62 protein-coding genes, 2 tRNA genes and 7 pseudogenes are annotated in these 81155 nt (G+C 65.9%); 38 read left to right on the top strand and 33 right to left on the bottom strand.

The features are described from left to right. The 3 genes from groL to NS334_RS12635 form a co-directional block, all read right to left on the bottom strand. The coding region (gene groL, locus NS334_RS12645; RefSeq protein ID WP_058756311.1) for a chaperonin GroEL at nt 1-1398 on the bottom strand (1398 nt) is incomplete at its 3' end. A gap of 52 nt (nt 1399-1450) precedes the next feature. Then, on the bottom strand, nt 1451-1738 hold the full coding sequence (gene groES / locus NS334_RS12640) for a co-chaperone GroES (protein ID WP_058756310.1): 288 nt from the start codon (nt 1736-1738) through the stop codon (nt 1451-1453). Nucleotides 1739-1869: 131 nt separating this feature from the next. Next, on the bottom strand, nt 1870-3273 hold the full coding sequence (locus NS334_RS12635) for an MATE family efflux transporter (protein ID WP_083500462.1): 1404 nt from the start codon (nt 3271-3273) through the stop codon (nt 1870-1872). A 317-nt stretch (nt 3274-3590) separates the two neighbouring features. On the opposite strand from NS334_RS12635, the gene sppA reads away from it, so the two are divergent. From sppA to NS334_RS12620, 3 genes are all read left to right on the top strand, one after another. After that, nucleotides 3591-5462 carry a signal peptide peptidase SppA gene (gene sppA / locus NS334_RS12630; protein ID WP_058756309.1) on the top strand — a complete coding sequence of 624 codons (1872 nt, stop codon included), beginning with the start codon at nt 3591-3593 and terminating at the stop codon, nt 5460-5462. Then, on the top strand, nt 5462-6040 hold the full coding sequence (locus tag NS334_RS12625; protein WP_058756308.1) for a GNAT family N-acetyltransferase: 579 nt from the start codon (nt 5462-5464) through the stop codon (nt 6038-6040). Before sppA ends, NS334_RS12625 begins: the two co-directional genes overlap by 1 nt. A gap of 100 nt (nt 6041-6140) precedes the next feature. Further along, on the top strand, nt 6141-7643 hold the full coding sequence (locus tag NS334_RS12620; protein WP_083500461.1) for a S10 family peptidase: 1503 nt from the start codon (nt 6141-6143) through the stop codon (nt 7641-7643). Nucleotides 7644-7823: 180 nt separating this feature from the next. On the opposite strand, the gene NS334_RS12615 is transcribed toward NS334_RS12620, so the two are convergent. The 5 genes from NS334_RS12615 to NS334_RS12595 form a co-directional block, all read right to left on the bottom strand. Then, on the bottom strand, nt 7824-10463 hold the full coding sequence (locus NS334_RS12615; RefSeq protein ID WP_058756307.1) for a valine--tRNA ligase: 2640 nt from the start codon (nt 10461-10463) through the stop codon (nt 7824-7826). A gap of 157 nt (nt 10464-10620) precedes the next feature. Beyond that, entirely contained in the window at nt 10621-12648 is a 2028-nt protein-coding gene (locus NS334_RS12610; RefSeq protein ID WP_058756306.1) for an alpha/beta hydrolase family protein, read from the bottom strand. A 57-nt stretch (nt 12649-12705) separates the two neighbouring features. Continuing rightward, complete coding sequence (locus NS334_RS12605; RefSeq protein WP_058756305.1) at nt 12706-13293, bottom strand: DUF2497 domain-containing protein; 588 nt, start codon at nt 13291-13293, stop codon at nt 12706-12708. A gap of 30 nt (nt 13294-13323) precedes the next feature. Continuing rightward, nucleotides 13324-14853: a TolC family outer membrane protein gene (locus tag NS334_RS12600; RefSeq protein ID WP_083500460.1), complete on the bottom strand. Its 1530-nt coding sequence runs from the start codon at nt 14851-14853 to the stop codon at nt 13324-13326. Nucleotides 14854-14864: 11 nt separating this feature from the next. Continuing rightward, entirely contained in the window at nt 14865-15539 is a 675-nt protein-coding gene (locus NS334_RS12595; protein ID WP_058756304.1) for a protein-L-isoaspartate O-methyltransferase family protein, read from the bottom strand. Nucleotides 15540-15680: 141 nt separating this feature from the next. On the opposite strand from NS334_RS12595, the gene NS334_RS12590 reads away from it, so the two are divergent. The 9 genes from NS334_RS12590 (at nt 15681) to NS334_RS12550 (ending at nt 24881) form a co-directional block, all read left to right on the top strand. Beyond that, nucleotides 15681-15754: transfer RNA gene (locus NS334_RS12590), tRNA-Cys, on the top strand. 331 nt (nt 15755-16085) lie between these two features. Then, nucleotides 16086-18227 (top strand): TonB-dependent siderophore receptor, encoded by a 2142-nt coding sequence (locus NS334_RS12585; RefSeq protein ID WP_058756303.1) that lies wholly within the window; start codon nt 16086-16088, stop codon nt 18225-18227. A gap of 127 nt (nt 18228-18354) precedes the next feature. Continuing rightward, entirely contained in the window at nt 18355-20079 is a 1725-nt protein-coding gene (gene poxB / locus NS334_RS12580; protein ID WP_058756302.1) for a ubiquinone-dependent pyruvate dehydrogenase, read from the top strand. After that, nucleotides 20076-20603 carry an FUSC family protein gene (locus NS334_RS12575; RefSeq protein WP_058756301.1) on the top strand — a complete coding sequence of 176 codons (528 nt, stop codon included), beginning with the start codon at nt 20076-20078 and terminating at the stop codon, nt 20601-20603. Before poxB ends, NS334_RS12575 begins: the two co-directional genes overlap by 4 nt. A 56-nt stretch (nt 20604-20659) precedes the next feature. Next, a complete protein-coding gene (gene greB, locus NS334_RS12570) occupies nt 20660-21154 on the top strand; it encodes a transcription elongation factor GreB (RefSeq protein ID WP_058756300.1) in 495 nt (164 codons plus the stop codon). A gap of 39 nt (nt 21155-21193) precedes the next feature. Continuing rightward, nucleotides 21194-21436, top strand: coding sequence for a hypothetical protein (locus NS334_RS12565; protein WP_058756299.1), 243 nt, complete (start codon nt 21194-21196; stop codon nt 21434-21436). Between the two features lie 31 nt (nt 21437-21467). Next, entirely contained in the window at nt 21468-22253 is a 786-nt protein-coding gene (locus tag NS334_RS12560; RefSeq protein WP_058756298.1) for an NYN domain-containing protein, read from the top strand. A 2-nt stretch (nt 22254-22255) separates the two neighbouring features. Then, on the top strand, nt 22256-23881 hold the full coding sequence (locus NS334_RS12555; protein ID WP_058756297.1) for a M28 family peptidase: 1626 nt from the start codon (nt 22256-22258) through the stop codon (nt 23879-23881). A gap of 94 nt (nt 23882-23975) precedes the next feature. Beyond that, nucleotides 23976-24881, top strand: coding sequence for a hypothetical protein (locus NS334_RS12550; RefSeq protein ID WP_058756296.1), 906 nt, complete (start codon nt 23976-23978; stop codon nt 24879-24881). 34 nt (nt 24882-24915) lie between these two features. Here the strand turns inward: NS334_RS12550 and ettA are convergent, their stop codons facing one another. Further along, nucleotides 24916-26595 carry an energy-dependent translational throttle protein EttA gene (gene ettA, locus NS334_RS12545; protein WP_058756295.1) on the bottom strand — a complete coding sequence of 560 codons (1680 nt, stop codon included), beginning with the start codon at nt 26593-26595 and terminating at the stop codon, nt 24916-24918. Nucleotides 26596-26703: 108 nt separating this feature from the next. Here ettA and NS334_RS12540 point away from each other — a divergent pair, with 108 nt between their 5' ends. The 5 genes and pseudogenes from NS334_RS12540 to NS334_RS19125 all read left to right on the top strand — a co-directional run. Further along, a complete protein-coding gene (locus NS334_RS12540; protein WP_058756294.1) occupies nt 26704-28104 on the top strand; it encodes a M20/M25/M40 family metallo-hydrolase in 1401 nt (466 codons plus the stop codon). A 174-nt stretch (nt 28105-28278) separates the two neighbouring features. After that, entirely contained in the window at nt 28279-28542 is a 264-nt protein-coding gene (locus tag NS334_RS12535; protein WP_058756293.1) for a hypothetical protein, read from the top strand. 21 nt (nt 28543-28563) lie between these two features. Next, nucleotides 28564-28827: a hypothetical protein gene (locus tag NS334_RS12530; protein WP_193753091.1), complete on the top strand. Its 264-nt coding sequence runs from the start codon at nt 28564-28566 to the stop codon at nt 28825-28827. A gap of 137 nt (nt 28828-28964) precedes the next feature. After that, a tRNA-Pro gene (locus NS334_RS12525) sits at nt 28965-29041 on the top strand. 302 nt (nt 29042-29343) lie between these two features. Continuing rightward, a pseudogene (locus NS334_RS19125) lies at nt 29344-29517 on the top strand (MFS transporter); the annotation flags it as partial. Nucleotides 29518-29568: 51 nt separating this feature from the next. Here the strand turns inward: NS334_RS19125 and NS334_RS12520 are convergent. From NS334_RS12520 to NS334_RS12510, 3 genes are read right to left on the bottom strand one after another with little or no spacing between them, the layout of a single operon-like run. After that, nucleotides 29569-30126, bottom strand: a complete 558-nt coding sequence (locus tag NS334_RS12520) for a GNAT family N-acetyltransferase (RefSeq protein WP_058756291.1) — start codon at nt 30124-30126, stop codon at nt 29569-29571. Beyond that, on the bottom strand, nt 30123-31040 hold the full coding sequence (locus tag NS334_RS12515; protein WP_058756290.1) for a bifunctional helix-turn-helix transcriptional regulator/GNAT family N-acetyltransferase: 918 nt from the start codon (nt 31038-31040) through the stop codon (nt 30123-30125). Before NS334_RS12515 ends, NS334_RS12520 begins: the two co-directional genes overlap by 4 nt. A gap of 40 nt (nt 31041-31080) precedes the next feature. Then, entirely contained in the window at nt 31081-31977 is an 897-nt protein-coding gene (locus NS334_RS12510; RefSeq protein ID WP_058756289.1) for an AraC family transcriptional regulator, read from the bottom strand. Nucleotides 31978-32128: 151 nt separating this feature from the next. Here NS334_RS12510 and NS334_RS12505 point away from each other — a divergent pair, with 151 nt between their 5' ends. Further along, entirely contained in the window at nt 32129-33145 is a 1017-nt protein-coding gene (locus tag NS334_RS12505) for an aldo/keto reductase (protein WP_058756288.1), read from the top strand. Between the two features lie 131 nt (nt 33146-33276). On the opposite strand, the gene NS334_RS12500 is transcribed toward NS334_RS12505, so the two are convergent. After that, nucleotides 33277-36180, bottom strand: coding sequence for a TonB-dependent receptor (locus NS334_RS12500; protein WP_083500459.1), 2904 nt, complete (start codon nt 36178-36180; stop codon nt 33277-33279). A 621-nt stretch (nt 36181-36801) separates the two neighbouring features. On the opposite strand from NS334_RS12500, the gene NS334_RS12495 reads away from it, so the two are divergent. Continuing rightward, nucleotides 36802-40407, top strand: coding sequence for a family 43 glycosylhydrolase (locus NS334_RS12495; RefSeq protein ID WP_083500458.1), 3606 nt, complete (start codon nt 36802-36804; stop codon nt 40405-40407). Here the strand turns inward: NS334_RS12495 and NS334_RS12490 are convergent. The 3 genes and pseudogenes from NS334_RS12490 to NS334_RS12480 form a co-directional block, all read right to left on the bottom strand. Then, nucleotides 40406-40898: pseudogene (locus NS334_RS12490) on the bottom strand (DDE-type integrase/transposase/recombinase); the annotation flags it as partial. The gene NS334_RS12495 and the pseudogene NS334_RS12490 overlap by 2 nt on opposite strands. Before the next feature lie 69 nt (nt 40899-40967). Continuing rightward, a complete protein-coding gene (locus NS334_RS12485; protein ID WP_058756286.1) occupies nt 40968-43163 on the bottom strand; it encodes a beta-glucosidase family protein in 2196 nt (731 codons plus the stop codon). A gap of 112 nt (nt 43164-43275) precedes the next feature. Beyond that, a complete protein-coding gene (locus NS334_RS12480; RefSeq protein ID WP_193753090.1) occupies nt 43276-46191 on the bottom strand; it encodes a TonB-dependent receptor domain-containing protein in 2916 nt (971 codons plus the stop codon). A gap of 284 nt (nt 46192-46475) precedes the next feature. Here NS334_RS12480 and NS334_RS12475 point away from each other — a divergent pair, with 284 nt between their 5' ends. From NS334_RS12475 to NS334_RS12460, 4 genes are all read left to right on the top strand, one after another. Further along, nucleotides 46476-47645: an aromatic amino acid transaminase gene (locus NS334_RS12475; RefSeq protein ID WP_342585551.1), complete on the top strand. Its 1170-nt coding sequence runs from the start codon at nt 46476-46478 to the stop codon at nt 47643-47645. A gap of 79 nt (nt 47646-47724) precedes the next feature. Beyond that, nucleotides 47725-48486 carry an SDR family NAD(P)-dependent oxidoreductase gene (locus NS334_RS12470; protein ID WP_058756283.1) on the top strand — a complete coding sequence of 254 codons (762 nt, stop codon included), beginning with the start codon at nt 47725-47727 and terminating at the stop codon, nt 48484-48486. After that, the gene (locus NS334_RS12465; RefSeq protein ID WP_058756282.1) at nt 48486-49391 is read left to right on the top strand and encodes a DMT family transporter; all 906 of its coding nucleotides are present in this window, start codon (nt 48486-48488) and stop codon (nt 49389-49391) included. Before NS334_RS12470 ends, NS334_RS12465 begins: the two co-directional genes overlap by 1 nt. A gap of 24 nt (nt 49392-49415) precedes the next feature. Then, on the top strand, nt 49416-50969 hold the full coding sequence (locus tag NS334_RS12460) for an FAD-dependent oxidoreductase (RefSeq protein ID WP_193753089.1): 1554 nt from the start codon (nt 49416-49418) through the stop codon (nt 50967-50969). Here NS334_RS12460 and NS334_RS12455 read toward each other — a convergent pair. From NS334_RS12455 to NS334_RS12420, 8 genes are all read right to left on the bottom strand, one after another. Next, a complete protein-coding gene (locus NS334_RS12455; RefSeq protein WP_058756280.1) occupies nt 50962-51345 on the bottom strand; it encodes a hypothetical protein in 384 nt (127 codons plus the stop codon). The genes NS334_RS12460 and NS334_RS12455 overlap by 8 nt on opposite strands. A gap of 7 nt (nt 51346-51352) precedes the next feature. Next, entirely contained in the window at nt 51353-52159 is an 807-nt protein-coding gene (gene hpaH / locus NS334_RS12450) for a 2-oxo-hept-4-ene-1,7-dioate hydratase (protein WP_058756279.1), read from the bottom strand. An 11-nt stretch (nt 52160-52170) separates the two neighbouring features. Then, nucleotides 52171-53598, bottom strand: a complete 1428-nt coding sequence (locus NS334_RS12445; RefSeq protein ID WP_083500455.1) for an aldehyde dehydrogenase family protein — start codon at nt 53596-53598, stop codon at nt 52171-52173. After that, the gene (locus tag NS334_RS12440; RefSeq protein ID WP_058756278.1) at nt 53592-55016 is read right to left on the bottom strand and encodes an FAD-binding oxidoreductase; all 1425 of its coding nucleotides are present in this window, start codon (nt 55014-55016) and stop codon (nt 53592-53594) included. The genes NS334_RS12445 and NS334_RS12440 overlap by 7 nt, the downstream gene beginning before the upstream one ends. Next, nucleotides 55013-55987 carry a 2-dehydropantoate 2-reductase gene (locus tag NS334_RS12435; RefSeq protein ID WP_058756277.1) on the bottom strand — a complete coding sequence of 325 codons (975 nt, stop codon included), beginning with the start codon at nt 55985-55987 and terminating at the stop codon, nt 55013-55015. Before NS334_RS12435 ends, NS334_RS12440 begins: the two co-directional genes overlap by 4 nt. Continuing rightward, on the bottom strand, nt 55987-56808 hold the full coding sequence (locus NS334_RS12430) for a fumarylacetoacetate hydrolase family protein (protein WP_241491936.1): 822 nt from the start codon (nt 56806-56808) through the stop codon (nt 55987-55989). Before NS334_RS12430 ends, NS334_RS12435 begins: the two co-directional genes overlap by 1 nt. Nucleotides 56809-56897: 89 nt before the next feature. Next, nucleotides 56898-57755 carry an extradiol ring-cleavage dioxygenase gene (locus NS334_RS12425; protein WP_058756275.1) on the bottom strand — a complete coding sequence of 286 codons (858 nt, stop codon included), beginning with the start codon at nt 57753-57755 and terminating at the stop codon, nt 56898-56900. 30 nt (nt 57756-57785) lie between these two features. Next, nucleotides 57786-59258 (bottom strand): aldehyde dehydrogenase family protein, encoded by a 1473-nt coding sequence (locus tag NS334_RS12420; RefSeq protein WP_058756274.1) that lies wholly within the window; start codon nt 59256-59258, stop codon nt 57786-57788. A gap of 150 nt (nt 59259-59408) precedes the next feature. On the opposite strand from NS334_RS12420, the gene NS334_RS12415 reads away from it, so the two are divergent. The 6 genes and pseudogenes from NS334_RS12415 to NS334_RS12395 all read left to right on the top strand — a co-directional run bounded on the left by NS334_RS12415 (nt 59409) and on the right by NS334_RS12395 (nt 66308). Further along, nucleotides 59409-60194: an HpcH/HpaI aldolase family protein gene (locus NS334_RS12415; RefSeq protein WP_058756273.1), complete on the top strand. Its 786-nt coding sequence runs from the start codon at nt 59409-59411 to the stop codon at nt 60192-60194. Then, nucleotides 60194-60784, top strand: a complete 591-nt coding sequence (locus NS334_RS12410) for a MarR family winged helix-turn-helix transcriptional regulator (protein ID WP_083500454.1) — start codon at nt 60194-60196, stop codon at nt 60782-60784. Before NS334_RS12415 ends, NS334_RS12410 begins: the two co-directional genes overlap by 1 nt. Further along, entirely contained in the window at nt 60753-61088 is a 336-nt protein-coding gene (locus tag NS334_RS18300) for a hypothetical protein (RefSeq protein ID WP_153002737.1), read from the top strand. Before NS334_RS12410 ends, NS334_RS18300 begins: the two co-directional genes overlap by 32 nt. A 324-nt stretch (nt 61089-61412) precedes the next feature. After that, nucleotides 61413-63068 carry an electron transfer flavoprotein-ubiquinone oxidoreductase gene (locus tag NS334_RS12405; protein ID WP_058756271.1) on the top strand — a complete coding sequence of 552 codons (1656 nt, stop codon included), beginning with the start codon at nt 61413-61415 and terminating at the stop codon, nt 63066-63068. 164 nt (nt 63069-63232) lie between these two features. Next, nucleotides 63233-63676 (top strand): annotated as a pseudogene (locus NS334_RS12400) (prephenate dehydrogenase dimerization domain-containing protein); the annotation flags it as partial. 76 nt (nt 63677-63752) lie between these two features. After that, nucleotides 63753-66308: a glycoside hydrolase family 2 TIM barrel-domain containing protein gene (locus NS334_RS12395; protein WP_083500453.1), complete on the top strand. Its 2556-nt coding sequence runs from the start codon at nt 63753-63755 to the stop codon at nt 66306-66308. Nucleotides 66309-66343: 35 nt separating this feature from the next. Here NS334_RS12395 and NS334_RS12390 read toward each other — a convergent pair. The 5 genes and pseudogenes from NS334_RS12390 to NS334_RS12370 all read right to left on the bottom strand — a co-directional run. Then, a pseudogene (locus NS334_RS12390) lies at nt 66344-66805 on the bottom strand (IS3 family transposase); the annotation flags it as partial. Between the two features lie 338 nt (nt 66806-67143). Continuing rightward, complete coding sequence (locus NS334_RS12385) at nt 67144-67845, bottom strand: MobA/MobL family protein (RefSeq protein WP_058756269.1); 702 nt, start codon at nt 67843-67845, stop codon at nt 67144-67146. A gap of 25 nt (nt 67846-67870) precedes the next feature. Continuing rightward, nucleotides 67871-68524: a hypothetical protein gene (locus tag NS334_RS12380; RefSeq protein ID WP_058756268.1), complete on the bottom strand. Its 654-nt coding sequence runs from the start codon at nt 68522-68524 to the stop codon at nt 67871-67873. Between the two features lie 72 nt (nt 68525-68596). Next, nucleotides 68597-69241: a hypothetical protein gene (locus tag NS334_RS12375; protein WP_058756267.1), complete on the bottom strand. Its 645-nt coding sequence runs from the start codon at nt 69239-69241 to the stop codon at nt 68597-68599. A 354-nt stretch (nt 69242-69595) separates the two neighbouring features. Further along, complete coding sequence (locus NS334_RS12370; RefSeq protein ID WP_058756266.1) at nt 69596-71734, bottom strand: MobA/MobL family protein; 2139 nt, start codon at nt 71732-71734, stop codon at nt 69596-69598. A 279-nt stretch (nt 71735-72013) separates the two neighbouring features. Here NS334_RS12370 and NS334_RS12365 point away from each other — a divergent pair, with 279 nt between their 5' ends. From NS334_RS12365 to NS334_RS18295, 4 genes are read left to right on the top strand one after another with little or no spacing between them, the layout of a single operon-like run. Beyond that, complete coding sequence (locus NS334_RS12365) at nt 72014-72904, top strand: hypothetical protein (RefSeq protein WP_058756265.1); 891 nt, start codon at nt 72014-72016, stop codon at nt 72902-72904. A gap of 6 nt (nt 72905-72910) precedes the next feature. Continuing rightward, on the top strand, nt 72911-73273 hold the full coding sequence (locus NS334_RS12360) for a hypothetical protein (RefSeq protein WP_058756264.1): 363 nt from the start codon (nt 72911-72913) through the stop codon (nt 73271-73273). Next, nucleotides 73270-75579, top strand: coding sequence for a hypothetical protein (locus NS334_RS12355; protein WP_058756263.1), 2310 nt, complete (start codon nt 73270-73272; stop codon nt 75577-75579). Before NS334_RS12360 ends, NS334_RS12355 begins: the two co-directional genes overlap by 4 nt. Next, complete coding sequence (locus tag NS334_RS18295) at nt 75576-75989, top strand: hypothetical protein (protein WP_058756262.1); 414 nt, start codon at nt 75576-75578, stop codon at nt 75987-75989. Before NS334_RS12355 ends, NS334_RS18295 begins: the two co-directional genes overlap by 4 nt. Here NS334_RS18295 and NS334_RS17735 read toward each other — a convergent pair. Further along, nucleotides 75980-76105 (bottom strand): annotated as a pseudogene (locus NS334_RS17735) (integrase core domain-containing protein); the annotation flags it as partial. The gene NS334_RS18295 and the pseudogene NS334_RS17735 sit on opposite strands and share 10 nt — an antisense overlap. A 4-nt stretch (nt 76106-76109) precedes the next feature. On the opposite strand from NS334_RS17735, the pseudogene NS334_RS12345 reads away from it, so the two are divergent. The 3 genes and pseudogenes from NS334_RS12345 to NS334_RS18290 all read left to right on the top strand — a co-directional run. Then, nucleotides 76110-76703: pseudogene (locus tag NS334_RS12345) on the top strand (IS3 family transposase); the annotation flags it as partial. 31 nt (nt 76704-76734) lie between these two features. Continuing rightward, a complete protein-coding gene (locus tag NS334_RS12340; RefSeq protein ID WP_058756312.1) occupies nt 76735-77439 on the top strand; it encodes a hypothetical protein in 705 nt (234 codons plus the stop codon). A gap of 144 nt (nt 77440-77583) precedes the next feature. Then, nucleotides 77584-77769: a hypothetical protein gene (locus tag NS334_RS18290; protein WP_153002736.1), complete on the top strand. Its 186-nt coding sequence runs from the start codon at nt 77584-77586 to the stop codon at nt 77767-77769. 4 nt (nt 77770-77773) lie between these two features. Here the strand turns inward: NS334_RS18290 and NS334_RS12335 are convergent, their stop codons facing one another. Further along, on the bottom strand, nt 77774-78544 hold the full coding sequence (locus NS334_RS12335) for an amidohydrolase family protein (protein WP_193753088.1): 771 nt from the start codon (nt 78542-78544) through the stop codon (nt 77774-77776). 80 nt (nt 78545-78624) lie between these two features. On the opposite strand from NS334_RS12335, the pseudogene NS334_RS12330 reads away from it, so the two are divergent. After that, nucleotides 78625-78933 (top strand): annotated as a pseudogene (locus NS334_RS12330) (IS3 family transposase); the annotation flags it as partial. 27 nt (nt 78934-78960) lie between these two features. On the opposite strand, the gene NS334_RS12325 reads toward NS334_RS12330, so the two are convergent. After that, nucleotides 78961-79926: an alpha/beta fold hydrolase gene (locus tag NS334_RS12325; RefSeq protein ID WP_153002735.1), complete on the bottom strand. Its 966-nt coding sequence runs from the start codon at nt 79924-79926 to the stop codon at nt 78961-78963. Nucleotides 79927-80097: 171 nt separating this feature from the next. Further along, nucleotides 80098-80580, bottom strand: coding sequence for a GNAT family N-acetyltransferase (locus NS334_RS12320; protein WP_058734216.1), 483 nt, complete (start codon nt 80578-80580; stop codon nt 80098-80100). A 41-nt stretch (nt 80581-80621) separates the two neighbouring features. Between NS334_RS12320 and NS334_RS12315 the strand changes: the two genes are divergently transcribed. After that, nucleotides 80622-81071: an SDR family NAD(P)-dependent oxidoreductase gene (locus tag NS334_RS12315; RefSeq protein ID WP_241491935.1), complete on the top strand. Its 450-nt coding sequence runs from the start codon at nt 80622-80624 to the stop codon at nt 81069-81071. Nucleotides 81072-81155: the final 84 nt, after the last annotated feature.

The following is an 81155-nucleotide window of genomic DNA, read 5'->3' as shown; positions in this document are numbered from 1 at the left end:
CGACACGACGGCGCCGTCGTGGCCGGCGTTCTGCGCGATCTGGCGCACCAGCGCGGTCAGCGACTTGCGGACGATGTCGACGCCGCGCGTCTGGTCGTCGTTCGCACCCGTGACGCCTTCCAGCGCCTTGGTCGCGTACAGCAGCGCGGTGCCGCCGCCCGGGACGATGCCTTCCTCGACCGCGGCGCGGGTCGCGTGCAGCGCGTCGTCGACGCGGTCCTTGCGCTCCTTCACCTCGACCTCGGTCGCACCGCCGACCTTGATGACCGCGACGCCACCGGCCAGCTTGGCCAGACGCTCCTGCAGCTTCTCGCGGTCATAGTCCGAGGTCGTGACCTCGATCTGCTGACGGATCGCCTCGGTGCGGCCCTTGATCGACTCGGCGTCACCGGCACCGTCGACGATGGTGGTGTTGTCCTTGTCGATGGTCACGCGCTTGGCGGTGCCCAGCATGCCCAGCGTCACGGTCTCGAGCTTGATGCCCAGGTCCTCGCTGACGACTTCGCCCTTGGTCAGGATCGCGATGTCTTCCAGCATCGCCTTGCGACGATCGCCGAAGCCCGGCGCCTTGACCGCTGCGACCTTCAGGCCGCCGCGCAGCTTGTTGACGACCAGCGTGGCCAGCGCCTCGCCCTCGATGTCCTCGGCGATGATCAGGAGCGGACGGCCCGACTGCACCACCGCCTCAAGGATCGGCAGCATCGCCTGCAGCGACGACAGCTTCTTCTCGTGGATCAGGATGTACGGGTCGTTCAGCTCGACCTGCATCTTCTCCGGGTTGGTGATGAAGTACGGCGACAGGTAGCCGCGGTCGAACTGCATGCCCTCGACGACGTCCAGCTCGAATTCGAGGCCCTTGGCCTCCTCGACGGTGATGACGCCTTCCTTGCCGACCTTCTCCATCGCTTCCGCGATCTTCTCGCCGACTTCCTTGTCGCCGTTGGCCGAGATGATGCCGACCTGCGCGACTTCCGACGAACCCGACACCGGCTTCGAACGGCCCTTCACGTCCTCGACGACCTTGCCGACGGCGATGTCGATGCCGCGCTTCAGGTCCATCGGGTTCATGCCGGCCGCGACCGACTTCATGCCCTCGCGAACGATCGCCTGCGCCAGCACGGTGGCGGTGGTGGTGCCGTCACCCGCGATGTCGTTGGTCTTCGAGGCCACTTCGCGCACCATCTGCGCGCCCATGTTCTCGAACTTGTCCTTGAGCTCGATTTCCTTGGCGACCGACACACCGTCCTTGGTGATGCGGGGCGCGCCGAAGCTCTTGTCGATCACGACGTTGCGGCCCTTCGGCCCCAGCGTGACCTTCACCGCGTCGGCGAGGATGTCGACGCCGCGCAGGATGCGCTCACGCGCGTCGCGGCCGAATTTCACGTCCTTGGCTGCCATGTGGCTACCCTTTCAAATGACGAATGTTGAGAAAGTTGAGGGTATCGGATGCTCAGGCGATGATGCCGAGAATGTCCGATTCCTTCATGATGAGCAGGTCTTCACCGTTGACCTTGACCTCGGTGCCCGACCACTTGCCGAACAGGATGCGGTCACCGGCCTTGACGTCCAGCGGGGCCAGCTCGCCCTTGTCGTTCTTGGCGCCCGCACCGGCGGCGACGACTTCGCCTTCCTGCGGCTTTTCCTTGGCGGTGTCGGGGATGATGATCCCGCCGGCCGTCTTCTCTTCCGCCTCGACGCGGCGGACGAGAACGCGGTCGTGCAACGGACGAAAGTTCATTGCTCAGTACCTCTCTGAAGGCAATATGACAGTTCTTTGGCACTCAGAGCCCCCGAGTGCCAGCAGCCCGCATATGTGGATCGCCCCCGCCGGGGTCAACGCCCCGCGCGATAAATTTGTGGAACTCTTTTTCAGGCAGTGCGTGGCGTCGGGCGCAGCCGGTCGCGCCGCGACCAGCGCCAGATCAGCAGCACCGACACCACGCCCAGCCCCGCCGCCAGCCCCCACCACACGCCTCGCGCGCCCCAGCCGAGCCCGAAGCCGAGCAGCAGCGCGGTGCCGAACCCCGCGCCCCAGTAACCGCCGACCTGGATCATCATCGGCACGCGCGTGTCCTGCACCCCGCGCAGCACGCCCGCCGCGACCGCCTGCGCCCCGTCGACCAACTGGAAGATCGCGGCGATCCCCAGCAGGCCGATCGCCATCGACGCCACCGCCGTCTCGCGCGCCGGATCGACGTACAGCCGCACCAGCCAGTGCGGCACCGCCCAGAAGATCGCCGCACTCAGCACCATGACCGCGATCCCGCTGCCGATCGCGACATTGCCCGCGCGGCCGATCCATGCTCGGTCGCCGGCGCCATAGGCATAGCCGACGCGGATCGTTCCCGCCTGCGCCAGCCCGAACGGGATCTGGAAGGCGATCGCGGCGATGTTCAGCGCCACCGCATGGGCGTCGATCGCGGTAACGGAGATCAGCCCCATCAGCAGTGCCGCACCACCGAACAATCCGCCCTCCGCCATCCAGCCGAGCGCGATCGGCGCGCCCAGCCGCGCGATCTCCACCATCCGCGACCATTCCGCGCGCCACCATTTGCCGAGCAGCCGGAACCGCCGCAACTTCCGGTCGGTCAGCAGGATCACGATGTACGCCGCACAGGTCGCGCACGACACCAGCACGCTCGACAGGGCGGCGCCTTCCAGTCCCAGCGCCGGGAAGCCCGCATTGCCGAACACCAGACACCAGTTGCCGAGCACCGCGACGCCCAGCGCCAGCGTCGTGACCACCAGCGCCCATCCCGGTCGCCCCAGCGCGGCGGCGGTCAACCGGATCAACGCCGCCATCACCGCCGGCAGCACCGCCAGCGACAGGACGCGGCAGAAATCGCCCGCCCGTGCCGCCACGGCGGCATCCTGCCCCGCCAGCCGCAGGATCGGCGCGGCGAGGTTCAGGACCGCCATTACGGCCAACGAACCGATCGCGGCCAGCCACATCGCCATCCGGAACGAGCGTCGTACCTGCCGCACCGCGCCGACCTTCCGGCCCAGCGACGCCGCGATCAACGGCTCCGCCGCGCCGACCATCCCGATCAGTCCGAAGGCGAAGATGTGGAAGATATAGACGCCGAGCGTGGCGGCCGCGAACTCGGTCGGGCCAAGCCGCGCGACGAACACCACGTCGACCGCGAAGACCGCCATCTGGAGCAAGTTCGCCCCGATCAGCGGCCCCGCCAGCCGGGCGAGCGCGGCCAGCTCCGCGCGCCAGGTCGGCGGCGGCGCCTCCGTCAGCGGCGTCGGGGCGGCGGGGCCATGCATCGCCGGTGCCCCTAGCCGAGCGGGGGCTGCGGCGAAAGGGCGGCGGTGATCGCTCCTGCCATCCGCTACGCGACGCCGCCGAACCGATCGCGACCACCACGACGCTCGCCCCTTACCCCGACGCAGGTCGGGGTCCACGGCGCCGCGACCTCAGGGCCTCTCGCGGTTGCGACACCACGGATGCCCGAACAGGTCCGGCAGGACGACGAAGCGTGCGCTGACGTCTCGACCCCTTACACCATTAACCCCAAAGCGTATTGCCCCGGTCATACACGCCGCGCTACGGTCCCACCCCTACAACGAAGGTGGCAGGAACGATGAAGCTGGTACGCGGCGCCTGGAAGCTGCTGGTCGGGATCAAGGACGCGCTCGTGCTCGTCGCGATGCTGCTGTTCTTCGTGGCCATTTTCGCGGCGCTCAACGCGCGGCAACGCCCGGCCGCGATCGGTGACGGCGCGCTGGTGCTGAAGCTGGACGGCCCGATCGTCGAACAGCCGGAGGAAGTGCCGCTCACCGCGCTGCTCAGCGGGCAGCAGGTCGGCAAGCAATATCGCCTGCGCGACGTGCTGCGCGCGATCGACGCGGCGCGCGAGGACAAGCGCGTGAAGGCGATCGTGCTCGATCTCGATCGCTTCGGCGGTGCCTATCCGGCGGTGCTGGGCGAGGTGCAGGCCGCGCTGTTGCGCGCGCGCGCCGCGGGCAAGCCGGTACTGGCCTTCGCGACCGCCTATACCGACGGCGGCTACCGCCTCGCCTCGGCGGCCAGCGAGATCTGGATGGACCCGATGGGGGGAACGATCTTCGCCGGCCCGGGCGGCAACCAGTTGTTCTACAAGGGATTGATCGACAAGCTGGGCGTCAACGCCCACGTCTACCGTGTCGGCAAGTTCAAGTCGGCGGTCGAACCCTATACCCGTACCGATCAGAGCCCGGAGGCGCGCGAGGCGTCGCAGGCGCTGTACGGCGCGCTGTTCGACCAGTGGCGTGAGGCGGTCGCGACCGCGCGACCCAAGGCGCAGCTCGCGCCATGGCTGGGGCAGCCCGCGCAGGTGATCCAACGGGCGCAGGGCGACGTCGCCGGGGCGAACCTTGCGACCGGGCTGGTCGACAAGCTCGGCGACCGCGTGACATTCGGCCGGCGCGTCGCGGCGCTCGCCGGCGGCGACGACAAGAAGCCGGCGGGCTGGTTCAGGACGATCGGTTACGACGCCTATGTCGCCGCCAACCCGTTGCCGAAGAAGGGCAAGGTCGGCGTGCTGACGATCGCGGGCGAGATCGTCGACGGAGAAGCCGGGCCGGGCAAGGCAGCGGGCGATACCGTGTCGAAGCTGCTGTACGACGGGCTGGCCGACAACGACCTGAAGGCGCTGGTGGTGCGGGTCGACTCGCCGGGCGGCTCGGTGCTGGCATCGGAGAAGATCCGTCTGGCGATCATGGAGGCGAAGAAGCGCGGTCTGCCGGTCGTCGTCTCGATGGGCGGGCTGGCGGCGTCGGGCGGCTATTGGGTATCGACACCGGCCGACGTGATCTTCGCCGAACCCGGCACGATCACCGGATCGATCGGCATCTTCGGAATCATCCCGACGTTCGAGAACACGCTCAAGAAGATCGGCCTGTCGACCGATGGCGTGAAGACCACGCCGCTGTCGGGGCAGCCCGACGTGCTGGGCGGCACGACGCCGGAGCTGGACGCGATCGTCCAGTCGGGGATCGAGCATGGCTATCGCGAATTCCTGACCCGCGTGTCGCAGTCGCGCAAGCTGCCGATCGCGCGCGTCGACGAGATCGGTCAGGGCCGCGTGTGGATCGGCGGGATCGCGCAGCAGCTGCGGCTGGTCGATCGCTTCGGCGGGCTGGACGACGCGGTGCGCGAGGCGGCGAAGCGCGCGAAGCTCGACGATGCGCAGCCGGTATGGCTGGAAAAGAAGCCGGGCTTCGCGGCGCAACTGGCGCAGCAGATCGCCCATCAGGAGGATGACGACGATGCCGCCGCGCCGGCCGACGCCCTGTCGCGCCTGACCTGGCAGCGGCAGCAGGCGTTCGCCGCCGCGCTGGGCGATGCGAAAAGGATGCTGAGCGGCGCGGCGGTGCGCGCGCAATGTCTGGAGTGCGTCGGGCTCGGCCCGGTCGCGGCCGGCATCGAGGATCGCACGCTCTGGCAGACCGTCCTCGCGCGCGTGGGGCTGTGATGACGCAGGGACCGATCACGATCCGCGCCGCCACCCCCGCCGACGCCCCGGCGATCGCGGCGATCTATGCGCCGTTTGTCCTGTCCGGCACCGTGTCGTTCGAAAACGAAGCGCCCGATGCCGCGCAGATGCGCGATCGGATCGCCGCGTCGGACGGCTTCTACCCGTGGCTGGTCGCCGCCTCGCTGGACGACGGCGACGGCCCCGGCGTGCTGGCCTATGCCTATGCCACGCGCTTCCGCGACCGGCCCGCCTATCGCTATGTCGTCGAAACCTCGATCTACGTCGGCGGGGCCACGCATGGTCAGGGCGTCGGGCGGCTGCTGTACGAGGCTTTGGTCGATACGCTCCGCGCGCAGGGCTTCACGCAGGCGATCGGCGTCATCGCGCTCCCCAACGATCGCTCGATCACGCTGCACGAGGCGGTCGGCTTCCGCCGGGCGGGCGTCTATCGCGAGGTCGGCTATAAGCAGGGGCGCTGGATCGACGTCGGTTTCTGGCAGTGCGAGCTGAACGAATCCGCGATCCCGCCGGTCGAGCCGAAGCCGTTCAGCGTCACCGGAGTCGTCCGCGACTGATCGCCGGCCGATTGCGTCCGGCGATCAAGGATGTAGCATGTGACACCATGAAGGCGCCGGCCCCCTGCCGGCGCCCCCCCATGCCCGGACATCCGCCATCGTGCTGACGCTTTCCCGTTCGCTGTCGCTCGTCGCGCTGCTGCTCGCCACCACCGCCCCGGCGCTGGCGCAGACCGACAGGACCACCACCACCGTCGAGAAGAAGAAGGACGACGACCAGCTCAAGCTGCCGCCGCTCCCCGCCGACAAGACGATCACGCAGACCGCGCGGATCGGCGGTCGCACGATCACCTACAAGGCGACGGTCGGTACGATCGCGGTGCGCGACGACAAGGGCAAGGAGATCGGGCAGGTCGTCTATACCGCCTATACCGTCCCCGGCGGCGACGTGGCCCGCCCGGTCACCTTCGCGTTCAACGGCGGTCCGGGCGCGGCGTCGGTCTATCTCAACATGGGCGCGGTCGGGCCGAAGCGCGTGCAGTTCGGCGCGCAGGGCGATGCCCCCTCCGACGCGCCGATCGCGCGCGACAATCCCAACAGCTGGCTCGACATGACCGATCTGGTCTTCATCGATCCGATCGGCACCGGCTTCAGCCGCAGCCTGGTCGATGCCGACGAGACGAAGAAGGCGTTCTACGCCAACGATCCCGACATCAAATATCTGTCGAAGGTGGTGTACGACTGGCTGGTCAAGGAAGGTCGGCTGCGCTCCCCCAAATATGTGATGGGCGAAAGCTATGGCGGCTACCGGGTGCCGCGCATCGCCTATGAACTGCAATCGCAGATCGGCGTCGGGCTGAACGGGCTGATCCTCGTCTCGCCGTATCTGGACCCCGCGTCCGGGGACAATGGCACCGCGCTGTCGCCGCTGCCGTGGATGATCGACCTGCCGTCGATGGCCGCCGCCAATCTGGAGCGCAAGGGCCAGCTCAACGCCACCACCATGGCCGAGGTCGAGGCCTATACGCGCGGCGATTTCGCGCGCGACCTGCTGCTGGGCCGCGCCAATGCCGAGGCGGTGCAGCGCGTGGTCGGCAACGTCACGCGGCTGACCGGGCTGGACCCGGCACTGGTGCAGCGGATGGGCGGACGCGTCGACAGCCGCACCTATCTGCGCGAGATCCACCGCGCGGACGGGACGATCGGCAGCGTGTACGATTCGAACGTCACCGCCTTCGATCCCTTCCCCTGGTCGCCACGGCAGGAATCGAATGATCCCTTGCTCGACTCGCTGATCGCCCCGACGACCAGCGCGATGGTCGATTTCGTGACGCGGGAGGTCGGCTGGAAGACCGACGCGCGCTACAATGCGCTGTCCTATGCGGTGAACGCCGCCTGGGATCGCGGCCAGCCTGCCGACACGCCCGTCACCGACCTGCGCAAGGCGATCGCCAACGATCCGAAGATGCGCGTGCTGATCGTGCACGGCTGGGACGATCTGTCGTGCCCGTTCTTCGCGTCGCGGCTGATCGTCGACCAGATGCCGGCGTTCGGCGTGCCGGAGCGCGTGCAGCTGCGCGTCTACCCGGGCGGGCACATGTTCTACAGCCGCACCGACAGCGGCGCATCGTTCAAGAACGACGCGGCGGCCATGTATCGGTGATGCCGCCTGGGGGCGTCGTGACGGTCGCGGCGCCCCAGCTACTTGCCGTCGTCCCCTTCGCCCCTTCCGTCATCCCCGCGAAGGCGGGGATCCAGAACCCATGCCGTCGCACCTCTATCGACAGACCTGCGCGTCTGGATTCCCGCCTACGCGGGAATGACCGTTAGGGCCAAACCGTCGCTACCCCAGTCGCGCCAGCGCCGCCGCGAAGCGCTCCGCATCGGCGCTCTTCTCGGCATGATCGGCACGCGCCTTTTCCACCGCCTCGGGCTTCGCGCGCTCGACGAAGCTCGCATTGCCCAGTCGCCCCGCCAATGCGTCACGCTCCTTCTCCGCCGCCGCCAGCGACTTGCTCAGCCGCTGCCGCTCGGCGTCGAGATCGATGACGCCCTCGAGCGCGAGCGCGAACGTCTCCGCGCCCCACAGGATCGGCGCACGCGCGCCCTGCGCCTCGCCCCCGGCCAACGTTACGCGCGCCAGCCGCTCGACATACGGCGCGATGTCGGCCGGGACCGAACCGGCGCCGGTGTGCAGCGCGATCCGCGCGCCCGGCGGCACGTTCAGCTCCGCGCGCGCCCCGCGCACCGCCTCGATCAATTCGATCGCGCGACCAATCTGCGCCGTCGCCGCCGGATCGAGCGCGCGCGCGTCCGCCATCGGCCAATGGCCGACGATCAGGTCATGCGCGCGGGGCGCCAGCGCGTGCCACAATTCCTCGGTGATATAGGGCATGAACGGGTGGAGCAGGACGAGGATCTGGTCGAGCACCCAGCCCGCGACCGCCCTCGTCTCGTCGTCGATCACGCCCTTGATCAGTTCCAGATACCAGTCGCAGAACCGGCTCCACACGAACTGGTAGATCGCATTGGCGGCGGCATCGAAGCGATAGTCGGCCAGCGCGAGGTCGACCGCCTGCACCGTCTGCACCGTCTCGGCGATGATCCACTTGTTGACGGCCAGAGTCGCGACCGGCGGCTCCAGCGTGGTCGAGCCACCGATGCCGTTGGCCTGCGCGAAGCGGCTGGCGTTCCACAGCTTCGTCGCGAAGTTGCGATAGCCCTCGACGCGCTTCTCATCCATCTTGATGTCGCGGCCCTGGCTCTCCATCGCCGCCATGAAGAAGCGCAGCGCGTCCGCGCCGTACGCGTCGATCAGCCCGAGCGGATCGACGGTATTGCCCTTCGACTTCGACATCTTCGCGCCGTCCGCCGCGCGGACCAGGCCGTGCAGGTAGAGCGTCTTGAACGGCACATCGCCCATGAACTCGATGCCCTGCATCATCATCCGCGCATCCCAGAAGAACAGGATGTCGAAACCGGAGATCAGGACGTCGTTGGGATAGCGCCCGCCGAGCGTCGCGTCGGCGTTGTCCGGCCAGCCCATCGTCGCGAACGGCCACAAGGCGCTGGAGAACCACGTGTCGAGCACGTCATCGTCCTGCCGCAGCGGGACACCCTCGCCCGCTTGCGCCTGCGCCGCCTCGGCGGTTTCGGCGACGAAGATGCGGCCATCGTCGGCGAACCACGCCGGGATGCGGTGCCCCCACCAGAGCTGGCGCGAGACGCACCACGGCTGGATGTTCTCCATCCAGTTGAAGAAGGTCTTCTCCCACGTCTTGGGCACGATCTTGATCTTGCCGGATCGCACCGCCTCGATCGCGGGCTTCGCAAGCGTCGCGGCGTCGACATACCATTGGTCGGTCAGCCACGGCTCGATCACCACACCCGAACGGTCGCCATACGGCGTCTGGATCGTCCGCGCCTCGGCGTCATGCTCGACGCCCTCCTTGTCGACATGCGGAATCAGCACGCCCTCGGCCTTCAGCCGCGCGACGACCGCCTTGCGCGCCTCTGCCGTGGTCAGCCCGAGCAGCTCTTCGGGGATCAAGCCGTCCGCGGTCTGCACGACCCGCGCCTGCGCATCGAGCATGTTGAGCATGTCGCGCGCCTCGATCCCGGCACGGCGGCCGACTTCGAAGTCGTTGAAGTCATGCCCCGGCGTGATCTTCACCGCGCCCGACCCCAGCGCCGGATCGGCATGTTCGTCGGCGACGATCGGGATCAGGCGCCCGGTGATCGGCAGGCGCACCTGCTGCCCGATCAGCGCCTTGTAACGCTCATCCTCGGGATGCACCGCGACCGCCATGTCGGCGAGCATCGTCTCCGGGCGCGTCGTCGCGACCGTGATATGGCCCGAACCGTCAGCCAGCGGATAGCGGAGGTGCCAGAAGCTGCCGCGCACCTCGCGCGTCTCGACCTCCAGGTCGCTGATCGCGGTGCCGAGGCCCGGGTCCCAGTTCACCAGTCGCTTGTCACGGTACAGCAGGCCGCGCGCGTGCAGGTCGACGAACACCTTCAGCACCGCCTTGCTGAAGCCCTCGTCCATCGTGAACCGCTCGTTGGCCCAGTCCATCGAGCAGCCGAGGCGGCGCAGCTGGCGCGTGATCTGCCCGCCGCTTTCCGCCTTCCATTCCCAGACCTTGGCGACGAACTCCTCGCGCGTCAGGTCGGTGCGCTTCTCGCCCTTCGCGGCCATCTGCCGCTCGACGACCATCTGCGTCGCGATGCCGGCATGGTCGGTGCCGACCACCCACAGCGCGTCCTTGCCCTTCAACCGCGCGTGCCGCGTCAGGATGTCCTGCAACGTGTTGTCGAGCGCGTGGCCGATGTGCAGCGAGCCGGTCACGTTGGGCGGCGGGTTGACGATCGTCCACGGCTCCGCCTCCGGGCGGTCGGGTCGGAAGAGGCCGTTGTCTTCCCAATGGGCATACCATTTGGATTCGATGGCGGCGGGGTCGAAGGTCTTGGGAAGCTCGGTCATGGCGTGTCCATAACCAACCTCCATTCGGTCGTCATCCCCGCTTCCCCACCGTCATCCCCGCTTCCCCACCGTCATCCCCGCGAAGGCGGGGATCCATGGCTGGTCGGTATGGCACCACGCCAAGACATGGGCCCCTGCCTGCGCGGGGGCGACGACGTTACTGTCCGCCCCCCTTCGTCCAGCGATCCATCCACCCGATCACCTCGCGATACCATTGCCGCGAATTGGCGGGCTTCAACACCCAGTGGTTCTCGTTCGGGAACACCAGCAGCCGCGACGGAATCTCGCGCCGTTGCAGCGCGGTGAACGCCGCCAGCCCCTGTGTATAGGGGATCCGGAAATCCTGTTCGCCGGTGATGACCAGTTGCGGCGTCTTCCAGCGGTCGACGTAATTGACCGGGTTCCACTTCTCGAACGCCTGCGGGTCCTGGAAATAGGCCTTGCCGCCATGTTCCCATTCGTCGAACCACAATTCGTCGGTTTCATACGCCATCGCGCGCGCGTCGAACACGCCGTCGTGCTGGACGATGCACTTGAAGCGATCGGGCCAGCGCCCCTCGATCCAGTTCATCATATAGCCGCCATAGCTGGCCCCCAGCGCGCAGGCGTTGTTGCCGTCCAGCCATGCGAACTTCTGCGTCGCCGCGGCCAGCCCCTTTTGCAGGTCCTCCAGCGGCCATCCGCCCCAGTTGCCGCGGATCGCATCGGTGAAGCCCTGCCCGTAACCGGTCGAGCCATGGAAATCGACCGCGACCAGCGCATAGCCCGCGCCCGCGAACACCGCCGGGTTCCAGCGGTACGACCAGCTGTTGTTGCTCGATCCCTGCGGGCCACCGTGGACCATATAGGCGACCGGCAGCTTGCCCGTCGCGCCCGCCGGCCGCACCGCATAGCCCCAGACGGTATCGTTGTTCGCACCGGCGAAGCTGAACCGCTCGACGGTCGGCATCTCGATCCCGGCCAGCTTCGTCGCATTGACGCTGGTCAGGCGCGTCAGCGCGCGCGCGGATCCGACGCGATAGAAATCGTCTGGCGCGGTCAGGCTGTTCATCGCGACGACGACATTCTTCGGGCCGACGGCGACACCCGACACATGCCCCTCGCCGGTCAGCCGTGTCACCCGGCCGCTATCGGCCTCGACCTGGAACAGCGGCGTTTCCTGCGTATCGTCGGCGGTGACGTACAACGACCGCGAATCCCGCGCCCATTGCAGCGACGCGATCGAACGATCCCAGCGCTCGGTCAGCGACACGGTCTTGCCGCTGTCCAGATCGCGCACCGTCAGGACCAGCCGATCGGCTTCATAGCCCGCGCGCCGCATCGCCAGCCACGCCAGCTTGCGGCCGTCGGGCGAGACGGCGGGTTGCGTATCGGTCGCCTTGTTGGCGGCGGTCAGGTTGATCGGCGCGGTATCGCCGTCGACCGAGGCGGCGAAGATATCGAGGTTGGTCGACAGCGCCTCGATCCGGCCGGGCTCGCGCAGCGCGAAATAGACGGTGCGGCCATCCGGGCTCCAGCTGATCTCCTCGCCGCCGCCGAACGGCTTCGACGGAGTGTCGCCCAGCAGCGTCGCGGCGATCGCGCGCCCGTTCCCGCGCGCGCCCGCCGACGTCACCGGCAGGACGAACAGCTGCGAGCGGTTGCCGTCCGCCCATGTGTCCCAATGCCGCACGAACAACTGGTCGTATGTGCGGCCGGTCGCGGCGTCCTTCTTGACCATCGCCGGTTGCAGCGTCGGCGCGCCCGGCTTGCGATCCGCCCAGACCAGGATGCGGTCGCCGGTCGGCGCGACCTTGAAGCCGTTGAACCCGCCCGCGAAGTCGGTCAGCCGGCGCGGCCGGCCGCCCGTCACCGGCACCGACCAGATCGCGTCGTCGGCGCTGAAATAGACCGTCGTGCCGACGATCTGCGGATCGTTCTCGTCCAGCTGCGGATCGGCCGCCAGCTTGACGGGCGCGGCGTTGGCGCGCGTCAGATCCAGCTTCCAGAGATCGTAGCGGCCGCGATTGGCGGCAAGGTCGGTGTCGCGCTGCGCCCAGACCAGCCAGCGGCCGTCCTTCGACATCGCCGGTGTCCCGACGCGGCTGAGCGTGGTCAGGTCGTCGATCGTGATCTGGCGCGCGCCGGCGGGGGCGGCGACGAGGGCGGCGAGCGCGAGCAGACTCGCGGAGGTCAGCATCTTCATGCGCGGACGATACGCAGAAGCCCGCGCGGGAGACAATGCGGCGCGGGTGCCCCGCGCCTACCCCTTCGCGGAGGTGATCTTCGCGATTTCGCGCGCGACCATCTGCTCCACCAGTCGCGGCAGGTTCTGGTCGAGCCACTCGCTCAGCATCGGGCGCAGCATGTCGCGCACCAGTCCCTCCAGCGTCCCGTCGCTCTCCGGCTCCGGCTTGACGACCAGTCGCGACAGCGCGCCCAGCGCGCCGCGCGCCGCCTCCACGGTCGCGGGCGACACGACCGGCGTCTCATTCGCGTCATCCACGTCGATCGCGGGCGGCGGCATGATCGGGGTCGGCGGGCGGCGATCCTCGGGCGCCTCGACCGGTGCCGCTACCGGCGGCGATGGCGGCGGCGGTGGGGCGATCGCGGCGGCCAGCCGCTCCTCGAACGCCTCGGCCGACAGGATCGGCGCCGGGGTGGGCGATGGCGGCGGCGGCGCGGGTGACAGCGGCTCGTTCAGCTCCAGGATCGCGTCGCTCGCCGCCTGCTCCTCGGCACGCGGCGACGGCGCGGCACGGCGCGGGGCCGGCGTATCGCCTTCCTTGATGACGCGCTTGATGGACGCCAGAATGTCTTCCATCGAGGGTTCGCCGCTCATATCCCCCATCGGGTCGTCCTCACAATCCAGCCCCGGCCGTCAGGGGCGCGGTGTATCGACACCTGTCGTCAACGCGGGCGTCCTGTCAACGTTGCTTTCGAGCAGCGGGTCCAGCGGGCGCGTGACGACCGCGGTCTGCGCGGGGCTGGCGGCGGTGCTCGACGCCACCGGCTGCGCGCGCGGGCCGTCGTCGAAATCGTTCCATCGCCCGCGCACCGTGGCGTAATGGATCGTCGGATCGTACAGCGCGCCGCCGTCCAGCCCCAGGTCCTCCGCCTCGGCATGGCCCATCGCCGCCAGCAGCGCGAAGCCCGCGACATAGGCGTCGCGCCGTGCCGACACGAGCGTCACCTGGCTGTTGAGCAATTCCTGCTCGGCGTTCAGGATATCCAGCACGGTGCGCGTGCCGACGCTGTTCTCGGCGCGCACGCCCTCCAGGCTCAGCTTGTTGGCGTTCACCGCCGCTTCGGCCGACGCGATCACCTCCAGCGAGGAGCGCCACACCGCATAGGCGGAGCGTGCCGAGGCGATCACCTGCCGCTCGGACGCGGTCGCCTGCTCGATCGCCTGCCCGCGCAATTCCTGCGCCTGCCGCACCAGCGCCCCCGGGCGCCCGCCCTGGAAGATCGGCAGGCTGACCGACAGGCCGGCGCTGGTCGCCGACCCGTTCTGCACGCTGCCCAGCCCCAGCGCGCTGCCGCGCCCCAGCGACCCCAGATAGTCGAAGTAATTCTGCCCCACCGTCGCGTTCACCTGCGGCCGGCGGCTCGCGCGCGCGACGCGGATGTCGTAATCGGTGGCATCGCGGACGCGCCGCGCCGCGATCAGGTTCGGATTGTCCTGCAACGCGACATTCACCGCGGAATCGGGCGAGGTGGGCAGCTGGGGCAGCGCGGGCGGCGGCTCCAGCACGCCCGGCGGCGTGCCGACCAGCCGCACGTAATTCTCGCGGCTGGAGATCAGCGTCGCCTGCGCGGACTGGAGCTGCGCGCGCGCCAGGCTCAGCCGCGCCTCCGACTGCGCGACGTCGGTCCGCGTCAGATCGCCGACCTCGAACCGGTCGCGGCTGGCGCGCAGGTTGGTTTCCAGCACGCGGACGTTCTGCGTGTTCAGCCCGACGATCGCCTCGTCGCGGATCACGTTATTGTACGCGCTGACCACGTCCGTGAAGGTCGTCGCCTCCACCCCGCGCAGGTTCGCCTGCCCCGCCTCGACGCGCGTTTCCGCCGCCAGCACGCCGTTGCGCACGCGCCCGCCCTGATACAGGGGCACGGTGACGCCGATCTGCCCGCTCAACTGCCGCTCGGGCGTGGTGAAGCTGTTGCCGGTGCGCCGGAAATTGTCGGTGAACCCACCCTGCGCGGTCACGCTCGGGCGGCCGTTGGCCAGCGCGATCGGCACGTTCTCGTCATTGGCGCGCTGCGCCGCGCGCTGCGCCGCGAGCGTCGGATTGTCGCGATAGGCGCGCGCCAGCGCGTCCCGCAACGTCTCCGCCCCCGCCGGGAGCGCCCCCGTCAGCACCAGCGTTGCGGCGATCGATGACGACAGCGACAGGAAACGAGCGCGCAAGCGGGTGATCCTTAGAAAGTGAAGCTGCGCGGACGCGCGAAGCCGGGGAGCCTGACCGAATCGATATCGGCGAAGGGGGTGAGCGCGGTGGCCGCGCCGCGATGCGCGCCGGCCGCGAGCCGGAACACGCCGCGCTCGATCAACCCGCTGACGATCCGTCCGCCATCGGCGACCTGCGACGTCAGCGTGGCCGGCAGTTCCTCGACCGCGCCGTCGACGATCAGCACGTCATAGGGCTGCGCGGACGGATGCCCCGCCTCCAGCGGCCCTTCGACCAGCGTGACGTTCGGCGTGTCGGCCAGCGCCTCGCGCGCCTGCGCGACCAGCGCCGGCGTCACCTCCACCGCCACGACCTCGGCCACCAGCGACGCCAGCACCGCCGCCGTATAGCCGGCCGCCGCCCCGATCAGCAGCACGCGATCGCCCGGCTGCAACCGCGCCTGTACCAGCAGCCGCGCGGTCGCCAGCGGCGTGTTGAGCGCCCGCCCCTGCCCCATGTCGATCGCGGTGTCGCGATAGGCCAGCGCCGCCGACGCGGCCGGCACGAAACGCTCGCGCGGCACCTGCGCCATCGCGGTCACGACGCGCGGATCGGTCACCGCGACGGTGCGCAGCTGACTGGCGACCATCGCCTGACGCATCGCGGTATAATCGTCGTGGCGGAGGGCGGGTGCGGAAAGGGTCATCGGCGTTCCTGTGGCATAGCTGTTTTATCGATGCAACACACGTTGCGCTGAGTGGCTTGTATCGCGCGCGGAACGCACTTTGCAATCGGCGGCTTGACATATCGGCGACGGCCCCGCATCTGCGCGCCCTCACCGCATCGAGGCGCGATGGCGGAGTGGTGACGCAGAGGACTGCAAATCCTTGCACCCGGGTTCGATTCCCGGTCGCGCCTCCACCTTCTTGACGAAGGTGCCCCATTCAGGCGGTTTCCTATCTTTGGCGTCTAACCCACGCAGTCGGTTAGACTTTCGCCGTAGCGCACGCCGCCAGGTCGCCCGTTCCCGGCCACCGTCCGCCGCCGCGGCGTAACGCCCGCGCCATCACGGTGGCGGTCACGTCAACAACCCCGCAAGCAACCACACACCCCACGCGCCGGTCCGTACCGGGGTACGGCGGTGGCTCGCGCCGCGAACAGGCATTCCCGCCAACCGCTTCCGAGGCACAAGGTTGCGTCACCCCGCCCGTGTCGTTATTGCGAATCGATAGCGATACGAAAAGGGGCACGCATGCGATTCTGGAACCTAGCGCCGGGACTGGCGATGGCGATGACGTGCGCGCCGGCCATGGCGGAGACGAAGAACCCGGTTGCCGGCGCCACGCTCGACGACGGCGTGTCGGGCGACGAGGTCGTCGTCACCGGCCGCGCGCAGCATCTGTACCGGGTCGACACCACCACGGTCGGCAAGTCCGCGCAGGATCCGATGGACATTCCGCAGGCGGTCCAGGTCATCAACGCCGACCTGTTCACCGATCAGGGCGCGCGCGACGCGACCGACATCTACCGCAACATCTCCGGCATCAGCGCCTTCAGCTATGCCGGGATCACCTTTCGCGGGTTCCGGCAGGATCAGTCCTTCTACGACGGTCAGCGCGGCAACCCGTTCATCGGCTTCTCCGTGCCGCAATTGTTCACGATCAGCCGGGTCGAGGTGCTGAAGGGGCCGGCGGGGCTGTTCTTCGGCCCGGGCTCGCCGGGGGGCATCATCAACTATGTGTCGAAGACACCGGACGAGGTCGGCGCGCTGCGCATGGTCGCGACGCTCGGCAGCTACGATCGTGCCGGCGTGTCGGCGGAGGCGATCGGCAGGATCGATCGCGACGGGGTTCTCACCTACCGCCTCGGCGGCTTCTACGAGGCGCTCTCACCGTTCCGCTACAATACGCGGAACACGTCGGTGATCGGCGACGGCGGCGTGTCGGTGCGCACGAACGAAGGCGGCAAGCTGACCGTTCAGGCGACCGTCTACGACAATTTCCTGCGCGGCAACCGCCTGCGCGGCGTGCCGGTCGACGATGCCGGCAACTTCCTCACCAGCATCCGCTGGAACGCCAACGAACCGACCGACTTCCTTCATCTCTCATCGCAAGCCTATCAGGCACGCTATGCCACCGGCATCGGCGATGCGGTGACGTTCGATGCCGGCGCGCGCTATTTCAAGGCGACCGAGACCCAGCAATATCACGAGGCGCGCGGCTTCGTCGCCGGCAGTACCGATCTGGTCGCGCGCGAATTCCGCGACCAGATCCGCGCCGTCGACGGCCTCTCGTTCATGGCGAACGCGACCGCCAAGGTCAGGATCGCGGGCATGACGCACACGTTTCAGGCCGGCGCCGACTGGTATGATGAAACGAGCATCCTCGACTCCCGCATCCTGCGCGCGGGCGTGACCCCGCTCAGCCTGCGCAACCCGGTCTACACCCGCACCGGACGCGACGTGGCCCGGACCGCCGCGCTGCCCTTCACCACGACTGACACCGGCACCCGGCGCACGGGCGGCTATCTTCAGGATCAGGTCGCGATCACCGACGCGCTGCTGCTGGTCGGCGGGGTCCGCTACGACAGGTTCGACGACGGCGTGACCACGCAACTGGGCGGTCGCACCACCGCCGCCTCCGACTATCGCGACGGACGCTTCACCTATCGGGCGGGCGCGATCGTCAAGCCGCGCGCGGGCGTCTCGCTTTATACCAGCTGGTCGCAGAGCTTCGAGCCGCAGAGCGCCGCCAACCAGAACATCGCCGCCGGTGGCCCGTTCGCGCCGGTGACGGGCGGTCAGGTCGAAGGCGGGGTCAAGTCGGTGCTGCTGGGCGGACGGCTACAGGCCAACGCGGCCGTCTATCGGATCGTCCGACGCAACATCCTGCAGATCGACCCCTCGCTGCCGCCGGTCGACGGACAGGATCAGCTCCGCCCGATCGGCGAAGTGACGAGCAGGGGGTTCGAGCTCGACGTGGCGACCGATCTCACCCCCGACTGGGTGCTGCTCTTCAACTACGGGTACAACGACACGAAGATCACCGGAACGGTCGCCGGACAGGCGATCACCAACGCGGTCGGCGACCGCTTCGCCAACGCTCCGCGCCATCAATTCGGCTTCTGGACCCGCTACCAGATCGCGCCGCTCGGCGCGGCGATCGGCTTCGGCGGCGAGCATCTGTCGAGCAGGGTTTCGACCGCCGGACAGGCGGTGCAGCCCTATACGATCTTCGATGCGTCGATCACGAAGAAGCTGGGCGTCGCCGAACTGATGCTGCGCGTCGACAATCTGTTCGACGAAACCTATGCGGCATCCGGCTTCTCCCGGCAGAGTGGCAGCTTTCCGGGCGAGCCGCGCACCGTTCTGGCGGAATTGCGGCTCCGGTTCTGACCGCCACGTCGGCGTGTGCAGATTTTGCAACCGGCCGCGCCGACTTTGATCGGAAGCCGATCGCCGCCGAAACGTTGGACGTCCATTCCGGGCCCTCGGGCCCGCCGGCGGGATGGATACTGGACCGATGAGCAAGACGATAGCGGATCTGTTGAACGACACACTGGTCGACGCCGGGGTGCGCCGCATCTGGGGTGTGACCGGCGACAGTTTGAACGCCTTCAACGACAGTATGCGCCGTTCGGGCGAGATCGCGTGGATGCATGTCCGCAACGAGGAAGCCGGGGCGTTCGCGGCCGGGGCGGAAGCGGCGGCGACGGGCGCGCTCGCGGTCTGCGCGGGAAGCTGCGGTCCGGGCAATCTGCATCTCATCAACGGCCTGTACGATTGTCATCGCAATCATGTGCCGGTGCTGGCGATCGCCGCGCACATTCCCTCCAGCGAAATCGGCCTGACCTATTTCCAGGAGACGCACCCGACCGAATTGTTCCGTGAATGCAGCCACTTCTGCGAGATGGTGCAGGATGCGCGACAGATGCCGGAACTGCTGCACCGCGCGATCCGCACCGCGATCGGCCGGCGCGGCGTGGCGGTACTGGTGATCCCCGGCGACGTCGCCCTGCAAAAGGCGCCGGAAACGCGGCCCGTCCCCTTCCCCGCGCTCGCCACGCCGCGGCTGGTGCCCGACGACGCGACGCTCCAGCAGGTCGCCGATCTGGTCAACGACGCGCGGAGGGTGACGTTGCTCTGCGGATCGGGCACGGCGGGCGCGCATGACGAGGTTGTCGCGCTGGCCGCCGCGCTGAAGGCGCCCATCGTCCACGCCTACCGCGGCAAGGAGTGGATCGAGTTCGACAATCCCTATGACGTCGGCATGACCGGGCTGATCGGCTTCTCCTCCGGCTATCACGCCATGATGGAATGCGACACGCTGCTGATGCTCGGCACCGACTTTCCGTATCGCAATTTCTATCCCGAAAAGGCGAAGGTGGTGCAGGTCGATCGCGATCCCGGCGCGCTGGGACGGCGCGTTCCGCTCGACATCGGCGTGGTCGCGGACGTCCGGGAGTTCGCGCAACGCCTGCTGCCGCTGGTCCGCGCCGACCGCGAGGACGGCTTCCTCGACAAGGCGCGCGCGCATTATCGCGACGCCCGCAAGGGGCTGGACGATCTCGCCACCCCGCGCGACGGCGACAAGCCGCTCCACCCGCAATATGTGACCGCCACGATCGATCGCCTCGCGGCCGAGGATGCGGTCTTCACCGCCGATGTCGGCACCCCGGCGGTGTGGGCGGCCCGCTATCTGACGATGAACGGCAAGCGGCGGCTGATCGGATCGTTCAACCACGGCTCCATGGCCAATGCGATGCCGCAGGCGCTGGGTGTGCAGGGTGCCTTCCCCGGACGGCAGGTCGTTTCGCTGTCCGGCGACGGCGGCCTGGCGATGCTGATGGGCGACATGCTGACCGCGGTGCAGATGGGGCTGCCGATCAAGGTCGTCGTGTTCAACAACTCGACCCTGGGCTTCGTCGAAATGGAGCAGAAGGCGGCGGGCTATATCGACACCAACGTGTCGCTCAAAAACCCCGATTTTGCGGCGATCGCCCGCGAAATGGGCTATTTCGGAGCACGAGTGACCCGGTCCGACGCGCTCGAAAACGCCGTGCGCGATGCCTTCGCACATGACGGCCCGGCGCTGGTCGATGTCGTGACGGAGGGACTGGAACTCATCATCCCGCCCAAGATCCAGGCCGAACAGGCGAAGGGCTTCAGCCTCTACGCCGCGCGCGCGGTGCTGAGCGGTCGCGGTGACGAAGTGATCGAACTGGCCAAAGCCAACCTGTTACGGTGAACACCTCGCTACGATTCGAACCCGGCGCGCCGCATCGCCGTGCCCTCGCGTTCGTGGCGCGCTGCACCGGGTCGGCGATGCTGTCGTCGCTGGCCGCCGGGGCGCTGGGGCTCGGCCATCCGGTCTGGGCGGTCGTCTCCGCCCTGGTGGTGTCGCAGGACACCGCCGTGGACACCCGGCAGGCCTTCGTATGGCGGGTCGCCGCCACCGCGATCGGCCTGCTGGTAGCGGTCGTGGTCGGCAGCGTCATTCCCGATCCCGCCCCGAACCGCTCGCTCCAGCTTGCGATCGCCGTGACGGTCTGCGCGGTGATCGCGCGCCGCTGGCCGGGCCTTCGCGTTTCCATGTGGACGGCGCCGATCGTCCTGATGACGACGATTCCCGAAAACGGCGTGCTGCGGGCGGCGGTGGAGCGCGGCAGCGAAGTGCTGCTGGGGGCCATGATCGCCACCGTCCTGCACCTTGCCCTCGACCGGGCGCTGCATATCCGCGGGGCGACGCGGCAGAACCTGCCGTCGACCTGAAGGGATCGCGCCATCTTCCCCTTCATACCCCGGCCGTTTCCGCCTACCCGTCACCGATGACCGATCGTCCCAATTACATCACCCCCGCCGGCTTCGCGACGTTGCGGCAGGAATATGAGCAATTGTTCGCACACGATCGGCCCGCGCTGGTCGAGACGATCTCTTGGGCGGCGGGGAACGGCGATCGCTCGGAGAACGGCGATTATATCTACGGTCGCAAGCGGCTGCGCGAGATCGACCGGCGGCTGGGGTGGCTCTCGCGGCGAATGAAGGCGGCGAAGGTGGTCGATCCGGCGCAGCAGCAGGACCGCAGCCGCGTGTGGTTCGGTGCGACCGTCACCATCGCCGACGAGGATGACAACCAGCGCGTGCTGACGCTGGTCGGCGACGACGAGGCCGAGGCGGGTGCGGGGCGCGTCGGGTGGAATGCGCCGATCGCGCGGGCGCTGCGCGGGGCGGCGGTCGGCGACCTGCGTCGCGTGATGCTGCCAGCGGGCGAGCGGGAATATGAGATCGTCGCGATCGACTATCCGGCCCCGCAGGGAACGTGACGATCGGACCAAGTGTTTGACAGCCGAAGGAGAATTCCGATGGCCGATGAACATCCTCGCGTCCAGTCCGCGCGCGATCATGACGACAGGGACGTGATCGAGGGCATGATCCCCGGCGGCGCGGCGACGCCTTCGACCGGCGGCGGCGCGCTGGCGCGCGATCTGGGGTCGCAGGACGACCTGCATCAGGTGGACGATCCCGACAGCCACAAGCGCGTCACCAAACAGGCTGCCATCGACACCGGCCAGGCCAATCGCAGCGATCGGCACGGCAACGATTGACCCGGGCGCGTCGGCGGTCGATGCAGCGCACATGGCTGCCGACGACAAGACCAACCGCAACATCGCGCTGCTGATCGACGCCGACAATGCGTCATGGCAGGCGCTGGACCCCGTGCTGACCGCGCTCGCGGAGTTCGGCAGCGTCAACGTTCGGCGCGTTTATGGCAATTGGTCCAAGGACGGGCTGAAGGGCTGGCGCGACATGAGCGTGCGCCACGGCATCGAGCCGCAGCAGCAGTTCGACCTGACCAAAGGCAAGAACGCCACCGACATGAAGATGACGATCGACGCGATGGACCTGCTCCATCGTGGCCGGATCGACGCGTTCGGCATCATGTCCTCGGACAGCGACTTCATGCCTCTCGCCACCCGCATCCGACAGGATGGGCTGGATGTCTATGGCTTCGGCAACAGCAACACGCCCGCCGGTTTCCGCAATGCCTGCACCCGCTTCATCGACGTCAATGCGCTGCTGGAGACGACCAAGCCGAAGCGCGCGCGCCGGGTCGAGGTGCCGATCGGCGAATCGGTTCCGCCATCGATCGGGGCGGTGGCGGCCCCTGCCCCGGCTGTCCCCGCGACAACGAAGGTCGATGATCCCGAACTGCTGCACCTGCTCCACGACGCCTATGATTCGCTGAAACCCGACGCCAAGGGGTTCGTCGGCCTGTCGGCACTGGGGCAGCGCGCGGCGAACCGGTCGAGCTTCGACGTGCGCAACTATGGATACAAGCGGCTGTCGGACCTGGTCGACGCGATTCCGTCGATCGACGTCGACCGGCGCGAGAATAGCGTCTTCGTGCGCTGGAAGGATTGACGATGCGGCTTGCTCCTCTGGTTTGCGCGCTGACGCTCGCCACCCCCACCATGGCGCAGGATGCGGTGCCGCGGCGACTGTCGGACGATGTGAAGGTGCTCGCCTCCGACCCGTTCGGCGGACGTGCACCGGGAACGGCAGGCGAAACGAGGACGCTCGACTGGGCAGTGGCGCGGTTCAAGGCGCTGGGCTTGGAGCCCGGCGGCGAGAACGGCGCCTGGCTCCAGAAGGTGCCGCTGATCCACACCCGCATCGCGCCCGGCGCGCGGATGACGATCGGCGAGGCGGTGCTGGCACAGGGCAAGGAAATCGCCGTCACCACGGTCCGCGATGCGGCGGGGATCGACATCGCCCACTCGCCGATGGTGTTCGTCGGCTATGGCGTCTCGGCGCCGGAGGCTGGCTGGGACGATTTCAAGGGGATGGACCTGCGCGGCAAGACCTTGGTCTTTCTGGTCAACGACCCGGATTTCGAGGCGCAGACAGGCGAAGACGCCAAGGGCCGTTTCGGCGACCGGCGCATGACCTATTACGGTCGCTGGACCTACAAGTTCGAGGAAGCCGCGCGGCGTGGCGCGGCGGCGGCGCTGATCGTCCATGACACCGGCGGGGCGGGCTATCCGTGGTCGACGGTGAACGCCTCGAACGGCGAGAATTACGATATCGTCCGCGCCGCCAACGACGGCCGCGTGCCATTGCAGGGCTGGATCGCGCATGACGAGGCGGACAAGCTGTTCGCCGAGGCGGGTCTCGATCTCGCAAGGCTGCGCGTCGCGGCGCGCTCGAAGGCGTTCCGCCCGGTGGCGATGAAGCGCGACTTTTCTGCCAAGGCCGAGGTTGCGGTCGAACGGATCGAGAGCGCCAACGTGCTCGCGAAGCTGCCCGGACGGACGCGCCCTGACGAAACGGTGATGTTCGCCGCACATTGGGACGCTTATGGCGAAGGACCGGCGGATGCGTCGGGCAAGACGTTGCGGCCGGGAGCGAACGACGATGCGCTGGGCGTCGCGGGCGTGGTCGAGCTGGCGCGGCTGTTCAAGGCCGGGCCGGCGCCGGAGCGGTCGTTGGTCTTCGCTCTATGGACCGGTGAAGAGCGTGGGCTGCTCGGGTCCGAATATTATGCCACCCATCCCGTCTATCCGCTGGCGAAGACCGCCGCGAATCTGACGCTCGACATCCTCCAGACGGCGGGTCCGGCGAAGGACGTGGTGCTGGTCGGGCAAGGGCAATCGTCGCTCGACGCGATGCTGGCCGATGCGGCGCGCGCGCAGGGGCGTGTCGTGACGCCCGAGACGTTCAGCGAGCGCGGACTGTTCTATCGCGCCGATCACTTCTCGGTCGTGCGGCGCGGGGTGCCGTCGCTGCTGCTGATGGCGCTGGGCGGCGCGTCGGACCTGACGAACGGCGGGCGCGCGGGCGGGCAGAAATGGCTCGACGATTACATGGCCTGCTACCACAAGACCTGCGACGCCTGGGACGCGGGCTGGGATCTGCGCGGGGCGGCTGCGGACGTCGACCTGTTCCACGCGATGGGCGCGCGGCTGGCAAAAGCCGGCGTATGGCCGACTTGGAGCGCGAGGAGCGAGTTTCGTAGCATACGTCAAGAAACTGCCGCCGCACGGCGCTAAGACCGCCATCGGGTCCGAAACGGAGGAGCTTGCCCCCCGCCCTTCCACCGCCTGCGGCACAGCTTGCGGCGTCGCAACGCAAGCGGGGGACCGGATGAAACTTACGATCGACGATGTGGTGATCTGCCTGGCGCTGCTATTGGGCTTTTCCACATCTTTGGTGATGTTGATCGCCAATCAGTCGTGGGGAACCCACTTCCCGGCCAGCATGATCGCCTTTTTCGCGGCAGTGTCTGTCGCCGCGCTGATCTACCGCTTTCTTGGCGGATCGGGCGACGCACAATTCCGCATGGGCGTGCTCCAGATCACCGGCTCCGCCGCGATCCTGTTCGGCGCCACATGGTTCCTGGGCGGCCAGATCAAGGACGAGAGCACATTATTCCAAACCGACGGAGAATATGCGCCAAAGCTCGCCGAGAAGCAGGCCGCACTGAACCGTGCCAAAGAAGACGTCGCGCGATTGATCGAGGAAAAGCGCGACTTGGAGTCCAAGCTCACGGAGGTCAGCAAAGGTCGCAACGGCGACATTATCGGACAAATCCGCAGCATGCGTCCCGACGACCCGACCATCTCGAACATTCGCCGAATGATCGCCAACGAGGATCCGCCATTTCAAGAAACCCTGCGTCAATTGCCGGCGCGCGTGACACTAAACGACGCGATGACCAATGCGAACGTTTATCGAATCTGCCTAGATACGCAGGTGTCTCTCTTTCAAAATCTTGACACGCAGAAGGATCGCCTTCGCATGAGGCGAAATCGTGCTGACGGAAATACCGGCTACGTCGATATGGTTCGTGGCGGCACAATCGAGAACGCGCAAGTTTGCACGCTGCCTGCGCGCGACCGCAGCTTCGACATCCAGATCACCTGTGCGGACGCGGCGCAACTTTTCCCCGACCGCATCATTCGCTGCAACGGACTGAAACCGGTATGGCAGCCTGGTGCGACCACGATCCGTGGAGAGATGGTCACGCTTGGCGCCTTGCCACCACGCTGAGGGCGGAGCACCATCGCGCCCCGCCCCCCCGATATCAACGAGTCAGCTTCTTGTACGCCAGTCGCGTCGGGCGATCGGCGGCGTCGCCCATGCGGCGGCGCTTGTCTTCCTCGTAGCTTTCGTAATTACCCTCGAACCACTCGACGTGGCTGTCGCCCTCGAACGCCAGGATGTGCGTGCAGAGGCGGTCGAGGAAGAAGCGATCGTGGCTGATGACGACCGCACAGCCCGCGAACGTCTCCAGCGCCTCTTCGAGCGCCCGCAGCGTCTCGACGTCGAGGTCGTTGGTCGGTTCGTCGAGCAGCAGGACGTTGCCGCCCTCCTTCAGCATCTTGGCCATGTGGACGCGGTTGCGTTCACCGCCTGACAGCTGGCCGACCTTCTTCTGCTGGTCCGGCCCGCGGAAGTTGAACGCGCCGACATAGGCACGCGTGCCCAGTTCCTGCTTGCCGAAGCGGAAGACCTCCAGCTCGTCGGAGATTTCCTGCCAGACGTTCTTGTTCGGATCCAGATCGTCGCGGCTCTGGTCGACATAGCCGAGCTTGACGGTCGAGCCGACCTCGATCGTCCCGGCATCGGGCTTTTCCTGCCCGGTGATGAGCTTGAACAGCGTCGACTTGCCCGCGCCGTTCGGCCCGATCACGCCGACGATGCCGCCCGGCGGCAGCATGAAGTCGAGGTTCTCGAACAGCAACTTGTCGCCATACGACTTGGTCAGCCCCTTGGCCTCGATCACCTTGCCGCCCAGCCGCTCGGGAAGCTGGATGAGGATCTGCGCCTTGCCAGCGACGCGATTCTCCTGCTTTTCCATCAGTTCGTCGAACGCGCGGATACGCGCCTTGCTCTTGGTCTGGCGCGCCTTGGGAGTCTGGCGCATCCACGCCAGCTCGTCGGCGATCGCACGCTGGCGGCCCGCTTCGTCGCGCTCCTCCTGCTCCAGCCGCTTGGCCTTCTTCTCCAGATAGCCGGAATAGTTCGACTCGTAGGTGTAGTACCGCCCGCGATCCAGCTCGAGCACCCAGTTCACGACATTGTCGAGGAAGTAGCGGTCGTGGGTAACGAGGATGACGTTGCCGGTATACTCCTTCAGGAAGTTCTCCAGCCACGCGACGCTTTCGGCGTCGAGGTGGTTGGTCGGTTCGTCGAGCAGCAGAATGTCGGGTTTCTCCAGCAGCAGTCGGCACAGCGCGACACGGCGGCGCTCACCGCCCGACAGCTTGCTGACGTCGGCGTCGCCCGGCGGGCAGCGCAACGCCTCCATCGCGACCTCGAGCTGGTTGTCGAGCGTCCAGCCGTCGACAGCGTCGATCTTCGCCTGAAGGTCGCCCATCTCCTCCATCAGCGCATCGAAATCGGTGTCATCCTGCGGATCGCCCATCTCGGCGGAGATGGCGTTGAAGCGATCGACCAGGTCGGCGATCGGGCGCACGCCGTCCTTGACGTTGCCCATCACGTCCTTGGCGGGATCGAGCTGCGGCTCCTGCGCCAGATAGCCGACGCGCACGCCCTCGGCAGCCCAGGCCTCGCCCTGGAACTCGGTGTCCATCCCGGCCATCACCTTCATCAGCGTGGACTTGCCCGCGCCGTTCGGACCGATGATCGCGATCTTCGCGCCCGGGATGAACTGCAGGTGGATGTTGTTCAGAACGGGCTTGTTCGCGCCCGGGAAGGTCTTGGTCAGACCCTTCATGACATAGGTATATTGGACGGCCATTGGGCGCGCGGCTCCGTGTGAAAGGTGGTGCGGCGAAAATCGTTGGCGCGCATGTAAGCGACCACCACGCCGTTGGCAAACCGCCGCGCGGCGGTTACGCCGGCCGGTATGAAGCCGCTTTACTCCCTCACCCTCGCCCTGTCGCTCGCCGCCTCGCCCGCACTGGCGCAGCGCATCGCCCCGCCCACCCCGCCGACGGTCGATCCGCAGGTCGCCGCCTTGCGCGATGCGGCGCTGAAGGACGACGTGGCATGGGATATCGTCGAAGGGCTGACCACGGAGGTTGGGCAGCGGCTGGCCGGCACCGAGGCGGAGGCGCGCGCGCGCGACTGGGCCGTGAAGAAGCTGACCGCACTGGGCTTCAGCAACGTGCGTGCCGAGACGTACCGGATGCCGGTGTGGGTGCGCGGGACCGAGGAAGCGCAGATCGTCGCGCCGGTGCCGCAAAAGCTCACGCTGGTCGCGCTCGGCAACTCCGCCGCGACACCGAAGGACGGGCTGACCGCCGAGTTGGTCGTGTTCCCGACCTATGCCGAATTCGCCAACGCGCCCGCCAGCGCGGTGCGCGGCAAGATCGTCTATATCGGCAACGCCATGGAGCCGACGCAGGACGGGTCCAGCTATGGCGCGAGCGGCTCGGCGCGCTTCACCGGCCCGGCCACGGCCTCGCAAAAGGGCGCGGCGGCGATCGTGATTCGTTCGATCGGCACCGACAAGCACCGCCTGCCCCATACCGGCGTCACCGACTTCCCCGCAGGCGTGAAGCCGATCCCGGCCGCGGCCCTATCTGTTCCCGATGCGACGCTGATCGAACGGCTGGCAACGCGCGGTCAGCCACTCCAACTGCGACTGCTGCTGACGCCGCGCCAGATCGGCGAGCGGGAATCCGGCAATGTCATCGCGGAAGTGCCGGGCACGGATCCGGCGGCGGGCGTGGTGCTGGTCGGGGGGCATCTCGACAGCTGGGATCTGGGCACCGGCGCGATCGACGACGCCAGCGGCGTTGCGATCACGGCTGCGGCGGCCAAGCGCATCCTCGACAGCGGGCAGCGCCCGCGACGGACGATCCGGGTCGTATGGTTCGGCGCCGAGGAGGTCGGCGGCTTCGGCGGCAAGGAATATGCGAAGCGTCACGGCAAGGAGCGTCATGCCATCGCCAGCGAGAGCGATTTCGGCGCCGACCGCGTCTGGCGGGTCGAAACGCAATTGCCCGATAGCGCCGCCCCGGTCGCGGCACGGCTGGCCAGCGCGCTCGCCCCGCTTGGCATCGTCGCCGCCAACGGGCGCGCAGGCGACGGCACCGACATCGCCCCGACGATCGCGACCGGGGTCGCCGGCGTCGATCTCAACCAGTCGGGACTGCGCTATTTCGATACGCATCACACACCCGACGACGTGATCGAGCGGATCGATCCCGAACAGCTACGCCAGAATGTCGCGGCATGGACCGCGATGCTTGCGGTGGTTGCCAACGCTTCAGAGGACATCGGGGCGGTGAAACGCCCGTGAAATACGGCCGAAAACCGGCCATTCCGCGGCAGCGCGGGGGCCACCGTTCGTCGCAACCTTTCCAATCGATGAATTTTGCTTATTGACCCCCTCTGTTGGTAGGGTATTGCGAGCGTTCGCGACGGCGCTGGGGTCGGGCGCGAGTGTTTTTATGTGATGCTTGGGAGCATTCCGATGAAGAAGATCCTGCTCGTTGCCGCCGCCGCTGGCCTGATGTCGGTCGCCGCTTGCTCGAAGTCGCCGGAAGCGGCTTCGGTCGAGAACAACGCCGACATGATGGCGGACAACATGGACGCAATGGCGGCCAACGTTGCCGACATGTCGAACACCACCGCGAACCCGTTCGCGGAAGATAACGCCGAGGCGGTTGCCGAGAACATCCACTCGGCCGCGGACAACGTCCGTGAGGCTGGCGAGGACGCCGCCAAGAACATGTAATCGATGGAGGTCGTGCCAGTGATGGTGAGGAAGCTCCTTCCCCTGTTGGCGGTCGCGCTGATCGGCGTGTCCGCGTGCAGCGACCAGACCGGCACGGCCTCGATCGGTAACAATGCCGAGGCGGTCGCCGACGCGCTGGAGCGCAAGGCCGACAATCTCGCGGCGATGGCCGATGCCACCGCCAACGACAGCGCCGCCGACCTGCTGGACGACGCTGCCGACAATCTCGACGACCAGGCGGACAATGTTCGCGAAACGGCCGAAGAGGACGCGGCCCGCCGCTGATCCCCTGCCCTTGCGGCAGCAGCGGCGCGGTCGACGTCATGAAGGCGCCTTTGATGGTGCCTCTTTGATATTCCGGTGCGAACGCGCGCTTGCGCCCCGCCACCGCGCGGCCTAGCTGATAGGACCGCATCTCGCGTCGGGGAGTGGCGCAGTCTGGTAGCGCGCCTGCTTTGGGAGCAGGATGTCGCAGGTTCGAATCCTGTCTCCCCGACCAACTCCCGCTAAGCTACTGATTTCACCCCGCCAACCCGGCGATCGGGAACCGTTGTACCCACGGTTGTACCCATCGCTGTAACCATCGGGGGCCAAGGCGTGGGATTGCCGAACTTGAAACTGCGCGGCGGCAGCTATCATAGGCGGCGCAAGATCATGGTGGCGGGCCAGCCGCTACCCCTCTCCATTTCATTACGCACCGGGAGTTTTTACCGCGCCCGCCTTATATCCGACCGACTGAGCGTCGTAGTCGAGGGTTTGCGCATGGCCTGTCGTCAGTTCACCGCTGCCGCCGCGATCCTGATCTGGCGCGTCGCCAACTTCGCGGTCGTGCCGCCCTTGCAGATGCGGGTGATGGATGCCGCGGCCGACGCGCCGAACCTCGCCTCCGCGATGAACATCGGGGCGTTCAACCTCGGCAATGCGATCGGCGCGGCATCGGGTGGCGGGGTGATCGGCGCCGGGTTGGGCCTGCCCGGTCTGGAACCTATCGTGCGCCCACGCCGCAGGGAAGCGCAGGCCAGTGGATCACCCTCCGGTTCCGATCGGGCGAAGGGCCTTCCGCATCCGGATCAGCGGCACGATGACGCCATCCACATCCGCGTCGGCACGTTCGAGCGGGCGATAGCCGCACGCGGCGTAGAGCCGCTCGCCGCTGGCGGTGCTCATCAGTTCGCCGGCCGTGAAACCCGCCTGCGCGGCCGCCTGCTCGCACCGGTCGAGCACCATGCGGCCAATCCCGCGCCGGACATGATCGGGGTGGGTGTACATCGCGCGGATACGGGCGGCGTCGCGGGCAGGGTCGAGCAGTGCGGGGTCGCGCAGCCCGGCGCTGTGATCGCCGCCATAGAGCGTCGCGCGCCGGCTCCATCCGCCACAGCCGACTGCCACCCCGTCTTCCTCGACGATGAAATAGGTGCCGTCACGCACCAATTGCGTATCCAGCCCCATCACGGCGCGGCTCGCGACGATTTGAGCGGGTGTCAGCACCGCCGCCTGACCGCGATCGATCGCCTGGGTCATCAGGTCGCGCAGCGTGCCCATATCCTCTTCCACGGCCCGGCGAATCGTCAGGACACCGCTCATGCCGCCAGTTCCAGCCGCCACGTCTCTCCCTGGAGGGGCACACCGAACCGGTCGTGCATCGCCGTCTCGACACAACGGAAGCCCTGCGCGGCATAGATGCGGCGAGCGGACTGCAGCACGCTATGGGTCCACAGCGTCAGCGCGGTGTAGCCGGCCTCGCGCGCGAAGCCGACGCATCGCGCGACCAGCGCCTCCCCGATCCCGCGCCGCCGCGCGAACGGTTCGACGTGGAGCAAGCGCAGGCGGGCGAGACGGTCACCCTCATCGGTGACGAACACCGCGCCGGCCATCACGCCGTCGATCTCCGCGACCCAGCATTGCTCGCGGGCGGGATCGAAGTCGCGCAGGAAGGCCGCGATCACCTCGCCCTCGATCACCTCAAGCTCGCGTCCCCAGCCATGGCTCTCGGCGTAGAGCACCGATTGCCGGGCGGCGATCAGCGCCGGTTCCCCCGTGCGGAACGAGCGGATATGGAACGCTCCACCTGACGCCGGGTCGAGCAACAGGCGAGCGCGCGTCAGCGCTTCGACGAGGTCGCGCCGGCTCGTGCCGGCCACCGTGCCAAGAAGATCGCTGACGGCCGCGCGCTGGCGTTCGTCGACGATCCTGAAGGCGTCGCGTCCAGCCTCGGTAAGCCGCAGGTCCCGGGCGCGCGCATCATCCGCCCGCACCGCGCGAACGACCCAGCCGCGCCCCTGGAACCGTGCGATCATACGGCTGAGATACCCCGCGTCCATGCCCAGCACGTCCTGCAACACGCTGGCGGTGACGGGCTCGCGTGTCGCGATCTCGAACAGCAGCCGCGCTTCGGGCAGGCTCGCGTCGGTGCCGAGGAAGCGCGTGTCCAGTGCGCCGATAGTCTGCGTGTAGAAGCGGTTGAACCGGCGGACCGCTGTGACGTCTGCGTTTTCCATGGTCGTCCTGCTGGCCCCAATTACTTGACGAAGTCAAGCATCACGGTAATGCCGGTTCCGGTGCGAGTTGCGCACGGATCGCCGCGGCATCCCGCCCCGGCGGTGCCCCGAACAGGCGGCGATAGTCGCGGCTGAATTGCGACAGGCTCTCGTAGCCGACCGCAAAGCCGACGCGGGCGACCTCCTCGGCGGCGATCAGCCGGCGGCGAGCCTCCTGTAATCGCACCTGCTTCTGGAACTGCACCGGCGTCATGGTCGTCACCGTCTTGAAGTGGCGATGGAAGCCGGGGACACTCATGCTGGCCAGCGCCGCCAGATCGGCCACGCGCAAGGTCTCCGCGTAATGGTCGCGGATGTGGGCGGTGGCGCGGCCGATCCGCGCGGCATGGGTGTCGGCGAGCCCGATCTGCCGCAGCGCCGGTCCCAGCGCCCCGCCCAGCAGGCGCCACACGATCTCGCGCCGGACGAGCGGCGCGAGCACCTGCGCGTCTCGGGGGGCATCGAGAAGGTCGAGCAGCCGCTTGAGAGGATCGCACAGCGCGGGATCGTGATCGGCCGTCGACAGCGCGGCGAAGGCGGGCGCATCGGCCAGCGCCCCGGCCAATTCGGCGAGCAGTTCGGTTACCACCGCCGGATCGATCGCCAGCGACAGCGCGAGATAGGGCGCCTCTTGGGTCGCCTGCGTGATCCGCGCCGTCACCGGCAGGTCGACGGAGGCGAGCAGGCACTGACCGGCGGCGTAGCGATAGCGTGTCTCGCCGAGCATCGTCGTCTTCGCGCCCTGCACGACGAGGCAGAAGGAGGGGCGATAGACCGCGCGGATGATGCCGCTCGGCGTCTCCGCGCGGGTGATCAGCAACCCTTCGATCGGCGTCTCGCGGCCATATGCGAACCAGTGACGCTCGATCAGTGGGGCAAGGTCGGTCAGCGTCGTCATCCGCTTCAAGCTAGCGCTTGATCCGCGCCGATGCACGGACAGCGGGTCATATTGATAGGATCGGGCAGGACATTGATCGGATCGGCGTCGCCACGCCGCGCGTTCGGCGCCTATCTCCCCTCAATCCGATCCCATCAGGAGAACGATCCCCATGCGTATGCGTCAGCTCGGCCACAGCGGCCTGTTCGTATCCGAACTCTGCCTCGGCACCATGACCTTCGGCGGCAACGAGGGGATGTGGGGGCAGATCGGTCAGCTCCGACAGGACGAAGCCGACGCGCTGGTAAGGACCGCGCTCGACGCCGGCATCAACTTCGTCGACACCGCCAATGTCTATGCCGGCGGCGAGAGCGAGCGTATCCTCGGCCAGTCGCTGAAGAACCTCGGCGTTTCCCGGGACGATGTCGTGGTCGCGACCAAGGTGCTGGGTCCAATGGGTGACGGCCCCAATGCGCGGGGCGCTTCGAGAGGCCACATCCTCAGCCAGTGCAAGCAGAGCCTGCAACGGCTCGGGCTGGACCATATCGACCTCTATCAGATCCACGGCTTCGATCCTGCGACGCCGATCGAGGAGACGCTGGAGGCGCTCGACACGCTCGTCCGCCACGGTCACGTCCGCTATCTCGGCCTGTCCAACTGGGCGGCATGGCAGGTGGTGAAGGCGGTCGGCATCGCGGAGGCGCGGCGGCTCGCGCCGATCCTGTCGCTCCAGGCCTATTACACGCTGGTCGGCCGCGATCTGGAGCGCGAAATCGTGCCAATGCTCCGCTCCGAGAAGATCGGGCTGATGGTGTGGAGCCCGCTCGCCGGCGGCTATCTGTCGGGCAAGTATGACGAAGAAGGTAAGGCGGTGGACGGCCGGCGCGCGACCTTCGACTTTCCGCCGGTCGACCGCACGCGCGGTTCGGTGGTGATCCCCGAAATGCGGCGCATCGCCGAGGCGAAGGGCTGCACCGTCGCGCAGGTAGCGCTCGCCTGGCTGCTCCACCAGCCGGTGGTGACGAGCGTTATCGTCGGGGCCAAGCGCATGGACCAGCTCGCCGACAACATCGCTGCAACGCAGGTGTCGCTCGACGCGGACGATCTCGCAACGCTCGATGCGGTGACGAAGCTGCCAGCGGAATACCCCGGCTGGATGCTTGAACGGCAAGGCGGCTATCGCGCGTGAGAGCCCGCCTGGGCGGCCCGTCGGTGCCGTCCACACGCGCAACGATGCCGTGGCTCCGAAGGCGACAAGCAGGCCGCAGGCGACATTCATGCCGGATACTAGGTCCGCAAGCGCACCGATCTCACAACAGCCTACTCTCCAAAGCGGAAACGAAATCCCAGGCCGAAGTAGCGGCCTTCGTAGCGCACGTCCTGAGTATAACGAAAACCGTTGGAATCAGCGAAGTAATTTGAAAAGGGCTTGGCCAGCAAATTGGTGGCATCCGCACTGATCGTAATATTCTTGGTGATATCATAACCAAAGGAGAAATCGAGCCTGCTGATGGCAGCGATGCGGTTTGCGAATTCCTTGTTGTTTACATCGACGCCATAGCCGCTGATGTACGAGCTACGCTTGTTATAGGAAAGGCGCGTGACGATCCCGTCCTTCTCGTAAAACACCGAGGCGTTGTACGCGATACGGGAAATGCCGGCGAGCTCACGGAACGGCCCGTAGGTGAAACTGTTGCCGGCTGCATCGAACGTCGGATTTCGTGTTTTCGCGTTCAGGTAAGTGGCATTGCCCTGGACGCCAAAACCCTTGAGGAAACCGGGCAGAAAGCCGAGAAACGACTGGAAACCGACCTCCGCGCCGGAAATTCGCCCTTCTCCGGAATTCTCGGGGCGGTTCAACCTGATATAGCCAAACGTCGGATCTTGAACGAAACGGGCATAGTTATTGATGAAGCCGAACAGGTCACGATAGAAGATGGCGGCGCTGACCGACCCGGATTTGCTGAAGTACCATTCCAGGCTCGCGTCGTAGTTTTTCGACGTCAGCGGTTTCAGATCGGGATTACCACCTCCACCGGTCGCCCTGACCGGCCCTGCGGGGCCCATTACGGTAGTAGCACCCGTCGCCTGGGTGATCGTCACGGCAGGGTTGAGGTCACCGAATTCGGGCTGGGTGCGGGTGTGCGTGTAGCCGAGGCGCAGTTGAAGCGCATCGGTGAACTTGACCCGCATGTTCATGCTCGGCAGCACGTCGACGTAATCCTGCCGCAAGGTCTGCGGCGTCGCGGTCGTGACGCCGTTGACGGTCGTACGCGACGTTCCCGAATATTGCCCGTTGGTGATGATGGCGCGCACGCCGGCGGTCCCGTCCACCTGCATCGATCCGACATCGAAACCGAATTTCCCGGAAATGTAGGCCGCATAGGTCTTTTCCTCGGCGAGGAATCGCGCTGCCGGTACGACCTGAACATCCTCGGACGTCCACGCTGCCAGATCAGCCGCAAGCTCGGCATTGTTCGGGTCCAGCGCCAGCCGTCGCCTCAGCCCCTCGCGCGAGAGCTGACGCAACTTGCTCTGGTTACCGTCGATGGCGGCAAACGGATAGCTCAAGTATTGCGTAAATCCCTGTGCGTTTCCACGAAAGCCGTTCGTGATCAGCGACAACTCTCCAATACTCAGGTCGGAGAGCGGCACCTTGAGCGCCTCCGTGTTCGCATATCGGCTACCGGAATATCTTTCGGCCTTTCGGGTAGTGACCCGATAGCCGACCTTGAGGCTCCGCAGCAGGGGCAGCGGATCGGTATCAAGGTCCAGATCGCCGCGCCATTGATAGCCGGTGCCCGCTGCGTAGAGCCGCGACTCGAAATACCCGCGCCAGATATATTGCGACGGATCGGTGATCTTGAAGTTGGGCAGACTGAAGGACGCACCGCCGGAACTCATGAAATCGACATCGATGGTTTGCGGCGACGCCAGCGCGGAATCGAGGCTGTGCTCGAAGAATTTGAAAATACTGGATGTATAGGCGAAGTCCGTCGACAGCGTTGCCCTGCCGGTGTGCCAGACCGCACCGGTAGCGACTTGGTAGCTGTCCGTGTACGCCTCATGCGTGGAGCGGAACGCCTGCTGCCGTACCCCGCCGTTCTTCGTCATGCTCTTGACGTAATTGGTTCCATCGACAAGCACGACGTTGGAAAGGGCCGGGTTCTCGGCTCGAAGGTCGTTCTCCCAGAGATCAAGGAAATTGTTGGCGCGATAGCCCTGAAAGTAACCTTCCGCATAGAATTCGAGGTCGCTGTTGGGCTTCCACTGCAATGCGACGTTTCCGGACGGCAGCCAGCGCTTCCCGCCGGGATTGTAGAGGCCCACCGAATAGGGATACCGAATGCCCTTCCCCGGGTTCGGGGAGATCGTGGATGTCGGACTCGAGTCCGTGACGAAGGTATTGTTGAAGCGGGTGGCGTTGTAGAATCGTTGACGTGAGTAGGTGAGGTTGATCAGGGCCCCCATCTCGCCGATGCCCGTGTCCCAGCGATTGGAGAGCAGGATGTTGCCGCTCGGGTCGAACAACTTGCTCTGATCGTTATAGGCGCCGCGCAGACCGCCGCCGACGACAATTCCCTTAAAGTCCAGCGGCCGGCGCGTCCGCACGTTCACCAGGCCTGCCAGGCCGGGCTCGATGAGGTCCGCAGTACCCGACTTATAGACCTCCAGCCCCGCGAGCGCCTGCGCGGGCAGATCCTGCAGCTGCGCGCGCCGCAATTCAGCGGTGAAGAATTCGCGGCCGTTATAGGTGGTCGCGACGTTCGGCAGACCACGGACGATCACCTGCGTGACCTGATCGGCGTTCCGATCGACCTGCACGCCGGGAATACGCGCCAGCGTCTCCGCCGCGCTGTCATCCGGTAGTTTTCCGATGTCCTGCGCCACCACCGCATCCAGGATCGCATCGGAATTCCGCTTGATTTGCGCGGCTGACGCCAGACTGCGCCTGAGAAGACCGGTGACGATGATATCTTCAGACGAGCCCGACCCACTTGCTTCGGGCGGCCGACCAGATGGCGCCCCCGGCCCCTCGGCGGCTGCCTCCGCAGCAGGGTCGATATCAGATCGAGAGGAACTTACGTCATCCGTCTTGCGGGATTGCGCGGCGGCTGGCGTCTCGAACTCAACGCTGGAGGAAAAATCCGCATTCTTCGCGCAAGCATTGCCGGACGTCGAAGCGACCAGAGCGGTGGACGCAAGCATCGCAAAATGCTTCATTTTTCCCTCCTTTTCGACCGTCTTTACGAGTCATTTGTCAGACAAAGATCAAAACGGAGCCGTAGATGTCAACACAGCAATCACGGCTTTCCGCGGCGCGCCACATCTCGCACGCCATAAGTAGTTGATAATTCAAAAGGTCATTCTTGTAATTTTTTGTGTCAATGTTCAGCATCATGAAATTTTCGACGATTGGCGTGCACTGATATGCCCCTACCCTGCGAACTGCCCCGACCACTGCAAATATCGTGCTCGCGTTTCCGCCATTTCACAAACCCGATCGCAAATCCTCAACGATCTTTAAGCAATCGTCCAACTTCTCAATCACGAACTACCCGCTTCTCGAATTCAATTAAGCTTGCGCCTTGGATTTTTCCCCGCAGGCTGTTCAACTCTCCTGCCACTCTGCTATTCTTCATACTTTTCGTTATTCACTTTTCCCATCTGGCGCGCAATCACTTCGACAGCACTCGTACTTTCGCCCATCTGACCGGACGTCCGCGTGAACAGCAGCCTCTTTGACTCACTTGCACCTTGCCGCACGACAAATGTCGTACATAATGCGCGCTTGAGAAGCGACGAGGTGACGTGCTCGCCATTGCCGCGACCGGGAGAGTCTGGATGAACCGCGCACCGCGTCCCTTGAAGATCGTATCTCTTGCGGTGGTGGGGGCGGTGCTGATCGGATCAGCCCCCCCCGCGGATCCGCTGACCGATGCCATCGCGCGGGCGCTGCGCTCGGATCCCGCATTTGAAGGCCCGATCCGCGGCAACGTGACGCTCCCTGACGATCCCTCGGCCATTCCGGGGCTGCCCGATGGTCCGAATATCGGAGAGGCGCGGATCACATGGCGATCATCCGATCCGGCGGTCATTTCCGACACCGACAAGGTGCGCGGCGCGGACGTCGTGCGCAAAGGGTTGGTCACGCGCGGCAGGACCGACCGCCGTCTGCGTCTGACCGCCACCGTATCGTTACCTGGCCGGTCTCCGGTCGCCGTTCCGATCGACGTGACCGTACGAGCCGCACCCCCCACCCCGCTTCCACTGTCCGCCTATATGTTCGTCTATTTCAGTGGAAATACGATCGACGGCGAAAAGCTGCGCTTCGCGCTGTCCGACGGCAACAATGCCCTGCAATGGAAGGCGCTGAACGATGCGCAGCCGGTCCTGGAGTCGCGCGACGGCACGCGCGGCCTGCGCGACCCGTTCATCATGCGCTCTGCGGAAGGCGACCGCTTCTTCCTGCTCGCAACGGACCTGTCCACGGGTCGCACCGGCTGGGGCGGTTCGACGACACATGGCAGCCGCTATCTCGAAATATGGGAATCCACCGACCTGATCCACTGGGGACGGCAGCGCCACGTCCGCGTCAACCTGCCCGACGCGGGAATGACCTGGGCACCGGAAGCGACCTATGATCCCACGATCGGCGCCTATGTCGTCTATTGGACCTCGACGCTCTACAAGGATGGCGCGCACACGGTCGAGGATGGCAACGGGCCGCAGATACTGCGGGCGACCACTCGCGATTTCCGCAGCTTCACCGATCCGGTTCCATGGTTCAAGGCCGCCGATGTGCCTGGCGCGATCACGGCAAAGGGCATGATCGACGCGACCGTCCTGAAGGACGGCGACCGCTACTACCGTTTCACCAAGATCAGCGATGCGCGCGGCTGCCCCTCCAGCGACATCCTCGCACAGGTTTCCCCCTCGCTCCGGGCCGATGGTGCCTCGGGTGCGTGGAGGATCATCGACCGTTGCATCGGCCGTCGCGCGGGTACGCCGGAGGTGGAAGGGCCGACCGCCTTCCGCGCCAATCCCGGCGATACCAGCGGGTTCCGGTACTTCCTGTGGGTCGACGATTATGGCGGCGTCGGTTACATCCCGCTCGCTACCCGGTCGCTCGAGGGCAAGGTCGCATGGACCTACCCACGACGGTTCGCGCTGCCCCAATCACCCCGCCACGGCACGGTCATGGCGATCACGGCGGCCGAGCGTGACGCGCTGATCGCGCGATGGGGGCGTCCGGGGTCAGATTCCCCAACGTTAGCGGACCGCTGGGTTGTCGGGCCGGTTCTGCGATCGCCAACCCGCCTGCCCGTTCCCGCGGGTTATGTCGCCACATGGCATGTCGATGGTCGCGCATTGCCCGACGATGTCCTCACCAACAACGGCGCGGAGCCGCGCACCGTCCGGCTGAAGGGAACGTTGCGCGGACCGGACGGCACGACCTTGACGAAACACTTCACCGTCAGGTTGCTGGGCGCGTCGGCGCGCAGGCTGGAGGCCTATGCGCGCGTTCCCACCACGATCCAGGACGCGAACCAGCCGACCGTGGCGCGAAGCGTCCATCTGGCGCTGACCAGATCCGATGGTCGAATGACGCCACTAAACGACGATTACGGCGTGATGTTCGCGCGGGGAGACTATGTCGGCGTCGATCGCGTGTCGCTTCGGGGGGTGATGGACCCGTCGCTTTTCTACTTCGCCGATGGTGCGCTGGGCGTCATCGCGACGCGGGTGGACATGAGCGGCACGCCGGACACCGCCTCATCCGCGACGGTCGTCTTTCGCGACGATCCGACCTCCGCGAACTTTACCGAACTGGGCACGCTGAATCTGGGAACGGACGACGGTGTCACCCGCCCGCGCGCGGTTTGGGATAGTGACGCCCGCCGTTACCTCGTGTCGTGGATCGACCGGTCCGGCGCCCCGCGCTGGACCACGGTCGCCGACCTCGCGCGCCTGGAATGGCGCAGGACGTCCTTCTATCCCGAGACCGGCGGTCGCCGCGCCGTGATCGCAGCCGAAGGAAATGTCGGCGCCGTACGTTCCGGCAAGGTGACGACCAGCGACGACGACGCCCTGCCGGTCGACGATGCGACCGCTGCGGCGCTGACGACCCGCTTCGACCGGATCGCCAACACGACGGCGACGGTCGCCCCCCGGACCGTGGCGTTGCGGGAAGTCGGGAAGCTCAAGACCGCAAGCGTGACCCTGGGGTATTCGGATGGCTCCACCGCCACGCGTGCGGTGGACTGGGACGCGGTCGACCTGGCGCGACTGACCCGGCCCGGCCGTTATCTGGTCCATGGCACCGTCCGCCAGCGCCGCTATCCCGACATCTTCGCCTATAACCGCGCCGATCCCGACATCTATCGCTGGGACAAGGGAGGACGCGTCCGCTATCTCTTCGTCGCCACCGACGACACCGACAATGACAATGTGGGCTCGCCCCATCTGCCGCTTCGCGTCGCGAATTCTATCGCGGATCTCGCCGATGACCATGGCGGTCGGGCGCGCGAAATCGATCTGCTCGACCGACGTAATCGTCACGAGCGCACTGTAGAGGGACGAACGATCGCCGGGTGCTATTGGGCACCCGAAATGCACGAGATCGGCGGGCGGCTCTCCATCCTGTTCGCGCCCTGCTTCAACCCCCGCGATGATCGATCCTCCGAAGGCGGCATCTGGTCGACGGTGGAATCGCATATCATCCAGCTTCGGGACGGCGGCGATCCGGCCAACCCCGCCGACTGGTCGCAACCCGCCGCGGTCCGCAAGGCCGATGGCACTCCGCTCGGCCGGCCCGAGATGCCCGCCAACATCAGCCTCGACATGTCATACTTCGAGGTACGCGGTCAGGGCTATTACATCTGGTCGCAACGTTATCTGCCGGCATCGGGCCCGCTTGGCGACCCCTTGACGTGGATCGCCAAGGTTGATCCTGCGCGACCGACGCGACTGGCCGGCCCCCCGTCCGCGATCATCGCCCCCGAGACGTCCGTCGAGGAGAATCTTGCCGAGGGGGCGTTTGCGCTGATCCATGACAAGCGATTGACGCTCGTCTATTCCAGTTCGGGCGTCAGCCCGACCTACGTCGTCAACGGCACCTCCGCACCACTCGACGCCGACCTCACGCGGATCGACGCGTGGCGCAAATGGTCCGCGCCGCTTCAGAAGAGCGTGCCGATGCCGGCAGGCGATCGAGACTATCGCCGCTACGAGCAGGGGCCAGGTCACGGCGCCTTCACGACCGATGAGGATGGCAACCCGCTCTATGTCTATCACACATGGGGCAATGGTGTCGGCGGCGACGGCCGGGACACACGAGTGCGTCGTGTCCATTGGGCGGCCGATGGTCGCCCCCTGCTGGAGATGAGCCCGGACGAGGAAGTCTCCCCCGCCAACCGTCGCGTCACGATGGAGGTCATCGTCCTCTGACCGGGCCCGACCGGCTCATCGAGCATGTCACGCCGTTGTCGGCCATCAGCCGCTGGAACTTCTCGCTCGTATATTGACTGCCTTGGTCTGAGTGATGCGGCAGGGCATCGGGCTTCCCGCGCCGCCGGACCGCCATCATCGGCGCGTCGGTGACGAGTTGAGCGGTCATGCTGTCGCTCATCGACCAGCCGACCACCCGGCGCGAGAACAGGTCGATGACGACGGCGACGTACAGCCATCCTTCGGCGGTCCAGATGTAGGTGAAGTCGGCGATCCACGGCTGGTTGGGCGCCTCGGCCGTGAACTGGCGGTCAAGGAGGTTAGGGGACGTGCACCGACCGAACCTCAAGGCGTGCTTCGGGCACGTCCCGCAATCGGGCGTGGAGAGTCAGGTCGCTGACTTTCTCATCAACGGTCGTGAGGTCGACGAGGAACAGCCAACAGCCGTCCATCCAGCGATAACCGGACCGCTCCCACGCGGCGCTGTTCAATGATCCCAGAGGAGCGCCGTAGGCATTGAGGTTGTTGGCGATGTTTCCCTCCAATGTTTCAGCCGATCGCTACGGACGCAGCGTCGCGGCTCGCATCTTGGCTGTCATCGACAGGCGCTGCTCGCTAGCGTTCGGGCCAGCGGCAAGCCTGTACTGACCGCCAGCGACTTTCCATTGCCGCGCTCGGGCATCCCAGTTGGCGAGCAAGCGCGGATCAACCTGGATTTCGACGACCCGGCTCTCACCCGGTTGCAATTCGACCTTCGACCAACCCAAAAGGCGCTGCTGCTTCCGCGCGGGCCCGCGAAGGAGATAGAGCTGCGCCGTTTCCGTCCCGGCACGGTTGCCGGTGTTCTTGATCGCGACCTTCACCTTCAACGGATCGATTCCCACCACCGTGAGGTCCGAGTAGCCGAACGTCGTGTAGGAAAGGCCATAGCCGAACGGGAACGCGGGCTTGAACCCCTGCTCGGCAAACCAGCGATAGCCGACGGACGAGCCCTCCTTGTAATCGACGGAGAAAGGCTTCGATTCCCAGAATTTCTTGGGCTGCACCGGGTTCAGGTCGAGCCCTGCCGGGCTGCGTCGTGGCATCTGATCGAGGCTGTCGGCGAAGGTCATGGGCAGCCGCCCTTGCGGATTGACCTCACCAAACAGAACCCGGGCGATCGCTTCGCCGCCTGCGCCCCCCGGATACCAGGCTTCGATAATGGCCGGGATCTTGCCACGCCACGACGTCAGCACCGGTCCGCCCGTCTCCATTACGACGACCGTCTTCGGGTTTGCTGCGGCGACGGCCGCGATCAATGCCTCTTGGTGATCGGACAGCCGGACACTGACGTCGACGCCCTCCAGGGCCCATTGCTCGACGAAGACGACTGCCACGTCGACCGCTTTGGCGGCCGCGACGGCACTGGCGATGTCGAGCCCGGCGTCGAACGTCACCTGGCCGCTCGCGCGCCGCTTGATCGCATCGAGCGGGGCGGAGGGATGGTAGACCGGCCCCTTCGCGCTTTCAGGGTAGCCGGCAGGAAGCGCGCCTCGCACATAGCCGTAGGGCATCACTTGGGACGAACCGCCCCCAGAGAGTACACCGACATCCGCGTGTCCTCCGATAACGGCGAGACTGCGGGCCGATGCCGCGAGGGGCAGGATGTTGCCGTCGTTCTTGAGAAGAACGATACCGGCCTCCGCCGCACGTTGCGCGACCAGATTGTCGCCCGCCACGTCGAGCGGCCCCAGCGAGGGCTGCGGGTCGATGGCACCGACGGCGAAGAGGCTGCGGAGTACGCGATGAACCATCTCGTCGACGCGGCTCTGCGAGACGGTGCCCGCCAGCACGGCCGCCTTGAGCGGCGCGCCGTAATACACCTCCTTGTCGAGTTCCTGGCCGGACTGCTGATCGAGACCGGCATTGGCGGCGGCAACTGAATGGGTCGCCCCCCAGTCGGACATCACCCAGCCCTTGTATCCCCAGTCCTTGCGCAGCACCCCGGTCAGGAGGTCCTGGTTCTCGCAGGCGTAGCGTCCATTGACTTTGTTATAGGCGCACATGACGGACGCGGGCTGCCCATCCTCGATGGCAAGTTCAAATGCGAGAAGATCGGATTCCCGCAGCGCACCTTCCCCGATGCGGGCATCGATCCCGTGTCGGCCGGTCTCCTGTGCGTTCAAGATGAAATGCTTGACAGTGGACGCGACATGCTGGCCCTGAATGCCGGCGATCGATGCCCCGGCAAGGCGCCCTGCCAGCAGGGCGTCTTCGCCGAGATACTCGAAGTTGCGACCGTTGAAGGCGTCACGAACGAGGTTCACGCCGCCTGCGAGCAGGACATTATACCCGCGCTGCCTGGTCTGCTTTGCGATCATCGCGCCGCCATCGTGCGCAATCACGGGATCCCAGGTCGCCGCGAGCGAGGCTCCGGACGGCAGCGCCGTCGCATCGTTGCCATAGGGACCGTTCTCGGCGACGCCCACGCTGGCATCGGTTTCTCGGATCGGCGGTATTCCGACCCGGGGCACACCCGCGAAATAGCCTCCGGACGGAGCCGCATCCGCGGGAAGGACACGCATCATGCGCGGGAAATGGCCATTCAGAAGCGAGATCTTCTCGTCGAGCGTCAGCATCGCCACGAGTCGGGCCGCGCGCTCATCGGCCGATAGCGCAACCTGAGCGGCGGGCGGTGTGGCCTGCTGCGCAGAAACAGGTGCCGCGGAAAGGATGGCGGATAGCGCGACGCCGATGAAGAAATTGGGGGTTTTCATAACGTCTCCTGCGGCTCAGACGATTGCTGCAACGACAAGTCGGTACCCATGGCAAAGGGCAGAGGATTGCTCCCCTGCCCCGCCACGTCAGTTCAAGAGGCGCGATGTGCCATCAGAAGTTCAGTCGGACACCCGCGCTCATGAAACGGCCGACGACGTCGTACACTGCCTGTGCCGATGGAAAGTTCAGGCCCGGGCTGGACGTATCCGCTACCAGCGGCGGCTTCCTATCGAACAGGTTATTGACGTTGAAGAACAGCGTAGCGTTGCTCTTTCCGTCCGCGTCGCGCCCGGCAAACGCCCCCAGATCGACCGACGCCGTCAGATCCGTGTAATAGACGGGACCGTAACGATGCTGGGTGAAGACCTGGAGCGGGTTCCAGTTGCGATCCATCGCACCGACCAGGCGCTCTGCGACGAACAGGTTGAACGGCCCGTTGTTCACATTGACCTGAAACGTACCGGACAGCTTCGGATAGCCGTACGGCCCGTTCACGGAGATGCCACCGGCTTGATGCTGGGTCGGGACGGTAGGAAGGGTCGAGATGTCGCGAGTCGGGACGTACGACGCCAGTAGCCGCAGATCGAGCCTTGTATCCGAAGCGATGGTCAACCGCTGCGACACGTCGAGATCGATCCCGCGATACCTCTCATTTGCAAGGTTGATGTTGAACGCGTTGATCTGGCTCGGGAAGTTGGCCGCCGAGGTATCCGTCGCGGAGATCGGGCGGATGATCTGCGAACAGAAAGGCGATGCAGCGTTGGCGAAACACTGGTTCAGGACCGTGCCCGCATCCACCTGCCCTACGCCACCCTTGATCTTGATCTCCCACGCGTCGATCGATGCGCTGAAGCCAGGCAGGAAAGACGGTGTAAGAACGATACCGACCGTCTTGGTGATGCCGATCTCAGGCTTCAGATTGGGATTGCCGCCCGAGATCGTGATGAGCTCGTTGGTCGTGTTGGTCTGGCGATCCGTGAACGTTTGCCGGGAAATCTGTGTGCCGGCAAACAATTCATACAGCGTCGGCGCGCGGATATCGCGGGAAATGGTGCCGCGGAACCGGATGCCCTGCGTCGGAATGTAGTTGAAGCCGCCCTTCCACGTCGTCACCCCACCACTGGTGCTGTAATCCGTGTAGCGAACAGCGCCGTTCAGATCGAACTTCTGCGCGAACGACAGATCCTTCAGCAGCGGGACCGCGATCTCGCCGAAAGCCTCCTTGACGGTGTTTGAACCCGCGCCGACGCCGACCTGCTGGCTGTTGAACAGGCGGTTTGCGATCGGCGAGCGCAGACCCGTGAAGTCGACCGGGATGGCCGGGTTCGCGGTGCTGGTCTGCTTCAAGGTCGCCTTGCGGTACTCGCCGCCGACGACGACGTTGACCGGTCCCGCCCATGTCGAGAAGGGGCTGCCGGAGATCGCACCGTTGACGTCATCGAGCGTGTTCTCGACCGTGAAGGAGGACGGTTGCAAAACATAGCGAAGCGCAGCCTCGGAAGGCGAGCCGGCACCGAAGAGATTGATCGGGACGCAGCCGGGATAGAGGCCCGGATTCGTGATCGTGACCCGGCAGACGATATTCCCCGAGTTGTCGCGGACTGCGTCGACGGCCGCAGCAAAGCGCGGAACCTGGATCTGGTTATCTTGCTGGATCGTCAGGCGCGAATAGCTGTGGACGTAGTTGAGGTTCCACGTCCAGTCGCCTCCAAACCTGCCTTCCAGACCCGCACCCGTGGTGAAGTTCTTGGTTGCCCCGTGAACCTTCAGGCCACCGTCTTCATTCAAGCGGCGGCCGATCGAGAAGCTCTGGGTCGTGCCCAACTGCGCACGTTGCGCGGCGGTCAGTGATTGCTGCAGGAACGCGTTATCCGAATAGATGGTGATCGCATTGACCGACTGGGTCGGGTTGATCTGATTGAAATCGGAATATGCGTAATTGGCCAGCACATAGCCACTGACCGAGTCCGAGAAGTCATAGCCCACACGGCCGAACGCCTGCCGATTGGTCACGCGCGGCGTCAGCCACATCTGATTGTGGTAAGCTCCATCGCCGCCGACGTTGATACCGCCCGTCCCTGTCCTGGTCCCGGCGTTCAAGGGCGCCAGAGTACCGCCCGGAAGGAACTGATTGCCGGCAAGCGGACCGGTATTGATCACACTGCCGAACGTCTGCGCGGGAAAGCGCGCGTTGAATACGGTCACGTAGGGATTGGTCGCGCTGCCTGCGGCACCGGAAAGGCCGAGCGTACCGACCGCCAGCGGCGTATTGCCTGCCCGCTCGTTCTTGCCATGGGCGTCGATCCCGGCGCTCCGGTAATATTCGACGCTGCCTTCGAGATGCAGCCTGTCGTCCAGCAAGGATGTGCCTGCGGCGAGACCGAGACGCTGGAAGGCGCCGTCACCCCGATCGGAGATCCCGGCGGTGGCGTTCGCCTTCAGGCCGGTAAATTTTTTATCGAGGATGAAGTTGACGACGCCGGTGACGGCATCGGAGCCATAGCTTGCGGACGCGCCCGCCGTGACGATGTCGACCTGCCGGACGAGCAACTGGGGCAGGATATTGGTGTCGACCGCACCTTCGAAGGTCGTCGGCGCGAGGCGTTGCCCGTCTAGCAAGACGAGGCTGCGGTTGATGCCGATGCCCCGCAGATTGAGGTAGTTACCCCCCTGCGGCGCATTCGCGACGAGCACCGGGCTCTGGTTGTTGCTCCGCGAGTTTGCGAGTTGCGGCAATTTGTTGAGCGCATCCGGGATATTCGTAGGCGCGGAGTTTGAAAGCGCCACTGCATCGACAACGGTCACCGGTGTCGGCGCCGTATAGCCACGCTGTGAAATGCGCGAACCGGTGACGACAATGTCACGGCCTTGCGCATCGCCCGCCTCGGTGTCGGCAGTTGCCTGGCCGTCGGCCTGGGCGGCGTCGACCGCAGGGACTTCTGAGGGAGTTGGGGCCGTCGCTGGCGACTGAACATTGCTGCCTTGCGACGAAACTGCCTGCGCATGCGCGGAAAGGGGCAGCAGCATCGCTGCGACCGAACCGAGCAGATAAGCCTTAGATTTACAGAACATACGTCCAACTCCCCCAGTGAAAGGCGTGTGGGTGCAGCCCCTTTTGAGGTCCGCGATTCGTAAGGCTTATCAACAGTCAGAACCGTTGACAACGCAATTAATGCGGTGCAGATGCAACCATGCCGTTTCACTGGCATGGACATTCAAGCTCCCCGCTTACCGATAGTTGCGCCCGAGCATCGAGGCGTTCGTCACGCGGGGTAGCAAGCGCCGAAGGATGGAGAGCTATGTTTGAGTCGTTGAAGCCGATGCCGGCCGATCCCCTGTTGCAGATCATCGCCGCACATCGGGCAGACACTCGCTCCGACAAGATCGACCTGGGTGTCGGGGTCTTCCGCGACGAGGCAGGCGGCACGCCGATCCTTCGCGCCGTAAAGGCCGCAGAGCGCTATCTGGTCGCGAACCAGCCCACCAAGGGGTATCTCGGCATCGAGGGCGATCCGGTCTTCACCGATCTGCTGCGTCCGATCATCTTCGGCAAGAATGGCGGTGATGCGTCCCTGGTGCCTGGCATCCAGACCCCGGGCGGCGGCGGTGCCTTGCGTCTCGGCGGCGAGCTGATCGCCACGGCGCGGCCCGACGCCAAGCTCTGGCTCGGCACCCCCAGCTGGCCGAACCATCGCCCCATCTTCGAAGCGGTCAAACTGGAAGTGCGCGAATACCGCTTTGCGGACCTGACAACCCAGACCTTGCTGTTCGACGAAATGATGGCGGCGCTGCGTCAGGCCTCGGCCGGCGACGTCGTCCTGCTCCATGGATGCTGCCACAATCCGACCGGTCTCGATCTGAACCACGACCAGTGGCGCGAAGTGGCCGATCTGTGCAGCGCCAACGGCCTGATCCCGTTCGTCGATCTCGCCTATCAGGGTCTCGGCGAGAGCCTCGAGGCAGACGCGATGGGCCTGCGCACCATCTTCGAGCGCGTCCCGGAGCTCCTCCTCGCCTATTCGTGCGACAAGAATTTCGGCCTGTATCGCGAGCGTACCGGTGCGCTCTATGTGAAGGCGAGCAGTGCGGATCTGGCGCGCAACGTCGCGTCGAATCTTGCCGTCCACGCCCGCGTCAGCTGGTCGATGCCGCCCGATCACGGCGCCGCAGTCGTTCGCGCCATCCTGGAGCAACCGGAACTCGAGGCCGACTGGCAGGCCGAAGTGGCCGAGATGGGCCAACGCATCCGCGCCGTCCGACGGGCGATCGCCAGCGCGGCGCCCTCGCTGTCCGCGATCGCGCACGAATACGGCCTCTTCTCCAATCTTGCCGTGTCGCGCGAACAGGTTGATGCTCTGCGGACCGAGCATGGCATCTACATCGCGCCGTCGGGCCGAATGAACGTCGCCGGTCTCAAGGTGGAGGACGCCCCCCGGCTGGTCGCCGCGCTCGATGCGATCGGGGCTCTGCCCGGCGCCTAGTTCGCAGCGACGTGGGCCCCAGCGCTCTTGGGACCAAAGGTAAGGATGATCGGCGAAGCCGATGATGGGGAGTTGGACGATGCGCTTTCAGGACAAGATCGTACTCGCAACCGGGGTGGCGACGGGGCTTGGGCGCATCACGGCGGAACTCTTCGCTCGCGAAGGCGCCAAGCTGGTCGTCGTGGACTATAACGAGGCCGCGCTTGGCGCCCTGGTCGAAAGTCTTCGCGAGAAAGGGACTGCGGTCGCAGCCGTAGTCGGCGATGTGTCCCTCCCCGAAGTGGCGGAACAGGCCGTGGCGCGCGCCGAGGCCAAGTTCGGACGCCTCGACATCCTGCTGAACAACGCGGGGATCAATCCGGTCGGCAACATCGTCGACACCCCGGTCGACGTGTGGGACCGCACGATTGCCGTCAATCTGCGATCGGCCTTCCTGTTCTCATCGAAGTCCATCCCGCTCATGGAACGTGGCGGCGGCGGCACGATCGTCACCACCGCATCGATCGCGTCGTTCAAGGCATCGACCGCGGAGGCCGCCTACAGCGTTTCCAAGGCCGGCCTGCTGCAGCTTACCAAGGTGATCGCCAAGGATTTCGCGGCGCGGGGCATCCGCGCGAACGCGGTCTGCCCGGGCTTCCTGCCGACATACATGGCCGATCGCAAGCAGGGCGCGTCGGAGGAACAGCAAGCGATGCGGCGCAAACGCGCGGCCGAGCTGGTGCCCATGGGTCGCGAAGGCACCTATGAAGAGATTGCCGACATCATCGCCTTCCTGGCCAGCGAACAATCGTCCTATATGAACGGTGCCGCCATCACCGCCGACGGCGCGCAGACCGTCTGATGGATCCGGCTCACAAAGGTCTTATCGCCGGCCTGGCGGTAGCCGGGTTCTCCGCAACGACCAGCCTGCTGGTCAGAGGCATCGGCGGACGCATTCCCCCGATCACCCTCAACGCGTGGCGCTGTACGGTCGCAGCGGTCATCTTCCTGCCGCTCTGGTGGTCGACCACAGGGGCGGCGGTTCCCGACGTCCATTCCCTGCTCTGGATCGGTCTGTCGGTCATGTTCAGCATCGTCCTGGGCGACACCTCGTTCTTCATGGCGATCAAGCGGATCGGCATGTCGCGCGCGACGCCGATCGCCAAATCCTATCCAGCGTTCGCCGTATTGTTCTCCTGGATCCTGCTGGGCGAGGCGCTGACCTCCTTCAAGCTCATCGGAGTCGCGCTCGCCATCACTGGCACGGCACTGATGTCGCAGCGTCCCGGCGGCACCGCAGCGCTTGCCGTGGATGAGGAAGAGCGCACCAGGTCCCGCGATCATACCATCGGCGTGGCGATTGCCTTGGGGACGGCGGTGGCATGGGCTGCGGGTGCGGTCGTGCTCAAGATATCCCTGATGACCGCCAGCGTCACCACCGTCAGCCTGTTCAAGACGGTCATCGCGGGTGTGATGCTCTGGAGTATCTCGTCGCAGGCCGAGCGCGTTCCAGTCCGCGACGTCCTCTACAATCGAACGAATATCCTTCTGGCAGGCGCGACCGGCGTGACTTTGGCGGGCGCTGCCCTCCTGCTGGTCTATTCGATCTCCATGGTCGGAGCCGGATCGGCGTCCGTCTATTCCGGTCTCGCCCCGCTGTTCGCCGTGCCGATGGGCGTGCTGATCTTCAAGGAGCGGATGGGGGTGAAGGCGATCATCGGCTGCATCCTCGCGGTCCTCGGCATCATCTTCGTCTCGATGGGTTGAGCACGCTCGATGAGTTCCAATGGCATGATGAACGTCGATGTGGTGGTGGTCGGGTCGGGAGCGGCCGGACTGACGGCCGCTCTTGCCGCACAGACACGAGGAGCCTCGGTTGCGATCGTCGAGGCGGAGGACCTCCTGGGCGGCACCTCGGCGATTGGCGGCGGCAACCTCTGGATTCCGGGCAATGGCCCGATGCGCCGCGCCGGTCGGGCCGACGATCTTGCACAAGCGCTGGTTTACCTGCGGCGAGTGAGTGGATCCCAGCCCGCTATCGAGAATGCCCGTGCATTCATCGAGCACGGCCCTCGATTGGTCGATTTCCTCGAGACGCACAGCGCCTTGCGGTTCTCGTCCATCGCACGGCACGACTATCATGCGGATTGGGACGGCGCCGGGTTTGGTCGCAGTCTTGAGCCGGAGCCTTTCGAAGCAGGTCGTCATCTCGGGGGGCGAAGCGGTTGGTTCAGGACGAACCCCACCCGCGCTCCGCTGACCTATGCCGAATACCGCACCGGCCCAAACCCGGAACTCGTCGCCGAGCGGCGTCAGCGCGACGTACGAACGCAGGGCGCGGCTTTGATCGCGGGCCTGGGGCACGCGGCACTTGCGGCCGGCGTCGATATGTTTCGCGGCGCCGGACTGGCTCGCCTCGAGCGTACAAATGGTTCGGGCTTCCTGATCGACTTGACGGACGGCAACCAACTCGCGGTGAAATCCGTCGTTCTGGCCTCGGGCGGCTTTGCGTCGAACCCGGCGATGCGACGGGCGCTTCTGCCCAGCGTCGAGTTCGTCTCACTGGCCGCCGGCCGTGCTGCCGGAGATGGCATCCGCAGCGGCCTGGATTGCGGTGCCGGCCTTTCCGGCGTTGGCGACGGGTGGCTTGGTGCGGTGCATGTTCCCGAGGACGGCCGTGCCCCCTTCCTCGTCGTTCGTGAGTTGGCGCTGCCCGGCTCGATGCTCGTGGATGCAGACGGTCGCCGCTTCGTCAACGAAGCGCTGGGTTACAATGACGTCGGCCGGGGAATGCTGGCGTTCGATCCCGCGCGCGGTTGCTATCCTGCGGCACGGTCCTGGCTGATATTCGACGATGCATTTCGCTCGCGCTATTCCGTGCTGGGCACGCCGCCCGGCGCTGCGGTTCCGACAAGTTGGCGTCAGGCCGAGAGCATTGCGGCCCTGTCCGATGCGCTCATGTTCCCTGAACGGGCACTGGCATCGTCGGTTGAGCAGATGAACTATGTCGCCAAGAGTGGCCGCGACTACCTGTTCGGCCGCGGGAGTGATGCGCATCAGCGCTTCAACGGAGACGCAGGGCACGAGCCGAACCCCTGTCTCGGAACGATCTCGCAGGCGCCGTTCTACGCCGCACCGATCGTCCCTGGACTTTGTGGCACCAAAGGCGGCCTCGCCGTCAACGAACAGGCGTGCGTGCTGAATCGAGACGGCGCTCCGATATCGGGGCTGTATGCCTGCGGGGACGTTGCTGCGTCGGTGATGGGCTTCGGCTATGCTGGCGCTGGCGCCTCGATCGGCCCCGCCATGACCTTCGGCATGCTGGCGGGTGAGACGATCAAATAGCCTTGGGCGGGAGCGCAAAAAGAATCGCCCCGGCGAGCCCGCCAGTGTTGAAGATTGCCGCCCCCTGCGCGGATTTCGCGGGTGCGAGACCAAGATCCCGCAGCAGCATCGGTAGCCAGTTCAGTAGGGCGTAGAGCGCTAGCAGGGTGCAGAAGAAGCAGGTGCCGGCAGCGATCATCACCGATCGTGCCGGCGTAGCGCTCGGCGGGTCGAGGTCGTGCCTCCGGGCTGCAGACTGCCGGAGTGGTCCGCTTCGGTCGCCTGCGATCAATGCCATGACGATGGGTGCGCACGGCATCGGCAGCACACCGCCGATGGCAAACATTGTTCGCCATGAGAGCCCGGCCGCGCCACACTGCTCCTGGATCATCGCCATCGCCCGACTAGCTGAAGTGGCAAGACACGGCGCCGAGCGGTCCGTAGTCGACATGGAAGGTATCGCCGACCCGCGCCGCGACGGGTGCCGTGAATGATCCACCGAGGACGATTTCACCGGGCTCCAGCGTGATGCCGTGCGGGTGAAGCTTGTTCGCAAGCCAGGCCACGCCATTGGCGGGATGGTTCAGAACCGCCGCAGCAACCCCTGAGTCCTCAATCACGCCGTTTCTCGAGACGATCGCGCAGGCCCAGCGAAGATCCATATCGTGCGGCCGGATCGGCCGCCCGCCCATGATGATGCCGGCATTCGCCGCATTGTCGGAGATCGTGTCGAGAACCTTGCGCGTCGCCCCGGTAGCAGGATCGACCTGCCGGATGCGCGCGTCGATCAGCTCGATCGCCGGGATGACGTAATCCGTCGCCGAGAGGACGTCGAAGATCGTGCAGTTCGGCCCTTCCAGACGGTTCTTCAGGATGAAGGCCAGCTCGACCTCGACTCGCGGTACGATGAAACGCTTGGTGGGGATTTCTCCGCCATCGGCGAACACCATGTCATCGAGGAGCGTGCCATAGTCCGGCTCGGTGATGTTGCCGGCGCGCTGCATCGCCCGGCTCGTCAGGCCGATCTTGTGACCGACCGCGCGACGTCCGCCCGCGATCTTGGCTTCGACCCATGCGTTCTGGATCGCATAGGCGTCGTCCATCGTCATGTCGGGGTGCGCGATCGAGAAATGGTCGACCTGGGTCTGCGTGCGCTCGGCCTCATCGAGGGAAGCGGCGAGCTTCTGGATGATATCGGGAGATAGCGCCACGAGGTTTCTCCTTACGGGCGGACGTAGGCGGTTTTGACGGTCGTGTAGAACTCGGCGGCGTAGGAGCCCTGCTCGCGCGGACCATGACTCGACCCCTTCCGCCCGCCGAACGGGACGTGGTAATCGACGCCCGCGGTTGGCAGGTTGACCATGACCATGCCCGCCTGCGCGTCTCGGCGAAACCGGGATGCGTGTTTCAGCGACGTCGTGCAGATGCCTGCGGCCAGCCCGAAGCGCACCCCGTTCGCGACCGCGAGCGCCTCGTCGAACCCGCTGACGCGGAGCACCGAGGCAACCGGCCCGAAGACCTCCTCCTGATTGATCTGCATGTTCTCGGTCGTCTCGGTCAGCAAGGCGGGGGCCTGGTAGAAGCCATTCGTACCCCGCTGCAGCCGCTCCCCACCGGCGACGAGCGTGGCACCCTCCGCCTGCGCGCGGGCCAGATGCGCGAGATTGCTCTGCAACTGCCGATCATCGACCACCGGGCCGATCGTCGTGTCGCTGGCGCGCGCATCGCCCACGACCTGTCGTGCCATTTTCTCCTTGAGGAGTTCGACGAAGGCGTCGTGAACGCTTTCCTCGACGATCAGGCGCGACGATGCCGTGCAGCGCTGCCCGGTCGCGTAGAAGGCGCCATCGAGCGCACAGTCCGCCGCCAGATCGAGGTCGGCGTCGGCGAGCACCACCAGCGGGTTCTTGCCGCCCATCTCGAGCTGGACCTTGAAGCCGTGCTCCGCACCCGCCCGCAAAATGCCGCGCCCGACACCGTCCGACCCGGTGAAGCTGACCGCATCCACACCCGGACCAGCGAGGGTCGACCCCAGCTTCGAGCCGCGACCCATGACCAGGTTGAAGACGCCCGCTGGAAGGCCGGCGCGGTGGAGCATTTCAGCCAGCGCCCAGGCGCAGCCCGGGGTCAGGTCCGCCGGCTTGAAGACGACCGTATTGCCATAGGCGAGCGCCGGGGCGATCTTCCATGCCGGAATGGCGATCGGGAAATTCCACGGCGTGATGAGCGACACGACACCGACAGGCTCGCGGGTGATATCGATTTCGACACCCGGCCGGATGGAATCGAGATGTTGCCCCGTTTGCCGGACGACCTCGCCCGCGAAGAAGCGGAAGATATGGCCGGCGCGCGTCACTTCGCCACGCGCTTCCCGCAACGTCTTGCCTTCCTCCCGCGCGAGAAGGTCGGCGAGCTCGTCCAGGCGCTGCAAGATCTCCGCGCCGACACGATCGAGGATGTCGGCCCGCTGTTGCAGGGGCCCGCGCGACCATGGACCAAGCGCGTCCTGAGCCGCCGCGATCGCGCGCTCGACATGGGCCGGTTCGGCTTGATGATAATCATCAATCACGTCGCTGGTGTCGGAAGGGTTGATGTTCGGCGACGGCGTTCCAGCCACCCACTCGCCTGCGATGAGGTTATGCTTCAGCACGGCAATGTCTCCACGAGAACCTTCTTGGGGTTCATGAGGCCATCGGGATCGAGGGCGGCCTTGATGGCCTTCATCATGCGAACCTCGACCGGTGCCTTGTAATGGGCGGCCTCGTCGCGGCGCAGAACGCCCAGACCATGCTCGGCCGAGATCGAGCCGCGGTGCGCGACGACAAGGTCATGGATCACGCGATTGATCGCTCCCTGTCGCGCGAGAAGCGCAGCGCCGTCACCGCCAACCGCCGGGGATACGTTGTAGTGGAGGTTGCCGTCACCGAGATGACCGAAGACCACCGGACGAACGTCCGGACAGCCGTCAGCGAGCGCCGATCCCGCTTCGGCGATGAAGCGGGCGATGGACGAGATCGGCACCGAGACGTCGTGCTTGATCGTCTTGCCGGCGGCCCCTTGCGCCTCGGAGATATGCTCGCGAAGCGCCCAGAAATCGCGGCTTTGCGCGATCGATGTCGCAACCGCGACGTCGAGGATGATGCCGTCCTCGAAGGCAGCCATCAGACCCTCCTGCAGGGTTTCGGTCGCGCGCTCCTCGCGGGTCGCGTCGCTGACCTCCAGCAGAACATACCATGGGGTTCGCTGCTCGAGCGGGATGCGCGTGCCGGGAACATGGTCGATAACCAGATCGAGGCACAGGTCGCTCATCAGCTCGAACGCGGTCAAGGCATCCGCAGCACGCGCCTGCATCGCGGCAAGCAGCTTGGTCGCCGCCTCGGGCGATTCGACACCGGCGAAGGCGGCGACCCGCGCGGCGGGCTTGGGAAACAGCTTCACCACTGCGGCGGTGATGATCCCCAGCGTCCCTTCGGATCCGATGAAGAGATCGCGCAGCGAGTAGCCGGTGTTGTCCTTACGCAGGGCGCGCAAACCGTCCCAGACCTCACCGTCGGCGGTCACGACCTCAAGACCGAGGCACAGATCGCGTGCATTGCCGTAGCGGAGCACGGCCGTGCCACCGGCGTTGGTCGCGAGATTGCCGCCAATGGTGCAGCTCCCTTCCGCCGCGAGGCTGAGCGGGAAGTAGCGATCGACCCCGTCAGCCGCTTCCTGAACCTGCGAGAGCAGGCACCCAGCCTCGACCGTCATGCTCCCATTCTCGGCATCGATCGCGCGAATGGCGTTGAGCCTCGTCAGCGACAGCACGATGCCCTGTGCGCCGCTCTCGGGCACGGATCCGCCCGACAAACCGGTATTGCCGCCCTGCGGCGTGACGGACGTCCCTGTCCGCCACGCCCAGCGCATGATCGCCGCCACCTGCTCGGTACTGTCGGGCTGGACCACGGCCAAGGCATCACCGTGCCAAAGACCGCGCCAATCGGTGAGGAAGGGCGCCTTGTCCGCCGCGTCGACATACAGGCGCCCCGAATAGACGGCCCGCAGGCCGTCCAACAGGGATGTGCTCACGGCAGGAGCCCTCGGGTCCGCGCGAAGACGCGCGTGAGACCATACAGCATGTTCATCGAGGGGGTGGGCACGCCGAGCGCACCCGCGATGGCGCGCGGAGCACCCAGCAGGGCGTCGAGCTCGATCGGCCGACCGGCGTCGACATCCTGCAACATCGACGTGCGGAAGGCACCGAGCTTGCGAGTGACGTCGATCCGATTTTCGCCGGGCTCGTCGATCGGACAACCGATCAGGCCGCCGACCGTCGCGGCTTCCGCCATGACGGCCATGAGCAGCGAGCGTACGTCGGGATCATCGATGATCCGATCCGCCGTCGCGCCGGTGATCGCCGACACCGGGTTCATCGTCATGTTGCCCCAGAGCTTGTACCAGATGTCATGACGAATGTTGTCGCTTGCCCGCGACTTGAGACCCACGGACTCGAACGTCTCGACGACCTTGGCGACCCGCTCGCTCGGCTTGCCGGCTGGCTCGCCGAAAATGAGCACGTCGCTCATATTCCGACGCGCATGCCCCGGACCGACAAGCGCCGTGCTGGCGTGAACCACGCATCCCACGACCGCGGAAGCCGGGATGTTCGCACCGATCGCGCCGGTCGGATCGACGACCTTCCGCGTCGGTTCCTCGGCCAGCCTCAGCCCGTTGGCGAACCACCAGGGGACGCCGTTCATCGCCGGGATGATGATGGTGTCCGGCCCCGTCATTGCACCGACGGCAGGAGCGACCGCTGCCATCGCCGGCGCCTTGACCGCGACGATCACGAGATCCTGCTTCCCCAGCACCGACGCATCCTCGTCGGCTGTAACCGGGTAGGACTGCGTCTCGCCCGCATCCGTCAGGCGAAGGCCATGCTCACGGAGCGCATCCAGCGTCGCGCCGCGCGCGAACACCGAGACGTCATGCCCAGCTGCTGCGAAGCGGGCACCTAGCCAGCACCCGATCGCGCCTGCGCCTACAATTCCGACCTTCATTATACGTTGCCCCCCCGCGGCGTGCGGTAGTTCGCCTTGAAATCCTCGCGCACGCGCTCATCGAAACCGAGCGCCACTCGGCGCACTTCGGGCGTATCCATAGGCGGATGGCCGATGCCGTCCGCCCGCGGACGGGGACCCGCCACGACGTGGTTGCGCAAGCGACCGATATTGGTGATCTCGACCTCGATGACGTCGCCCGGATCGAGCGAGCGCGAGTGCGCAGGCGTGCCGGTCAGGATGACGTCGCCCGGAAGCAGCGTGATGTACCGGGCGATGTCCGCGATCATGTAATCGGGACCCCAGACCATCTCGTCGCCGATGTTCGCTTCCTGCACCAGCAAGCCGTTCTTGTAGGTGCGGAGCGTCTCCTTGCGGGGATCGACGCCAGAGACGATGCCGGGGCCGATGGGACAGAAGCCGTCCATACCCTTCACGCGCAGCATCGAGCCCTGGTCGGTGTCCCGGAAATCCTGAGCGCCCATATCGAGCACCGGTGCGAAGCCGGCGATGCAATCCCAGGCTTCTTCCGGCGTGACGTTGCGCGTCACCTTGCCGATGATCGCGGCGAACTCGCCCTCATAGTTGAGGTAGGTGACACCGTCCGGCTTGACCAGCTCGCCGCCATGGCCGTTCAGCGCCGTAATCGGCTTGGTGAAATAGGTCGGTGTCTCGGTCGGCTTGGGATTGTTGCGGGATTCGATCCCGCGCGACGAGTAGCTGAGATGCACCGCGATGATCTTGCTGGGCACCGGCTCGAGCGGCGGAAGATGCTGGAGTACGGACGGGTCGACCACGCGCCCGTCGTCGAGCCGCAGCATGTTGTCGTCCTGCATCGTGCCCCAATAGGCACTGTTGTTGACGATGACGCGCCGACGTTCGACGCGTGGACCTTGCAGTACGCTCATGATTAGCCCTCGAACCACATGTGGATGTTGCCGGTGCCGCGAGCATTTTCGTACTCGGACAGCGTTTCGCCTGGCGCGCGGCAGTCACGGCCGCCCATGGCGCCGACCATTTGCAGATAATGGCCGCCAAGCCCCTCCCAGGGGATCTTGCGATAGACGGTCGGGAAGCGGTCGACGATCACGTCATGCCGTCCCTCTTGCAGCAGCGCGATCGCCTCACGGTCGCTGGCGGCATTCTCCGGGCTCGACACATTCTCGGGATCGAAGATCCGCGGATTCTTCTGCACCCAGTTGATGTCGCTGAACTTGTGGCTGAGCGCACCCGACGCGAGCAGGACGACACGGGCATCGCTCCGCCGGATCGCCTCGCCAAGAACCTCCCCGGACCGCAGAAATTCCTCGGATTGGCAATTCTGGCAGTTGCTGACGCTCAGCACCTTCTCGTGGATGTTGAGCGATTTGACGATGTTGACGGTCGCATAGTGCCGTGGGAGCAGCGGATGGGTCGCCGCTAGCCCTTTGACGCCCCGCTCCTCGGCAACCGCCTGACACGCTGCCGCCAGTTCGGGCGCGCCGCGATAGTCGTAGGGCTGATCGTGGAGATACCAGGGCATCTCGTCGGACACGTAATTGCCCGAAAAATGCGCACCCGCGTCATATAAATGGTAGCCCGTCGTGAACCAGTGGCTATCGAGAATGACGACAGTGTCCGGCTTCACGGCATCGATACGCTCGCGCAACCGTCCGAAGCCCGCGATCAGATCGGAATCCCGACCATTGCCCATCTTGAGACGAAATTCTTCGGACTGCATGAGTCCGGGATGGTGCGACACCAAGGCGGCGCCAACGATACTGCCCATAACGGTTGATCCCCGAGGAAACTGTTGAAATTAGCGTTGACTGAAGCTTGGCTTGAACGGCTGCTTCGGGATCACGACATCCTTGATGTCGCAGAAGAATTCGAAGCTCCACTCGCCGCCTTCGCGGCCGATGCCGGACTGGCCACGTCCACCAAAGGGCGCCGCGATGTCACGAATGCCGAACGAGTTGACCCAGATGAAGCCGGTGCGAACCTGCTCCGCGATCGCGGTCGCGTGGGCTTCCTCGCCGTAGCAGACACCGCCCAGACCGTAGACAGTGTCGTTCGCCATGCGCACCGCCTCGTCATCATCCGCGAAGGTTTGGAGCACGAGGACCGGGCCGAACACCTCCTCGCGCACGATCTCGTCCTCCGGGCCGACGCCGGCGAACATCGTCGGCTCGAAATAAAGTTCACCCGCAGAATGCACCCCGCCGCCCCAGAGCGTCTGGGCACCGGCAGCCTTCGCCCGTTCGACGTAGCCCTTGACCTTCTCGATCTGTCGCGGGTGGATGATCGGGCCGACCTCGGTCGCCTCGTCGCGCGGGTCACCCACGCGAAGCTTCGAGACATAGTCCTTCATTCGCTCGACGAACTCGTCGCGCACGCTTTCGGCGACCAGGAACCGGGTGCCGGCAAGGCAGACCTGGGTGGCATTGCGATACATCAGCGCGCCTGTCGCGGCCGCGGCATCAAGGTCGGCGTCGGCCAGCACGATGAAGGGTGACTTGCCGCCGAGTTCGAGGCTCGCCGGCACGAGGTTGGCTCCGGCGATCGCGGCGATGGTGCGGGCGGTCGGGACCGATCCGGTGAAGGAGATACGAGCCAGTCGCTGGTCTGCGACCAGCGCCGCGCCGGTGACCGCGCCGCTGCCCTGAACGATATTGAAGACGCCCGCCGGGAGGCCCGCCGCATGGGCAGCGTCGGCGAGGAGCGAAGAGCTGAGCGGCGCCCATTCCGGCGGCTTCACCACCACCGTATTCCCCGACGCCAGCGCAGGACCGACCTTCCAGGTCGTCAGCATCAGGGGCGAGTTCCAGGGGGTGATGATCGCGCAGACGCCCGCCGGATCGTGCCGGACACGATGCGTTGCCTGCTTCGTCTCGATCACATTCTCCTGCAGCTGCAGCGCATGTTCTGCGAAGTAGGTGATGTTGAGCATGGCACGCGGGATGATGCCGTGCCGGAGGCGCGAAAGCAGGAGCCCCGCGTCGTTGGCTTCGGCTTGGCAAAGCGCCTCGGTTCGTTTGCCAATCTCTTCGGCAAACCGATCCAGATAGGGCTTACGTCCCTCAGCGCCGAGCGCCGCCCATGCCGGAAAGGCTGCCAGCGCTGCGGATACCGCATCGCCGACCTGCTCCGTGGACGCCTGCGCGACGTGACCGAGCTTACGCTGATCGATCGGTGAGAAGACCTCGAACGTCTCGTCGGAGCCAACGCGTTCGCCGTTGATATAGTGGGACGAATTGATCTCGACGCCTTCGAGCGCGATCGTTTCTGCCATAGCGGAACATCCTCAGTCTCACGCCAACGCCTATTGTTGGCGCCTCCCATCTACCGTTGCCTATGAAAGTGAATGGTTGCAGTGTCAATGGTATTGGTTTAGTTCACAACCGTCTTTCAGCCCTTCTCGGGCAACCGACGGAGCGAGGGAATGACGGGCAACCGGTTCAAAAGGCGGCTGATTGCGGGCGAGACGCAAGTCGGCCTGTGGCAGACGCTGGCCAACCCGATCACCACCGAACTATGTGCCGCTGCCGGTTTCGACTGGCTGCTGCTCGACGCGGAGCATGCGCCGCACTCGTCGCCCAGCCTGCTCGCGCTGCTGCAGGCGATGAACGGAACCGCGTCGGAGGCGATCGTGCGCCTCCCCGATACCGGCATGACAAGTATCAAGCAGGTCCTCGATCTCGGCGCGATGACGATCCTTGCTCCGTTCGTCGAGAGTGCCGACCAGGCTCGCCAGATCGTGGCCGGAACCCGCTATGCTCCCGAAGGCGTGCGCGGGCTGGCCGCGGGCCAAATCCGCGCGTCGCGCTGGGGCCGGGACCGTGATTATATCCATCGTGCAAACGAGGAAATCTGCGTCCTCGTCCAGATCGAGAGCGGCCGGGGTCTGGAGGCCCTTCCCGCCATCCTCGACGTCGACGGGGTCGACGGCATCTTCATCGGGCCGGCCGATCTCGCCGCATCGCTGGGACACCGTGGGGAGCTCGATCATCCGGACGTGCAGAGCGCGATCGACGCCGCGATCAGGTGCACGATGGATGCCGGAAAGCCGGTTGGATTGCTCACGCTGAACGAGGCGCTTGCCCATGATTATATCGGCAGAGGCTGTTCCTTCGTCGCCGTTGGCACCGACGCCTCGTTGCTGGCAAACGCCGTCGATGGCTTGGCAGGCCGCTTCTTCAACCGATCCGTTGATGAAGCGGGCTATTGATGGCAACCGCGAGCACCTTCATGCAGACTGCTGAAACCGATGGGACGACGCCATTGTCCCGCCGGTCGCCAAACAGCGGATCGAGCATGTTAATGAAGAAGCGCAATTTCCCGCCCGGTGTCGAGCCACGCAACGTCATCGATCTGCATGACTTCCTGCCGTATCGCATCCACTTGCTGGCAACCAAGATCGCCCGCCCGGACGACATCGAGATCGATGGAGGTATCGTCATTCGCGCGCGGGACTGGCGAATCATCTTGCAGCTCGCGAGCAGAGGCCCTCTGACAGGCCGAGAACTTTCGGCGATGGTCGGCCTCGACGCGGCGACCATTACCCGGGTCGTGCAGCGGCTCGGCGAACTCGGACTCGTCACGACCCGCGTGTCATCCGCCGATCGTCGCAAGCAGATCATCAGTCTTACCGAGGCCGGAGCAAAGGCGCATGACCAGCTTGCACCGGGCAGAAAGGAGGTAGCCGAAGGTCTCCTGGAATGCTTTTCCGCGAAGGAGCGGGCGACGTTCTTCATGCTGCTCGATCGGCTCGAAGAGCATCTCCACGATGAACCGTCCGACGACGAATGGATCGAATGACGATGCCGGCGAGCCTTGGTCGATGCTTGATCCGTTCAAGCTTAGCCGATTTCCCTCGACGGGGTTACCATCCGGTACTCCCTACCCAGGGTTCGTTCACGTCCATGCCATCATGGCCGAGGCTCGCTGTTGGGCCTTCCCGATCGCGCTCATTCGGTTCGGTGAGCAAATGGCCATGAACCGCCATCACCGCAACGGCGTCAGTCGTGGCGGATGTGTACCGTGCAATGCCGCACGCCGCTCCGGTCAATTTTTGTTCGTCGACGACAATGCCAAGGTGAACGCACATGAGTTCAAACGATAGGACGACTTTACCACTGAGATTTTGAATTTTGGAGTCGCCATAGTGAAATAGTGCCGACTCCACAGCGCAGTGCTCAACAGTGCCGTTCAAATCAACGATCTCTGTTCCAAGCGAGTCATTGCCTTTCCACCGCTTCTCGTATGTCGCTGGCGCTCACATGAGCAAGGCACAACAGGAATGTGGATTTCATGATCAGGCCTGTGATGGTGATCCTTCGACATAGCTAGACTGAGCGCTCTCGCCAATATTTGCCGATGTTCAGCGATCCAGAAGAAAACGGGCCGAACAATCTCTCAACATAAAAATCAAAATGGGGTTGAACGAATGAGCGAACGGGAGTCGATGCCCTATGACGTGGTGATCGTCGGCGCAGGTCCTGCCGGCCTGAGCGCCGCGATCCGGCTGAAGCAGCTGGCCGAAGCGGCCGGCACCGAAGTGTCGGTCTGTGTGCTGGAAAAGGGGTCGGAGGTCGGCGCCCATATCCTGTCCGGCGCCGTCATCGATCCGCGGGCGCTCGACGAGCTGATCCCCGACTGGCGCGACACCGACTGCCCCCTCGCCGAGACGCCGGTCACCCAGAACCATCATTGGGTGCTGACGTCGAAGAAGAAGTTCAGCCTGCCGCATCTGTGGACGCCGCCCTTCCTCCATAACAAGGGGACCTACACAGGCTCACTTGGCAACCTGTGTCGTTGGCTCGCTGGTCGCGCCGAGGAGATGGGGGTCGAGATATTCCCGGGCTTCGCCGCTGCCGAAATCCTGTTTCATGACGATGGTCGGGTGAAGGGCGTCGCGACCGGCGACATGGGCGTTGCGCGTGACGGCACGCACAGGGGCGACTACCAGCCCGGCCTCGAACTCCATGCCAAATACACCTTCTTCGCCGAAGGAGTGCGTGGCCATCTGACCAAGGAGCTGATCCGCACGTTCGACCTCGCGGCGAACAGCGATCCGCAGGTCTATGGACTCGGCATCAAGGAATTGTGGGACATCGAGCCCGCAAAGCACGAGCCGGGGAAGGTCATCCACACGCAAGGCTGGCCGCTCGGCAGCGATGCGAACGGCGGGGGCTGGATCTATCATCAGGCGAACGGCCAGGTCTCGATCGGCTTCGTCACCTGGCTCGGCTACACCAATCCGTATCTGTCACCCTTCCAGGAAATGCAGAAGTGGAAGACGCATCCCGCGATCGCCGAGCTGCTGGCCGGCGGTCGCCGCGTTTCCTACGGCGCGCGCGCGATCAATGACGGCGGGCTCCAGTCGATCCCGAAGCTGGTGGCGCCCGGCGCGGCGCTGATCGGCTGTTCGGCCGGCTTCCTCAACGTGCCCAGGATCAAAGGCACGCACGGTGCTCAGAAATCCGCGATGATAGCCGCCGAGGCTGCGTTCGAGGCGATCCAGGCGGGCCGCGAGGGCGACGATCTCACCGCCTATCCCGCCGCCTTCGAGAGCAGCTGGCTCAAGAAGGAGCTGTCGGTCGTCCGCAACGTCGTGCCGTTAGTCAAGACGTTCGGCGACTTCGTCGGCTCGGGCCTGGCCGGCATCACCATGTGGCTGGAGCATTTCGGTCTGAAGATGCCCTTCACGCTGCACCACCATCCCGACAACGAAACGCTGTGGCGTAAGGATCTGGTCAAGCCGCCCGTCTACCCCAAGCCCAACGGCGTCCTGACCTTCGACCGCCTGTCCTCTGTGTTCCTGTCGAACACCAATCATGAGGAGGACCAGCCCGTCCACCTGACGCTGCGCGATCCATCGGTGCCGATCGAACGCAACCTGCCGCTCTTCGATGAGCCGGCGCAGCGCTATTGCCCGGCCGGCGTCTACGAAGTGGTCGGCGTCGCCGAGGGTGCCCCCAAATTCGTCATCAACGCCCAGAACTGCATTCACTGCAAGACGTGCGACATCAAGGATCCGACACAGAACATTAACTGGGTGGTGCCCGAGGGCGCGGGCGGCCCGAACTACCCGAACATGTGACCGGGCACCGGGATCACCGAACACGTTCATCCGACAGGTAACGCCATGCTCCGCAACGCCTCTGCCATCAATGCACCCCGCTCCGCCTTCGCGCAGCGGTGGCTTGTTCGCGGGGGCACGCGGCGCCGGGAGCGGCGCCCATGACCGCGTTCGCTCATGTGTCGATCATCGGCTTCTGGGAAGCGCTCGGCGCGAACGTCGAGCTGATGACCCCACGGCACCACGACCTCGTTCTCGCGGTCACCAGCCATGTCCCGCATCTCATCGCTTATTGCATCGTCGGTACGGCCTCGGATCTCGAGGACGTGACCCGCAGCGAGGTCGTCAAATACTCCGCTGGCGGCTTCCGGGATTTCACCCGCATCGCCGCGTCGAACCCGACGATGTGGCGAGACGTCTTCCTGTCCCACCGCGACGCGGTGCTCGAGATCCTGCAGCGTCTCAACGAAGACATGATGGGCCTGCAGCGAGCCATCCGCTGGGGCAACGGCGATCAGCTCTTCGACACGTTCGCCCGCACGCAGGCCATACGACGCTCCGTCGTCTTGTCCGGACAGGATGATTCCACACCGGATTTCGGACGAATGCAGAGCCATGACGCTGCATGACCATGACCGGACACTGCCGCTTCTGATCGGCAGTCCCGAAACCATAGCCCATGATCGATAAGACCGGAGAGATTGAATGAGCGACGCGGCAAACTCCCTATCCTTCTCGCGCCGATCGATGCTCAAGTTCGCAGGAACGACGGCAGCGGCCCTCTGCGCCGGGACAGCGGCAGCCGCGCCGAACGCGGAACCGGTGACGCGCTTCAAGCCCGACCTGCGTAATCAGCCGCTCAACACGGACTGGCGCTTCTTCCGTGGCGATGCCCCGGACTACAGCTCGCCCTCCCTCGATGATGCCGCCTGGCGCGCGGTGGACGTGCCCCACGACTGGAGCATCGAGGATCTTCCTGGAAGTGACCCCGCGCTCAACGCCGTCGTTCGCGACGCCGACACGGCGCCGATCTGGCAGAAGGTGACGGAGGCTCCGGTACTGATCGGCCCCTTCGATGCGCGGCTGAACGACAATCGGACATCGCGCCAGAACGCCAACTCCTTCATGAGCGCGTACACGGTCAACGGCGTCGGGTGGTACAGGAAGCGGTTGCAGCTGCCGTCCCTGAGCGACGATGCCCGCGTCGAAATCACGTTCGACGGGGTCTATATGAACAGCCAGGTCTGGCTGAACGGGGTGATGCTGGCCGAGCATCCCTATGGCTACACCGCCTTCACGGTCGACCTTACCCCGCATCTCAGGAGGGACGGCGACAACGTGATTGCCGTCAGGGTGGCGAACCTCGGCCGCAACAGCCGCTGGTATTCGGGCTCGGGCATCTACCGCCACGTCTGGCTCGATATCGTTCGAAACGCCGGGTTCGAGCAATCGGGGCTGACCGTCACCACGCCCAGTGTTTCGGCAAGCACCGCGACTGTCCAGGTCGTCGCGCGCACGGTGAACGCACCCGCCGATGCGACGCTCGTCACGCGCGTCCGGGATCAAGCCGGCCGCACAGTCGCTGAAACCACGGGTTCGCCGGCGTCGGCATCGACACTCGCCCTGTCTCGACCCAAGCGATGGTCGCCTGAGACACCCAATCTCTACACGGTGGAATGTGAGCTTCGCAGCGGTGATCGCGTGCTCGACCGCATGTCATCGCCCTTGGGCGTCCGCACCGTCGAGATCGATGCGGCCAACGGGCTGCGCATCAACGGCAAGCCCTACAAGCTGCGCGGTGGCTGTGTTCACCACGACAATGGCCTGCTCGGTGCCGCCGCGATCGATCGCGCAGAGGTTCGCAAGGTCGAACTGCTCAAGGCTCGCGGCTTCAACGCCTTGCGCAGCGCGCATAACCCCTCCTCCCCTGCCTTTCTCGACGCCTGTGACCGACTCGGCATCCTTGTCATCGAGGAGAGCTTCGACATGTGGCACCTGGCGAAGAACCCCGACGACTATCACCTCTATTTCGATGGCTGGTGGAAGAAGGACCTGACCACGATGGTTCGCCGCGCGGCGAACCACCCTAGCGTCATCATCTGGAGCGTCGGCAACGAGATACCGGAGCGCGGCGAGGAGGATGGCGTCGCTACGGCCAAGATGCTCGTCGATGAGGTGCATCGCCTCGATCCCACGCGTCCCGCGACCCAGGCCATCCCGAGCTTCAAGGTTGCCGGCCAGACCAAGACGCTCGACGAGATCTTCAATGCGGCTGCAGCGCCGGTCGACGTCGTCGGCTACAATTATCAGCTCAAACGGTATGACCCGGATCATCAGCTCTATCCCAACCGAGTGATGATCGGCACTGAGAGCTTCCCCAAGGAAGTCGACCTCATCTGGCGGCAGGTTGATCGATCTCCATACATCCTCGGTGATTTCGTCTGGTCTGCCATGGACTATCTGGGCGAGGCGTCGATCGGCCGTGTCGGCCTGGACGGGGATGCACGCGGCCAGCAGGACTATCCTTGGTTCGCGGCCTGGTGCGGCGACCTCGACTTGATCGGGCAGCAACGCCCGCAGTCACTGGCCCGCGACGTCGTTTGGGGCCTCAGCGAACTGGAGATCGCGGTGCAGCGGCCGATCCCCGACGGCAAAGAGGAAACGCCGTACGACTGGGGTTGGCGTGACGAATTGCCGAGCTGGTCGTGGGCCGGTGCGGAAGGCAAGACGCTGTCGCTGAGCGTCTACACGCGCGCCGATCGCATCACGGTCGAGGTCAATGGACGCAAGGTCGCGGATCAGGCGCTGAAACCCTCCGAGACGTTCATGAACGAGGTTCCGGTCACCTACGAGCCCGGCCGCCTGGTGGTGACCGCATGGCGATCGGGACGACGGATTGCCCGGCGCACGCTCGAAACGGCCGGACCCGCGACCGCTCTACGCCTAAGCGTCGATCGCGCGCGCCTTGCCAATAGCCGCGACGAATTGGCGTATGTGACGGCGAGCGTGGTTGACGCAGCGGGCCGCCTCGTCCCCGACGCGGTGCATGTCGTTGAGCTTGAATCGGTGGGTCCTGTCGAACTCGCAGCGTTCGGGAATGCGAATCCGCGCGGCGTTGCGAGTTTCCGTCAACCTGTCGCCAAAACTTGGCATGGCCAGGCGTTAGCGATCATCCGCCCGAAGGGACCGTCTGGCAACGCAAGCCTGACGATAAGGTCGAAGGGCCTCGCGGGTGGGGTTGTCAGGGTTTCTATCGGATGAAGAGTTGAGCTGCTGCCGGTTTCGTGGACACGACATTAAGCTACCTGCGCTTGCCGCTCGAAGTTTTTGGGGCTGAGATAACCTAGGGTCGAGTGGCGTCGCGTCGGATTATAGAAGCGCTCGATGTAGTCGAACACGTCGGCCTTTGCGTGATTGCGCGTGCGGCAGGTTTTACGTCCGACCCGCTCGATCTTCAGCAAGGAGAAGAAGCTCTCCATCGCCGCGTTGTCCCAGACGTTGCCCGACCGGCTCATCGAGCATGTCACGCCGTTGTCGGCCATCAGCCGCTGGAACTTCTCGCTCGTATATTGACTGCCTTGATCTGAGTGATGCGGCAGGGCATCGGGCTTCCCGCGCCGCCGGACCGCCATCATCGGCGCGTCGGTGACGAGTTGAGCGGTCATGCTGTCGCTCATCGACCAGCCGACCACCCGGCGCGAGAACAGGTCGATGACGACGGCGACGTACAGCCATCCTTCGGCGGTCCAGTTGTAGGTGCGCACCTCGCCTCAGACGACGGCGCCGCAGCGCGGAACACTATCCGACCGCTTGTCGAGAAGATCGTGGTGCGGCCGGGCAGCGCGCGCGGCGGCAAGTGGCGCCCCATACAGGTTCACGGCGATCTGTACCGGATGCTGTCGTTCGCGGAGGGAGCGTATGCGCCGAACGCACAACAGGCCCGTCTCTTACGAGACGGGCCTGTTGTGATAGCGTTGGTTGCGGGGACAGGCAGCCGCCTTAACTTGTTGGTTGGAAGTTGCTGGCGGTCGACATAGCTTCTTCAAGCTCCCGTGGGCCGCCGCCGATCGACACCGTGAGTTCTCTCGTCCGCAGATCACATGCTACCAAGCAAGTGATCGATCCTCGAACAATCGGGATGCGCGGGCATGTAACCACCGTACCGGTACGGGGCGGTTGCCGCCTGCCGCATGCCCTGCGGCAATAACGCGAGCCAGTCGGCGTGGATCGCGCTTCTCACCGCCGCGCCATGCCACGCCGGAATGCTGCGCCCGAAGCTGGTATTGTGCTTCCACCCACGCGTGGTCATCAGCAGATGCGCATGCGGACGGACCAGCCATCCGCCACTGGCATCGCGCAGCGCATGAAGCGCCCACGCGACCGCCGCCCCCCGCCGCACGAGCGTGTCTCGTACAAAGTCGCGGACCACCGGCTGCCACTCCGGCTCCGGCAGGTCATCGGGCAAGGTGAGAACGATATGCCAAGCCCGCACCGCATCGGGAGCGGCGTTTTCACACGCGGCATCAACCTCGCGCCAGATCCGACCGGGTTCCCCGGCCCACACCGGATGGCGGGGGGGCAGCTCCAGCCCGCACGCGATCAGATCGCCACGGTGACGATAGTCGATGACGCCGCGTGAATCCTGCCCTCGCTGGCGCGTGATGTAGACGTAATTGGCATAGGCACCGACGTGCGTCGCGCGGCGGTCACCCGGCATGGTCGCAAGGCCATGGGCCGAGATCGGACGGATGCTGACGGGACGGCGGTCGTGCAGGGCAATGTTGGTTCCGCTATTCATGGTCGAAGTCCTTGTTTGGAGGGTGTCAGCGGATCGGCGTGTCGCCGCGGGCGCGGCGGCGCTCGGCGAGGCAGCGCAGCGCGATGCGTGCAGGATGGGCATGATCGTCGAAGGCCGCGTGGAGATCGGCCCACATCGCCCAGGCGGTCTCCGCCTCGTCGATGAGTTCGCGCTCGGTCTGGTCCGGATCCGGCAGAAAGCAGGCGGGCAGCTCGGGCTGGCATTCAGCGCTGCAGCGGCAGAAGCACGGCACGCCGGGTGCGGTGCCGCGCCGATGACGACCCATCAGCACGCGCGGGAGCACGCGCAGCCGCTCGCCAGGATCGGCGATGAGCGCGGCAAGCCGGGGGTGCCGCGTCCCGTCCGCGATCCCGCGTAGCTTGGTGACGAGCGTGTCGTCGGTCTCCCAACTGATGAGCGGGCCGGTTGCTGGCAGGCGCGGCTCGATCCAGTCGGCGAGCGTCGCCGGGAGCGCGCCATCGCGCAGCGCGGTCGCCTGCGCATGGAAATGGAAGCCAGCGCCCGGCTCGGGCACGACGCTGAGCAGTGCCACACCGATCACGGGACGCGACATCGGGCGGAAGAAGAGATTGGGACAGGTGGCAATCGAGCGCAGCGCGATAGCAGTCGACGCACGCGAGAAGCCCTGCGCCTCGAGGCGCAGAAGGTCGGTGAACATGGTATTGAGTTCCTTGGTGGAGGAGGACGCTGGGATCGGCGTCCGGTATGGGTGAGGAGAACGTCAAGCGCCTCAGGCAGTGCAGGAGCGATGGATCTGCGCGGCGGGCAGGTCGCTGGCGGCGAGCCACAGCTCGAGCCCGGGACGCAGCCGCGCCTCCACCTCGTGGCCGAGCGTCGTGCGGGCAGCGATCTGGCGCAGCACGAGCTTCATCGTGGAGATGGCGTCGGTCTGGAGCGCGTGCATCACCGGCGCGAGCCGCGACCACGCCCAATCGGTGAAGCGATCGTGCGCGTCGCGACACGACGCCGGTGCGCCGATCTCGGCACAGGCCTCGGCCAGCGACACCAGCTCGCCATCGTCATCGATCCCGCGCAAATTGATGACGAAGCGTGGCCGCGTGCCGGCAAGCATCGCCAGTGCGGGCGAGCCGGCACTGCCGGGTAGGCGCGTCAGCGCGGGCAGGATCTGCTCGTCGAGCGCATAGCCCGCGACGATACCGGTCGGCGGCAGATGACGATCGAGCCAACCGAGCAGTTCGCCGGGATGGTCGCCGTGCTGGAGCACCGAGCAGTGGAGCGAGAAGTCGGTACGCCCCTCGCCGACATGGCAGGAGAACAGTGCGAGCCCGACGGGGTGTTCGAGGTGCGCGCCAGCGACGAGGTGGACAGGATCGACGGTCGCGATAGCAAGCGCGGTAAGCGTGTAATGAGACATGATATGGATCCGGGATGGGCCGGCGACGCCGCAGGCTCCGGTCACGCGATCCTAGGATCACATGAGCGGGTGGACGACGCACCGGTATCTGGGGGAAGCCCTCGAGAGGGAGACGAGCGGCGCGGCGCGGATGCGCACGAACCGAAGCAGCCGGTGGAGAGGAAATTTCTTCTTTTCCCTTCCGACCTTCTGCTCCCTCCTGCTTCCTTCGCCTTCCCGCGGCGTGGGGCCCCTGCCCTGCGCCGCCCCTGCTTTTCATCGCTGCCGTGATGGGGTGCCGAACAGCAAAGGCCGGCAGGTGCGCTATGGTCCATCCGTCTTCTCCTTTTCTCATGTGGTCTGCTGTCCCCGCGCTCATGACCGGCGTGGGCGAAGCCCCCTCACCCGCTGGCGCGCGGGTCCGCGCGGATCTCGAACCGGCGACGTCGAGTGTCCCGCAGGCGACGACCCCGCATCGTCATTGTCGAGCACGGGCGGGATCGGGCGGGTCGCGCGCGCCTCGCGCTCGAGCGCGACCGCACGCACGCGGCGCAGGAACTCGCGCCAGTGCGGATCACCAGCGACCGCCTCGATCTGCGCGGCGAGGTCGCGCGGTACGCCGGCGCGCACCCTCGGGTGTGCCTGCTCCTCGACGATGAGCTGCGGATCACGTTCGACCGCCTCGACCGCGGCGCGATAGGCCGGCGGCAGGACCGCATAGCCGCCGAGCCGTGTGCGCGCACGCTCGTCCTCGCGTTCGCGCCAGGCCAGCCACGCCAGATAATGCTCGACCCGCTCCCACCATGCCGGGATGGGTTCATCGCTGGCAGGCGCGGGAAGCCTCCGGATCGCCGCGGCCGCACGCGGCACCGCCGCGATATATGGCATGTCGAACAGATCGGCGGGTTCACGCGGCTGCCTCCCGCGCTGCGCGGGCGTATCGAACACCAGCGTCGCATCGCGCCCGGTTACCGCGGGGGATGAAGCGGTCGGATGGATCACCGCACTGGCCCGCACCGCCGTGGGCGGCACATCTAACCGCCGAAGCGTAGCGGCCAGACGGGGCGACGTCGGAGACACGATGACGGGGGGCGCCATCGTCGCGGCGGTTCGGGCTGCGGGCAGCGGTGTCGACAGTGTCGCGGGCAGCGTCGTGACCGTCGCGGGTCGGCGCGGCGTCATCGGCGTCTGCGCAGGTACCGACCGCACCTCCAGCGCACCGAACCGGGCCATCCGCGGTGGCGGCGGCAAAGCCGATAGCGGCACCCGCTCACGGACCGTGGGAGGCACGTTGAATGGTTCAACGACACGCACGGGCGATGCCGGGCTTCGCCGCGTAGCGGCAGCCACGGGCTCAGGGAACGCCGTGGTGCCCATCGCCGCCTCGCGCGCCGACCTTGTCGCCCACTGTTCCAGCACCGCTTGACGGATCTTGTGCAGCGCGGCGCGCTGCTGCTCGAGGTCACGCCGGCGCAGGCGCTCTGCGTTGCGCGCCGCAACCTGCTGGTTGCGCGCGTGTGCGGGCACGTGCTGCCCCCGTGCAACCAAGTCGCTGAGCGCCGGGCCCAAGTGCGTCTGCGCTTCCAGGTCCAGTCCGCGCGCGGCGTGCGATAGCCCGGTATATTCGACATCGCGTCCGGCGCGCCGGGCCGCGCCGGTCTGGGCGTGCGCCCACAGGTGGCGCAGCGTGCGCATCCCTTCCGTGCCGTCGAGCGCGGTGACGAGGTCGTCGGCGAAGCGCCATTCGCCCGGCGCGACCTGCTCGGCCGGGCGGTACGACGTCAGAAAGTGCGCATGCCAGTTGCGGTCGTCGCCGCCCGGATCGGGCTTGTGGATCACCGCGCTATAGGGAAGTCCAAGCGCCTCGAAGATCTCGCCAAAGCGTCGCACCGCGTCGATCATCTCCGCTTCGCTCGCATCGGCGTCCAGCGCAAGGACGAAGCGGAACTGGATCTTGGCGTTCGCGCGCGTCGCACGCGCCACCGCCTCGACCGCCATCCAGGCGGTGGCGATTTCGGCGGCATCCTTGCCCAGGTTCGAGATGATGAGCGCGTTGCCCTCGGCATCGGTGAGCGCCGCACCATCGCGGATAGTGTAGAAGAACCCGTCCGCCGCGCAGCCGTGCTTCCCGCCCTTGCCACCGGCGCGCACGTAATCGCCGCGGATGTAGATGCCGATCCGCCCCTGGCTATCGCGCACCGTGAAATAGCTAGGCTCGCTGCGGCGGCGGCTAGGAGACGCCAGCCTGGCCAGCTTCTTCGAGCCGCCCGCCTGTTTCTTCGGCTCGCCGTGCACCGTGACCGAGGCGCCCCAGCGTCTGTGACGGATCTCCCACTCAGCCAATTCTCTTGCCAGCCGGCGCGCGGTGCACGCGTCCTCGCAGGCCGCATGCAGCCGCGTGGCCTTCTTCTGCTTCTCCTCGCGTATGCGCTTGCGCTCGACGCCGCGATCCTGACGCAGCGCCCGCTTCACGACGCGGTCGCCCTCGGCGATCCACGTGCCGTCGACCATCATCTCGACATGAGCAAAAGGGGGTGGGGAAGACCGGCGGCCGGAAGGCTGCGGGCTCGAAATCGCAGATTTCATTTATTGCGCCCCCACCCCCAATTGTTACTCGCCTGCTCACCCGGGGTCTGAAGAGACGGACGATCACGCCCGCCCGCTTCCGGCCCCGACTCGTGCTTCAGCAGCGAAGCATCGCCAGAGCGAGGCGCGTGGGCGCGCAGCGTTGGGCGACGCCGGGAGTGAGCAGCGGGCCGAGAAAAAAGCGGTTTCACGCGCGTGGGTCAGCCGATGCTCAAGCGCGATGACGGCTCCGACAAGGAGTCGCCCATGCCCCCCAATCTGCCCCCGTCCCTGCCCTCACTCGACGACATCGACGCCGCACTCGCTGCCATCGACGATGAACTGGCGCACATCGCTGCGCTGCTCGACGCACCCGCCGACACCGAGGTCACCTGCCACCCGCACCATCACTGGTGGACCGCCGGCGGGCTGGCGATCGCCTGCGGTCTCGGCAGTCCGGACATGCTCGCTGCCGCCGGTCTGCTGGCGCGACCGTGGCCGGCGTTCTGCGCGCACCTCGCCGAGGCAGGCGAAGACGAGTGCCTGCTGCAGCGCTTTCCCGCCGCGATCGCGCGCGACCGCGCCGCGCTTGAGGAAGCCGGCGCAGCGCTGCTGCACGATCACGGCCTGCTGATCGGCACGGAGCTGCCGCCGCGCTGGCGCGCGGCGCCAAAATTCGGCTTGGGCGCGCCGTTCGTCGCCTTCGGCTTCGACGCCGCCGACCGCGATGCGTGGGACGGCATCTGGGCATTGCCGCTATCCGACCTGGCGGCGCTCGGCACCGCGTTCGCCGATAGCGCCGTTGTCCCGGCGGCCGGCATGGTGCTGGCGACGCTGGTCGCGCGCCACCGCGTCGAACTCGGTGCGCGCGGTGCGCACGCCCGCCACCGGCGCGCAGCCGTAGCCTACCGTGACGACTGCGCGCGCTTCGCGGCGTGGCGGGTCGACCATCCCGACCACCCCTGGCCAAGCCGGCTCGTCAATGCCCGCCAGGGTCACCTCGCGCGCACCACCGCTGCGGCGCTCGGCCTGCCCATGCCGGCGCTCGTCCGCCGCGGCGATGCCGCCGTGTGGCTGGATGCCCACGACGCCAACCTTCGCTTCACCAAAGAGGACTAAACCCCCGTGCAGATCACCACCACCTATCGCGGACGGACCGTCACCATCACCGACATCGCGCCCATCATCGCCGAGCAGCAGCGGCTCGAGGAGGCGCTCGGCGTCATCATGCGCGGCTTCGATCCCAACCGCCCGGCGCTGCTGCGCGCACGCGAGCGCGAGATCGTCGACCTCCACGACCGGATCGTCGAACTCGCCGACATCGTGCAGCGCTGGCGCGAGGCCGAGGAGGCAGCGCTCGCGCCGGTCCGCGACGCCAATGTCATGGCGGTATGGACCGCATGGCGACGCTGGCAAGCCGTCGACGCGGCCTACGCCGAGCGCCGCCGCGGCGGCGACGATCCCGACGATGCGGAGAGCGCGCGATGACCATACGCGATCTCGACGACGACCTGCGCATCGACGTGCCGCAACTCCTCGGGCGGCTCGCGATCGAGCTGCCGCAACTGTTCCACGACGACGGCACGCCCACCGACGTCATCGCGCCACTCCGGCTTCCGACAGGGGTCAGTCCGACCGACGTCATGGTCGGCGGCTGGGACTTCGACGGCGACCTGGGTGAAGCGGGGTCGCTGCGCATCGCCGGGCTGCGGCTGCCGAAGATAGGCTATTACATCGCCGACGACGATCCGCTGCGGAGCGCCGCCTCGGTGCTAGGTGGGCGCCTGCCGCGCTGGCCGGCATCGCTTGATGAGACGGTGGCACAGGACGAGGCGGCGGCGTTGTCATCCGCCTCCGCAGAAGCGATGCTGCGGCGGGTCAACTGCACGCTGCGCGACATCAGCATCGCCAAGGACGTGCTGCGCGCGGGCGGTACGCTCGGGGCGGTGCTGATCGCCGCGCTGCAGGCCAGCGATGCGCTTACGACCGCCGAAGTCGCGCGTGATGCCGCTCGGATCGCGATGTCAGGCATGGAACCCTCGGACGAGTGTTTCCGGCTGGCCGAGGTCGCCCGTGAACGCAGCGTGGACGCGGTAAGCGCTTGTCTGACGCTGCTCGAACTGCTCGATCGACATCGCGTCGCCGTCAAGCCCGACGAATCGATGCCGCATGAGCCGGGCACCAGGACGGAGAAGGGCGACTTGGACAAGTCCCGCCTCGCCGTGATGGCCGCCGCGCGGTTGATCAAGGGCGCGGCCGCTTTCACCGGAACGCCGCGTCATACTTCGCCGGGACTTAACCACCGCAGCAAGAGGGTCAGCGCAGCGCTAACCCCCGTACGCGCGTTCGTCGACCACGTCACCGGCTTCATCGGCGGTCATCACGCTGGTGCGCCTGATTCGTGGTCGAGGATCCTCGAAAAGACACTGAAGACCAACCGCGAGCAAGAGCTGGACGATAAGCCGGATAATGCCATCGAGCTTTTTCCAGGCCTTCTCGACAGCGCGAGCCGCAAGCTCGGCCTCGACCCGGCCGGGCGCGACGCGAGGATCGCCGCGATCATCCGGATCGATGCCACGCGCATCTTCATGCTGCTGCACAGCGCGCGCGTCGCCGAGGCCGTACGGCTCTTCCCATGGCTCGCGGCACGCCACCGCGGTTTTCCCGACTTCTCCGGCGGCTTCGCCGACGCGGTCACCGTACTTCTCGAGCTGCAGCGCTGCCGGGCCATCCTGCGCGAGCTCGTCGTGCGGACCCGCGGGCCGCTGGCGAATTGGGAGGAAGCCGGTCTGCCAGCAATCGAGCCACGGCTGACGATCCGCGAGGCGCATCGCGCCTTTGCGACGTCGCGCAGGATGGAAGCAGCGCTCGCCAGTCACCACGGCTTCGCGACCTATGCGCGCGAATTTGCGTTCTCGCACGCCGTATATAAGGCGCATACCGCCGGCCAACCACTCAATCCCGCCCATTCCCTTCCCATACTCCAGCAGGGCAGCATCGGCTGGACGTCGAAGCTCGCTCACCGTGACGTCGCGACGGTCGCGACAACCGGGGCCGCGTTCACGACCTCCGCCGTCGCCACCGCGACCGATCGCGAGCGCCAGGACCTGCCGCGCTTCTTCGGCATGACGTCGATCGAGTTCGTTACCGCCAGTCTCCAGACCATCCTCGCCGCGCATCGGCGCGGGGCCAAAGCTGTGACGCTGGGAGGGGGCGCCCATACGCTGGAGATCGACTGGAGCATCTTCGATCTGACCGAGCTGATGCTTGCTGCCGTCGATGCGTCGGGTGAGGAAGTCGCACGGTTCAGGAAGCGCACGAGGGCGGACGGACCCGCTTCTCTGAACCATTGCCGGCGCGGCCCGGCGCGCCGTGGGCAGAAGATGATCAGGGCGCACAAGACCGCGCGGATTGCGGCTTTCGAGAAGAAGCTGACCGCCGAGGCGCGCACCACGCCGGCATGGAAGACCATGTGCGCCGGCTACGACACCGCCATCGACGCGGCGCCCGCCGCCGACCAGTGCGTGCCGGCCTATTGGTACAATCCCGAACACGACCTGCCGTTCTGGAGCACGTTCCAGAACGCCGTAAAGGAACCCGCCCCCGCGCCGGCAAGCGGCCAGCCGGCGACGCAGCGCGACGCTCTGATGCTCGAACTCGCCGGCTTCGCGACTTGGGCACCGCGGCTTATCGCCGCGCTCCTGCCGACCCCGCAGACCGCGCGCGCGGTCACCTGGCTCGCGCACGGCTTCGTCGGCATCGCCGCCGACCCCGACTTCGCGGTTTTGCGATGAGCACGAACGAGCCTGACCTGTTCGGCGATCTAGCCGACACCGGCCCCATGGCCACGCTCGCAGCCCCGCGGCGACCGGCCGCCCGTCGCGAGGAGATCCGCGCCGCGATCGATGACCTGCGCGGCGGTGCGCCGATCCTGTCGATCGGGATAGGTCGCCTCGCGCGGCTGGTCGGCGGGTCGAAGGCGCACCTCCAGCACGAGCGTGATGCCTATGCCGCCGAACACGGCGAGCCTGCGGTGGTCGCTCCGGCCATCCCGCCGGCCGATCCCGGTCAGCTGCTCGAACTCGACGCCGATCTTCTCGCGCAGCACCCGATCAATCCGCGGCTCGCCGACGGCGACCCGCACCTCGACGATCTCGCCGACGCCATCGCCACCGACGGCCAGCTCGTGCCGGTCTCGTTGTAATCTCGCCGCCAGGCCTCGATCTTGGCTCGGGCGTCTTCCAGCGACATAAACCAGTGCGTGTTCAGGCACTCGTCCCGAAAGCGCCCGTTGAACGACTCCGCGAAAGCATTGTCGGTCGCCTACGTCGCGACCTGGGCAGGCTTCGTCTATGTCGCCTTCGTGATCGACACCTACGCCAGGCGGATCGTGGTGTGGCGGGCGAGCAGAACGGCGCATGCAAGCTTCGTCCTCGATGCTCTTGAGCAGGCTATCCATGACCGCCGGCCGACCCATCGGGGCGGCCTCATCCATCATAGCGACCGCGGGTCACAATACGTGTCCATCAAATACACCGAACGCCTCGCCGAAGCCGGGATCGAACCGTCCGTTGGTAGCGTCGGCGATAGCTACGACAACGCTTTGGCCGAGACGATCAATGGCCTCTACAAGGCCGAGGTGATCCACAGGCGTGGGCCGTGGCACAGCTTTGAAGCCGTCGAATATGCCACGCTCGAATGGGTCGACTGGTTCAACCATCGTCGCCTGCTCGAACCCATCGGCAATATCCCGCCTGCCGCAGGCGCAGCTTCACCACTCTTCCCGGGAAACCGGCAGCAGCTCAATCCGCCGCTTTTGCTCGTAGATGAGCTAGGCTGGCGAGGTTTCCTGCCCAAGCGCCTCGTTGCGCTTTCGGCCGCCCCGGTGAATAGACGCCGAGGACCGCTTGCTGCATGAGCCATTCATCAGAATGACAATGGGGGCCAGGATGAAGTTCGATGCCAGTCGCGCGCTGATACTCTACTCAGGGGCCCTCACGGGTGCAGTGATTTGGTTTGGGCTCACTGCCGCTGCACCTTCGGCCCAATACGCGAAATTCGATACCATTGACGTTGGCCGCATAAACGTACGCGAGCCCGATGGTACGTTGCGCATGACGATCGCCAGCTCGGCTCGGGCGCCAGGCTTCATAGGCGGCGGCAAAGAGTACCCCCGTCCCGACCGGCGCATGGCGGGCATGCTCTTCTTTAATGATGAAGGGACAGAAAATGGCGGCCTTATCTTCGCCGGCAAGGACGAGAGTGGTCGAGGTACGAGTGGGGGAAGCTTGACGTTCGATCGCTATCATCAGGATCAGGTGGTGCAGCTTTTCGGCTTTGAGGAGGGACAGGAAAGATCCGCCGGCATTAAGGTCAACGACCAGCCCGAAGGACGCCTCGACTTTCCGGCGGTGGACCGTGTCCGAACCCTGCCGGCAAGTCAGCAGGACGCGGCGTACCGCGCCGCTAATGTCGGTGGGACGCAACGCCTGTTTGCCGGTAGGGCTACGGACAAATCATCCCAGCTTGTTCTCCGCGACGGGCAAGGCCGTAAACGACTGGTGCTTCGCGTCGGGGAGGACGGCGCTACGTCAATCGACTTCCTCGACCAGGCAGGTAAGGTACAGCGTACCGTTCGACCAACTGCGGACTAAACGCACTTGTCGCGTCGACTGCGCCTCCCGAGGCTGGCAGGAATAACCTTGCTAGGTCTAAGCCTAGGGGCAAGCCTGATTACGGGCTTGATCCGTCGACCACAAGTCTATGCTAGCGAGTATACCTTTGGTGGAGGATGGCCTTTGATCTTCATCATCGATCAACCCGGCGTCTCAGTCACCGGCAGGTTGTCGATCCTCGAGGACGTGCTCTACCCTTGGTCTTTCCTGCTCAACACGCTCTTATGGCTGTTGCTGGCTAAGTCGGTCGTTTCAACCGTGCGCTATCTTTGGAAAGTTCGCCGACGGGACCGCCGGTTACGGCCATGAAGTTCTACTCATGCGCGGTACGGTCGACGACGTAGCCGTTCTTCCAGATCGAGACGATCTTGCGAGTAGCGGCGATGTCGCGTGTCGGATCACCATCGACCAGGATCATGTCGGCCTTGAGGCCAGCTGCGATGCGACCACGGTCGGCAGTGCCGAAGAATGCCGCGGGAGCCGAGGTTGCCGCAACCAGCGCTCGCTTTGGCGTCATGCCCGCACGGACCATCAGTGCCAGTTCGAGATGCAGCGATGGGCCGAACGCGGTCGTTGGATTTGGTGCGTCAGTCCCGGCGATGATCGTCACACCCGCCTTTGCGAGGCGCGCCGTATTTGCCATGGCGATCTCGAAGTCCTTCAGACGTGGGTACTTCCACACCAGCCCAAGCATGCCGCGCAGTCTTGCGCTCAGATAGGGCGCGACCGAGGGGTCCGCCGCCAGGCGGCGTGCATCGTCCGCGCCGGCCAGTCCGGCATAGGTGGCGAGCGTCGCGGTCTGCGCTACGCCGCGCGCCTTCATCTCCGCCACCAATGCATCATCGATGGGGACGTCGCATACCGCGTGTTCGAGTGCATTCGCGCCGTTCATGACCGCGATGCGGGCATCGGCGAGCTGCTGGACGTGCACGACTACCGGCCTGCCCGTCGCTCTGGCAGCAGCCAGTACGACCGCGACGCGCTGCGGCGAGAACGCGGGTAAACTCGCGGATCGGTCTGGCCGGGCACCATCGTCCTGAAGCACCTTGATGTAATCTGACCCGGCCTCGATCCGGGCGCCCATGAACGTCGCCGGATCATCCCCAGGCGCAAGCGTCGGCGGAAGCGCTGTCCCCTTGGGCATGTCGCTGAACAGTTCGAGTGGATGCCCTGCTGCACCATTCGGACCAGGGCAGCCAATATACGAGTGAGAAGTTCCAGCGGCTGATGACTGACAATGGTGTGACCTGCTCGATGAGCCGGTCGGGCAACGTTTGGGACAATGCCGCCATGGAGAGCTTCTTCTCATCGCTGAAGACCGAGCGGATCGGGCGCAAAACCTACCGCTCGCGCAATCACGCTAAGGCCGATGTGTTCGATTACATCGAGCGCTTCTACAATCCGACGCGCCGCCACTCGACGCTGGGCTATCTCAGCCCCATGGACTTCGAGCGGCAAGCGCAGGTAGCTTAACCTCGTGTCCGCGAAACGGGCAGCAGCTCATTGCGACCGAACCCTAGCAACAAGCCTCTCCACCTGATCGCTCACCAATCCGGGATTTTCCTCGACGATAGGATGATGGTTGTCCCTCGCGACGACCGTTTCGGTGTTCCTCGAAAGGGTCGCCAGCTTGGCTTGAGCGGCGGGCCATTCGGGTTCGTACTTCTCGGGAACACCCATGCCACCGGGACGGCCATGCTGGATGACGATCAAGGGGCGTGATCCTAGTGCGCCCGCCACGACCTTCGGGCGCGTGGCCACCGGGGTTTCCTCCCAACGATCTATCGTATCCCGAGCGTAGCTTGGCATGGGCTTCGACCAGACGGCATCGAATTGCCCACGCAGGTTCGACGGAAGAGCGTCCACCCATTCCGGCACGGCAAAGGGAAGCAACAGCCGGACAGCGCCCATGCGCCATCCCGCCTGCCAGATGGGGTCCATCATCCGCATCGAGGAGAACTCATCCGGGCTACCGCGAAACCACAGGTCGGGTTCGGAGCCGTCCACCATCACCATGCCCGCCACGCTGGACGGAAACTGATCGAAGAATGACAGGGCGATCACGTTGCCCCCGGATTCCGGCACGAGGACAAGCGGGGTCGCAAGATGCGCCCTTTGTACGATCTCCTTCAGATCGCGGACCTGATCGGCAAGCCCCATCGGCTTGGCGGGGGGATCGCTCCAACCAAGACCCGCTCGGTCATAGCTACATACCCTCGTGAATCCCGCGATCCTGCTCTGTGCGGCATACATCGTCACGGATGGGGTGCCGTCACCCGAGAGAAGAAGGACGGTCGGACTTCCCCGGCCAGCGCACCATAGATGCAGGCGATGGTCGCCTACCGATACCAATGCGCCGGGGGGCGGGAAACGCTCTGCATCCCGATGCTCGGCCCATCGCTGATACAGAAAGCCAAACACCAGCAGGACGCCGACGGCGATCCCGATCCGCTTCACAATTTTCACCACCGCCCCCCGTGCGCCATCATAAATGATCGCTCAAGTGCCTGCATGATCGGGGATCGTGGCGGCAATGCGGACTTGCCGGGGCGAGTAAGACTTTCCCGGAAAGGAACGGCGATCGAGACGACGCAGGCGTTCTCGGAATCGATGGTGTTCTGGGAAAATGAAGAGCGCTTATCGCACCGACAGGGAGAAGCGCGCTTTGGGCAGGAATGACGCCCCTTCGCGGCGATAGAACCGGATTGCGTCTTCGTTCCAGTCGGGCGTCTGCCATTGGATTTCTGCAAGATTCCGCTCTGCCGCATGGGCGCGAACCGCTACCAATAGCCTGGCGCCAACACCAAAACCCCGGCAGCGATCCTGCACGAACAGGCAGTCGAGGTAGAGGAATGGCTGTCCGGTCCACGTCGAAATGTCCACAGTCGCGGACGCGTACCCGATAAGTTCGCCGCCCTGCTTGGCAATCCAGGCCGCCAGCACGGCCGGCTTGCTGTCCAGAGCCGATCGCAGGGCTGCTGCGCTGACACTGGCCCGCCCATGTTCATACGCGGCATGGCTGCGGATCAGCGGAAGCATGGCCTCTGCATCCGCCCCAGTGGCGGGCCGAATGCAGAGGCTGTTATTTGTCGCGTCGATCATGACGAAGGGATCACGCATCCGGTTGATCGCTCTCCAGCGGGAAACCCATTCCGCTCGACGTGCTCACGGAAGCCGACTTCGACGCGACCTTCGATCTCAACGTCAAGGGGCTGGTCTTCACCGTACAGAAGGCGCTGCCGCTGATGGCGGCCGGGGGCGTGATCGTGCTCAACGGCTCGATCGCCGGGTCCAAGGCGTATCCGGGTCAATCGCTCTACAATGCCAGCAAGGCGGCAGTCCGCTCCTTTGCACGTAGCTGGACCATCGACCTGAAGGATCGCGGTATCCGCGTGAACGTCGTTTCCCCTGGCGCTACCGAAACCAAGCTGATGCGGGGCCATTTCGATGCGGCACCGAAGGCGGAGGAAGATGTGATAAAGGGGGTTACGCTCGGCCGCCTGGGCCACCTTGACGATGTCGCGAATGCCGTGCTGTTCCTGGCATCGAGCGAAAGCAGCTTCGTCGCAGGCCATGAGCTTTTCGTGGATGGCGGCGTCGCAGCGGTCTGACGAAGGTAGCGGGCAATTCCCGATTAGGAACGGGCAGCGACACGAACCGGGCTTTCCCAATGGGATCGGGAAATGGGAATGTCG

The organism is Sphingomonas endophytica, from assembly GCF_001476895.1.
Taxonomy (GTDB): domain Bacteria; phylum Pseudomonadota; class Alphaproteobacteria; order Sphingomonadales; family Sphingomonadaceae; genus Sphingomonas; species Sphingomonas endophytica_A.
Note: the sequence above shows the minus strand (reverse complement) of the source record. Positions and strands in the feature narration are given on the sequence as shown.

Coding starts and splice junctions, on each gene's coding strand:
- NS334_RS12585 (WP_058756303.1), top strand. CDS start 16,086: ATGCGATTCTGGAACCTAGCGCCGGGACTGGCGATGGCGATGACGTGC.
- NS334_RS12565 (WP_058756299.1), top strand. CDS start 21,194: ATGGCCGATGAACATCCTCGCGTCCAGTCCGCGCGCGATCATGACGAC.
- NS334_RS12460 (WP_193753089.1), top strand. CDS start 49,416: ATGATGAACGTCGATGTGGTGGTGGTCGGGTCGGGAGCGGCCGGACTG.
- NS334_RS12500 (WP_083500459.1), bottom strand. CDS start 36,180: ATGAAGCATTTTGCGATGCTTGCGTCCACCGCTCTGGTCGCTTCGACG.
- NS334_RS12495 (WP_083500458.1), top strand. CDS start 36,802: ATGAACCGCGCACCGCGTCCCTTGAAGATCGTATCTCTTGCGGTGGTG.
- NS334_RS12385 (WP_058756269.1), bottom strand. CDS start 67,845: ATGAATAGCGGAACCAACATTGCCCTGCACGACCGCCGTCCCGTCAGC.
- NS334_RS12625 (WP_058756308.1), top strand. CDS start 5,462: ATGACGCAGGGACCGATCACGATCCGCGCCGCCACCCCCGCCGACGCC.
- NS334_RS12365 (WP_058756265.1), top strand. CDS start 72,014: ATGCTCAAGCGCGATGACGGCTCCGACAAGGAGTCGCCCATGCCCCCC.
- NS334_RS18300 (WP_153002737.1), top strand. CDS start 60,753: ATGAACCGTCCGACGACGAATGGATCGAATGACGATGCCGGCGAGCCT.
- NS334_RS12430 (WP_241491936.1), bottom strand. CDS start 56,808: ATGCTGCGGCTCGACGACGGGCGCGTGGTCGACCCGTCCGTACTCCAG.
- NS334_RS12560 (WP_058756298.1), top strand. CDS start 21,468: ATGGCTGCCGACGACAAGACCAACCGCAACATCGCGCTGCTGATCGAC.
- NS334_RS12480 (WP_193753090.1), bottom strand. CDS start 46,191: ATGCTGCTGCCCCTTTCCGCGCATGCGCAGGCAGTTTCGTCGCAAGGC.
- NS334_RS12455 (WP_058756280.1), bottom strand. CDS start 51,345: ATGGCGATGATCCAGGAGCAGTGTGGCGCGGCCGGGCTCTCATGGCGA.
- NS334_RS12635 (WP_083500462.1), bottom strand. CDS start 3,273: ATGCATGGCCCCGCCGCCCCGACGCCGCTGACGGAGGCGCCGCCGCCG.
- NS334_RS12405 (WP_058756271.1), top strand. CDS start 61,413: ATGAGCGAACGGGAGTCGATGCCCTATGACGTGGTGATCGTCGGCGCA.
- sppA (WP_058756309.1), top strand. CDS start 3,591: ATGAAGCTGGTACGCGGCGCCTGGAAGCTGCTGGTCGGGATCAAGGAC.
- NS334_RS18295 (WP_058756262.1), top strand. CDS start 75,576: ATGAGCACGAACGAGCCTGACCTGTTCGGCGATCTAGCCGACACCGGC.
- NS334_RS12370 (WP_058756266.1), bottom strand. CDS start 71,734: ATGATGGTCGACGGCACGTGGATCGCCGAGGGCGACCGCGTCGTGAAG.
- NS334_RS12425 (WP_058756275.1), bottom strand. CDS start 57,755: ATGGGCAGTATCGTTGGCGCCGCCTTGGTGTCGCACCATCCCGGACTC.
- NS334_RS12320 (WP_058734216.1), bottom strand. CDS start 80,580: ATGCGTGATCCCTTCGTCATGATCGACGCGACAAATAACAGCCTCTGC.
- NS334_RS12555 (WP_058756297.1), top strand. CDS start 22,256: ATGCGGCTTGCTCCTCTGGTTTGCGCGCTGACGCTCGCCACCCCCACC.
- NS334_RS12530 (WP_193753091.1), top strand. CDS start 28,564: ATGGTGAGGAAGCTCCTTCCCCTGTTGGCGGTCGCGCTGATCGGCGTG.
- NS334_RS12540 (WP_058756294.1), top strand. CDS start 26,704: ATGAAGCCGCTTTACTCCCTCACCCTCGCCCTGTCGCTCGCCGCCTCG.
- NS334_RS12505 (WP_058756288.1), top strand. CDS start 32,129: ATGCGTATGCGTCAGCTCGGCCACAGCGGCCTGTTCGTATCCGAACTC.
- NS334_RS12510 (WP_058756289.1), bottom strand. CDS start 31,977: ATGACGACGCTGACCGACCTTGCCCCACTGATCGAGCGTCACTGGTTC.
- greB (WP_058756300.1), top strand. CDS start 20,660: ATGACCGATCGTCCCAATTACATCACCCCCGCCGGCTTCGCGACGTTG.
- NS334_RS12435 (WP_058756277.1), bottom strand. CDS start 55,987: ATGAAGGTCGGAATTGTAGGCGCAGGCGCGATCGGGTGCTGGCTAGGT.
- NS334_RS12485 (WP_058756286.1), bottom strand. CDS start 43,163: ATGAAAACCCCCAATTTCTTCATCGGCGTCGCGCTATCCGCCATCCTT.
- NS334_RS12420 (WP_058756274.1), bottom strand. CDS start 59,258: ATGGCAGAAACGATCGCGCTCGAAGGCGTCGAGATCAATTCGTCCCAC.
- NS334_RS12335 (WP_193753088.1), bottom strand. CDS start 78,544: ATGGGCGCCCGGATCGAGGCCGGGTCAGATTACATCAAGGTGCTTCAG.
- NS334_RS12520 (WP_058756291.1), bottom strand. CDS start 30,126: ATGAGCGGTGTCCTGACGATTCGCCGGGCCGTGGAAGAGGATATGGGC.
- NS334_RS12395 (WP_083500453.1), top strand. CDS start 63,753: ATGAGCGACGCGGCAAACTCCCTATCCTTCTCGCGCCGATCGATGCTC.
- ettA (WP_058756295.1), bottom strand. CDS start 26,595: ATGGCCGTCCAATATACCTATGTCATGAAGGGTCTGACCAAGACCTTC.
- NS334_RS12550 (WP_058756296.1), top strand. CDS start 23,976: ATGAAACTTACGATCGACGATGTGGTGATCTGCCTGGCGCTGCTATTG.
- NS334_RS12380 (WP_058756268.1), bottom strand. CDS start 68,524: ATGTTCACCGACCTTCTGCGCCTCGAGGCGCAGGGCTTCTCGCGTGCG.
- NS334_RS12355 (WP_058756263.1), top strand. CDS start 73,270: ATGACCATACGCGATCTCGACGACGACCTGCGCATCGACGTGCCGCAA.
- NS334_RS12515 (WP_058756290.1), bottom strand. CDS start 31,040: ATGGAAAACGCAGACGTCACAGCGGTCCGCCGGTTCAACCGCTTCTAC.
- NS334_RS12610 (WP_058756306.1), bottom strand. CDS start 12,648: ATGAAGATGCTGACCTCCGCGAGTCTGCTCGCGCTCGCCGCCCTCGTC.
- NS334_RS12340 (WP_058756312.1), top strand. CDS start 76,735: ATGAAGTTCGATGCCAGTCGCGCGCTGATACTCTACTCAGGGGCCCTC.
- NS334_RS12465 (WP_058756282.1), top strand. CDS start 48,486: ATGGATCCGGCTCACAAAGGTCTTATCGCCGGCCTGGCGGTAGCCGGG.
- NS334_RS12595 (WP_058756304.1), bottom strand. CDS start 15,539: ATGACCCTTTCCGCACCCGCCCTCCGCCACGACGATTATACCGCGATG.
- NS334_RS12535 (WP_058756293.1), top strand. CDS start 28,279: ATGAAGAAGATCCTGCTCGTTGCCGCCGCCGCTGGCCTGATGTCGGTC.
- NS334_RS12615 (WP_058756307.1), bottom strand. CDS start 10,463: ATGACCGAGCTTCCCAAGACCTTCGACCCCGCCGCCATCGAATCCAAA.
- NS334_RS12470 (WP_058756283.1), top strand. CDS start 47,725: ATGCGCTTTCAGGACAAGATCGTACTCGCAACCGGGGTGGCGACGGGG.
- poxB (WP_058756302.1), top strand. CDS start 18,355: ATGAGCAAGACGATAGCGGATCTGTTGAACGACACACTGGTCGACGCC.
- NS334_RS12605 (WP_058756305.1), bottom strand. CDS start 13,293: ATGGGGGATATGAGCGGCGAACCCTCGATGGAAGACATTCTGGCGTCC.
- NS334_RS12410 (WP_083500454.1), top strand. CDS start 60,194: ATGGCAACCGCGAGCACCTTCATGCAGACTGCTGAAACCGATGGGACG.
- NS334_RS12415 (WP_058756273.1), top strand. CDS start 59,409: ATGACGGGCAACCGGTTCAAAAGGCGGCTGATTGCGGGCGAGACGCAA.
- groES (WP_058756310.1), bottom strand. CDS start 1,738: ATGAACTTTCGTCCGTTGCACGACCGCGTTCTCGTCCGCCGCGTCGAG.
- NS334_RS12375 (WP_058756267.1), bottom strand. CDS start 69,241: ATGTCTCATTACACGCTTACCGCGCTTGCTATCGCGACCGTCGATCCT.